Consider the following 115,343-nt stretch of genomic DNA (forward strand, 5'->3'; position numbering starts at 1 on the left):
AATCGGATTCAAAAGGTTTTAGAAGGTGCCAATATCAAACTTGGTTCTGTTGTATCTGATATTATGGGAGTTTCGTCGAAGGATATGCTTCGAGCAATCGCAGATGGTGAGAATGATCCTGAAAAACTAGCAAACTTCGCTCGTCGTTCAATGAAAAAGAAAAAGGAAGAACTTGAATTGGCACTTCAGGGCTATGTTAACCCACATCAACGCTTAATGTTAAAAACGATTTTAACTCATATTGATTTTCTAAGTGAGCAAATTGAAATGTTGGATCAAGAGATAGCGCAAAGAGTAAGCTCTTATCGGGAAGATATAGAACGACTCGATTCTATTCCTGGTATCGCCACAAGAATGGCTGAGCAAATCTTAGCTGAAATTGGTACGGACGTTGGAAATCAATTCCCGACTGCCGCACATTTATGTTCATGGGCAGCCTTGGTCCCTGGTCACAATGAGAGCGCAGGTAAAAGGAAGTCTAGCAGATCTAAAAAGGGAAATAAGTATTTAAGATCCGCATTAACAGAAGCAGCTCAATCAGTAAGAGGGTCAAAAAATTATCTCGGTGCACTGTATAGACGTACAGCTGGACGAAAAGGAAAGAAGAAAGCAGCAATTGTAGTCGCTCATGCGATGTTGCGAATCGCATATTATCTTCTAACCCGAAAAGAAATGTATGTTGACTTAGGCGAAGATTATTTCGATAAACAAAAACAAGTTTCTATTGTACGCCATTCAGTTCGAAGACTAGAAAACTTAGGTTATACTGTGACAATTACCGAAGCATCCTAATCCATTATTCATAGTCCACAAACACCCTGATCAGGCGCTCCTCTCTTTTTTAAAAAATGAATAAGCTGCGTCTATTTAAGTATTGCCATTTTCCGGTTCTCACAGAAGTTAATTTTCATGGTAGTTTTTAGACTGAGTGCTGCTTCTTTATTAAAAAATTGATGGTTGTTGGGAATCTAATATCTGTTAAAAATACAAGGTCAAGAGTGGATACTCCTGACCTTGTTGTTACTTTATCATTAAACAAAAACGTATGTCCCTGAATGTTTTGATTTAATTTCTAAATTCATTTAATCTTTCATACGTTTCAAGTAAAAAGTTATAAAACAATGCTTCGGTTGGGAGTAATTTGCGTTGTGTCGGATAGATGACACCGACTGTTCGTGTGAGATTGGTATCATTTAGGGGAATCACGACGGTAGACCGCGGTGTGTTATCAATCAAGGTTGTCTCCGGCATCAATGCTACCCCTAATCCTGAAGAGACTAATCCTTTTAATGCATCAATATCTTTTCCTTCAAATGCTATTTGTGGTGAAAAACCTGCATCCTTACATGCTTGAACAACTTGTTCGCGAAATTTAAACCCTTCAGGCAGGACACAGAATGGGTCATCCTTTAAGTCCCGTAAACGAATCGATTTCCGATCTGCTAATGGATGATGAATAGGGATGAGGGCCACAATATTTTCTATGAAAAGTGTAGCTCCTTTAATTTTTTTCTCTTTATCCTGGTTGACCATGGGGGCAATCAGGGCTAAATTAAATTCCCCATTTACCACACCATCTATTAAATCAGAATAAAGACCATTGTTCATCTGAAATTTAGCTTCTGGGTACCGAAGACGGAATGCATAGATAATCGAGGGCATGGTATGAGCTGCCATGCTAATAGGAAATGCAATCCGAACAGTTCCTTTTTCAGGATCTAAATATTCTTCTACTTCTCGCTTGGCGTCCTCCATCATATTCCACACTTGTTTCATCCGTTCATAAAAAATTCTGCCAAGCGGGGTTAATTTGACTCTTCTTCCCTCACGTATAAAAAGCGCTACCCCTAATTCTTCTTCTAAATTAAAAATTTGCCTGCTAACGGAAGATTGGGCAACATGCAAGGCATCTGCCGCTTCTGTGACATGTTCTCGTTTTGCGACTTCTAGGAAATATTGAATTTGCCTCGTCTCCATCTATTTATCACTCCAATTAATGCGTTAAATGCATTGATTTCATCTAAAATGAATATTGAAACTATCAATTATAAAATTATAAAATGAAAACACATTTAAGAAAAGAAATTTTTCTCAACTTTAAAATAATTAGGGGCTGAATGTTATGAAAGTGCTGGAAGAAGTAGAAATGAATCAAATGCAAATCGTGAAAAATCACGTAAATCGTTTATTTGAACAGGTTCAAATGCGAAACCCAAATGAGTGGGAATTCCAGCAGGCGGTTAAAGAAGTCCTTGATTCACTAGGACCTGTCCTAGTGAAAAATCCAATATATATGAAACTTGCCGTTTTAGATAGAATCATCGAGCCAGAGCGATTGATTTCCTTCAGAGTTCCATGGGTGGATGATAACGGGAATATAGAAGTGAATCGTGGATATCGTGTCCAGTTTAATAGTGCTATCGGACCCTATAAGGGGGGACTACGATTTCACCCTTCTGTTAACGCAAGTATTATCAAATTTCTCGGGTTTGAGCAAATTTTTAAAAACTCATTAACAGGTCAGCCGATAGGCGGTGGAAAAGGCGGATCTGATTTTAATCCAAAAGGTAAATCTGATATGGAAATTATGCGTTTTTGTCAAAGCTTTATGACAGAACTTAGCAGACATATTGGGCCGGATATCGATGTTCCCGCCGGTGATATAGGAGTAGGTGCAAGAGAAATCGGTTATATGTTCGGGCAATATAAAAAATTAAAAGGTGCTTTTGAAGCAGGTGTTCTAACGGGAAAAGGGATCGGATATGGAGGAAGCTTAATCCGGAAAGAAGCAACAGGATATGGATTAGTATACTTTGTAGAAGAAATGCTGAAAGCTCAGGGATTAAGCATGAATGGAAGCACCGTTGTGGTATCTGGTTCAGGGAATGTTTCTATTTATGCGATGGAAAAAGCGATTCAGTTTGGTGCAAATGTGGTTGCTTGCAGCGATTCAAGCGGCTATGTATATGATCCAAATGGAATTAATCTAGATACTGTGAAACGATTAAAAGAAGTAGAGAATAAAAGAATTTTTGAATATGTCAAAGAACATCCGGATGCAATCTATCAAGAAGGCTGTTCAGGCATTTGGGCGATCCCATGCGATATTGCTTTACCATGTGCAACCCAGAATGAGATTAATAAGGAAGCGGCAGAAATGTTAGTTTCGAATGGGGTAAAGGCAGTGGGCGAAGGGGCAAATATGCCATCTACTCAAGAAGCCATCGATACTTTTATGGATCACCATGTTTTATTTGCTCCTGCCAAAGCAGCAAATGCAGGCGGGGTTGCCGTCTCTGCTTTAGAAATGGCGCAAAATAGTGCACGGTTGGCTTGGACACAAGAAGAAGTCGATAGGAAATTACAGGATATTATGAAAGATATCTATAGTAAGAGTATGAAAGCATCAGAGGATTATGATGCTCCTGGGAATCTAGTTGTCGGTGCTAATATTGCTGGATTTGTAAAAGTAGCAGATGCTATGATTGCACAGGGCGTTATATAAAATATTATATCCATCAGTTTTTCAAACTAAGGATTAACCCCCAAAATTGAAAGAGCCACTTAAGGCTCTTTTAATTTTTTAAGCTGGTTGCTCTTCATTTCTGCTTGATCGTACGCCCTTTTTCTTTGAAATAAATCCCTTTGATTTAAACACTCTAAAGAAAAGTATCCATCCTACATTAAACATTAGAGTCCATACAAGTGTGATTAGAAGAAATAATCGCACGATTCGAACAGGTGATTTAATAGTCAATGACTTCGCCTTTTTCTTTGTTAGTCACTGAAAATAAAAAGTACTACCTACAAAGGAAGGTAGTATTTAAAGATTTAACAAACGGAAAGGTTAAATTTAGATGAATCCTTTCTTGTTGTCCTAATTGGAGTTATTTTTTGAATCTAAATGGTACGGTTGAGACAATCACATTTTTTTGATAAATGAGGTAAAGCCGTAATAATAAACTTGATTGATTATGCAGAATATCATGCCATCTTTTCTTCGTAATGAATTGAGGAATCAGTACAGTTAGAGTATAATTTTCTTCATTTGCTTTATCTTCTACAATTTCGATAAAGCGTGCAATCGGTCTTAGTAAACTTCTGTAAGATGTATACAATGTCACGAGGCGGATATCCGGTTGCCATTCCTTCCAATTTTCCTCCATTTGTTTTTCGCTCTCACGGTCAAAAGCCACGTAAACAGCAATAACAGAGTCACCGATTAACTTAGCATAGTTTAATGAATTTTCAACAACCTTTGTAATGCCAGCTACAGGAACAACGACAATGTTACCCTCTAGCGGAAGAGCCTCATCACCCGCTTTAATCGTCAGCTGTTCACCAACGGCGTCGTAATGTTTTTTAATCCGGTGGCACACAAATACGATAATCGGTAAAAATATGAGTATATACCAGACTTGAGAAAATTTTGTGATAAAGAAAATGAGGACAACCGTTAGGGTGATCAAGGCACCAATTAGATTAATCATCATTTTAAATAGCCAACCAGAAGGTCTATCTTTTATCCATTTCACAATCATACCTGTCTGAGACAGTGTAAAAGGGATGAATACACCCACTGCGTACAAAGGAATAAGTTGTTCCGTTTGCCCTCTAAAGATGATAATCAACAATATGGATGCCACACTAAGAGTAATGATTCCATTTGAATAGCCAAGTCTATCCCCTCGATTTAGAAACATTCTCGGTATATACTTGTCTGTTGCAAAGTTAACTGCTAACAGAGGAAAAGCAGAAAATCCAGTGTTTGCAGCAAGTACTAGAATAAGGGCAGTAGTTCCTTGAACAAAGTAATACAATAAATTTCTTCCAAATATCGCTGCAGCCATTTGGGAAACAACCGTTTCTTCCGCTTTAGGGGAGATTCCCAGCCAATAAGCTAAAAACATCGTTCCAGTGAAGAGAATTGCTAAAATAAAGCCCATAATCATCAATGTATGGACAGCGTTTTTAGCTTCCGGTTCTTTAAAATTCGGGACGGCATTCGAAACAGCTTCAACTCCTGTAAGTGCTGAGCAGCCCGATGAAAATGCACGCAATAATAAAAATAAACTGATACCAGGAACGGCTGCCCCAATTGGTGCATGTAAATTAGACGCAATCTGTCCGCTTACAATTTGCCATATTCCTACTCCAATAAGAAGGACTAAAGCCAATACAAATAAATAGACAGGATAAGCGAGGACCGAAGCTGATTCCGTAATACCTCTGAGATTCAAAATGGTGATCAAAATAACTAACAAAGAGGCAATAACGACATTAAAAGGATGTAATTGAGGGAATGCGGATGTAATCGCATCGGTTCCCGCTGAAACACTAACGGCTACTGTTAGAATATAATCAACTAATAATGAGCCGCCTGCGATTAATCCAGCGTTTTTTCCCAAGTTACTTTTCGAGACAACATAGGCACCACCGCCATGAGGATAAGCATAAATAATTTGGCGATATGACAGAATTAGTGCAGTTAAAAGGATTAGAACACCAACACCAATGGGGACAGAATACCAAAAAGCAATCATCCCTAAAGTGGATAACACAATGATAATTTGTTCTGGCCCATATGCCACAGAAGAAAGGGCATCTGATGACAGTATGGCAAGTGCTTTTAATTTACCTAATCTTTGTTCACCTAATTCACTCGTTTTAAGCGGTTTGCCAATTAAGGCTCGTTTAAACATAGAATAACGCATACAGGTTACCTCCATATGATTAAAAGCATTGTACATTTTATCCATTCATTAATAATGTGTTATGCGTTTATTCTACCCGTTATCCTGTTTTGAAAATCATTGATGATATCTAAATATGTAATTTAAAAAAATACAAAATAGAACTTTACGTAGTTTATTCTTATCCATTTTTAATGAAAAGTCATACACTTAGAAGCAGCATTTCAAATATTCTAGAACTAAAAGAGGTGTTGATCCAAGAAAGATTAACGCGTTTGTTCATATTGCCATTGTTCCTGATAGTAGAAATTACTTACTCTTTCACACCTTTTTTCACTAGGTTGACGAGAATTCCATTATTTTTAAATTTGTTGTAAGCTATTAATCTATTTAGATCCTTTACAGTTAACTTTGTCTTGTCTATAGCTAGTTGAAAATTCTTCGTTTTCTCAATTAAAGACAGTGCAAATTCAATCTGTTTAGTAGTTAACGAATAGTCTTCTTTATCTTGTCCTTGAACCGCAGAATTCACTTTCTCCGCTACTGATTGCTCCATTATAGCTGCATGCTCTTTTAACCTAGCAGCGACTATTGCCTCTACTTCCTCATGGCTGATCGAATTCACCTCTGTTTGGGTTGGTTTTTGACTTATATTTAGAAATCTATCAAGTAATCCCTTTAGCAATTTTAAACACTTCACTTTCCTTTTCATACCATTATATATAGGTAAATAATTCCTTGTACTCTATTATTAAAGCAATTTTCATAAAAAACAATACTTTTGGCGCATTTTGTTGTTAATTTTTGTAGAAAAACGCGGTTAAAGTAGGGTGTTTATTTAGGTGAATGTTCCTAATTGTAGTATAATGGAGAAAAATGCAAATTTTGGAGCGTTTATTATGGCAGTTACGATACCTGAATCGATCCGTTCTACAGCTACGGCAGGGGAACGATTATTTTTTCGGACATTGAAAACCTATCTTCCAGATGATTATATCGTCTACTTTGAACCTGAAATCCAAGGAAAGAGACCCGATTTTGTTATTATTGGCCCTGACCTGGGAATCGTAGTTCTTGAAGTGAAAGATTATACCAAAAACACACTCTTTCAAATTAATCACGATGAGTGGCATATTGTTTCTGCTTCTGGTGAGCAATCCGTCATTAAAAGTCCCATGAAACAGGCTCGGGACTATACGTTCCAATTAGTAGATGTATTAAAAAAGGATAAAAACCTCATTCAACTAGAAGGAAAGTATAAATTTAACTTAAAGTTCCCGTATGGTCATGGTGTTATTTTTACGAGAATGACATCCCAAGATTTTATCAAGAATGATCTTTATACGGTCATAGAACCGAGCCTTTGCTTTACCAGGGATGAAATTGATCCTGATAAGGACGAATTTTCCGAGGAAATCCTACTGGAAAAGATTCTAAATATGTTTGTTGTTCCCTTCCGTTTAAAAGAACCTCTTTCAATGGAGGATATTAATGCAATAAAAGAAAGTAATCTTTCCGAAATCATTGATAAAATAGAAAGGCGGGAAACGATTCTACCAACCTATGATGCCGTATTAATTGATGAAGGTCAGGATTTCGAAGCTGATTGGCTCCGGTTGGTTAGCTTATTGATCAATGCGGATACACAATCGCTTTTATTAGTTGAGGACAGGGCACAAACGATTTATAAGCGGAAGCGGTCTTATTTACAAGATACAGGTCTTAGCTTTCAGGGCCGTTCCAAGGTGTTAACGATTAATTATCGAAATACTTCCCAAATCGTAAAATTTGCCTGGGATTTCTATCGGAAACATTCGGTGTTTAAAAACAAAGTCGTTAATCGGGAGCTTGATGGGGAAATCATTGCTCCGCAAAGTACAAAGAGAAAAGGGCCAGAACCCGGTATTATCAAAGCAGCAAATTTCTTTGACGAGATGAGGCTGGTTTCAAGACAAATCAAGAAGCTGCACGAGGAGAGGAAAGTGCCATTTGAAGAGATCCTTATTTTATATCGGGTAAAGCGAACACATAAGTATCCGATTATTGATCTCATCAAACGATCACTAGTAGAGTCTATGATTCCATTCTATTGGATAACCGAGAATGACGTGTCAAAACGAACCTTTAAGAAGGATGATGGCAAAGTGAAAATTAGTACCGTCGACAGCAGTAAGGGTCTTGATTTCCAGGCAGTCTTTATTGTCAATGTTGATTCGATGCCATTTCCATTAGAGGAGGATAAAGAACGGGAAGTATCACTATTATACATAGGGATGACGAGGGCTAAGCAATATCTTTGTCTATCTTATTCGAGTGAATCCGAGTTCACCAATTATTTGGACTCAAAATTGTTGGAAAGGAAACAGTTGAAGGGTGGAATCGAAAAGGTGAATTAATCAGAAGTAGGAAATCATAGGATACCTATCGATATCACTCTTGTAAAAGAATGTTTCAACTGGAGAGTAGCCTTTTCATAGGACTACTCTTTTTTCTAGTCAATGGTTAGAAGTATAATTAGTTTATTAGATCATGAAAGAGGTTTTCGGAGGAGGGGAAGATCGATGCCATTAGAAATTGTTCGTCATGATCTTATAAAGATGAACGTAGATGCAATTGTGAATGCTGCTAATACAGCCTTACAAATGGGCGGAGGTGTATGTGGGGCAATATTCCAGGCGGCGGGTGCCAGGGAGTTGCAAGATGCCTGTGATCAAATCGGCGGGTGTAATGTGGGAGAAGCAGTTATAACTGATGGATTTAACTTGGATGCGAAATTTATCATCCATACGCCAGGTCCTATCTGGCAAGGAGGGGGTAATAACGAAGCCGCACTATTAAAGGCTTCTTATCTTAACTCTTTGGAACTAGCCAAAAAACATCACTGTGAGTCGATTGCTTTTCCATTAATATCGACTGGCATATATGGGTATCCGAAAGAAGAAGCCTTACAAATTGCAGTCTCCACCATTAGTACGTTTTTATTGCATAACGACATGCTCGTTTATCTCGTTGTTTTTGATAAAAAATCGCTTGGTGTAAGTAAGAAATTATTTTCATCCATCCATCAATATATTGATGAGAATTATGTCGAAGAGGTAGAAATCACTTTTCAACGTAATGGAAGAGAAGACCGATTTGCAGTAAAGCCATTGCGTGAAGAGGAATTTAGGACAGAGGATATACATAGAAGTAAAGAACGCATCTTTAGTAAACCTATTGGACCAACTCGATGAAACTTTTTCCGAGCGGCTGCTACGTTTCATTGATGAAAAAGAGATGACCGATGTAGAGACCTATAAAAAGGCAAATATAGACCGTCGCTTATTCTCAAAAATTCGAAATGGAGTGGACTATACTCCTGCAAAGAAAACAGCGATCGCTTTTGCCATTGCATTAAGGTTGAATTTAAGAGAAACGATGAATCTATTATCTACTGCAGGGTACACCTTATCACACAGCAGTAAATTTGATATCATTATTGAGTTCTTTATTCAACAGGCTAACTATAATATTCATGAAATAAATGAAGTATTATTCGCTTTTGATCAACCATTACTCGGAGCTTAAATTTGCTAATCAAAAATGACGTGTGAATTCACACGTCATTTTTGATTAGCAAGGGTTTTACAACGTTTTTATCTAAACTTTCTGTAACTTCCAACCCTTTAGAGTAAGAAAGGACGTTGGACCACAATTTATTGTGATAATATTTTATGAATTAGAAAAAAATAGTTCTTAGGAAAGGAGGGATTGAAAATGTCTGTAAAAAAATGGTCAACAGGATTATTCGTTTTGCTTGCCGTGATTTTGGTTATGACAACTCCAGGCTCACTCACAGTATTTGCAAGATCCGGCGTCGAAACACAGCCTATGGAGACGGTGAATTCGATAGAGGTCAAGTTGAACGATGATTACTTTAATCCGAAAGTCATCACTATTCCCAATGGAAGACCGACAACGTTGATATTGAAAAACGAAGGTAGGAAAGAGCACACCTTCACAGTTGAAAAGCTCAGAATTGACGCCGAAGTCCAGCCCGGAAAAGAAAAAACCATTACCGTGAAACCGAATATGCCCGGTACATATGATCTGATATGTCGGTATCATTTCCAGGAAGGAATGGTTGGAAAAGTAATAGTTAAATAAAATGCAGGGCCCAATCGGGCCTTGCATTTTTAATAGGCAACGGTAAACGTGCTGCTTATAAGTTTTCATATTTCAATGTATTTAACGTCACAAAAGAGACATTCTTGAAAGTCTCTTTTGTGACGTTAATCGTTAATATATATGTATGGATTTAGAGTAGGTTTTTCTATCTGTAAGAAGAACTAATCCTTTTTTTTAACGCTTTTCAATATAGTTTACGACATCCCCGACGGTTTGAAGCGTCGCTGCGGTTTTGTCACTAATTTCAATCGCGAATTCATCTTCTATTTCCATCGTTAAGTCCACCATATCAAGCGAATCAGCTTCTAAGTCATCTTTGAATGATGATTCTGGTTTGATTAGTTCCATTTTGACACCCAGTTGGTCAGCAATAATAGGTTTTAATTTCTCAAAAGTGGTCATTGTAGCATCCTCCTTATTATTTCATAACCACCATTATAACACCCTAATCGGGAACGTAGAAATAAAAAAGTATTGCCAATATTTGGGTGGATTTTGGTGTTATTTATTGATAGTCCATACAATGATCATAAACCTTATTATATTCGTTAAGAAATAATCAATTTCACACTAGCTGGAATAGTTAATTGATAACTAAGGCCCATTTTTTGACCAATATCGATTAGTTCTTTCCTCAAGTTTTCTATGATACTCGGTAATTACTATCAAAAAAGATAACAAAGTTTTAAACTCTGACGGGGTGCATGAGTTAAAGAGCAGGGTGTATTTACAGCAGCCTTTTAAGAATATTGTAAACAAAGGAAGGATTACAATAATTATGAACAAAACGGGGAAATTTTCTATCGACATTTTATTATGTCAACTAAAAGGGTATATAATATTATTATAGTAGAAAAATATAGTCTATGAAGAAGAGTCTATTTTTTTCTTTTCTCAATAAAATATGCCAGAAAACACACATTCTGTTACCTCCAAAATCAAGCATTCAATCTTGAAAGGGTATAGATGAATGTAGAAATGAAACTAAGGAAGGAGACAGGCTGTGAAGAGCATCATGAAAGGATGATTGGATGCGTGTAGACCAAACACAGGGTCTCAAAGAAGAAGGAAAAGACGCTTATTCATTTGATAAGGTTCCGGAAGAAAAACGGAATATGGGGTGGTTTAGCGTAACCAACATAACGTTTGGCATTGCAACTGCCATTTTTTATTTTTAAACAGGTAGTGTTATGGCCCTTAAGTTCGGTGCGATGAACGCCATTATTTCAGCGATTTATGCGATTGTAATTGCCGGAGTCTTAGGTACAGTCATTGCCTATTTATCCGCAAAATCAGGGATGAACGTAAATCTCATGTCTAGACAAGGTTTTGGATATATTGGAGCTTCGTTAACTTCATTAATTTACGCATCAAATTTTATCATGTACTGTGCATTTGAAGGTATGATTCTCGTTACCGCCGTACATGCATTTTTCCCCACAACTCCATTATGGCTTCTAATTATCGTATTTGGATCAATTGTCATCCCACTAAATTGGTTTGGTATTAAACAATTAGACAAATTTCAAAAATGGTCATTACCAATCTTCGGTATCTTTTTAATTATCACAATAATGGTCGCGTTCCATACACCATCTAAATTTGATGGGCAATTTTGGACATATTTACCAGACGGTGTACAGATAGGTGGAACAGCTTTACTATTATGTATAGGAGTGCAACACGGAATTATGGGGTTAACAGCTTTAATTGCGTCAGATTATGCGCGTTTCCTTAAACCAAAGGATATCAAAATTGGATCCATTATGATTGGATTTGTTCCGCAAATTTTCTGTTTTGGTGTCATGGGTTTACTAGGAATATGGTTTGGTGTCCGATTAGGTGAATCTAATCCGGGGATATACATTGTCACACTTCTTGGACTAGGTGGAGTAACTTTTACGATGTTAACACAAACACGGATTAACATCACAAATATTTATAGTGCTTCGCTTTCGTTGTCCAATTTTTTTGAGAATGTATTTCATATCAAACCTGATCGTCGTTTTTGGGTTGTTATCGCAGGTGTGGTATCGATTGCGTTAATGATTGGTGGTATATTAGATTATTTAGGTAGTGCGATGACATTCCAAGGGGTTCTCTTAATGGCGTGGGCTGCTATTTTAGTCACAGATGCATTAGTCGTGAAGAAGTTGTTAAAAATTGTACCGAAAGAATATGAAGCGAGACAAGAAAAATTATATAAATGGAATCCAGTTGGGGTTGTGCCATTAATGATCTCAAGTGTCCTCGGAACGATTGCTGCATTAGGATACATGGGGACGTTCTTACAAAATACGGCTACTTTCTTTGCGGCAATATTAGCTTCATTCCTTACGATTGTGGTAGCTGTCTATACCAAGGGCAAATACTACAGTAAAAATGCAGTAAAGGAAATGGGTGTCCCATTGAAAAAAGAAAAAAAGAGAAAAATCCCCACCTCAACAAAGGAAGTACCAATTGAGTAATGCAAATAAGACCCAAAAGGGCGGTTTAGTTAAAGTTTTCATGGCAAACACTTGGTTTCGGTGCAGCAAAAGTGCGGGGAATACCCATCCTATCTGCCAAAGATGGATTGAAGAGGGAGAAAAAACATAATCTAAACTAAGAGCTGGAACCTTTTCCTAGCTCTTTTGTTTTCGTTAATGAAATTATAAAATTTTCGCTTGTGGATAACTCTTAATAAATGGACTATCGACGTCCAGCTCCAGCGCCTAGCCCCTCGATGGCCCACAGCCCACCAGGCAAATGAAGGCAAAGAACGCCTTCTTTCCCTGAGCGTCTTATGCTTGTCGGTGCTGTTCAAGGCGATTGCGCTTTTATTCTTCTGTATCTCCATAAATAAATCAACATAAAAAAACCCCCGCTGAGGTGACCCCAAAAAGTTAGATTTTACTCTAACTTTTGGGATGCAGTACACGCAGGGTCCTTTTTATTAATTCAAACTGTTTCTATAAACATAAGGGTCATTCGGTTTTGGAATGGTTTTGTAGCTTGTTACTTTTAAAACAGGAATTTTGGTTTTCATTTGTGGATAATAAACGGTATCCATTGTTCCTGTTACTTGATACCATTGGTCATTTGGAATATGAATATTGTTCGGGAATTGCATCATCAATCCAAAAGCTCCAGAGTCTGCGACACAATGAATCAATCCGAATCGAAGTAAAAATAGTTGGTTGGATTGTAATCCAGGGCCATTGTAAGTAAATCCTTTCATCGTAAGAGTTTTTCCTGCAAAAGCCCCTGAAAAATTATAAAGCACTTCTAACCCGACTAAATAGTCTTCATCTGATAAGGTAATATTATTTTTTGGAATATAAGACTTAGATTCTTTTCTGACTAAATCTTCAAAATCAGTTTGATTCATAAATTTACTCATATCAGGATTTAGAACTTGGTGCATTCCTTCCCGATTACTCCCGTCTTCTAATGTTGGAAATGAAAACCCCTTTGCATCCACAAGCTGTGAATCTAGTGTTGCAACTGGCAAAACCACTCCAGAAATAGCAGGAATTAACACAAGTGTGTAAGCCAAGAATTTTTTTATCTTTTTTCCAGCAGATTGTTTCCTTTTTTCGTGACCATGTTCATGATGGTGTTCATGCTCATGATGATCGTGGCTACACTCACAATCATCATGTTTGTCTTTCTCGTCTTCAGATGACCATAATTTAATTCCTTCGACAACTGTAAGTATGAATAAAATCACGATCATACTCGCAGATAAGAAGCTATATTTCATGTTTATATATTTTGATATGTTTCCTGTGGCATGCAGCATAAAAAACAAGTTTGTAGTAAGTATTAAAATAAGGACTTTAAACATCATCCCACATCCTTTACAAAAGAAGTGAACCAATGAATACAAATGAAGAAATTAATGAAACTAAAAGAAGAACAAATTTTGCTTTAAAAGACCCAAACATCATAAGTAAATTTTTAATATCTACCATATTGCCAAATACTAAGAAAGATACGATTGAAGTTTGGGGGAAAAAATTACGAAAAGATGCTGCTACAAAAGCATCTGCTTCCGAACAAACAGATAAGATAAAAGCTAAAGCCATCATAACCAATATTGCAGTTACGTGCGTACCGCCAAGTGTTGTTAATATCCGTGTAGGTACATAAACTTGCATTGTAGAGGCAATTAACGCACCCAGCACTACGTATTTTCCCATACTAAAAAATTCGTCAATGGTATGGTTAATAACACTCATTAATTTTTGTCTAGTATTCTGGTGAGAATGGTCGTGAACATGTATTCCATTATTTTCTTTTAGTGGATTGTCCTTTATAACAAAAGATAATACAAGTCCAACTAAAATTGAAACACCGATTGCTAATCCTGCTCGGTACCCTACCATCGTCCAGCTATCTCCGAATGCAATAAATGTAGCAACTAAAACAATCGGATTGATAATTGGACCAGAAAGCATAAAGGCAATTCCTGCATGAGGGGCGAGTCCTTTTTTTATTAACCGTGAAACTATGGGAACAATCCCACATTCACACCCAGGAAATAATACTCCCATAAAACTAGCAGCAACAACAGATAAATATCTATTTTTTGGCAGAATTCTGAGCAGTGTATTTTCAGAAACAAAAACTTCTATCAGTGCAGAAATAAAAGCCCCAATGACAATAAATGGGAATGCCTCAATGACAATACTTATAAAAATCGTATTCAATTGTAATAACCGATCCATGCATATTCCTCCTGTGATATAACACAATTGGTTTCTATAAAAAGACAAACTCTATCATAACAAAATTATCACTCATTTGATATGTTTTGATTTTCCAAATGGGGTAGATATGTTTGCCATTTAAATATATTAAACTATCTTTGTGACGAAATTGTTAACAGTTAAAAAATAATTTTCTAAATGTTTTATTTTGAAAAAGATAATAATTAGAAATTGAAAATCCAGCCAATTACGGCTGGATCTCCTTATAAAACAAAAGGCGTGGTTTTAGGATAACAATGGGATTAAAAATACTTTAACTAAACTTGCTGTTTTAAGTTCAGGGGTTATTCCATTATAGGGCGATTTTCTTTAATAAGAAGGCGTCTTTTATCATTAATCAGATTCTGGAGCAACACATTTAAGAGTTTGGGGTTATATTTTGCATGTAGGTAATCTTACAGTATTTTTATCATTCAATTGGAAAAAGCTGACTTCAAAAGGGGACAATTTAGTCTCTTGAAATCAGCTTTTTTTATCATATAACTATCCAATCTTATATACTGACAATGATCATTTTTTCTTGTTTTTTATTTGATTTTTATTATTTTTATTTTCTTCTTCCGAAGAATTTTCGTTACTGTGGATTTCTTCTTTCACATTATCTACTGTAATGGATACTTCACTTTCATGTTCCTTAATAACAGTAGATTTTGTTAGAGTTCCGTTTGCTTCAATATTATTATTTGAAGATACATTTGGTTTGTTTTTCTCTCCTTTAACAACGAGGGAGCCTGTGCGTTTTTCACGGGTTTCTCCCTTTTTCTCCTCTTTCATTATGCTTTCAATATCGGGATTTCCTTCCACTATCAAAATGTTTGGGCTTTCCGTTACAACTTCTTCTTGCGCTACTTCCGTGTCGAGTAGCGTCACTTCTTCCGTGACCGAAGGGACAGAACGCTCCTCAATTCGTGCTTCTTCTTTTCTTATGATATCCTGTACCTGCTTTGTTTCTTGAATTTTCCGCTTGCCTACAATCACCTCTTCGACGACTACAGGTCTTTTCGTAACTTCTATTCGTTCTTCTGTAATTGGAATACGAATGATTTCATCCTCTGTAAATGGGGTGGCATCATACTTTCCATCAATGACAGGACGGCGCTCAATATATATTTCCTCTCTAGTAAGTGGAACATAAACAGTTCGCTGCTCTTCAACTACTTCTTTACGAAGCTGTAATTCTCCGACTTGGACACGCTCTTTTGTAATATCAAGCTGTTCTTCACTAAGTGGGACAGCTGTTGTTTTTTCGGTCTCATATTGAGCCTCATAAATAGGGCTATCGTAAGTTTCATAGGCATCAACCAGCAAAATCATTTTCCCATTATTAATTTCTTTTTCACACTGTTTTGCCGTAAAGATGGGTAGTCCCCTCTCAATAAGCCTGCTGGAAAGGGCGTTTGACGGGCTTCCGCCCATTCCTACCGTCATCAAGGAAAAAAAACTTTCCATCATAACACCAGCTAAGGTACTCACTTGTATATCGGCTTCTACCATAACACCAGTTTGAGAAGTGATGGTTGGAATGTCACTTCGATACTTTGCTACAACCATCATATCTGTTTCACGATGCCCCTGGCGTTTCAAACCTTCGATCGCATGCAAGACTTCTTGTTCTGAATTGAATGTTCCAACGATTCTTTTTTCCATACTCATAATATCATGCCTCCTATAATGTACTAATGAAGTAAAAAAATTACATCGAAGTGTATAGAATGTCTACCCGAGTACTCTTCACTTGAAACATTTGCTAGAACATATGGTAAACAAAAAAGAACCGCCAATCACTGGGAGTTGGCGAGTTTTCCACTATTTCTACGCAATCGAAATATTCGTTAGTTAAATTATCTTGTTGAGTAATTAACAATAAAAAAAGTGCTGATAAAGCCAATACCCATAAGAAAAGAGATAAACGGCCAATTACGGTCAGATGACTTTTTAAAAATAACGACCGCTAAAAAAAACGAAAAAACGGTACCAATAAGTAAGATTCTATTTACCCACATAATTAAAATACTATCTAACCACAGCATAAAAATTTCTCCTTTTATTTTGATTATGAGAATCCAATAAAAAATTGTAAAAAAAATAAAGAAAAAGAGAGTGATCATAAAGACGTTATCAGCGGATATTCCTTCATTAAGAACTAGACCTCTGTCTTAATAATTACATTATAAAAGCCATTGTTTAAGTTCTAATGAATTCTATGTAAACGTTTTTTAAAGAGGTGGTTTGCTCTCAATCTAATATTTATGATATGGTATAATGCATCGTACTTGGTAAGTAGGGAAGTAAGATGGATAAAACAAACCTTAGGAGCTCAGGTATACAATAATAATGGAGTGATTATATGAATAAAGCTAAGGGTAAAAGCGGAACAGGTAGAGGAACAGGAAAGAAGGGCTGGAATCGTTGGCAAGCTAGTGCCAACAGAGCTAAGAGTGCCAAACCTTATGTAAGCAAAGGTGTAAAAAAATCAGAGGAGTCAAAGAACACCAACAATAGTAAAGGTGATACATCCGAATGAAATAACGTTTGCGTTTCTACTTTAGGTAGAAACGCATTTTTTAATGTGCTAACAAAACAGGTTAAATGGAGCCATACTATTTCTGTGTTTTAAAAGGATACAGCTGGCGGTAATCGGTAGGTGTCATTCCTTCATGTTGTAAAAAACGTTTATTAAAATAACTTATACTCGGATAGCCTGCCTTTAGAGCAATTTCTTTAATTGTCATTTCCTTATTGTCCAGCAGCCATTGTTTGCTCATTTGAAGCCGGCATAATGTAATAAACGCCATTGGCGTCATTTGTGTAGCCCGTTTAAAAAGGCGGCAAAAATAATAGGTGCTCACACCTGCTTGTTCTGCCCAGTAATCCAATTCGAATGGTTCACATGCCTTACTTTGCATCAACGGAAGCAAAGATTGAATACGATCGTCTAATTCTTGCTTTCTGTCAGAAGTTCGAGGCACCACATTTGTCATAAACTCTATTAAGAAAGTATAGGTAAGGGTAGACAATCGGGACAAATGCAAAAAACTATTTTTCTCTGCTTCAAGAAGCAGCTGTTCATGCGCTTCTTCTAATGGTTGAAGATGTTGAACATTCCAAAGTGAATGCCGATGAAAACCTTTATCCGATAAAAATGGATGGAGGACGCTACCATAAAAATGAACCCATCGAATATTCCAAGGGTCATTATGGCTGCTATAATAACGCTGTTCCTGCATAGGAAAATACAAAAAAGCATCCCCGCGCTTTAGGGAATATTGTTTACCATCCATTTCTACAGTGCCAGAACCAGAGACAACAAAGTGGATACTAAAATTATTAAGCGTTCCCACTTTTCGGTCTACCTGATGTTGCGGCTCATCCCAATACAATCCGATCGATTCGGGAAGGACCATATATTCATGATCATTGAGTGTAGGTAATAAATATTGTCTTTGCATTCTCCATCACTCTTTTCATCGCAATATTGTTTCATATGTAGGGCAAAAAGATTCTATTTTTATTTTATTATGAGTTTCATATAATGACAATATAGTATTATCTTTACATAAAGGAGAGGAATTGAATGAATAAAATTCGTTGGGGTATTATCGGATGCGCCGGAATTGCGAAGCGCTCGGTTATACCTGGAATACAGCAATCTGAAACGGGCGAAGTCGCTGCAATCGCAAGCCGCGGATTGGACAAGGCCAAGCAAACAGCTGAACAATTGAATATACCGAAAGCTTATGGAAGTTATGAAGAATTACTTGCTGATCTTACAATTGAAGCCGTTTACATTCCGCTGCCTAATCACCTGCATAAAGAATGGGTTATCCTTGCAGCAGAAGCGGGCAAACATGTTTTATGCGAAAAGCCATTAGCGATCAATGCAGAAGAAGCACAGGAAATGCTTGAAGCTTGCGAAAAAGCTGGTGTTGTATTTGCTGAAGCATTTATGTACCGGTATCATCCGCGGTATACCACCATTCGTGACATTATTAAATCGGGTGAGATAGGGGAGCTTCGCGGAATCCATGGCACCTTTACCTTTAACAATTCAAAGGATATGAACAATATTCGATATAAACAAGAGTGGGGCGGCGGCTCGTTATACGATGTTGGCGTTTATCCGATTAGTGCTGCACGCATGTTGTTAAACGAAGAGCCAAAAGCTGCAGCTGTTCATGCTTATATTTCTGAAGAGCATGATTATGTAGATATGATGGCCTCTGGCATTTTGGAGTTTAATAGAGGTGTAGCTTTAACTTTTGATTGCGGAATGTGGGCAGCTTTCAGAAATACGCTCGAAGTCTTGGGAACAGAAGGACGAATCGAAGTTCCTAGCGCTTTTGTAGTAAATCAGGATGTAGGAGATAACTTTTTTGTTTATACAAAGGATGGGCAGAGAGAAGTGGAAGTTCCTCGCTTGAACCAATATGCCGTGCAAGCAGATGCAATGGGAAGAAGCATTCGAAACGGAGAACCGCTTCCATTTCCAGCATCCGATGCCGTCCTGAATATGAAAGTTTTGGATGCATGTCTAACATCGGCAAGAGAACGACGTCGTGTTGAGATTAACTAATTGGAGGTCAAAATCATGAATTCGATTGCAATTCCAGGATTATCAAAACCAGTAACCACTCTTATTCAAGGCTCTGATTATTTCAGACCAAGTATTTATGAAAAAGTTTGCAACGTGCTGGACCGTTTTTTGGCTATTGGCGGGAATACGATTGACACTGCTCGTATTTACTGTGGCGGTGAGAGTGAACTGGCAATTGGTCAATGGATGAAAGACCGGAATAATCGTGAAGATGTCGTCATTTTGACGAAAGGGGCTCACCACAATCAGAACGGCCCTCGTGTAAATCCAGAAGCCATATCAAAGGATTTGTTTGAGAGCTTAGAAAGACTTGGAACAGATTATATCGATTTATATGCGTTGCATCGTGATGACCCAAGTATTCCAGTTAGTGTCATTATGGATGCCTTAAATGAGCATATTGCCGCGGGAAGAATTAAGGCAATTGGCGGGTCGAATTGGACGGTCGGGCGGTTGCAGGAAGCGAATGAATATGCGGCAGCAAATGGGTTAGTGGGATTTACTTTTAGTAGTCCAAATTTAAGCTTAGCCAAAGCGAAAGAACCATTTTGGGCAGGCTGTGTATCAGTTGATGCCGCAGATTGTGAGTGGCATGAAAAATATCAGCTCCCCATTTTATCGTGGTCTTCCCAAGCAAGAGGTTTCTTTACTGGCCGTTTCACGCCCGAAGATCAAAGCAACGAAGATCTTGTTCGCGTTTTCTACAGTGGCGATAATTGGGAACGTTTACGCCGCGCTGAACAATTGGCGAAAGAAAAAGGTGTCAGCACCATTCAAATCGCTCTTGCCTATGTGCTCAATCAACCATTTCCGACATGTGCCCTTATCGGTGCTCAAAATGAAGAAGAGTTGATCTCTTGTTATGAGGGCTCCAAAATTGTTTTAACAAAAGAAGAGTTAAGATGGTTGGAACACGTTGATATAAGTGTGAGATAAACAGGTATGGATTAAATTTTAAAAAAATCGCCATCTGAGGATTTAACAGATGGCGATTTTTTCTGCCAATTGCTATTATTGTGATTGTGTTGTCCCAATCAATTAACTTATTTTGAGGTATTTAAATGAAGGTATATAGACTTAAAAGGCAGTTTAATGAATATAAAAGAGGAACACAGTTTTACTTGATTAGTGAATCAGAATTTATAGGCGTTAAAGAGTTTGTATTGAGAACGGAAGATTTAACGAATAGGATATCGATCAATGAAAGTGAACTTCTAAAGAATTTTACTTTAATTAAAGAAATCTTTTAGCAAATTCCCACTATAGTGTGGTATCAGTATGTTTGACACCACACTAAAATGAAATTAGATAACTACAGGGATTAATACTAAATTTCTATTTGACCAGAATAATTTTTGTTATAATGCTTTGCAAAATCTCGAAATAAATGTACGACCGGGCTTAAATATTTGTTTTTTACGGTCGCAAGATAAATAAAACGTTCATAAGGTGGATTTCTTATTGGTAAAACCCTCACATCGAAATGTTTCAGCATCCAAATATCTGGTAACAAAGCAATTCCGTAATTCATCGAAACTAAGCCAATCGCAGCACTATCTTCCTCCACTTCAAATGCAATGTTAGGAGTAATATCAACCTCTTTAAATAAACGATCACTCAATCGTCTAAGACCACTTCCTTTATCAAAAGATACAAACGGGAAAGGCTCCGTATCCTTTAAGTCAATACTTGTGTAACTTGCTAGCGGATGGCTGGAAGGGACGACAAGGACCAGATCCTGCTTAACCAATGGTATAAAATCGATATTAGGTTCATCTTCAATATGTGAACAAAATGCCAAATCATATTTATCGGATTTAAGACCTTCGATAATGTTCTGCGTAGTTCCCTGACTAAAAGAAAATGAAATATCTTTGTGCTTCTCAATACTCAGGAAATTCTTGACCATAGTCGGTACAAATCTCGAGCCCAGTGTATAAATAAATGACAAATCAATCGTACCTTTATTTGGGCTTACTAAATCATTAATTATTCTCTGCCCCTCATCTAGCGAATTTAAAGATTTATTTACATATTGTAAAAAAATAGATCCATATTTCGTTAATCGAATGTTTCTTCCGCTCTTTTCAAAAAGATATACACCTAATTCCTTCTCTAATTCCGAAATGGCGTAAGTTAAGCTTGGTTGGGCAATAGACAGCTGTTCTGCTGCCAATGAATAATGCTCCAATTTCGCCAATACACGGAAATATTCAAGATGTTTTAAGTTCATTATCCTTCACATACTCTCCCTTCTAAACCATAATTTACTACTTTAACCAAATTATAAGTTAACCTATAGAATCTTTCTATCAATATTGTAAAATTTATTGGATTTATTTTTCTGAATATTGTTACTATAATGAACCTAATAAAACGCTTTCAAGAAAGCGGAAGATTAAAATTTAAGGTTAAAGGTGGTAATAAGTAAATGCAAAAGGTAAATGAAACGGAAATGGAAAAAAAAATAGAAGCGAAAACTCATGAAATACGAGGAATCGATCATATTGGATTAACCGTACCAGATATTGAAGAGGCAACAGAATTTTTTAAAAAGGTCTTTAATGCAAAAGTTTGTTATGATGTGCATACTCCGGATATGCCTCCACAACGTGGAAAGTCGGCAAAAAGGAACGTAAATCTACCAGAAGGTACAAGTATTGATCATATTAGACTCTTAAGAATAGGAAACACTCCATGTGTTGAATTGTTTCATATTAAAACAAATAAACAATCCGTTGTAGATACTATTGTTAATTTCGGCTTAACCCATCTTGCATTTTATACGGATAATATTGAGTTATCGGCTAAAAAATTTGTTGAGGCCGGCGGTACGCTATGTTCCGATCCACACCCTCTGCCTTCAGAAATCGAAGGTGGAGAAAAGAATTACTGGGTCTATGGCCAAGCACCATGGGGAAGTTTAATCGAATTAATTTCGTATTCAAGTGGGATTCATTACCCAGAAAAGAGTGAAGTGGACCGCTGGACACCTGATTGTTGATGGTGCATTTACAAAGGTAAAATTAATTCAGAATAATCTTTATGTTTGACTTACTCTGAATTATATATTTATATAAGATAAGAAAAATGTAAACAATTATCCTAATATGAGTTAAGCATCGGAATTACTAAGTATTAAATGATAGATTTATATCTATTTGATATTGAAAGCGTATACTCCTGGATAATAAAAATCTCATAAATGGGGGAAAAGGATGAAAAAACATCGTTGGTCCATTGTATTCTTAATAGCAGTTGGTGTGGTGGTGAACTACTTTGACCGAATCAATATGTCAATTGCAATGCCGTTAATGCAAAAGGAATTTCATTTGTCGCCGGGTCAGGTCGGAATATTTTTATCAGCATTTGCCTGGTCATACGCACTTCTTCAACTTCCCGTAGGACCTATATTGGACAAGATTGGGGTCAAATGGGTAACACGTGCAGCTACCATGATCTGGACAGTAGCGTGCCTTTTAACTGCTGTCGCTAATGGATGGGGGTTGATTATATTATCCAGGGTTTTATTGGGTGTTGGGGAGGCGCCATTTTTCCCAGCAGCTGCCAAAGCAGTTAGCCAATGGGTTCCACGAAATGAGCGTTCGAAGGCCATCGCTACCTATGATGCACAGTCCAAATTGTCCAATGCAATCGGTGCACCTATTATAGCCTTGATTGTGACCGAATGGGGATGGCGCGGCGGTTTTACTGCAACGGCAGTTCTTAGTTTTCTCTATGCTGTTGTGTATTGGGTATGGTACCGTGAACCCCATGAGGATAAACGCTTGACGAAGGAGGAGTATACATATATTACTGAAGGCGGTTCACAAAGTTCTGATGTAGCATCAGGAAGTGCCATGCAAAATATACGGTACCTTTTGTCAAAACGAAAAGTGTGGGCCGTATTTATAGGGTTTGCAGCATATGGATATTCATGGTTTTTATTCCTAACTTGGCTACCGGGTTATCTTGCCACTGAGATGCATATGTCGATTTTAAAATCTGGCTGGTATTCAGCAATACCATGGATTGTTGGTACGATTACAGAAATTGTGATCGGCGGCTGGCTAGTAGATCGGCTCATCGAAAAGGGATATAATCGTACACGTGTAAGCAAAACATTTTTAGTGATAGGTTTGCTTTTTGGTTTATCCATCATTGGTGCAGCATTTACTCATAGTGCAAACGTTGCTGTATTTTGGATTTCCATGGCACTTGGCGGTCTTGTCGTGACATCCGCAGTTGCCTATTCTATTCCAACTTTTATTGCCCCTAAAGGAACAGTGGGCACTTTGACTGGCTTACTTACCTTTGGAAACAATTCGATGGCAATTGTAGCGCCCATTACTACTGGATTTATCGTTCAAGCTACAGGCTCCTTTATGTATGCATTTTTATTAGCAGCAGCTATTCTAATTGTTGGAATCTTAAGCTATGCGTTCCTTCTTACAGATCTAGAACCGATTGAAAGTGCTGGTTCCGGTACATCAAACAATCGAGTAATTTCGAATAAACAAACTATCTAAAATAGTTTGCAAGAGTGTATTGTTTCACCCTTTCTATTATTTCGATAAAAAGAGCCAATTCTGAAGTTTAAAACTCCAGTGTCGGCTCTTCTTATCTGTTTTAAAATAAAAAAATTCATACTGCCTTTGTTGCCGTATCTAATCAAACAATTAAAGGAGTTAATTTCCTATGAATACAATCTCTATTAAAAATAAGGTGATTGGAGAGGGGACTCCAAAGATTATTATTCCATTAATGGGTAAAACAGAAGAACAACTTTTTCAAGAGTTGAACGAAGTAAAAACGTTAGCCCATGATATTATCGAATGGCGGGTGGATGTATATGAATATGTCGAAGATTTAGAAGCTGTTAAACAAATGCTATCAGAATTAAGAAGGCTTGTAAAAGATTCCCTTTTTTTATTTACATTCAGAAGCCATAAAGAAGGTGGAAATAAAGAGATTTCGGATCGTAATTATGTAGAATTACTACAAACAGTAATTCGGACAAAAAACATTGATCTAATTGATATTGAATTGTTTACAAATGATTCTGCTGTTAAAGAACTTGTGGCATTGGCTGAGGAGAATGGTATTTTTGTGGTTATGTCTAATCATGATTTCCGTAAGACTCCAAAAAAAGAGGAAATTATACATCGACTTCGTAAAATGCAAGAACTTGGAGCACATATTCCTAAGATTGCTGTGATGCCGAATAGTGTTCAAGATGTGATCACCTTATTAGATGCTACAAACACAATGAAAACAAAATATGCGAATCGTCCCATTATTACCATGTCAATGGCGGACATAGGCTTGATAAGTAGACTAGCAGGTGAAGTATTTGGCTCAGCATGTACATTTGGTGCAGGGAAAGAAGCTTCTGCACTAGGACAAATTCCAGTTTCTGAACTAAGAAATGTTTTAGAAATTATCAATAAAAATATTAGGTGAGATAAACTATGACATACTTTGATAAAAACTTAGAAAAAATTGATGGCAGAACAAAGTTAGTAGGATTACTTGCTACTCCAATAGGACACAGTTTATCTCCAAGAATGCATAATTTAGGTTATACATTAAAGGGTTTAAACTACTCTTATCTTGCGTTTGAAGTAGGGAATGAAACGCTAGAAAAAGCTGTAGAAGGGATGAGAGCTCTCCATGTAGCTGGGTTCAACGTATCGATGCCAAATAAAATGGAAGTCTTTAAATATTTGGATGAATTAGATGATAGTGCTAAATATACCGGTGCAGTAAATACGGTGGTAAATAAAGATGGTAAGTTAATTGGATATAACTCAGATGGAAAAGGATATGTGAAAAACCTAGAAGTACATGGGGTAGATCTGACCGGAAAAAAAGTTACATTAGTCGGGTCCGGTGGTGCTGCCACACCAATCGCGATTGAATTAGCACAATCTGGTATCAGAGAAATTAGTATTTTTGCCCGTTATGATAAATTCTTCCACCAAGCTGAAATAAATGTGAATAAAATCAACTATGATATGAAGGACTTTGGTGTTAAAGCTAATATCTTTCAATTAGAAGATAAAAAGGCCTTCCAACGTGAAGTAGCAGAAAGTACAGTACTTGCAAACGGTACAAGTTTAGGGATGAAACCTTTAGACCAATTAAGTATCGTGGATGATACCTTAGGTGTACTGCGTGAAGGATTAGTTGTAACAGATGTTGTTTATAATCCCTCAAAAACCAAGTTATTACAGCTGGCAGAACAAGCTGGAGCAACTGTCATTAATGGTTTTGGTATGATGTTGTGGCAGGGGGCCATTGCATTTAAACTATTTACTGGTGAAGATATGCCCATTGAAGAGATCAAAAAAATCATGTTTGAATGAGGTTTAACCCCATGATAGAAGATGCAGAAGCAGTTTTAGCTTATTGATCTATAGGGGGCAATAGCTTAATAACGGAGGTTGCTGCTGCAACTTCTTTTTTGTTTAGTAAAAGGTGCTGGTAAATTGAACAGATAGTCACTGGTTTTGAAATTTTAGATTGAAATATGCTTAGGTTTAAAAATTCTGAAATGATGTCGGATTATTGTTTATTCAGTTCCAAGCAAAAAATTAGCTTTTGCGACTAAATTAAAACATTTAATGCGCAAACGCGGATGGATTAAAGTACCACCGTTTTACGTTTCACCGGGTTCACAACATCCATTGAATTAGGGGTAGTCCTCTTTATTTCATAATTTTCAAATAAAACAGACCTTTTGCTTTAAGGCATATTCAAATGACAATGTAAATATGAATATAACAAAAGAAGTATTTCGGGGGGTTGTAGAATGAACGGGGATGGTACATCTTTGCATGCTGATACCGGTGTTACATCTGGATTGTTTGTTGAGCGCTCTTTAAATGAAATTCGTTTTTGGGCTAGGATCATGAAAGAACATTCTTTATTTCTTCGATTGGGTTTTAGAGCAGAAGATACTCAACTAATTCAAGAGGCTAATCAATTTTATCGCTTATTTGAACACATCGAACAAACGGCACATTCCTTTAATAATCAAACAGACCCCGAACAAATAAGAAGATTTAATTCAGAGGTACAACAAGCTGCAACTAATATTTACGTATTTAAACGGAAAGTATTAGGACTAATTCTCACATGCAAATTGCCAGGGGCAAATAATTTCCCACTATTAGTTGACCATACAAGTAGGGAAGCTAATTATTTTAGAAAACGATTAATTGAATTAAATGAAGGAAAATTACAATCGCTTCCAGATGCCATTATTAAAGAAAATGTCTTCTTCTTAAGGATTATGGCAGACCATGCCAAATTTATTGGTCATCTCCTTGATCCGTCAGAAAGGAAATTAGTAGATGTTGCACGGAATTTCAGCAATGATTTTGATCAATTGCTGTATCAAGCAAGGGACTTAGAATCTATGAAGCCACAATCACAAACAGTTCCTCTTTTAGATCAATTCCTTGATCAAAATCGGGTGTCCGTCACATCACTTAGGGACTTCAAGAAAACAGCCCGTGATTTAATTGAGCAATGTAAAATAAAGAGCATTATTCATCCTCTTTTAGCAGACCATGTTTTCCGGGAAGCTGATAGGTTCCTAGAAATCATTGATATGTTTGACGCGCATCTTACAGGCGGTACCCGATAACCTAGATAACGGAAAAATTTAAAGAATGTGCATGTTGGTCTAATAAAGCATGATAGTTGTAGTATGAAGATTGTGAATATTGTATTTAAAGTAATGGGTACAGGAGTTAAGGAGGGAGATGCTGCGGCCATCTTTTTCTTGTTCTGCTAGCTGGAAAAAAGGGATTGAATGGGATTATAATCGGCACTCAAGAAATCAAAGATAGGATAGAAATCTTGTGGTTAGTACTAACCTCACTCACAACCATTAATATCGTCAATAAGGTCGAACGCTAGGACAAACCAATCCTAGCGTTATTTTTATAACTTTATTTATTCATTTTGCGCAACACTTTTTCCTTCTAAAAACTGATTTAGAGCTTCGATATTTTTATCGAAGTCGACTTCTAATACAGCACCAAGCTCTTCATCACGTTTATTTTGAAAACTGCCATCTTCAGGGATGCGTACGGTTTCTATATTGCCACTTTTCTTCGTTACTAGGTCTTTTCCGATCGTCAAAATAGTGGAACTATCCATATTGGTATCTACGTATTCATTCATCAGACCTAATAGTTTAGGAAGTTTTACAACACTTTGCAAACTTACGGCTTCATCCTTTAATTTTTTTATCACTTCCTGCTGTCTTTGGATTCGTCCGAAGTCGCTTAATCGATCGTGACGAAAACGGACATATCCTAGCAATTCTTTTCCATGTAGTGTTTGTTTGCCTTCTTCTAACTTCGTATCAATGCCATAAGACATCTCGTACGGTATGTCCACACGAATTCCATCTGGAACGAGAAGATCGACCGCTTTTTCGAACCCCTTAAAGTCGACAATCGCATAGTAATGAATATCCAGCCCAAAATTTTCTTTAATGGTTTTCCTAAGCAGTTCAGGTCCTCCAAACGAAAAAGCCGCATTTAATTTTTGCTGACCATGTTCTGGTACAGTAACCAATATATCACGCATCAGAGAAATGAGTTTGATTTTATGTGTTTGAGGATCATAGTGAGCAACCATGATTGTATCCGTTCGAGATTGTTTTTCTCCCCGTGAGTCACTTCCTAATAAAAGAACATTGACTGCACCTAGTTTATTTTTATCTCCTTGAAATGCATCTTTTCGTTCCGCTTTATTAAGTGGTTCTTTAATTGTTTCAATTGTACCTTGTATGTATTGAAATATATGAAAAAGACCAACTATAAAAATGCTTAATAGAAGAAGGGCACCAAATATTCTCCTCCATCTTACTTTTCTTCTAATCTTGTTTGAGCGTGTCAAATCTTACATCACCTCATCTATTCACATACCCTAAAGTAATGATTATCCCATAAATATTTTTCATCCTTTTTAATATCATGTTACATTTTTTTGAATTTTTGATTACATTTTCTTGTGTTTTTGTCATTTTTTTAATTGTCATAGAGGTATGACCTTATAATTAAATGAGGTTTATTATTTTAAAATATTGTCACCCTTTTGATATCGTGATACTATTAGGTGAAATTAAATTCCTTTAATTTGGTCCAGAGAGGCCAAAAAGGCGAAAGTAGACTGCTTATATACTCTACATGTATATAAGTGCCCTTTTGTCCTTTGGATGAGAGGGCATTTTTATTTTTGCCAACTATCTTTTAAATAAAGTCCTGTGAGGCTTGGAAGGAGAACGACAAAAATGGATTATCGTAAAAAAACAGTAGTAGCATCAGTAGCAGGTTTAACATTAGAGGGTATGGATATCATGTTTATTTCCTTTGCGATGTCGATGATTATTGCGGAATTTCATATCGACATGGCTACAGGCGGTCTTATTTCTTCTATTACCAACTTAGGAATGCTGGCAGGTGGCGTCATTTTTGGGATTTTAGCAGATAAATTTGGAAGAGTTAAAGTTTTTACTTATACGATTCTACTATTTGCTCTTGGTACGGCATTAACAGGGTTAGCTTCAAGTATTGAACAAGTTTATCTATTTAGGTTTATTGCAGGCTTAGGTGCAGGTGGAGAATACGGCATTGGTATGGCGCTTGTGGCGGAAGCATGGCCAAAGAATAAACAAGGACGTGCTTCTTCCTATGTAAGCATTGGTGCTCAATATGGTGTGATCCTCGCTGCTCTTCTTAGCGCCATGATCCTTCCTGCGTGGGGATGGAGAGGATTGTTTTTCATCGGACTAGTTCCAGTTATTTTCGCTTTTATCGTACGAAAGAAATTAGACGAATCGCCAGTTTGGGTGGGTGCACAAAAACAAAAACAACTTTTACCAAGGCAAGGGAAATTAATGCAGTTGTTTGCTTCACCAAGAACTTCATTTACAACGATTGCATTAGCGATCATGGCTACTGTCCAAATTGCCGGTTATAATGGGTTGATGATTTGGCTGCCATCCATGCTCCAACAATCCCAAGGATTATCCGTTTCCAATTCGGCTCTTTGGACGATTAGTACGGCTGTTGGAATGATTGCAGGGATGTTAACTTTCGGCCAATTTATGGATCGGTTTGGAATGAAGCGCTCATATGGAATCTTCTTATTCGCTTCTGCGGTGGCTGTGTTTTTATTCTCCTTTGCTTCAGGGAGTGCAGGGCTTTTAATCGGCGGTGCGCTTGTAGGGTTTTTCTCGAATGGAATGTTTGCCGGATATGGTGCATTAATCAGTAATTATTATCCAGTTGAGGTTCGAAGCACAGCAACCAATACGATCTTTAACTTTGGCAGGGCGTTAGGGGGATTATCTCCTATTTTGGTAGGATACATCCTGCAGCACGCGAATGTAACGGTAGCGATGGGGTATCTTGCTGGCCTTTACTGTATTTCCTTTATCGCAATGGTTAGTTTGAAAAAAGGAAAAGATAAGAAAGCACAAATCCATTCATTTTCTAATGCAGTGTAAAGTGTTAGTTGAAATAGTAATCTAAGCCTAAAGGGTTGCTCATAGTAGAGCAACCCTTTTAATATTCTTTCAAGATTAGCTTTGTACTTGTTTATTTCGGCAGGTTATTTACCTCATTGGCAACTCGTATCCCAGATTCAATGGCACCTTGCATCCACCCATGTGTAAGTGTGGTATGCTCCCCAGCAAAATGTACTCTGCCTTCAGGTAAAGTGACATAAGGAAACAACTCGTTTTCCTGACCTGGTTCGAAAGCCGCTAACGCCCCGGTAGAATAGGGATTATCGACCCAGCTAAAGGAAGTTCCTACTTTAAACTCAGAATAGACCAGGTCTCCATAAATCTGAGCTAAGTCCCTTAAAGCGTATTGAATGCGCTCTTCGTTTGATAGACCCTCCCATGTCGAAGCCTCATCCGCCCATGTATAGCTTGCTAATAGTACAGCGGGTCCACTTGAACCAATACCTTGACTTGGGTAATAGGTGAAACGAATTGGCAGATCCGTTATGGACTTACCACCTTTTTGTTCGAATCGTTCCCAAAACCTGCTTTTAAACTCGATTCCGATTTTGGTTGCGGCCATATAGTTCAATTCACGAATCGCTCGCCGTTTATAGTAGGAAAAAGAATGGTGTGGTTCAACTTGGACAAATCGCAGTACGGAAAAGGGGATGGTGATAATAGCAAGATCACTAGTTAGAGTGGAAGCTGCTAACGTGTCTGGATGGGAGGAATGAATGGTTACACTGTTGTGATGTTGGGTAATTTTCGTCATCTTTTGATTGAAATGGATGACATCCTTTAATTGTGGAAGAAAGGCTTTTGGAAGCAGATCCATACCACCTGTTATCTCATAGTAACGATTCGTTCTGAACTGCGCGGCTTCTCGCAATACTTCAAGAAATGACATTCCCATATAGGCTTCATAGTCAAGGAGCACTCCAATCATATCAACCGCACCATCAGAAAATGTCGTTCCATATTGATAATGGTAAAATTTTAAGAACGAACCCAGTGAGTAGTCTTTAAATTCTTTTTCGATCAAAATCCAATTTTTTATTGGATCTTTGTTAATAAAATCAACAATGGGCTGTAAAGCTAAATTTATAAGGTCTTCAGCACTCTTCCCTTTTTCGTTCGGGGCTACTGGGAAGTTTAGAATATCCGGATAACGTTCAAAAATGTTAAGGCGTGTTTTGATTCCGTTGATATAAAGAATATCGGCGGGCGTTCGGTTAATGAACAAGTTTATATTCAAACTGAATTTTTTAATATACTCTAAGGTTAAAAAATGAGAATCCGGAATACGCATCGGTCCTGCGTTCAGATAAAGCCCATTGGAAAAAGGGGAACGGATAGTATAGACACGGCCGCCCACATGGTTAGTGGCTTCGAGGATGATGACATTGTGCCCGGCTTCTTTCAATAAGGAAGCAGCAACCAGTCCTGCTAGCCCTGCACCGACAATTGTAATATTCTTGGGTACTTTCGACTTCATCAGCCCATTTTGTATGATGCTAAGCATTTGTGGCTTTGTTAACTTATTAGGCATCTCATCGCCCCTAGTGAAAAGATTTATTACATTGTATTCACTTAAAGAGATACCTATGTGTTTGGAAGATGAACGTCCCTGTGATTTATAAAGTTTTTACTTTTCAAGCATTCGAAAGGGGCAGGCATTTAATGAGTTGTCTATTTATTTGTTAATGATTAAGGTTATAATAGATTTGTATAAGAGGAGTTAACACGGAGGTAATAATTATGCCGATTCAACCAGTTCATCAGCGCGATAAAGTGAGTTCGTATCAAAGTCTTCGTTCCTTATTCGAGCAAAACATCACCGTAAACAGTATTGCAGAATCATTGGATACTTGTCATCTATATGAAGATGCTGCCCATATTAAAAACATGATGGAAATAAAGGACTACGATATTCTCGGTGTGGAGGATAACGGAATTGTCATTGGATATGTGGTAAGAGATGAATTGAAGGAAGGTATCTGTAAAGAATATTACCGGAGCTTTAGTCCGACAGAGCTTGTCTCGGAATCAACGTCGCTTTTACATACACTGTTTATTTTTAAAGAAAATGAGCGAATTTTTATCCTTGAAGGAAACAGAATAACAAAGGTTGTCACGCTTGCCGATCTACAGAAGCCGCCGATTCGGATGTTATTATTTGGATTAATCTCGTTATTAGAGATGCATCTTTATCGGATTATTAATGAGTATTTTCCTGATGATTCCTGGAAAAAGCATTTAAATCCGAAGCGGATTCAATTTACAGAAGATTTATTTGCTCTTCGAAAAGCCAGGAATGAAGGGATTCAATTAAGTGATTGCTTGCAAATTTGCGATAAACGGGACATTGTCTTGAATGAAGATCCATTAAGGGAACAGTTGGGGATTGAAACCAAGACGAAGGGGAAGCATTTTTTTAAAAAGTTAGAAGAGCTCCGGAACAATCTGGCTCATTCCCAGGATATCAACACCGAGAACTCTTGGAATGAAACGTTTTTCTTAATCGAGCAGACGGAGAATATTTTAGAGGAATGTGAAAAGATAAAATAATTTTAACAGAAAAGTTGGCTTTATCATTGGTGCCAACTTTTTTAACATGGCACCCCAAAAAGTTGAAACAATAAAGAGAGAAGCATGGCTAAGTTAGTGTATTAATGGAAATTACAAATAATTGGTGTAATATCATTTAGCTTGGTTAAAATATGTTAGGGAATGGTACTGACCATGCTAGTAGCTTTCCAACTACAAAAAAGGAGTGAAAGATGATGCCTACAAACGACGAACGTAATCGATATGGTGAAAACTCAAACCAAGGTGGCAACAACGCTACAAACCAAGCTGGTAACAACGCTACAAACCAAGGTGGCAACAATACAACGAACAAAGCAGGTAGTGATGTTGGTGAAGCGGTTGGTACTGTTGGCGGCGGTGCTGCTGGGGCTGCAATAGGCTCTGTTTTGGGACCGATTGGTACTGTTGCAGGTGGACTTGCAGGAGGTGCGCTTGGTAACCAAGTTGGTGAGGAGTTTAGCGGTAATAACAATGCTGCTAAAAACGGTAATGCTACTAATAACAGTGGTTCTATGAACAAGTAGCATTTTTGAATAGAAATCAGGCAAATACAATGATTAGTTCTGGTTGTATTTGGCTGATTTTATTATGAAATTGTAAATATTAGCTCGGATTAACCATCTAATTATCGTATGTTTTACTGCATTAAACATAGAATTGAATTTCTTTTCAAGAAAACCTTCTAAATCATTATATACTTCTATTGCCTCGAAAGATAAAAAAGACACCTTTCTATGTTTCTTCATATATGTTCGTTCAGGTTATCCAGACATTTTTATTCGTTCTCTTAGTTATCGATTTAAAATATTTTGAATAAAGTTCAAGCTTGATGAACCTATTACGACAAAAAAAGAAGGCATTCACCTTCCAATGTAGTACATAAAGTATTAAGTCCTCTGTATGGTAGAGAGTGAGAAGTTTTTTACCATTTTTTGCAGGTTTCGATGGCCCTCTCTTAATTTTATCGTTTCTTCAATAATTTTTTGGAATCCTTCCAAATCTCGATCAGATGCATTTAATAAAGACTTCGGTAGACCTTCGACGAGTTGTTGTAGGGTAAGTTCATTCAATGATAATGCCACCTTTCAACTTATTCGTTTGACATCTGTTTTCCGTTTTCTTTAATATTTTGTAAAGGGAAGCATTTTTCCTGCCATCACGTTATAAAACTTTTCTACAGTAATCTCCATATTTTATAAGTAAAATTAAAATTCCTTCCTTTTCCTACAAATTCAGACGGTAAACCAATAGGCGCTTTAACTAATTGTAGAAAAATATCTTTAAGTAAATGTTAAATCCTAACCTGTCCGTTACCATTATTTATATATATATAGATGTTGATTTCATAAATCGTAGTAGAGAAGTATGGGAACAAATGTACGTAAAAAGACTCTGTTTTAATTTATTCAGAATTGTTAAACTAGTATTACTATCATGGGTCGGCTTCAATGAAACTAATCAGGAGGGATAAAATGGAACGAAAAATGCACTTGATTCCGTACCAATTCATTGCACATGTTGAAGAAGTAACCGAGGTGCCAAAAGGAGTCGAAATGATTCAGGCCCCTAAAGTATGGGAAAAAACAAAAGGAAAAGGCATAACCATTGCCATCCTGGATACTGGCTGTGATCTGACACATCCTGACTTAAAAGACCGGATTATTGGCGGCAGGAATTTCACGAATGATGATAAAGGGAATAAAGACGTTTATCGGGATTACAATGGCCATGGTACCCATGTGGCCGGTACGATGGCAGCAACACAAAATCAAAGAGGGGTAGTTGGAGTTGCGCCTGAAGCCAATCTATTAATTGTTAAAGTTCTTGATAAAAATGGATCCGGCCAATATGACTGGATCATAAATGGTATCTATTATGCGATTGAACAAAAGGTAGACATTATTTCCATGAGCCTTGGCGGTCCAGAAGATGTTTCGGAGTTACATGAAGCGATTCAAAAAGCAGTCGAACATAATATTCTTGTGGTCTGTGCTGCCGGCAATGAAGGGGATGGACAGGATGCAACCAATGAATTTGATTATCCCGGATCTTATAATGAAGTAATCAGTGTAGGGGCGGTTAACTTAGACCGACGAATCTCGGATTTCAGTAATTCTAATAATGAAGTAGATCTTGTAGCGCCAGGTGAAACGATTCTATCTACCTATTTGAATGGGAAATTTGCTACGCTTAGCGGCACGTCAATGGCCACTCCACATGTATCGGGTGCACTTGCCCTCATCAAATTCCTTGCGAATCAATCCTTCGAGAGAGAGCTAACTGTACCAGAGCTCTATGCGCAATTAATCAAACGAACGGTTCCTCTCGGTCATTCTCCAAAGTTAGAAGGGAATGGGATCGTGTATCTGACAGCAGTAGATTATTTAACTGAAATATTTAACACTAATGTAAAAGCAGAAGTGCTAAATAACTAGTTTATTATAAAAAAACAGTGCCAATAAAATATTTCTGGCACTGTTTTATTTTGGGCATATTTAATTCCTAAATAGATCTTTTCTTTAAACGTCCTGCAAGTGGTACTACTATTATCCCCGCTATTACAACCTGCATAATGTTTCCAGGAATGGAGCCGAATGGCTGTACCCAGTTACCGTAAAGGATGACTTCAGCAAAATAGTAGCCTACGACTTTTATTATCAATGCAACCGCAATTGCTAATGTGTTTACAAGGATTCTATTGCCGGGTAATTTCTCAGATATGAGACCAGCTAAAAAGCCCATTGCCCCAACGATGATAAAAGTAAACGGCGACCATACTGCCCAGCCAGAGATAAGATCGAATAAGCCCATTCCAAAGGCGCCAGCTATGGCTCCTGTTTTTTTACCATAAACCAAGGCAGCTATAAAAAGAGGCACGTTCCCCATGTGAATTAGACCGCCATTACCCATGATTGGGAGCCTTAAGTTAATGAACATTGTGGCTACCAGTGTTAATGCGATGAAAAGTGCATTGATAACTATGGACTTTGTTTTAGAAGTTACTGCCGGTGAGAATGTTGTATTCATATGATGACCTCTTTCTTGTTTTTAAAATAATATCATACACCTAATCTGAAACTTTATAAATATGTAATATTCTTTTTCACAGGTAGCTTTTCTTTAATAAATATAACTTATATGATTATTTTGAAACAGAAGTCCAGTGGATATTTTATGGAAATTATTACATACAATATACGATTTATGGGTAAGGTATCATTTAGTATATCTATTTGGAGGTTACTTATAGTGGAAAAGGGAATCCAGATACGACTAACAGCAGGCGAAGTGGCTCAACTTTGGTCTCAATACCAAAATGATAGCGCCGGTATATGTGTTCTTACATATTTTTTAGAAAAAGCAGAGGATGATGAAATTAAGCCTATAATTGAATATGCTTTAGGTTTATCTAAGAAACATATTCAAAGAATTACCGATATCTTAACAGAAGAAAAAAATGTAGTCCCAAATGGTTTTAACCTCAAACAAGATGTTGATTTAACTGCGCCTAGGCTCTATTCTGACAGTTTTATGCTTAATTTTATTTACCAAATGGCTAAGGTTGGACTTACTTTATATGCTGCAAGTGTATCAACATCTGTGAGAAGTGACATTAAAACCTATTACATGGACTGCCTTACTGAAACAATGCAACTATATAAAAGAGCAACGGATTTATTATTGTCAAAAGGATTGTTTATCAGATCTCCTAGCTTGCCTAATTTAGAGAAGGTTGAATTCGTGAAAAAGCAATGGTTTATGTTAGATGTGTTTGGAGAGAAAAGACCATTAATAGCAGCTGAAGTAGATAATTTATTTGCGAATCTCCAAAGAAATGCTTTGGGAGTAGCAGCACTTACAGGATTTAGTCAGGTTGCACGGGATAAGGAAGTAAAACAATTTTTTTTAAAAGGTTTAGAAATTGGGAATAAACATATTAAATTATTTAGAGGTAAGTTAGAGGAAAGTAAACTCCCAGCACCTATGGGCTGGGATTCAGAAATAACAAATAGTACAACTCCAACCTTTTCCGATAAGCTGATGATGTTCTACACTTCTGGTTTGATTTCTTTAAGCATTGGGTACTACGGAACAGCCGTCAGTCAAAGTCCCAGGGGGGATATTAGTTCAATGTATAACCGGTTATCTTTAGAAATTCAAATGTATGCTGAAGATGGAGCAAATATTATGATAAAAAATAAATGGTTGGAACAGCCCCCAATGGCATCCGATAGAGATGAATTAATAAGGAAAAAGAATCAATGATAATATATTTTAAGTCCTTCTGCTTCAAAGCATTAAGGGCTTATTTTTTATCGTTAAAGAAATGATAAAATTTTCGCTTGTGGATAACTCTTAATAAATGGACTATCGACGTCCAGCTCCAGCGCCAAGCCCCTCGATGGTCTATAACCAATCCGTCCAAAAGGTTAAAGAGCAACCTTTCGGCCGGGTCGTCTTATGCTTGTCGGGGCTAACCAAGGCGCTTGCGCTTTTGTTCATGAAAAGTAATAAAAAAATCGTCGCAGGTTATTAGATACATCTAGTACTATTAAATGCGGAAAGTTTGAATGTTACTCAATTATAGATTATACTTTAATTAAGTAACATTGAAGGAGTAATGATTAGCATTGGAAACAGTGGATGCAATTAGAGACTTAGAACAGATTAGTGCCTTAAAAGATTATCTTAAAGAACATTCGTTTAGGGATTACTTACTGTTCGTTTTTGGAATCAATACAGGTCTTAAAATATCTGAATTACTTTTGATTAAAGTAAAGGATCTTTTTAATAGCAATGGAGAGATTAAGGATTTTTATTATTATTCTGAAATGGAGAGCGAGAGGAGGAAGTCCGTATTTTTAAATAAAAAAGTAAAGGAAGCTATAGAATCTTTCATAGACCAAGTCAACATAGAAGAACAGATTTATTTATTCCAATCTCGTAAGTTTAAACAACCGATTACCCGGCAACAGGCCTATCGAATTATCCATGATGCAGCTGTAAAGGTAGGCATTGAAGGGAAGATAGGAACAAATTCTTTGGCCAAGACCTTTGGATTTCATGCGTATAAACAAGGAGTCTCTATTGCACTTTTACAAATACACTTTAACCATTCTACACCAGCGGAGACTCTGAAATTTTTAGGAATAAAAAAAGAAGAATTGATAACCACTCAGATAGATGTAAATTTATAATTTCGTACAAATTAAAGGGGGAGCAAAGATACTATTTAAAGCTTACTATGAAAAAAATTTAAAGCGAGGAATTATATGAATACAACGAAAATGAATAAGCCAAATAAACTAAAATTTATTTTACGAGGATTAATGGTGATTATTGGTGGATTTATAGCCGCATATGGACTAGAAACCGTACTAATCCCAAACAACGTATCTGATGGTGGAGTGACGGGTCTTAGTATCGTTGGTTCAGAACTATTTGATTTACCATTAGGAGTTCTAATTGCAATTATAAACATTCCCTTTATCTGGTTAGGATATCAACAAATTGGAAAAAGTTTCGCATCTTTTTCCATTATCGGAATAGCTTCACTAGCATTTGGCACAAGCCTCTTTCACCATGCCCCAGCCATTATTGACGGGGATACTTTGTTAGTTACAGTGGTTGGCGGGATTATCCTTGGTTTAGGGATGGGGTTAGCCTTGCGAAATGGCGGTGCATTAGATGGAATTGATATGCTTGCCGTGCTGCTAGCTCGAAAATTACCGTTTGGGACAAGTGATTTAATTCTTTTCTTAAACATATTTGTATTTATTTTTGTTTCAATTGTATTTGGGCTGCAAGGAGCCATTCTTTCGGCAATTGCTTACTATATTGCTTCTAAAGTCATTCATATTGTCGAAGAAGGCCTAAGCGGCTCTAAAACCTTTCAAATTATCACAACTCAACCCGAATTAATGGTAGAGGCAATACGTGATCGCTTAGGTCGAAGTGCAACATATAAGGATGCTTATGGCGGTTTTTCCAATGAAAAATTCAAAGAAATCACATGTGTCATTAACCGCTTAGAAGAAACCAAATTAAAGGAAATTATAAATGAAATGGACGAAACTGCTTTTGTTACCGTATATGACGTTGCAGAGGTTAAGGGCGGTAATTTCAGAAAGCATAATATTCATTAGGAGTAAAAGTTCCATTGCTTTTTAGAAAAATAAGCTGCCATTTGGGTGGCTTTTTTTGTCTGAAAGATACGACGATTGCATGAAACGACTAACAGTTCAGGTTATAAAAGGATTCGATTATTAACGTTGCATTCGGTATTTGCCCAACATTTCCCATTACATACCAATTGCATGCGTCCAAAGTATTAAAAGACAGGCCATTACCTAGGACAACTTCCCGCCGTGATACATATACATGCAGTGTAAATATTTATTAAAGGGGAGATTTTTAATGGGTAAGGACATCAAACAATATTTTACAAATAAAGTAATCAAGGTTGACAGAGGCGGCCCAGAATCGAGAATTGGGAAGTTACTAGATGCTGGTGACGATTATTTCGCGGTTCTCACTGAAGACGATGGGGTCGTTTATTACCACACTCGTCACATTAAGAGTTTCACAGAAAATAGGAATATGCAGTTGGAATTCGACGTAAAAGTTCCTAAGGATTTTGAATTTAAAAAGGCTGAAAATTTCAAAGAACTGCTTGAATCAATGAATTATCTATGGGTGAGAATCAATCGTGGAGGTCCTGACACGGTTGAGGGGATACTCATTGAGGTAAAAGACGATTTTGTTTATATCGTCACTAATGACGAAGTCGTGCGCATTACCATTTTCCACATTAAAAATGTGAGTTATGGTCCAAAAATTGAAAAGGCTAAAACCAAAGATCATAAGTCACAAGAAGCTAAATCACTAAAACCTAAATCGCCAAAACCTAAATCACTACAACCTGAATCATTACAACATGAATCACTACCAATTGAATCACTACCAATTGAATCACTACCAATTGAATCACTACCAATTGAATCACAACCATTTGAATCATTACAATATGAATCACTACCATATGAATCACCTCAAAGATCAAACGATGAGAGTAAAAATATATACAATAAGACCAATTTAGTAGGTAGGCAAAATTTTGAAGTTGATTTATCAGTTCTGCTGTCCTCTATGGAGAAGTTTTTACGAAATTATTCAAAAGGCATCTAAGATTAAGTTTTTTATAGTCCTCACATAGCGGGTTCACAGAGTAGTAGAATGAGTAGACACTGTCAAGATAACGATTGATAGCGTCTACTCATTTAATCGGAATATCCTACCAGCCCATTGTTTAACGAATAGGGATACTATCATTAAATCATAAAAAATAATCCACCCTTGAGTTGAGGCTCAGGTGGATTATTCCCTATGTTTATTATTCCTCTTCTTTTTCTTTTTACAAGAATCATATAAGATAGAATGGATCCACATCCAGTACATACCATTACAATGCCCATCGGAATGGCCGTCTGGCCTCCACCAATTCCAACAAGTGGAGAGACAAATCCACCAATCGCAAATGAGGTAACACCCAACAAAGCAGACGCACTTCCTGCATTTTTTCCTTGTGTTTGCATCGCCAGAGAAAAACCTGATGTATTCACCATTCCTACACCTGATACAACAAAAAATAATGGAATCAATAAAAAGACTAATTTTGCCTGTAAAAATATAAGAAAGAGTAATATGATGGAGCCTAAGGCTGCCATTACTAATCCAAATTTAAACATCGTTGACTCAGGAATTTTTCCTTCCAATCTTCCCGTGCGTTTGACTACAAATCATAATCCCTATGGGGTTCATAGCAAAAATTAAACTAAACGTTTGAGGGATGCTAAAACGAGGACAAAAAACGTAATGGTAAGTTGTAGAAAAGAAGCATTGGTGTGGAAATCCTTTGCAATTTTGGGTAGTGCCGGTAAATACATATCCATGGATAAAGGACCAAAGGCTGCGAGTATACCAAGTATAATGGCAATCGACAACCGTCTGGAACGTGAAAGTACCGCCTGATCATATGGCTTGTGTAGTGGATCCCCCATAAAGTAAGTCATCCTTTCATAAACATAAAATTTCTTCTTTTCGAAAAATTATAACATCTTATATGTATAAGAAAATTTTTTTTGTTCAATTTATGGACGATGGGCATGTCGTGTCACTACAATAGCCACAGGTACAGAGAGCAAATCAATTGTTTATTTCAATAAAATAAGTATTATTGTTAAAGTAGTTCACATCTAGGAGGTCCATCGATGAAAAAAAATTCTCGAACAAGAACTGTTTTATTACTAATGTTTCTTGTTATTGTGTGGGGAGTTAATTGGCCATTATCAAAAATGGCACTTAACTATACTCCGCCATTATTGTTTGCTGGATTAAGAACTTTTCTAGGCGGGCTTATCTTGCTCATTTTTGCATTACCAAGATATAAGCAACTCCGTTTAAAAGAAACATGGCATTTTTACGTCGTTTCTGCTGTACTAAACATTATAATGTTTTACGGTCTGCAAACAGTTGGGCTGGGCTTTATGCCTGCTGGACTATTTTCCGCTATTGTCTTCATTGAGCCCGTATTACTTGGGATTTTTTGTTGGATTTGGTTAGGAGAATCAATGTATGGATTAAAGATCATTGGTTTAATTCTTGGATTTGCGGGTGTTGCCGTCATAAGCTCTGGGGGTTTTACCGGTGATATTTCAGCAATTGGCATTCTTCTTGCCTTAGGTTCTGCCATTGGGTGGGGATTAGGGACCGTTTTTGTAAAGAAAACTGGAAATCGTGTTGATTCCTTATGGATGGTTACCCTTCAACTGATTATCGGCGGGATATTTTTATCGTGTGTGGGTTCGAGCTTTGAAAGCTGGTCTAGTATCGAATGGAGATTACCATTTATATCAAACTTGCTTTTTATCTCCATCTTTGTCATTGCTTTTGGATGGCTTGCTTTCTTTACACTTGTTGGTTCGGGAGAAGCTAGTAAAGTTGGTTCGTATACCTTTCTTATTCCTCTAATTGCGATTATATGTAGTTCTTTTCTTTTACATGAGTCTATCACGATTAATCTGGTCATAGGACTTTTATTGATTGTTATTAGCATCTGTCTTGTAAATATGAAGACTAAAACCCAAAAAGTAAAGGCACAGATCGATTTATAGATATATTGATAGAAAGAATAGTTATTTTTGTTCGATTATATTATAAATAGTCATATAAGCAGCCATTTGGTGGCTTTTTGTGCGACGGGCAGTCGGGGAAAAGTGTTAACTCAGTTAACACTCTTTTTTTCTTTATCTGACAGAGACGGCCCCCTTCCATACCCATGGCATGAGTCCAAAGTATTAAAAGACAGGCCATTACCTAGGACAACTTCCCGCCGTGATACATATACATGCAGTGTAAATATTTATTAAAGGGGAGATTTTTAATGGGTAAGGACATCAAGCAGTATTTCACAAATAAAGTAATCAAGGTTGATCGGGGCGGCCCAGAATCAAGAATTGGGAAGTTAATAGATGCAGGTGACGATTATTTCGCAGTTCTCACAGAAGACGATGGGGTCGTTTATTACCACACTCGTCACATTAAGAGTTTCACAGAAAATAGGAATATGCAGTTGGAATTCGACGTTAAAGTTCCTAAGGATTTTGAATTTAAAAAGGCTGAAAATTTCAAAGAACTGCTTGAATCAATGAATTATCTATGGGTGAGAATCAATCGTGGAGGTCCTGACACGGTTGAGGGGATACTCATTGAGGTAAAAGACGATTTTGTTTATATCGTCACTAATGACGAAGTCGTGCGCATTACCATTTTCCACATTAAAAATGTGAGTTATGGTCCAAAATTTGAAAAGGCTAAAACCGAAGATCATAAGTCACAAGAACCTAAATCACCAAAACCTAAAGCACTACAACCTGAATCATTACAACATGAATCACTACCTATTGAATCACAACCATTTGAATCAATACAATATGAATCACCTCAAAAATCAAACAATGAGAGTAAAAAAAAATATAATAAGACCAATTTGGTAGATAGGCAAAATTTTGAAGGTGATTTATCAGTTTTGTTATCCTCGATGGAGAAGTTTTTACGAAATTATTCTAAAGGCATCTAACGTTAAGTTTTAAATTCCTCACGTAGCGGGTTCGCAGAGTAGTTCTATAATTTAAATAATGAGGTGTAGACAAAAACGGTTATATTAATTCTTAAAGGCGCTACTCACTGTAGACCTTTTTTCTAATTTAACAATCCATTTATAGTATCCTAACAATATCAAGAGAAGAAATGGGTTTATGACTAGCGAATGCCATAATGTCCACCAACCATAATGAAAATACCCCCATGGTTCCGGAAGTAAAGCGATCACCTCATAAAGTAATAAAATAATCTCCCACCCAGTCATATATAGTATTTTTTTCATAAACGTCTTTTTATAAGGGAAGTAATTTAAAAAAACAATATTTACTGGTGGCACAAGAAAAAGTGCAAGGGCTTCCTGCCAATCAATATTTTTTGAGAAATACCAATACCCGTGGTATTTAAAATCAACAAAAACATCAAAGACGGTTTGAAATGCAATTGTAAATACCCAAATTTGGTGCATGAGGCTTAGAGAAATCCTCTTTTTAATTTTTAGGGCTATTAGATTAAAAATAACTGTTGCGATGATAAGACCAATCATAAGGGCACCTTTCTGCACAGTAGTTATGTAAAGTCATTTTAACCGATTTATATTATTCGATACCTCTCTACTACTAGGACTTTTTTCCTATTATCAAAACACCTGTCTTAATTAACAGTAAAAACAAATTCATCAAAAAGGTAGTAATATAATTTATATCCCATAAAACTCTGAACCAGAGGGGGGCCATATTCTGATAATTTGTTAATACATTCTAAGATTTGTTAATACTTTCTAGAAATTTGTTGTGATAACTACATGGCGAGAAATAGTGGACCTAATAAAATCATCATGAAGTATAAACTGAATATAGAAAAATGTTCTTCTTCTAAAGCCGAGAATTCAATTGTATATATCAAAATAAAAAAAGCCTGAAACCATTGATTTGGATTCAAGCTTTTTTTATCAACTGAACTTTATTCATTCACACCTTAAAGTATCACAAATATGATGAATAGAGCGGCCAACACAATTCGGTAGTAGGCAAAAACAGTTAAACCGATTTTTTCTATCAATTTAAGGAACACGATTGCAACTAACATTGCTACAATGAACGCAGTGATAAATCCGATTGAGAACATTGGAATGTCGCTAGTATGTAAAAAATCTATACTTTTAATGAAATCCAAGCCTGTGGCTCCCACCATTATAGGAAGAGCAATCAAAAAGGAAAACTCAGCTGCCGTTTTATGATTTGCACCAGCTAGTAACCCACCTGACATAGTTGATCCTGCACGTGAAAAACCTGGGATTACAGCTAAACATTGAAATAATCCAATGGTGAAAGCTTGTTTATAACTTAATTCATCCACTGTGTTAGATGTAAAATTTCGATGTTTTTTTTCTGCAAATATCATTAATACGGCACCAGCTATAAGGCTGACTACTACGACCTTGGGTGAAAAAAGTTGACTTTTTATGAAGTCATGTAGAATTAATCCTACTAATGCAGCAGGTATAACCCCTAATATAATGTGAATGACGTCTAATTTCTTTTCTGATTTTCCAATTGTGCTGAAATTTAAAAGTGACAGGTATCTTTTCCAATATAATACTAAGATGGCTAGCATCGAACCTAGCTGGATGATTACTTCAAAGGTATTTGCCTTTTGTCCTTCAAAGCCCAATAAGCTGCCTACTAAAATCATGTGACCTGTAGATGAAATAGGCAAAAATTCAGTTAACCCTTCTACAATTCCCAAAATAAACGCTATGATATGTTCGTTCATGTTTTTCCTTCTTCCCTTAATTTGTTGTTATTTACTTGCATTTATCTATTTTTTTGACAAAAAAATCTATTTTCTGTCTAAGGAAGTATAGTATTAGATGCGTAATATTTCAAGTTTTAAAAATAAATTTACGATAGATTAACATTCATCAAAGCAGCTTTTTCTTTTCTAAGGGGGATGCTATTTCGTTTAGGTCTTTTGGACTACCAAAATTTACAGCTTTCTTCGAAATTGTAGAGATGGTATATTTCTCTTGTAAGGTTCTTAACCGAACTTACACGATGGTTTAACTACAGAGAAGTACTCAAGAGGCTGAAGAGGCGCCCCTGCTAAGGGTGTAGGTCGGGTAACCGGCGCGAGGGTTCAAATCCCTTCTTCTCTGCCATTATATTATGGGAATGTCTTGGTATTGACAGGGATAGTTTGAGCTTATATTGCGAGTCGAGGGATTCGGCCTCGTTAAAACGATAAAGCCTAATAACTGGCAAACACCGTCATTTCCACTCTTAACTTACCATTTTTCCGCAGTAGCTCAGTGGTAGAGCTATCGGCTGTTAACCGATCGGTCGTAGGTTCGAGTCCTACCTGCGGAGTCATAACTCAGGCAAGGACACTAGGAACAGGTCAGGGCGGGAACGCAGCAGCCATAACTAGTAAAATTGTGTGGGTTATTACATAGAACAATAAGGAAGAAGCGCAGAACTCACAGTGAGTTTTGCGCTTTTTCGTTTTTATTCCACGTTTATCTGGTTGTGTTGTTTTGTATTTTTGTTAATAAATCCTAAAATTTGTTAATATCGTTTCGGTTCTTGTTAATATCCAATCAAATTAATATATTCAATTTTTTTTGTTAAAAAAGCACCCACTTCCGTTAATATATTTTAAACCCTCACTACAGTCCGAATGGATTATTACATCAAATGCAGAATTCCCGAACGTTCGTATTTTACTATTTGTATTTTTAAAGGATATAATTGTTATCTAAAAGAAAGTAATGATATTATTGTAATATACATAAAAATTCCTTATAATGATATTTGTTAATGAGTTTATAAAAACAACAGAATCCGAAAATTATTATCTTTTTTTAACTTATTGTTCAGATTTGAATTTCGTCTAGCAAGCAAATGCTAGTGGAATAGGCCGATCTATTTAATTAAATTGGCTTTGTTGGACTGATAAAATTTCATCTATACTTGTCTAGGGGGACTAACTATGAAAAATCTACTCAAAAAATGGAATCAAATCAGTCTGGTCAAGCAGATCATTATAGGTTTGGTTATTGGAATTATTCTAGCAGCAACAATTCCAGAAACAGCCAAACCTGTGGTCATCTTGGGTTCATTATTTGTAGGTGCGTTAAAAGCTATCGCACCTGTATTGGTCCTGTTCTTGGTTATGTCGGCCATTGCGCAACACAAAAAAGGGCGCCAAACGAATATGAAATCTATTATCATCCTATACCTTTTAGGAACCTTTTTAGCCGGATTAACGGCTGTTATTGTAAGCTTTATTTTTCCTGTCAGTATATCCCTTTCAAAAAGTGCAGAGGACGTAACGGCGCCCGGCGGCGTGGTAGAAGTTCTCAAGTCCTTATTGTTGAACGTAGTCGATAACCCTGTTAAAGCAATCTATAATGCCAACTATATCGGTATTTTAGCATGGGCCATCATTCTTGGAATGGCATTAAAAAATGCTTCTGACACAACTAAGACGTTGATATCTAACTTCTCAGATGCCATATCCAAAATGGTTACTTGGGTGATCAAGTTCGCGCCATTTGGTATTATGGGGCTAGTAATCGATTCGATTACTACGAATGGAATCGACTCTCTGCTAAGCTATGGAAAATTACTAGCAGTATTAATTGGATGCATGCTCTTTGTTGCTTTTGTTATCAATCCAATCATTGTGTTCGTAAATATCCGTCAGAACCCATACCCACTTGTTTTTAAGTGTTTAAAAGAAAGTGCAATTACAGCATTCTTTACACGCAGTTCAGCTGCAAACATTCCTGTAAATATGAGATTATGTGAAGACCTACGTTTAGATAAAGATTCCTATTCTGTATCGATTCCGTTAGGTGCTACGATTAATATGGCTGGGGCAGCAGTAACTATTTCTGTTTTAACACTTGCAGCCGTGCATACATTGGGCATCCATGTGGACATTCCTACAGCATTCATCCTCAGCGTATTATCCGCTGTTTGTGCTTGTGGCGCATCTGGGGTTGCTGGTGGATCACTCTTATTGATTCCTCTAGCCTGCAGCTTATTTGGAATTCCATCTGATGTTGCGATGCAAGTGGTAGGAGTGGGCTTTATCATCGGTGTATTACAAGATTCGTTTGAAACGGCACTTAACTCTTCTACAGACGTCCTTTTTACAGCAAGTGCTGAATTTAAGAAGTGGCGTAAAGAAGGAAAAACAATTAATATTCAAAAAGCCTCATAATAAATGACAAAGCAGTGTGTTTGAAGTGCATCCCAAAAGTTAGAGTGAAAATCTAACTTTTGGGGTGTTTTTTTTATGGCTAAATATTAGTGAAGAATTTAAATTAATTCTAGTAAAAGAATATTAAGCAGGGAAATTGGATTATAAACAACTGGAATCCGAATATTACAATTGCAAAAAGAATGGCAGTGAAAAAATATGTTTTGGTTTAAACATAACTAATTCATAAATGATGACAAATTGCGTTCTAAAAGGAAAATATCATTTTAGATCGATTATATTGGTAAAAACACATTCACCACACATAAAAATCTAAACAGGTGCAAACAAATATGGAGAAAGGATGTGTGAGATTTTTGGATTTTAGAAAAATATTTCTACTAACAAATATGTTTTTATCCTGGATGACGGCATTATTCATAGGAAGAAATGCCATTAAAAAATACTTAGTAGCTTCCGTTATTCTAACAAAACTTGTCGAAATTCAATTTTCTTACGCAAGAAAGAAAAAGTGGTGGTGGTTTTATAAGACCCCATCATTCGATGGTATGTATCCTAACCATTGGGGGCCCTATCTAATGGGGTCGATGTGGATTTTAAAATTTACGTTTGGAAAATTCCCTTTATTTTTATTGGTGAATGCAATCGTAGACTTTCTTTATGCTTTCCCTGGTGTTTGGTTATATAAAAAATTAAAAATTGCCCACTTGAAAAGGATCAATAGGCTTCAATTCTTTTTATTTATGATGGTTAATGCATTGAATCTGTATATGGTTCAGTTTGTAGTTGCTAAAGTATCAAAGTGTTTCTCAACTAAAAACCTTGGAAAGTTTCAACCTAAATTTAAAAAGCATTAAGTTATATTTTAAATAAACGTTACTGTTCTTATTGAAGAGGGAGTATCGGTATATGCCTTTACTAATCCTTTTACCTTTATATCTTCTTTTTTTACTTCTTTTAATACTAATTGAACCTGTAACTCTTTCTTCAGAGGGGATAAAGAAAGCGAAACGGTTACTTGATTGGTCCATTGTGCATGAATAGGTTGATTGTTTGCGAAAGGGAATAATTGCGGGAATCCGTTACGAAAGAAGGGATGCTCATCCAATTTTTTTACCCCTGGTTTATTTAAGCAAATATAAAGGGAAAGGTTATCACAAAAACGTAAAATATTAAGATGATATTTTAAATTTTTATCCTTTTCATCTATAGCCAACTCTTTTAAAAGATAGTGCTTCCTTTTGATTTCTTGTTTAAAAAATTGCTGTCCAATTGAATTGGGTTCTTTGTCGAAAAAAGAGGCGAAGTGTATACTACATAGAAGACCGGCATACTTATTCATTTTTTCTACTTCATCTATTCCTGTTTTGTAGTGAGTAGTCTTTTCTTCTATCGGGAAGTCTACAAAAGAGTAAGGTATTTGCTGTTGGTCGTTCCATAATGGGGCGGCATCTAAATCAATCCATCCACGATCATGTTTGTAGGCTGCAAGAACCACCTCTTCTTTTCTGTCTATCCCATAAAAAAAGTCATCGTTCCAATTTTGTGCGATTTCACCTGATATTTTTGCATGGTCATGTTGTGAAATCATGATAAAGTTTTGTTTATACTCACATATAATCATCTTTTAAATCCCTTCTATTTATAAGAATTATTATTTAACCCGAGAGGCAGAAAAAACAGCTTATTAGGTCACAATAAAAGTTATTTGTTCCCAAAAGGCAGTAAACAATTACTTAAAAGGTTATAATAGAAACTATTTATGCCCAAGAGGCGATCAAAAAAGGTTAAAACGTCACAAATAAATTTTTTTAGACCGAGAGGAAAAAATGCATTGGAAAGTCTCAATTCAAAATAATTGCGCTAAGAGACAGTAAGTTGGCCTTATTGGTAAATAAACCATGTTTATTCTCTATTAATAATACCTTTAGTAATATTCTATATGGGTAGTTGTTCGATTTCATTACATTGAAACAAATTTTGAATGAACAATTAAGCGTTAATCCAAAATATTATGAGTAACCGGGATTAAACAGATGTAACCATTCAGTAGCATTAAAGATTTTATAGGACTTTAGACCTACCAAAATTTACAGCTTTCATCCATTTGGAATACATGATATATTTCTCTTGTAAGTTCTTAACGGAACTTCGCGAAAGAGTTTTTTATTACAGAGAAGTACTCAAGAGGCTGAAGAGGCGCCCCTGCTAAGGGTGTAGGTCGGGTAACCGGCGCGAGGGTTCAAATCCCTTCTTCTCTGCCATATTATAATGGGAATGTCTTGGTATCGACAGGGATAGTTTGAGCTTATATTGCGAGTCGAGGGATTCGGCCTCGTTAAAACGATAAAGCCTAATAACTGGCAAACAAAAAAACAACTTCGCTTTCGCTGCCTAATAACAGACGATAGCGGTTCCTCCCTCCATCGTCCATGTGGTAGGGTAAGGGACTCACTTTAAGTGGACTACGCCGAAATCCACCGTCTGAGGATGACGGAAGAGAATAACCAGACTAGCTGCTTCCATTCCTGTCAGTAGGCTAAAGAAGTAAGTGAAATTAATTATACTGACTACACTCGTAGATGTATAAGTGGCAATATCTTTGCACACGGGTTCAACTCCCGTCATTTCCACTTAAAAATTTTTAAAAAAATACTTGAATAAGCTTCATCTCATCAGTATAATATAAACATGAAATGATGTTAGATATGCCGGTTTAGCTCAATTGGTAGAGCACGAACGAATAATCTTCCTGAATGGTCTTCAGCATACTGACCGAGTTGCTGCTTGCTTAAGCTTTCTGAGGTCAGGATGACGTTAACTATCGAGCGTGAACAAACTTATTATGATCACCATTATATGCCGGTTTAGCTCAATTGGTAGAGCAACTGACTTGTAATCAGTAGGTTGGGGGTTCAAGTCCTCTAGCCGGCACCAGAGTTTTTTTGCGATAGCAACATAACTCACCATTATTCCGCAGTAGCTCAGTGGTAGAGCTATCGGCTGTTAACCGATCGGTCGTAGGTTCGAGTCCTACCTGCGGAGTCATAGTCCAACAAGGACACTAGGAACAGGTCAGGGCGGGAACGCAGCAGCCATAACTGGTGAAATTGTGTGGGCTATTACATAGGTCGAAACAAAAAACGCTAAACTCTTATAATTCGAGTTTAGCGTTTTTCTTTTTACATATAGCATGGAAAATGATTCAATATAAATAAGAAACTGAAGTTTATGATGTAATTAGAAGGAGTTGTTAAAATGAAAAACGATAAAGACGTAATCTCATTTGCTGCTAATAAAAAATGGCTTTCTATTCCGGAAGAAACACGTAGAATGCTTGAACAAAATGTTTGGTGTGGTTCTTGTGGGGATGTAGTCACAATTGAAAAATATACTGTTGAAGACTCGCCTTCAGGAATCGAATTGCGTGGAAAATGTAAGAAATGTGGATATGAGGTAGCAAGGGTCATTGATTAGTATTCCATACATCTATAATAACTCCTGATCATAGCAAAATATCCTAATAAAACTCGCCCTCTCGATTGATTTAACTAAAACAAAAAAACGTCATATGCGGTTCAAATAACTAGTCAGCCTCCCTATAATTCATTGGGAGGCTTTTTCAATAATCGACTAATTTGGTATGTAAAAGGTTGAATGGAAAAAGAGCCATAATTTTGACTTGAAATGACTCTAAAAATGTGATTTTATAGATAGGTAAAATAACAAAATACGCTTTTAATATGGAGGAGCGAGAAGGATGAAGTTTCCTAAAAATATAATACTAGATTCTGTTGCTGAACGTAAAAGTCATCAAAGTTACGGACTTGAATTTGTTCAGGAACTTGGGAACGATGATGCTGGATATTCGGAGATGGTAGTCATTATCTTCAAATACAAAGATAAATTTTACAGTGTAGATATTCAGCATGTAAATGGAGAAAACAATTATGACCATTGGGATGATGAAGTTGATTGTCCAGAAGTAGTTAGGAAAGAAGCTATCCAATATTATTGGGAAGAAGTGAAATAAAAAATTCGAGTTCTATTGATTCCTTGAGGTTTAGGTTAGTTCAAGAAGATCGCTACTTAATATTGTTAATTATGTCTAATTTAAATAGATTAATAACCACTTGGGTCCGCTTTGAAGAAAACAGCGTATTTTTTTGCGCTGTTTTTTCTTTTTTTATCAGATTCATCACTTATTATTACTTTTAAAAAGTTAAGATTATATAAATAGATGGATAAAGGGAGTTTGGATTCGTGTATTGAAGCTACCTTTTATTCACACGTATAATAACTATTATGCCTAAATGGTTATATTTACTCATTCATACTTGATATATAACATAAGAAAAGACGTGTGAATTGGCACACGTCCTTTTTTATTAATCTTGTATTACAATAATTAATCTAATCTACCTATCTTTTGAAACTATTACCCATTCACTAGTTCCTAAGTTTCATTTTCCTCATTTCTAGTACCGTTTTCATTTTCTCCGTAATCGTTGCCAAATCGCGTCCTAATAGGAAAAAGGGACACTCTCTGTCTTCTTTTTCGCCGAATTATATCGTGTTGACGCCATAATTAAATAGAATTAGATTTAAATACAAGAGTAATAGGATATTATTAAAAAGGTTTTCATAAACCAAAGGAGCATCACAACATGAAAAGCATTCAAAGCCGCTTATTTCTAATGCTTCTTATTTTTATCATCCTCCCGTATTTTTTGACGGTTTTCTTTATTTATGGTTATACCAAGAAGCTAGTGGAACGGCATGAGCTCGAAGTCAGCCATAATCAAATGAAGAAAGCATCAAACGAGCTGGAGCAATACTTTGCTGATTTAGTCGGCCTCCCATATGTAACATACCGTAACCCTGATTTGTTCCGGATCTTTGAAGACGGGTTTCAAGATTCCATTTATTTCAACCCTATAGCAGTAAAAAACAGCATCGAAACGTTTTATCTCATGCGGGGCGAAATCCGGCAGATTCGTTTTTATATTGATAAAAGTAAAGAATCATTTACTGTTTATAATGCCATGGTCAGTACCCGTAAATCTCAGCCGGATCTAGTGAAAGAGGATTCAATTAAAAAGCTTTATCACTCTCATTCAAAGTATTTGATCGAGCCTCCTCATCCGATTGAGAATTATAATGACGCGGCTATTGTTCCTCAATCAGATAACACGATAGTGTTAACGATTCACCATAAAGTAATGGACGTACTTTCAAACAAATTTCTGGGAGTCATTACGCTTGATATTGATTTAAATGCTTATGCCCACCTATGTAACAGTCTTGTACAGAATGATGAGGAATCCGTATTACTTGTGGATACAGAGAACCGAGTCATGTACGCTAGTAACCGAGACCTTATTGGAAAACCGGTTCCATCCAACTTGTTAAAGTCTATAAATAATTCGGGTGTGAAAAAGGGCAAAGAAATTATCCTGTCCAAAACGTTGTCAGGTCCTTTGCGACAATGGAAGTTAGTTAAGATCACACCTGAACAAGTATTATTTCACGATGTTAGGCAGACCGCCTATACCAACATCCTTGTAGGGATAGGGGTCGGATTATTGGGCCTAATCATGATCGGAATTATTTCTTATATGATTACTAGACCCATTAAGATTCTCAGCAGAAAAGTGCAGAGCATTGAAGCCGGGAATATGGATGTTCCTTTTCATGACAATGGACAAGATGAAATTGGGCACTTGGAAAAACATATTAAGGAAATGATGAATCGGATCAATCTTCATATTGCCCGCGAGTATAAACTGGAAATTGAAAATAGAAACAATCAATTAAGGGCATTAAAGTCCCAGGTGAATCCGCATTTCTTATTTAACGCTTTACAAACAATTGGTGCGGTTGCACTAAGAGCCAATTCTCCAAAGGTCTACGGATTGGTCACCTCCTTATCCAAAATGATGCGATACTCTATACGGGCCAATCAATGGGTCTTAGTCCGTGAGGAAGTTGATTATATAAAAACCTACTTGTCTCTACAAGTCGAGCGTTTTGGGAACGAGCTGAACTATACGATCCAACTAAACGAAACGATTCTAGAAAGAACGATTCCAAGTATGACACTTCAGCCGCTAGTGGAAAACTTCTTTAAACACTGTTATGAAGAAGGTTTCTACAATGCAAATTTGAACATCTATGGAGAAATACAAGGAGAAATACTTTACCTTGTAGTAGAAAATAATGGATCCAGTATGACATCTGAAGAATTGCAAACCCTCCGAAAAAATATTTATACGAAATCAAATGAAGGATCGTTTTCTATGGAGCATATTGGTCTGAAAAATATTCATAACCGTTTGGTCTTAAATTATGGGAAAAAGGGTGGTTTAGAATTAGATACCAACCAAGGACAAGGTTTTATCGTTCGATTAATGATTCCAATAGAATCAAAGTTTACCAGTAATGAACTCGAAACATTGTAATCTCTAAGTTAGCTGTAAGGAGGAGGAATGGAGATATGAAGGCTCTCATTGTAGATGATGAATATAACGTCCGTTATGTCATAAGCCAGTTTGGCCAGTGGGAGAAAAATGGTATTACAGACCTATTGGAAGCAAGAAACGGGGAAGAAGCAAAAAGAATCATACAGAAGGAAAAACCAGAGATCATTTTTACCGATGTAAAAATGCCTGGCATGAGCGGGATCGAAATGATTGAGTGGCTCGACAGTATTTCTTATCCCGGCAAGGTCATTTTCATTACAGGATATGACGATTATTCCTTTATGCGAAAGGCAATTAAGTACAACAGCTTCGATTATTTATTAAAACCAATCGAGGTGGAACCCTTTAATCATACCTTGGAAGAAGCGGTAAAATCGTGGGCAAATGAAGAGGTAGACCGTAAATACAAAGAAACTGGTGTGTATGACGATGTGAAAAGGCTCCGTATCAATCAAATCGTCACAGAGGCTTGCATAGGCGAGTTTTTTGACCCTGCCGAAATTGCTTCCTCTTTGCCAACGGCTGACGAATATGACCTTACCCTCATTTCTTTTTACCAAATGCATCATTCCGCCCCGTATATCCAGTTGTTAGCTGAAGAGTTGGTATATAAGGAATGGGGAAATGCCTTTGAACTTCAGAATGACCATAGTCTTTGTCTGGTGATTACCGTTAAAGGAGTCTGGCTATCTGTCGAAGAATGGATCAGCCAACAGTTTGATATTCCTGTCCGCCTTGTCAATGGTGAATCATTGAAGTCAATGGAGGTTCTTCCTATAGCTTTTAAAACTTTACAAATGGAGTTGGAAGTTCAACATTTCAGAGCTATTCACCGTTTGAACGATTTAGATAATGCCTGCCGCATGCGGAACATTGTTCATTATGTAGACACGTATTACATGGAAGAGCTGACGCTGGAAAAACTCTCAAGCCGATTTTTCTTAAGTCGTGAACATATTTCTAGAAAGTTTAAACAAGAAACGGGGATGACCCTGTCCAAATACATGACGAAACTAAGGATTGATCAAGCAAAATCTAGGTTAAGAGAATCAGATGAAAGTATACTTTCTATTTCTCTCATGCTCGGATACCAGGATGAGAAATACTTCTCCAAACTATTCAAAAAAGTCATGGGTTTAACCCCTTTTGAATACCGAAACCATGTAAAAAAGCAACAAACGGAGGGCTTCTGATACGTTGCCACTTCTTCTAATTGACATCACAAAAATGGGGGGTAGGAATGAAAAGGACTTTACGATTACACATGGTTTGTCTAGCCATCTTGAGTCTGTCTCTGTCAGCCTGTGGAACGACTAGTTTGAAAGAGCCGAAGCCAAAAGAAGCAGAAACCCCCACACATAAGCTTACGCTGGATATTCGGAATCCAAAAGTGGAAATTTCCAAGCAGTTTGAACAATTGGCAGCCGTGTATGAAAAGGAAAATCCAAATGTAGAAATCAAGATTCACACGGTTGGCGGTGCTGCAGATGACTTAAGCGATCTGAAGGCAGAGATTTCTGCAGGCAATGGTCCTGATATTTTCACAAATACCGGGTATCAAAATGCAATCCTATGGAAGAACTACTTGGAGGATCTTTCAGATCAGCCATGGATTAAAAATGCCTATCCAGTGGCTTTACAGCCAATGATATTGGATCATAAAATTTACGGAATGCCGCTAAACCTAGAGGGGTATGGTTTCATTTATAATAAGGATTTATTTAAAAAGGCAGGTATTGAATCTGTTCCTAAAACGTTGACTCAATTAACAGCAGCAGCCAAACAATTGCAAAAAGCAGGTATAACGCCTTTTGCAACCGGTTATTACGAGGAGTGGAAACTGGGTGTTCATTTGTTGAATATTGCCTTTGCTCAGCAAGAAGAACCAACTGCTTTTATAAAAGCCCTTAATAACGGAACAGAAAAGATAACTAACAATCAAACATTTAAAGATACAATCAATCTGTTGGATGTTACATTAAAATATGGAAATGCAAATCCGCTCTCAACGGATTACAATATGGAAGTCAATTTATTTGCCACAGGAAAAGCAGCGATGATTCAACAAGGCAACTGGGTGCAGCCCACGCTTGACCAGATCTCGCCAAATATGAATGTCGGATTTCTGCCACTCTCCATTAATGATGAAAGGAAGAATGACGCCTTAGTAGTCAGTGTACCCAACTATTGGGTTGTCAACAAACAAACCACACCAGAGAAGAAGAAGGAAGCAAAGAAATTCTTAAACTGGATGGTTTCCTCCGAGCAGGGGAAAAGGTTTATGACCAATGAGTTCAAATTTATTCCTGCGTTTAAAAACATAAAAGTGGACGATGTAGGACCGCTGGCTCATGATACGCTCGCCTACTATCAAGCGGGGAAAATACTGGAATCCAATTGGCCAGACTTCCCGGTTGGTGTAAGAGAAGAGTTCGGACTGGCGATGCAGCTGTACGTAAGAAAACAGCTTACTCGCGATCAATTACTAGAAGAATTCCAAAAATCCTGGGATAAGGCCAAGTCCACTTTGAAATAAACTTTTCTGCCTCCGTTTGGGGGCTTTTTTGTTTTTATTTATTTCAACTGCAAGAGTTGCCATCCCCTATATCAATTTAAGACGAAATTCTAATCAATCCATGCCATCCCCAATAAACTCGTCCTCCTCTATACTTTTAATTAATAAGAAACTATCACTAGCTTTCTTATCAAATTTATACATATCCAAGGAGGAAGAAGATGAACTTCAAAAGATTGACGAAAAAAGCAGCTGCCGTAACATTCAGTACAGCTATATTAGTAGGAGCGGGCGGACCGCAAATTTTTGCGCAGCAAATGACCAGTGGGGATTACAAAAAAGACTATGGTTTTGCCCATATTACACGCGCTGACATGCTAAAAATTCCAGGACAACAAAATAGTCCTCAATTTAAAGTGCCTCAATTCAATGTATCAGCAATCAAAAACATTGATTCGGCAAAAGGGTATGATAAGTCAGGGAACTTAATAGATTTAGATGTATGGGATAGCTGGCCACTGCAAAACGCTGATGGTACTGCGGCAAATTATCAAGGATATCATATCGTTTTCGCTTTAGCAGGTGACCCAAAAAACAGCAATGATACTTCAATTTATTTATTCTATCAAAAAGTCGGTGATACATCGATTGACAGCTGGAAAAATGCTGGAAGAGTATTTAAAGATATTGATAAATTTGTTCCAAATGACCCGTATCTTAAATATCAAACACAGGAGTGGTCAGGTTCTGCTACTTTAACCAAAGATGGCCAAGTCCGTTTATTCTATACAGATTACTCAGGTAATACTGAAGATGGTGGAACCGGTGCTGGTAACCAAATTATTTCAACTGCTCAAGTCAACTTTTCCCAGCCGGATGCAGCTACACTTAAAGTCGATGGAGTATCTGATCACAAATCTGTCTTTGATGGCGGAGACGGTACAGTTTATCAAAATATTCAGCAATTTATCGATGAAGGCAAGTGGATTTCAGGTGATAACCATACTTTAAGAGACCCTCATTATGTTGAAGATAGGGGCCATAAATATCTTGTCTTTGAAGCTAATACTGGAACAACAGATGGTTATCAAGGCGATCAGTCTTTCAATAATAAAGCTTACTATGGCGGAAGTGACGTCTTCTTCCAGAATGAAAAAAATAAACTGCTACAAAGTCCTAAAAAACAAATTGCTTCTTTAGCGAATGGTGCATTAGGCATTGTTGAATTGAATGATGACTATACAGTAAAAAGTGTTATGAAACCATTAATTGCATCAAACACAGTAACAGATGAAATCGAACGCGCCAATATATTTAAAATGAATAATAAATGGTATCTATTCACGGATTCAAGAGGATCCAAAATGACGATTGATGGAATTAACGACAAAGATGTTTATATGCTAGGGTTCGTAGCCGATTCCTTAAATGGTCCATTCAAACCGTTAAATGAAACTGGACTTGTATTGAATATGAATCTTGATCCTGCTGATCTCACATTTACTTACTCTCATTTTGCTGTACCGCAACCTGAAGGTAATAATGTGGTAATCACAAGTTATATGACGAATAGAGGCTTCTATCCAGACCATCATTCTACCTTTGCGCCAAGCTTTTTGCTTAATATTCAAGGAACAAAAACATCTGTTGTACCAAACAGCATCCTTGAGCAAGGTCAATTAACAGTTGGCGATAAAAACAAATAATTTTTGTCCCGGATACTGTATAAAGCAAATTCAGGCGAAAGAAAATGTCGATATTCTATCGACATTTTCTTTATATATGTACCGCGCTAATTTATGAGTGAAGGAAGGCATATTCGCATTCTTAAAGCAATTTTAATTGCTTTTTTTATTTTGTCACGAATCAATATGATATTTAAATACAATGAATTCGTTATCCGATCGCAACAAGATAAACCAAAAGTTAAAAAAAGGGGGGATAAAATTTGTATATAGTTTCGTTCATTTTATTTGTGTTATGTATACTATTTCCGTTGTTTCATACTTTCAATGCTTTAAAAGCTTCAAAGAAAATACCTAGTTATTTGGAAGTAACACCTGACAAAGAAGTTGGAATGAGTATTTTAATTCCTTGTTACAATGAAGCCTCCATTTTGTCTACCACCATTCAAGGAATGAAGCAACTTCATTATCGTAACTATGAACTGATTTTCATTAACGATGGTTCTACGGATGAGACCATGAAATCATTAATCAGTGAGCTCGAATTAATTCCACAAGAATTAAAAAAGCCTGCTCACGCTTTAGACTTCATGCCCGTTCGACAAATTTATCTTTCTAGTCAATATAAGGATGTGCTAGTGATTGATAAAGAAAATGGGGGAAAAGCCGATAGCTTAAATGCGGGAATAACATATGCCACAAAAGACATTGTAATTACATTAGACGCAGATAGCGTTTTGGATGCAAAAGCCTTATCTATTTTAAATCAAGTATTTGATGATTCCTCTGTGATTGCTGCTGGGGGGAATGTCCATATATTACAAGGACTTGAACAAACTCGAAATGGTTTTGTACCATCGCTTGGCAAGATGAAACAAATTGTGCGCTTTCAGATTTTAGAATACTTGCGAGGATTTTACATTTTAAAAGCGCCATTAGCCAAATCCAATGCCTTGTCGATTATTTCAGGAGCCTTTGGAGCCTTCAAACGAAATGTATTATTAGAGGTTGGCGGATATCGACAAACAATTGGAGAAGATATTGATATTACATTAAAGGTGCAGCAATATGCCATGAAACATAAAGGAACGCGCGTTTTATTTGTACCTGAAGCAATTTGTTTTACCGAAGTTCCTGAGTCATGGAAAGATTTATACAATCAACGAATACGCTGGCAAAAAGCGTTCATGGATTGCTTTGTTTTGTATTTCATCACATTCATCAAGAGTATGGTTACCAATCGCGTTTCCTTTTTCTTCTTAGTCGATTCTTTTTTAGTCGGTGTCGTCTCTTCGTATTTCACAGGATTTTTTCTGATTAGCTTGATAGTTTCTATCTCTGAAATCTCCTGGAAAGTGATTCAGTTTTATGTAATCGGATCACTTGTAGTGAATATGTTATATATTGTCATTAGCTTAATTATTTCGAATCAGTATGGGTTCGGATATTCAAAACGAAATTTATTCGCCATTATCAGTACGATTTTCTTAGATTTATTCATCTTCCGTTTTATCAATTTGTTTTATATCATGGTTGGAAGTGCAGCTTATTTTGTCAATAAAGAAGGGTGGAACAAAGTTGCTCGGACGGGGCGTGACTATTATGTTGAGGAAGTGTACAAGCAAAGTGCTTGAGTAGTAAAGAAGGGTATTGAAAATGAGATCACTCAAAACCGTTTTAAGAATGATTACTGATTTACTTTGAATATGAAATAACATAATTTAGTTTTTAAACAACATTAATAAATACAGTAACTTTATGTACTGGTTTAAACGTCTTTATCGATATGAACAAACTGTCAAAAAAGCATGATTTTTTTAAAATTAAAAGAATTCGTTATCAAATCGCAACGAGATAAAAACAATATAAAAATGAGGAATTTATTTGTTAATAAAAATAACGGATAAGAAAGTATACAAATATTTAGTATTTTTTACTATTTGTTTAAGCCTATTAGCATTCATCAGAATAATTATCGATCATACAGATAATAGGAGAAAAAAAGAAGTGACGCATTATCAGCCAACATATCGAGCAGCGTACCATTTTACGGTACCGGACAAATGGAAAAACGATCCTCAAAGGCCTATTTATTTTGATGGAAAGTATCATTACTATTATCTTTATAATCGCGATTATCCGAATGGAAATGGAACAGAATGGCGACATGCGACATCAAAGGATTTAGCACATTGGAAAGATGAAGAGGTGGCCATTCCAAAATTTACAAACAAAAACGGGGACGTATGGTCTGGATCAGTCGTTATTGACACAAAAAATACAGCAGGTTTTGGAAAAGGAGCCATTGTTGCAATTATGACACAGCCCTCTGCCGATGGAGGTAAGCAGGAACAATATCTATGGTATAGTACAAATAAAGGAAAAACTTTTACATCTTATAGTAGTCAGCCTGTTCTAGCTAATCCGGGTGCAAAAGATTTTCGAGATCCAAAAATTATCTGGGATCGTCAAGCGGAAAAATGGGTGATGGCTTTGGCGGAAGGATCGAAGATTGGTTTTTATGAATCCGATAATCTGAAGAAATGGGATTATACTGGAGGCTTCTTAACGGAAAATATAGGTGTTGTAGAATGTCCTGATCTTTTTCAGATACGGGCAAATGACGGGATGTATAAGTGGGTACTTGGTACAAGTGCAAATGGAAAATCATCAGGTAAACCGAATACCTACGCATATTGGACTGGTACCTATAATGGAAAGGAATTTGTTGTAGATCACAGTGAACCCCAGTGGTTAGATTATGGCTTTGATTGGTATGGCGGGGTAACGTTTGAAGATGGAAAAGCAAACGACAAATTTAAACGGCGATATGCTCTCGCATGGATGAATAAATGGGAATATGCCAACAACACTCCCACAATGGAAGAGGATTTTAACGGGATGGATTCAATTGTTCGTGAAATTGAACTAAAGCATGCGGGCAGCAACGAATATTATTTAACCTCTAAGCCCATCGAAGCGATCAATGATCTAGTATATTCAAAAGATTATATAAAAAAAATGAATGTAAATGGCTCTGAAACTCTCAAAATAGCAGGCGATACATATGAGCTGGAAACAGAGATCTCCTGGTCAGAGCTCAAAAATGTAGGGTTAAGGCTTCGAGAATCAGCCGATAAAGACAGTCACGTCGATGTCGGTATTTTTGTTGAACAGGGGTACTCCTATGTCAATCGAGCGTTTACGAAGCAGCCTGATAACAGCAGGCAGTACGTGGAAAGCAAGGCTCCTTTCGATGTCAGCAAAAAGAAAGTTCACTTAAGGATTCTTGTTGATAAATCCAGTATTGAAGTCTTTGTGGATGACGGAAAGGTTGTTCATTCAAATTTAATCTTTCCTGATCCTGCCGATCGGGGCATCACCCTCTTTTCAGATGGAGGAACAGCGGTATTTGAAAATATTATAGTTAAAAATTTGAAGATGCAATAGCATAAGGTCAAGGGAAATTAAAGCGCTAATTTTAGAACAATTTCATTCAAGCAACTTTTTAATAACTTTTAACACATTAGGATTGATTCGATTCCTTAAGTTTCCTTTAACAGCCTTCAAATTAGATTCAAATGAAAATTCCCCCATAAAAAAACTACACTTCCAATTGTTGTGTCCAACAATGGGGGTGCAGTTTTTTATGGGGGGTTTTTTTGTTAATTATTTCTTAAATAATAAATTAATTTTCTAGCTCGCGCCTTTTTGTAGAAGATTTATTTCTTTAATCTGAGACTTTAGATGTATTCAATTTTCTTGTTGAAGAAGTTATTATATTTCGATGGAAAGGTTTGAAAATCATTTTTCTTTCATCCCTTTTTCAATCAATGGTGATTTAATAAAAGTATCGAAAAAAGAGGGAAGGTATTTCAAAAATGTCTTTAGGTTCATTTGTATTGGGTTTTTCAACAGCGGATATAGACTACGAAATGTTAAAAAACTTAGGAATTTCTATAGGGATTCTACTTTTGTTTATTGTTTTTAGAAATCTATTTACCAAATATGTGTTTCAGTTAATATTAAAATTGTCCAGGAAAACCCCAACTGATTTCTTCACACAAATCTGTTTAAGTTTTGAACGTCCTTTAGGATGGTTCTTTATTATTTTTGGTTTGTATATTGCAATGGATTATTTCCCTTTTATTGAACAGCACAATACACTGTTTTTAAAATTTTTACGTTCAATGGTTATTGTATTGATTACATGGGGATTGTTTAATTTGTCCTCTCCAACTTCAGGGTTATTAATCAGTTTTAATCAAAAACTCAACAATAAAATTGATTTAATCCTTATTCCGTTTATTTCAAGAACCATCCGTGTTATTATCATCGCCATCAGTATCAGTATTATCGGGCAGGAGTTTAATTATGACGTAAATGGATTGGTGGCAGGACTTGGATTAGGGGGACTTGCATTTGCCTTAGCTGCCAAAGAAGCGGTAGGGAACCTTATTGGCGGGGTTGTCATTGTAACCGAAAAGCCATTTTCCATTGGTGATTGGATCTTAACTCCTAGTGTTGAGGGGATTGTCGAAGATATTAATTTTAGAAGCACGAAAGTTCGTACCTTTAGCCAAGCTCTAGTTACTGTTCCGAATGCTACACTTGCAAATGAGGCGATTACAAACTGGAGCCGCATGGGGAAAAGGAAGATCGATTTTCATTTAGGACTAAACTATCAAACTACAAAAGAAGAAATTGAAAGAGTAGTAAGCCGGATTGAAAAATTATTGAGAACACATGAAGAAATCCATCCGGATACGATTATGGTCGCATTTGATCATTATAATGAGAGCAGTCTCGATATCCTTGTCTATTTTTTCACGAATTCTACTGTTTGGGCAGAACACATTAAAATCAAACATGAAATCAATTTAGCGATCATGGGGATTTTAGAGGAAGAGGGAGTAGACGTTGCTTTTCCTAGCCGAACCATTTACGTATCTCCACAGTCAAATGAATTATTCCAAACAATGGGGTCTTATGATTGAAAATTAATCGTTGAGCGAACAAGTACAAAAGAAATAGGCTGTCGATGACAGCCTATTTCTTTGTACTAATATGGAGTTAAACATGAAAGGGAAGCGGATTGCTTCCCTCAAGAATTAATTAGTATGTCATTACCATTAGTATATATTGGAAAAATTTCAGGATGAAGGAGATGGGCAATTTGCGCCAGTCCGTTCAACAGCCGGGGGGATGGCCTGCAATAAAGAGGTTCATCGAGAATGAATAATTGATTATGTTTGACCGCATTCATTTGGTCCCAACCAGGACGTTTTAGAATTACCTTTGGATTTACTTTATTTTTATGAACGCCTACCCAAACGACACATATGACATCTGGATCTCTGAGCTTTACGTCTTCCCAACTAGTTTGGATGCTAGCTTCCGCCTGATCTTCAAAAACATTTTGTCCACCTGCAAGTCTGCTGACTTCTGTGAGCCAGTTCCCAGCACCTGGAGTAAAGATTGGCTTCGCCCACCACTCCCAATAAAGTGATTTTTTTGTATCTACTTGTTGGCTTAAAGAGTCGTAGTATGTAAGAATTCGAGTGAATTTTTCATACAGTTGTTTTGCTTTGTCGTAGGTCTGTGTTACTTTGCCGACAAACAAAAGACAGTCACCGACTTCTTGTAAGGATTGTGGATTTGGAACAATTACATATGGGATATTGCGTTTTTCAAGCTCTTTAATATTTCGTTCCATTCCCGGAACAGAAAGGGAGGCTAAGACCAAATCAGGCTTTAAGTCTTCAACTTTGTCCATGTCTATTTCTAAATCTGGACCGAGCCTTGGTAATCTATTGATTTCTTCGGGCCAATCAGAGAAATTATCTACGCCGATTAATGAGCCCGTTAACTCTAAATAGGCGATTAATTCGGTATTGCTGGGACAAATCGAAATCAGTTTCAACAAAATACCTCCCATCAAAACAATCATCTAACAATTATTATAAAACCATCTAATACCAATTAACAGGGACTTGATTTAAGGCATGCCAAAAATTTCTGTAGGTAACAGCGGCTGGCGGTACCGGCGGTGGAGGAATAATAGGAACGGCTATCGGTTTATACCACGGATGATAGTAATGTAAATATATGTAATGATACATATAAATCAACCTTTCCCTTTTAGTTACAGTAGACTATGAGACCACACCCAAATTCGATTGGATAAAAGCCTATTTTATGTCATTTAAACATTTTTAGAAGCATGAGAACCGTCCCCACGCTTCCCCGCGCTCCCCTTATTTATACTGGTCCAGCCTGTTGAAAAATTGGATAAGGAATTCATAGAAGTTCTTTTCGGCTGGTGCTAGGTCTCTGTGTTTGGGAATTATGACCCCGACTGTACGCATCGCCTTTGGTGTTTCTATCGGTACTTTGACTGTGAATCGCGGAATAGAGTCATAGAAGGTGCTTTCCGGTAGTAGGCTAACGCCGATTCCTGCAGAAACAAGACCCTTTAATGCATCCATATCCTCACCTTCGGACGTAATGTTTGGTTCAAATCCTGCCTCATGGCAGGCCTCGACTGCAATTTTTCGGAGAACATAACCTTTTGGAAATAAAACAAAAGAATCTGTACGCAGCTCACCTAAAGACAGACTTTTTCGTTCATTCAAAGGGTGATGATTAGGAAGCAAAGCCACGATATTTTCCATAAAAAGAATTTTAGCCTCTAAATCAGGATCCTTCATGGGGACAGGGCCGAGAAAGGCTAAATCGATTTCCCCGTTTTTCACTGCATCAATTAAGTAGGCATAAGAACCTTGACGTAAATGGAAGTTCACATTTGGTACATCCTTCTTATAAGCTGAAATAACAGTTGGGAGCCAATATCTGGCGAGACTTGTTGGATAACCAATTTTAATTGTTCCTGCTTGGGGATCTAGATATTCGTCGACTTTTTCCTTTGCTTCATCCAGCGTCTTTAAGACACTTTTTACATATTGTAAGAAAATAGTTCCGATTTGTGTCACCTTAATATTTCTTCCGACCCGTTCTAACAGTTTAACCCCTAATTCCTCTTCTAGTTTTGTGATTTGATAGCTGACGGCTGATTGTGCAACGTTAAGATTTTCAGCAGCCTCTGTCACATGCTGCCGTTCCGCCACTTCAATAAAATATCGTAATTGACGAAGCTCCATTTTTTGATTCTCCTTTATCCATATAAAAATCAGATTGATTTAATATAAATTATATATTGTTTGTATCATTAAGGTAACCTAAAATGAGGTTATATGCAATATTTCGACAATAATCAACAGGGAGAGATTTTATATGACATATCATCAACTACCTAAAGCACAAGGTCTCTACCGTCCTGAATTTGAACATGATGCCTGTGGAATCGGCTTATATGCGCACATCAAAGGGAATGCCACACATGATATTGTGGCTAAAGGACTAAAAATGCTTTGTCAATTGGACCATCGCGGTGGACAGGGGAGTGATCCGCTTACTGGCGATGGAGCGGGACTTATGGTTCAAATTCCAGATTTATTTTTCCGCCAAGAATGTTCAACTATGAACTTACCTGAACAAGGGGAATATGGCGTAGGGATGTTGTTCTTCTCAAAGGATGATGCGGAACGGGAAAAAATAGAAACCTATATTAATAAATTGGTCGAACAAGAGGGGCAAACGGTGCTTGGCTGGAGAACCGTTCCTGTTAATGCTGAAAATATCGGGGTAACAGCACAGGAAAGCTGTCCTGTCGTTCGCCAGTTGTTTGTCGGTGCCAACGAAAATAATACGGATTCACTAGCATTTGAACGAAAGATGTACGTGATTCGGAAGCAGGCAGAAAATTGGGCAAAGGAATCCGAATACCGTTTCTATTTTGCTAGTTTTTCAAGCAGAACGATTGTTTACAAAGGACTATTAACACCTGAGCAAGTTGATCAATTTTATTTGGATTTACAGGATGAGAATTTTGTTTCTGCGTTTGCTATAGTGCACTCACGCTTTAGTACAAACACATTCCCAAGCTGGGAAAGAGCCCATCCTAACCGTTATTTAATCCACAATGGTGAAATTAATACCCTTCAGGGGAATATTCACTGGATGAAGGCCCGTGAAAGTCAATTCGTTTCTGAGGCATTTGGATCCGATTTGGAAAAAGTACTGCCAATCCTTGATACCGATGGAAGTGATTCCTCCATTTTAGATAATGCACTTGAATTCTTGGTGCTTGCTGGTCGTAAACCAGCGCACGCAGCCATGATGCTTGTTCCTGAGCCATGGTCTGATAATCCTCATATCACAGAGGAAAAGAGATCTTTCTACGAATATCACAGTACGTTAATGGAGCCTTGGGATGGACCTTCAGCGATTTCTTTTACCGACGGAAAACAAATTGGCGCAATTTTGGATCGGAACGGTCTTCGTCCGGCTCGTTATTACGTGACAGAAGATGATTATATTATTTTCTCTTCAGAGGTTGGCGTTATCGATGTAGAGCCGGAAAAGGTGTTATACAAAGAGCGCCTAAGCCCAGGAAAAATGCTATTGATTGATTTAGAAGAAGGAAGAATTATTTCTGACGAGGAAATTAAATCCCAATTGGCAAACGAACAGCCGTATCAGCAATGGCTAGACGAACAGCTTGTTCGCTTGGAAGAAAAAGTTGAAGCTGAAGGAGAAGTTCCTGCAGATTTACTTACTCGCCAAAAAGCTTTCGGCTATACGTATGAAGATATTCAAAAATATATCCTTCCTGCTGTAAGTGAAGGCAAGGATCCGCTTGGTGCGATGGGAAATGATATGCCGCTTGCGGTATTGTCAGATCGTCCGCAGAACTTATTTAACTACTTTAAGCAATTATTTGCCCAAGTAACTAATCCGCCGGTTGACTCTATTCGTGAAGCAATTGTTACTTCAACGATTTCTTATCTAGGAGCGGAAGGAAATCTACTACATCCATCAGCAGAAAATTGCCGTCGGATTCAGTTGGAGACACCAATCCTAGCAAACAGCCAGCTTGAAGAATTAAAGAATAGCGAAGCATTTAAGAGTAAAGTGATCGACATCTTGTTCACTGAGAATATAGAGAACAGCTTGAACGAAGTTTGCCGTCAAGCAGTCGAAGCGATTGCGGAAGGTACTAGTTTGATTATCCTGTCTGACCGTAACATGAGTGAAAATGAAGTGGCCATTCCTAGCGTTTTGGCAGCGAGCGCCCTTCATCAGCACTTGATTCGAGAAGGATTAAGAACGAAGGCTAGCATCATTGTAGAAACAGGGGAAGTAAGAGAAGTTCATCATTTCGCAGTTCTGCTTGGATATGGTGTTGATGCGATTAACCCTTATCTCGTGTTCGCTACTTATCAGGAAGCTGTTCAGGAAGGTACTTTATCGTTCACGTATCAAGAAGCGGTTGAAAAATACTTGTACGCGATGACCGAGGGTGTTGTTAAGGTCATGTCGAAGATGGGTATTTCAACTGTTCAAAGTTACCGTGGTGCGCAAATTTTTGAAGCAGTTGGGATCAGCACGGATGTCATCGATCGATTCTTCACTGGAACCGTATCTCAGCTTGGCGGTATTGGTTTAGAAACCATCGCAGAAGAAGCGAAACTTCGCCATGCGGATGCGTTTAAGGAAACGACTGACAAAACATTAGAATCAGGAAGTAACTTCCAATGGAGACATGATGGCGAACACCATGCGTTCAATCCAGGCACAATCCATACTTTACAATGGGCTTGCCGCAATGGTGATTATGATCTATTTAAAAAATATTCGAATCTTGCGAATGAAGAAAGACTTGGCTTTTTACGTAACCTATTCTCCTTTAATGGTTCTAGACAAGCTGTGCCAATTGAAGAAGTAGAATCAGTTGATTCGATCGTCCGCCGCTTTAAAACAGGTGCAATGTCTTTTGGATCAATTAGTAAGGAAGCACATGAAACATTAGCGATTGCCATGAACCGCTTAGGCGGAAAAAGCAACTCGGGTGAAGGCGGGGAAGATGCAAGCCGCTTTGTATTAGATGAAAATGGCGACAACAGAGGTAGTAAGATTAAACAGATTGCTTCTGGCCGTTTTGGTGTAAAGAGTCATTATCTAGTGAATGCCGAAGAGCTGCAAATTAAAATGGCACAAGGTGCAAAGCCTGGTGAAGGCGGTCAATTAATGGGTAAAAAGGTTTATCCATGGGTTGCCGACGTTCGTGGAGCAACACCTGGTGTAAGCTTAATTTCACCGCCTCCGCACCATGATATTTATTCGATCGAGGATTTGGCTCAGCTGATCCATGATTTGAAAAATGCCAATCGTGATGCACGAATCAGCGTTAAGCTTGTTTCAAAAGGCGGCGTAGGAACGATCGCTGCCGGTGTAGCGAAAGCGGTAGCCGATGTAATTGTCATCAGTGGTTACGATGGTGGAACAGGTGCATCACCGAAAACAAGCATTCAGCATGCCGGATTGCCTTGGGAGCTTGGATTAGCAGAGGCACACCAAACGCTTATGTTAAATGGTTTGCGTGACCGCGTAGTACTTGAAACAGACGGAAAATTAATGACAGGTAAGGATGTTGTTATGGCAGCCTTACTAGGAGCAGAAGAATATGGCTTTGCTACTGCACCGCTTGTGGTTCTTGGCTGTGTGATGATGCGTGTTTGTCATTTGGATACTTGTCCAGTTGGTATTGCGACTCAAAACCCTGAGCTCCGTAGAAAGTTCACAGGTGAGGCCGATTATATCGTTAACTTTATGCGCTTTATTGCACAAGAAGTACGTGAGATCATGGCGGAGCTTGGTTTTAGAACAGTTGAGGAAATGGTTGGCCGCACAGATGTTCTAGCTGTAAGTGAACGTGCAAAAACACATTGGAAGGCTCATGCCTTAGATTTAACTGCATTGCTTCACAAGCCTGAAGGAACGCGCACGTTTAAACGCCCGCAAAATCATAGAATTAATGAAACTCTTGATCTTACAAAAATTCTGCCGGCTGTTCAATCGGCTATCGAGCAGGGAACACCTGTGGATGTCAGCTTCCCAATTACCAACGTTAATCGTGTAGCGGGTACAATTGTCGGAAGTGAAATTTCCAAACGCTACGGTGAAGAAGGACTTCCAGAGGATACGATTACTTTAAGGTTTACTGGTTCTGCGGGGCAAAGCTTTGGAGCCTTTGTACCAAAAGGCATGACTCTTGAACTTACCGGAGACGTGAACGATTATGTTGGTAAAGGTCTGTCTGGCGGTAAAATTATCGTCAAAGCAGATGAACATACAAAGATTGCTTCAGGTGAAAATGTCATCGCCGGAAATGTCGCCTTTATCGGGGCAACAAGCGGTGAAGCTTATATTAACGGCCGTGCAGGTGAACGTTTTGCCGTTCGTAACAGTGGCGTTAACGTCGTTGTTGAAGGAATAGGCGACCATGGTTGTGAATATATGACTGGTGGACGTGTGGTCATCTTAGGTGAGGTTGGCAAAAACTTCGGAGCAGGTATGTCCGGCGGAATTGCCTATGTTTTAGCTGATGATAAGGGTGCATTTAAGCATTTATGTAACCAAGAATTAATTGAATTTGAATCGGTATCAACTTCTGCCGATCAGGATGAGCTAAAACAGTTAATCCAGAACCATTTCGCGTTTACAAAGAGTGTAAAAGCTGGCTGTGTTCTAGAAAACTGGGAAGAGTGTGTCAGTAAATTTATCAAGGTTATTCCGAAAGATTACAAACGGATGATCCAATTGATCGAGGAGCAAAAACTTGCAGGTTTATCGGAAGAAGAAGCTGTTATGAGCGCCTTTTTAGCGAATTCCGGAGCAAAACAAAAACTATCTAAACAGCAGGAGGCTGCAATCCGCTAAGAAAGGAGACAGGGAAAATGGGAAAAGCAACAGGTTTTATGGAATATGCTCGTGAAAAAGTTGGAGAAAGAGATCCATTAACACGCCTAAACGACTGGAAAGAGCATAAAGTTCCTTTTTCTGATGAAAAGTTAAGTATACAGGGGGCGCGCTGCATGGACTGCGCCACTCCCTTCTGCCATATCGGCATGGAGATCCAAGGAGCCACATCTGGCTGTCCGATTCACAACCTGATTCCGGAGTGGAATGATCTGGTTTATCGCGGTCGCTGGAAGGAAGCACTTGATCGCCTGATGAAAACGAATAATTTCCCTGAGTTTACTGGACGGGTTTGTCCGGCTCCGTGTGAAGGTTCATGTACGGTGGCAATTTCCGACCCGGCGGTAACTATTAAGAATATCGAACAAGCGATTATTGATAAAGGTTTTGAAAACGGATGGATCACACCAAGGATTCCTGTCTCACGGACTGGAAAAAAAGTGGCGATTATCGGATCTGGCCCTGCAGGAATGGCTGCTGCTGATCAGCTTAATCAAGCAGGTCACTCAGTAACTGTTTTTGAACGGGCAGACCGTCCTGGCGGCTTGTTGATGTATGGAATTCCGAACATGAAGCTTGAGAAAGAAGTCGTAGAACGACGGATTCGTTTATTGGCTCAAGAAGGGATCGACTTCGTTACAAATACAGAAGTGGGCAAAGATATTACAGCTGCAGAACTTCAAGAACAGTTCGATGCCGTTATTCTTTGCACAGGTGCGCAAAAGCAGCGTGATTTAGTGATTGAAGGCCGTGAAGCAAAGGGCATTCACTTTGCGATGGACTATTTGACGCTAGCGACTAAAAGTCTACTAGATTCAAATTTTGAAGATGGTCAATTTATCGATGTAGAAGGCAAAGACGTCATCGTTATTGGTGGTGGAGATACAGGCGCCGACTGTGTGGCAACAGCGCTTCGTCAAAAATGTAACAGTGTTGTTCAATTTGGTAAGCATCCACAATTACCTGTTGAAAGGACTTCTAATAATTTATGGCCAGCATATCCGAACGTTTTTACAATGGATTATGCATATAAGGAAGCTGAAGCAAAATTTGGGGAAGATCCTCGTCAATATTCCATTCAAACGAAGAAAATCGTTGCTGATGAGAATGGGAATCTGAAAGAGCTTCACACCATCCAAATGGAGAAACTTAAGGATGAAAATGGTCGTTATTATTTTAAAGAAATCCCAGGCACTGAAAAAGTATGGCCAGCCCAGTTTGTGTTTATCGCAATTGGTTTTGAGGGAACAGAGCAGCCATTGTTGAACCAATTTGGTGTTAAAGCAGTCAACCAAAAGGTTCAAGCTTCATACGGTGAGTTCAAAACAAACGTTGAGGGAGTTTTCGCTGCTGGCGATGCCAGAAGAGGACAAAGTCTTATCGTTTGGGCGATCAACGAAGGACGCGAAGTCGCACAAGAAGTTGACAAATACTTGATGGTCTAAAAAATCCCTCAATGTTAATAGATTGATTAGAAAACTATAGTTTGTCACTGACTTAAACAGCAACAGGCATCATCGTTTTTGGATGGTGCCTGTTTTTATTGCTTAATGCTAGGATCTTAAATTGTTCATTTTCATCTTTTTTAAATATAAACTAAGTTGTTTATATCCATATGAAAAAAGTATTGGTTCATTTGTCAAATGACAGTCCATTATTCCTGTTTTTACGATTGTATTTCAAATTTAATAGTAATTTCTAGTTTCAATGGGCAGTCTAGTTAAGAATAGGTAATAATCAGGGGTGTAGAGAGAAATATAAAAAATGAATACCTGGATGAATTTATTCAATAACAAGGAGGAGCGTGATGGAGAGTTTTAAAAAAATAGAACAGACCTATGAAGAACTTAGAACGATGTGGTTAGATTACTGGTTTGAAGAAGTGTTTTTGACCTACCAGTGGTGGGTTGAAGTAGTGATCGTTATTTTATCATTGTTTCTGTTTTGGAAATTTATCGATAGATCTCGTTTAAGAGAAATCAGTCTAGTAGGATTTATTACAGCAGGAATTGCTTTTATTTTGGACCAAATCGGTACATCTCTAGGTTTGTGGATCTATCCTTATACTTTAACTCCATTAGAAAGAGATGAGTTTGCACCTGCAGACTTATCTATTGTTCCCCTTTTTTACGTCATAATTTATCAGAAATTTTCTACGTGGAAAAATTACATATTAGCCATTATGATTTATGCGTTCTTCGCTTCCTATATAGGAGAAAGATTCTTTCAATGGCTAGGAATATACAAAGTAATAAATTGGAATCACCTTTACTCTGTTCCGTTCTATATCTTAATTGGAATATTTGTAAAGATGGTTCTTCAAAGATTAAATTCAATTGAGTTTTATTATAAAGGGAATCAATAAATTTTCCTTCTATGACTAAGGGGACAAGAATTACGAAACAGGGATGGCTATTGCTATCCTTTTTTTCATGATGCTAACACAAGCTAAATCTGTTGAATAAAAATCGTCCTAATATTTTCTGAATATTTTTATTGACATGTCGTATACAATCGTATACATTATAAACATAACTTATTGTATACGAATGTATACAGAAAAGGGGATTCTTCCATGAAAAACGATGAATTTAAGGATAAAGACTTCCACCATAGAGGTAACCGGCATAAACGAGACCATGATCATCACCATCGTGGTGCGAAAACGTTCCGACGAGGAAGAGCGATTGCATTTTTAGAGATGATGAATCTTAAACGTTCCACCTTAAAGCAACAAATTAATGCTCCAGAATTTCAATCCATTGATCAAATTTTAATCGGTGAATTAAAGGCAATTGAAATGGTCATTAACGAATTTGTTCAATTATTTGAACTCCACGAATTTGAAGAAATTGAAAAAGATCTTAAAGAGACAGAAGAAGAGGAAACTTCTATTTTAGTTGCAAACGAGACTCTAGATGACACTCAGGTAAAAGATGTCTAATCAAGATTTCATTAAAATAAAAGGTTGGGGATGATTATATGTTCATTCAATTAAGAAAAATAACAGTGGCAGAGGGAAATGCAGAAAAAGTTATAAAACAATTTAGCGGAGAAGGCTTGATTGAAAAACAAAAAGGCATTATTGATGTAACCGTTATGGAGAAAAAAGTTCGCAGAGGGGATGAAGAGGTACTCATTATGATCCGATGGGAATCAGAGGAATACTGGAAGCAATGGGAAAAGAGTGAAGCACATATAGCCAACCATAGAGCAAACCTTGGCAGGCCCAAACCAGAATTTATTTTGAATACAGAAGTTGGGAAATATGAAGTAAAGACTGTAAAACAACCGGCTAATTAACTTATAGGAGCCATAGGTATCCAGTGTAGTATCCTTAAAAACTCATTGAATGAAAAAAAGCAGAGCTAATTCATATATGAATACTCTGCTTTTAACTTCAAAAAACAAGGGATTTTTGGCTTGGCAGGAATCCTCTTTTCACAGGAATGGTTCATTATTCATATCAATAAATTTATGATTGCCTTTAGTGCCTCTTCATCGTCGTCCCCTTTAGCAATGATCGTTACGTCGATTCCAGCTCTAACTATGGTTAGGACACCAATAATACTTTTGGCATCGATCGTGAAATTTGCCCCTCTGATATTAATATCGCTTTCAAATTTATTGGCAGTTTTAATAAACTTAATTAATTCATCTACAGATAAGTTTTTTTTAACCTTAATTTCCTTCACTCTCATGTTCATTCTTCTCCTGTGAAATGCTATTTAGTAAATAACAATTTTCCGAAAAAATATTTTTGAAAATCCTCCCCCTTATTTGTAATGTTTTTAACTTTCTACATTTAAATTACTTTTTCCTGCAAATTTTAATCATTTGAAAAAGACCATACTAAAAGCAATAAGAAAGGAGGATTTTGATGGATCAAACGAAACAAAGGACCTTCTCTGTTGAATATGAGTTAGAGGGAGTCACTTTTTACAAGAATGTAAATGCTGCAAGTATGGAAGATGCAAAGAACCAGGTACAGGCGCAACAAACAAACGCGAGCATACGGGCGGTTTCGATTATTGAAGAAAATGATAATTATGCAGGGTAGATATAAGTAGGGAAGAATCACTTAGCTCTAAAAACTCTACGTACGAGACTTAAAAAAACATTTTCCACCGAAAACGTTTCGAAAAAAATAAAAAGCCTGATTATACCTATCAACATTTGTTAACAGGTATTAATCAGGCCATTTATCATAAGAACTACTCAATTCTTATACCTACATCGAACACATATGGCTGCTTCGGAGGAGTTATTTTAGAAAGCTGGTCAATCTTTATAACAGGAATATCCTCTCCATTATATTGGGTTTCCTCAATCTTTCCTGTAACTTGTACCCATTTATCCTTCGGCAAGGACGCTACATCTCCTTTAACCATCATCCCATAAACAGAAGCATCTGCTACACAACATGTGATTCCAAAACGAGCTACAATCATTTGGTTTTGCATAAACTCTTTTTCCCGATACACAAAACCTTTTGTGGTTACGGTTTTTCCAATCATATTCTTTAGATTATCCTGAATGATGTTCATTATATTCACATATTGGACATCGTCAATATTAATCATTTTAGCCTTCAATAATTTATCCTTTATTGTATTATATTCTGATTGGGTTAGAGGCTCAGGTTGATTATCAAGTACACTTGTCGTGTTTGATGAGGAATTAGTTTTACTCGAATCAGATGATGGGTTTGATTTAGGATTCTTTTTTACGGGATTCATTTGATTAGCTGCATGAGAACTTGCTCCTAGTTTAATAGTTCTGTTCATGGCAACGGAGCTGTCGAGAACATTGTTCGAGAAGAGAAATCCTGTTGTGATAGGAATGATAAACAATAAATAAAGAAACAGACTCTTACAAAAGGAGGTAGGGTAGGAGTGGTCCCCGTCACAATCACAATGATTAGAATGATCTTTACCTGAAGTTCCTCTTATAATTAAAAGAACACCTAGAATTAAACAAACAAAGAGAGTAAAGTAAATAAAATGGATCATTTTTGGTGCAATCAAGAGGGAGATATTATTCGTTAGAAGTAATTTAAATAAAAGTAACATAAATCCAATTAGAATGATTCCTCTAAGAAGATGATGAAAAGAAAAATCATGAGATTGATGCGACTTCATCATTGGACACCTCTCTTATATAAAAAATAGCTGAAAGAGATAGACGGAAAAATAGACGACAAGTGGAGTAACCATAAGCAGGAACAGAACAAAATTTTTCTTAAAATAACCGAATAACATTAAAGTGTTTTTTATATCAATCATGGGTCCAAAAACAAGAAAAGCAAGGATAGAGCCCTCTGTAAAAGTTGAACCGAATGAAGAGGCTACGAAGGCATCTGCTGAAGAACAGACGGAAAGGACGTAAGCCAGGCCCATCATAACCCCGGGTGCAAAGGTGGTGCTTGTCCCTATGGATAAGAGAACATTACGGTCTAAGAAAGCCTGAAATAGACTTGCAAGGAACGCTCCTAAGAATAAATATTTTCCAGTATCAAATAATTCATCACTTGCATGATAGAGAGTTTTTAATAGTTTATTTTCTCTTTGATGTTGGTGATGGTGTTCATGGTGATGCTGATGATCATCCTTCTTTGTTTTTAAAATATTTTCCCCTTTAAAACGTCTGCAGATGATTAATCCAATGATAATCGAACTTATAAATCCAACAAACATCCTGGCATTGGCTATATAGGGTGTACTTTTAAAGGCAAAATAAGTAGAAGCATAAACAACAGGGTTCAAGATCGGTGCACTTAGCATAAACACAACTCCAACATGCGAAGGCATGCCTTTTTTTATTAACCTGCGAACAACAGGAACGATGGCGCACTCACAGATAGGAAAAATAATTCCCAGTAAAGCAGCGGGTATAAGGGCTAAATAGGCATTCCGAGGTAGAACCCTTCGGATTACATTTTCGGATACAAAAGATTGAATAATGGCTGATACAAAGACACCCAGTAAAATAAAAGGAATGGCTTCTAAGATGATACTGAGAAAAATAGTATTTATATTAAAAAAAGTACTGGGGATTCTACTAAAAAAAGAGATGTTTTTTATTTCTTCTGCAAAAAGAAATAGAAAAAGAAATAAACAAAATAATAGAAATACGAGACTATCTTTCACCATTCTATATATAAATGTCACAATAAATTGCCCTCCTACTCTCTCATTTCTATTCTTATTGATATGCTAGACTCCTGATTTAATTTCATTAATTAATTTTAATTTGACATAAATAATTAATCGTTATATGATGTAATTCGTAATAATTACGATTAGCTAATAACTAATAATCTTCAATAATACAAAATAATTATTCACTTTAAATCATAATAATTCCTAATTAATCATAACTTTGGAGGTACATGAATCGTGAAAAAACTTTTAAGCCCATTAATTATTTTTCTTTTAATTGTAAGTGGATGCTCCAACGCCGCTTCAACAAAAAGTGAAAAAACGAGTGAAGGTTCCAAAAAACTGCAAATTGTCACTACTTTTTATCCGATGTACTATTTTGCTCAAAAGGTGGCGGGCAGTTCCGCAAACGTTGAACTCTTAATTCCAAATGGTGTAGAACCACACGATTGGGAGCCAACAGCAAATGATATGGCTAAAATTCAAGATTCAGATTTATTTATCTACAATAGCCGTTACTTTGAAACGTGGACTGAAAAAGTATTTAAGAGTATTAATGATCCAAATTTAAAGGTAATCGAGGCTTCCAATGGAATAGAATTGATGGATGCACTAGATTCAGAGGAAGAAGATAATCATGAACATACATCTTCTAAAGACCCTCATGTCTGGCTTTCTCCTGTGTTAGCTCAGAAAGAGGTTGACAATATCGCTAAGGCTTTAGAACAGGCAGATCCAAAAAATAAAGACAAATTTCAAAAAAATGCAGCCGCTTTAAATTCGGAGCTCGCCGATTTAGATTCCTTATATAAAGAGACGATTGATAAAGCCAAGAAAAAAGAATTTGTCACACAACATGCAGCCTTTGGCTACTTGGCAAAACAATATGGGTTAACTCAAATTCCGATTGCTGGCTTATCACCCGATGTTGAACCAACCTTAGGTAAATTGGCAGAATTAACGGATTTAACGAAGAAGAAAAATGTAAAGATTATCTATTTCGAAGAGCTAACCTCTTCAAAAGTGGCGGATACTTTAGCAAAAGAAATCGGTGCTAAAACGGAAGTATTAAATCCATTAGAAGGATTAACGAAAAAAGAGCAAGAAAAAGGATTAGATTATATTGATGTGATGAAAAATAATCTGGAGTCATTAAAACTATCTTTGCAAGATTAGTAGTCAATTTGGGCTGTTTAAAAGTGTCGTGATTCATAGACCTTTTGAATAGCCTATTTTTAATTCCTCAGTTAGTATATTTAATAAATATCAAGTATTACTATTTTCTTGTTTGAACAGTATAATCAGGATTGGGAGATGAGATAATGAATAAAACCGACATCGCAAATATTCGAAAACAATTTAAATTAGACAATTATCTTTTGAAAATCCGAGAAATCTTTAATGTTTATGTAAAGAAGGAATCAGGTGAGATCTATCATCAAATAAGCCAGCCGTTTCAAATGTTAGAACAGGAAGCACAAGAATTGTTTTTAACAAACTTTAAAAAGGTTCTAACAGGGCAGCTTGATGCCAAACTGTTTGAGCTGAAGTTCCAACGTGATGTGGAAGAAAGCACACAAATGATTCTGTTTGACGGAGTACAAACCGACTCACCTGAACAATGGCAAGAAAACATGCTGAAAATCGTGGATAAAATGTTTGCCCATGCGGTGTATGAATTTGATACAGTGGTAACGTTTATCCGTGGAGAATACCAAAAGCCGTCTAGAAAAAGGAATGCGGATTCCGAAGAAGGCGGAGATGATGAGGTTTATTCCAGCGAGTTTATCCTATGCAGTCTCAATAAAACGGATCAGCCCAAGAAAGCCTTGCTGTTTGATTATATTGAGAAAGAATTCAAATCGAATCACGCAGTTGATCCGATTATTAATTTGACTTCTCCGTTAACAGGCTTTCTATTTCCAGCCTTTAATGAAAATTCGGCTGATGTAAACCATATTCTCTACCACGGTGGTAATCAACCAAGCGCTTCCTTTATTGAAGAGGTGCTCAACTGTGAAGAAATTATTACAGCTGAGGAAGATAAAGACAGCTTCGAACAAATCTTAAAAATCGTCATGGGAGATGAAGTAGATTCCAAGGTCATTTCGAATGTTTATGAGGAAATCGATAAAATCGTTCAGGAGAATGCAGAGAGTGAAGAAGTTGAAGCTCCTATGTTGGATTCCCGTGATATTGAACGGATATTAGAGGTCAGCGGTGTTGAAGATGTGGATACTGCCAAAGTAGAACATGCCTTTAAAAGTGTTGTTGATGATGAAAATTATGAAATCAAAGCCACGAATGTTCTTCCAAAATCCATTAAGATTAATACGAAGGTCGCGGATCTATCCATTGACCCGACAGAACTTAAAAATATACAATATATTACTTACAATGGGAAACGATGTCTATTAATAGAGATTGATGAAGACGTGGTTGTCGAAGGATTTAAACTGGAAACAAGAACGCTTTAATACTTTAATGTGACAGGTTCCTTAAATGATATCATAATGAATTAGTTGGTTCCTCTACAATCATTGGGGCCAACTTTTTTGTTTTAAGATTGAAAAGGAAAATTTGATTTTGTAAAAGTAGTATAGGAGAAAAAGCCAAACAGATTTTCCAGAGCGTTAATAAAAGTCAATAGGAGTTTTTCTCTCTCTAAATTTAAGTTAAACTATTTTGAGAGGAGCGATGTATATGGGGATTGAGATAAGAGAAACATTTGCAAAAAAAATCCTTACAGAAGCTAAGGGGTACTTAGATGTTGGATTTACGCATTCTTTAAATCCGTATAGTGGCTGCGCATTCTCTTGCAAGTACTGCTATGTAAGAGAAATGCCGATTCAAAAATTTAAAGATATTCCTTGGGGCGAATGGTTAGAAATAAAAACAAACGCGGCAGAAAACTTCCAAAATGAAATCATAAAACTTCGTAAGCGAAATACTCCTGTGAACATCTTTATGTCCTCCGCAACAGACCCTTACCAACCAATGGAACATAAAGCGGCGATTACACGGGGGATATTAGAAGCAATGGTGGAGAATTCTCCTGATTTTCTGCAAATCCAAACACGAAGCCCACTTATTAAAAGAGATATAGATCTGTTAGTAAAATTGAAAGAAAAATGTGAAATCCTTGTTTCGATGACGATTGAAACAGATAGAGATGATGTTAGAAAGATTTTTGCTCCTCTTGCACCTGGGATACCATTGCGGTTAAACGCCTTAAAAGAGGTTCATGAGGCAGGAATAAACACTCAAGCTTCGATCTCACCTGTTTTGCCATTTACTCCTGATTTTCCGATAGTATTGGATGGAATTGTCGATCATATTTGGATCGATACTCTAAATATCGGGGATGGGGCAATGGGCAAACGTTCGGAAAGATTAGGAATGCCAACCTTATTTGAAGAACATGAATTAGCGGATTGGTATCAAAAAGACTTACATGTAAGGGTGGAAAAATATTTTAATAAGTATTTTAATAGTGAAAAAATACGAGTGTCTAAACAAGAAGCCTTCCCAATAAAAAAGAATAAGAGCTGATGTTATTTTGGTTAAACATGTAACTACAAAATTTAAAATACTAAAGCCTGCCAATGATTTTGTTTGAAACGATTGTAGATCAGAAATAATAGGGAACTTTTGGTTATCATCTAGTTCGGAAAGATGGGAAGCAGGAAAAAAGGTTACCTTAAGATATGATGAATATGAAGCATAGGGAATTATTAAGGTAATAGAAGTGAATGAAAATAAGAAGATTGTATTTTCAAGGGAAGAGGAACCCCATGAAGAAACAGTTGTTACTATTACATTAACGGAGTTGGATATTAAGTCGACTGTTATTGAAGTTACTGAATCAGGTTTCAAAGAAGAAGACTCTGAATTACTAAATAAATTAATAGGTCAAAAGAAGGCTGGGTTTATATGTTATCTTGTCTAAAGTGTTATTTAGAAAAGGGTGTGAATAATTTAAGAGCATCTTTAATTGATTAGATAAAAGTCATCTTAAGGGGCTTTCTGTATAAATACAGAGAGGCTTTTTTGTATTAGCTGTAATATCATTAGGTCAGATTAAGATCTTTTCTCTTTCAATAGTCACCATTTATGTATAGATATCTTAAGTAAGTAATTAATTTTCAAAATCACAGAGATATTAAGTTCATTGAATCAATCAGAATTATTGACGACCGATACCTCTAAAAATAAGTCACTTCGGTAGACAATGAAGCTTATTGACGACCGATACCTCCAAAAATAAGTCACTTCGGTAGACAATGAAGCTTATTGACGACCGATACCTCTAAAAATAAGTCACTTCGGTAGACAATGAAGCTTATTGACGACCGATACCTCCAAAAATAAGTCACTTCGGTAGACAATGAAGCTTATTGACGACCGATACCTCCAAAAATAAGTCACTTGGGTAGACAATGGAGCTTATTGACGACCGATACCTCCAAAAATATTCGACTTGGGTAGAAAATAAAGGATTTTGACGATTTTATACAAAAAAATCGGTTTTAATCTCTGGATTTGGATTCGGTAATAAATAATTGGTAACCGTAAATAACAAGGGCTGCTTTTTTTTATATGTTGCTTAAAACAGGAGAAATATACATTAACCTTATATGTGGGATTTACCTCAAGTACTAATAGAAAGGAAAATCATTTTAATAGGTCTTGCAATTTGTAGACTAATTTTTAATTAGGTAGACTTAACTAATAATCATTTTTGTGTGTTTTTGTTATGAATGTGAATTTGATGATATTTTTCACATAAATTTCACATTTATAACTTGTTAATGTTAAATTACTATTCTATTGTATAATTGTGGAGTTATGAAAACGAAAGGAGATCTAAAATGCTGCCAGTTGAGAGACAGAAACATATAATGTCATGGTTAAAAGAGGAAGGAACCCTTTCCATAGCAGAAATTAGTAAACGTTTTAATGTCTCTGAGATGACTGTATATAGGGATATAAAGCCCCTATTAGAGGAAAATAAAATTAATAAAACGTCAGGTGGAATATCCTTACTATCCCATTCAGCCGTTCCGTCCCATTCTTGTACATACTGTTTAAAGGAATTGAATAATCGGCATCCTATGCAAATAATCACGATTCATCAAACAATGGAACAATTTTGCTGTCCGCACTGTGGTTTATTAAGATATAAAGATATTGAAAATAATGTATCCCAAATTATTTGCCGTGACTTTCTGCAGCATACTACGATCAGTGCCAAATTGGCCTATTTCATATTAGATGCCGATTTTCATTTAAATTGCTGCCAACCGCAAGTGTTAACCTTCGATTCGTTAAAATATGCAGAGCAATTTCAAAAGGGCTTCGGTGGAACCATCCTTCAATTCGATCAAGCAGTGGAAGAGGTTTCGAAAAGAATGAACAGTAATATCGGCTGTGGGTGTCATAAATAGAAAGGAGGTGCTGGGTTGAAACAGATGAAAAACAGCATCCTGCTTATAACAGTCTTGTACCTTTTTCTATTTTTATGTCCTTCATTCGCTTCTGCGCATGCTTACATACTTAAATCAACCCCTTATGAAAACGAGATCGTAGACCAAGCACCACAAAAGGTAACGATTGAATTTGATGAGACCATTCAAGCATCGTTCAATTCTTTAGAGGTGTTTGATTCAGCAGGGAATCGGGTTGATCAGAAAAATGGGCGGATTAATCCTAAAAATCCTTCCATTATAGAAACAGATTTAGCAAAAAATCTTCCTAATGACACATACAGCATAAAATGGCGGGTTGTATCTAGTGATGGACATCCTGTTGAGGGAGTGATTCCATTCCAAGTAGGAAATGGCGATTCCACTCAGGACAGTTCGGATACAAATAAAGAATCAAAAGGATATATCCCGCAATTGGACTTGATTATCATTCGTTGGCTTCATTATTTAAGTAATGCGTGTTTGGTAGCTATGCTCTTATTCTATCTTTTTGTCTTGCCTAAGGAATTACGGGAAAATGCTAGGGTTAGCGGTACTTTGGGTAAATTATTAAAACTTTCTTTGATTACTATATCCATTAGCATTCTTTTGAGTTTGCCGCTACAGGCAACCATAGAATCAGGATTATCGTGGAGTAAGGTTCTAGGGATTAAAGTTCTAATCGATATGTTAACGAAAACATTCTTTGGGGAAATATGGATTATACAAATCACGAGTTTGGTTTTCTTATTCTTCTCTAGCTATTTGCTAATAAAGAAAAGATTTCATTCTTTATGGGTGTGGATTTCGTTTATTATTGGAATAGGATTGTTATTGACCAAGGCATTTACTAGTCATGCGTCCTCTTCCACCAACGTCTTAATCACCGTTTCCATCGATTTTATCCATTTACTTTCTGCCTCCATCTGGATTGGAAGCTTAATCGTTTTGGCTGTATTGATCCCTCTTAGTCGAAACGTGGATACAAAGGGACTTTATTTAGATACGATTCGAACATTTTCCAAGTGGGGAATCTTGTTAGTCATTGTATTAACCTTTACAGGCGTTTATGGCAGCTTTTCATACTTTCCTAATCTTCGAACACTCCTAACGACTAATTACGGCAGAGTATTGTCCGGAAAGATTATTCTGCTTGGTATCATGATTATTTTTGCGGCAGTTAACTTTGTAAAAGGGAAGCGAAATAAGGAAAAAGGACTGCCAGCCACTTTATGGGGAGAATTAATGGCTGGCGCGGTTGTTTTAGTTCTATCTGTTTTATTAACTAATTTACCAACTGCCATGTCGTCTCCCGGTCCATTTAAGGAAACCAAAACGGTAAAACAGGAGAGTAATATTACCTTTAAAGCATCCCCTAATGTCATTGGGGAAAATACCTTTGTCTTATCATTAAAAGACAAACATGGTCAGCCAATTAAGGATATTGAACAAGCAACCCTTACATTTACCTCTCTAGAGATGGATATGGGGGAAGCCACGAAAACATTAGTGAAAGTTAAGGAAGGGATCTATCAAGGAAAAGGAATGAATTTCAATATGGCAGGACGATGGAATGTTCATATTCATATCCTGACCAAGAATTTAGAAACACTTGATACGGACTTCAAAGTGTTCGTTGGCAGTCAATAAATACTATATAGAGGAGATATGATTATGAAAAAAACTATTAAAAAGATTACTAAAGTGGTTTTACCAACGGTGTTAGGTTTATTTCTGTTCTCAAGTGTGGCAAGTGCCCATGTGACCGTTATGCCAAAAACGTCAACTACCGGGGCATGGGAAACGTATACGGTGAAGGTTCCCGTAGAAAAAGAAGTACCAACCACGAAATTCACGCTAAAAGCACCTGCAGGGGTGGAGATTATGTCCTATCAACCCGTCCCTGGCTGGAACTATTCTGCTGATAAAGACACTAGTGGCAAGGTAAAATCATTTACCTTTGAAGCAGCTGGAGAAGGGATTTTACCAGGTCAATTCCAGCAATTTACCTTTGTGGCGAAGAACCCTGATAAGGCTGCCGATATCGCTTGGGATGCATACCAATATTATAAAGATGGAAGTATCGTGGAATGGACAGGTGACGAATCGGCCAAAACCCCACATTCTATAACCGCTATTGTGGCTGGTGCGTCAACAGATGAACATCATGAGCAAGCTGCAACAGAAGATACTAACACTGACGAAACAAAAGCAGCCGAGGCTGAACAATCTAATTCTCTTCCACTTATCTTATCGATTGTTTCTGTTGTTCTTTCACTAGCTGCACTAGTCTTTGCGATTCGAAAAAAATAACTAAAAACCCAAAAAACCTGTTCATCTGTTGAACAGGTTTTTTCATATTAGTTCACGTTGATCACGAAGGGAACCGTCAGAATATGTCCATTGACGTTAAACTGACCCCAGACTTTGTAAACTCCCTTGGTTGGGAAATAAGTCATAAATACCACTTTTGGACCTTTTGCTTTCGGGTATAATGGGTGGATATGCATGAACTGTTTTACGTCCCTATCAATTGCAACCGAATGTCCAACCGTACCTAAATACTGTTTTAGATTTTTTATCGGCTTATTTGACGCTGCATTATATAAGGTGAAGTTCATATCGATATTTTTTTTGGCAGTTGGTTTCTCATCAAAAGAAAGTGTTACCTTTGTTCCATCAATGATTTTGGTGAGAGTTGTGTCAGGTTCAATCGGAACTGCAGCAGGCGGAATACCTTGGACCATTATCCAGTGATCTTCAATACTATAATCACTAGCCCCCACGGGTGTCATTTCAGCAATGAGCTTATAATCCCCACTAGCAGGAAACTTGGTCGTAATTTCGAATATTCCATTTCCCTTAAAAGTGGGATGAATATGGGCGAAGTAAGATAGGTCCTTACTTACCACCACTAAATGCATTTTTTTCGTGCTTACCGTTTCAAATTCCTTAATCGGCTTATTATGTTTGTCCTTAATTAGGATGGAGATTGTTACTGGCTGGTTAGCTGTTATACTATCTGGTGTAGACCATTCTGAGAGTGTTTCATTTCCGCTAACTGGCTTCATATTCATCATTTGCTTTTTATCCGTATTCATTGGGACTCTGGCGGCACCACAAGCAGATATCAATAAACAACTAATGAATAAGGGTACTAAAAAAATTTTTTTCAAAAGAAATACCCCTCTCAAATATTTTACACAATATAGAGTTTAGATTAAAGATTCAGTTTACTTATATCATAGCATAGTAAATGTGAGACTACTAAATGTAGGATATGTTGGGGAAGAAAAAGTGAACTCTGTGGAAAATTTAAGAGACCTTATAAGACGTTGTTTGTAACAGGTGAAATGTTTTATAATGGAATAGTTTGGATATCATTTCCTGTTCTATTAAACTAATTTAGAAGAATACTTAGGGGTGAGCATATGGACGATTTAGTGATTTGGGGAATTTTAGGAGTAGGCCTTTTATTAATGAGCATCATAAGTGCAATTAGTCAGTTAAGAAGTGAACTTACCCGTGTAAACAATACGTTAAATAAAATTGCTAAACAAGTTGGAGTTCCCGATGAAGTTACAGCGGATATACAAAAAGAATTAATAAGCCTTATTGCAGAGGGTAAAACGATTAAAGCCATTAAAAGATATCGGATGGTCACAGGACATGGTTTAAAGGAATCCAAAGAATATGTGGATTCCTTAACGAGAACGATCGGATGATTTTATTATCTTTAATTTTTAGATGGCGTTACTTTTTTATGCAAATCATAAGGAAGGTAGGGAACTTTTTTAGGATTAAAGTTAATTCCATCTGAAGAATAGACTTCTACCGTTAACCTGTTTCCGACAGTTTTTGCTTGAATCAAAATAGGTTGATTGTATTTATTTGTAAAAACAAAATCTGGTCCATCCCAACTAACGGTAGCATCTCGTCCAGGTGGGATATAAGAAACTTGTCTGCTGTGTGAAAAACGTTTAATAATGTTTAATCCTGCATTATCCACTGCGTTAAAAAGGGTAGATGATACTTGACAAATTCCTCCACCAATATCTTCTGAATATTCGCCTCTTTTGATGACAGTGGCGGGCAAATATCCTTTTTCTGTGGTTCTTTTTCCCACTACTTGATTAAAAGAAAAGGTTTCACCTGGAAAAACCACAAAATTATTAATGGCATTTGTAGCAAGATAAATATTATTGGTTCTTTCTTTATTATAGGAATTGAAGGATGTTACATATTTTCCGATTTTTTCTTTTCGAATAGCTTCAAGTAATTCACTGTCAACTTTAGGATAAATGGTTTGTAAGGGGAGCTCTAATTTAGATGTACCCTTGTTAAAATAATACGCATAAACTCTTTCTGTGAAAATCTGGCGGTGTAAACGGTATCCAGCTTGTTCTGGTAACATATTTCCTCTTTTATCAATCAAAGCATTTTTAGGCTCTTTAGTCACTTGTTTGTCAAGATTATCCATACATTTATTTAATTGTTCTGTATTTATCAAGGGTAATTCAGGAATGTTCATCGATAAATTTGTACAATTTTCGACGGATAAAGGCAGCCCATTGTTTGTGATTGATAATTGATTTGACATCATATTCACTGGATGAGATAAAATAAATAGCCCAAGTAACCAAGTAAAATTCATATATAGACAACCTCCCATTTCTATTATGGGCAGAAAGATTCCTTTCATGTAGTGGCTGAATGAATAATTAATGGTAATATTTTAAGTAAAAAATTAAAAGAGATGGAGAAAGCGTCGATGCATAATTGGAAGCTTTTAATTGCAGGAATGATCGTTTTATTATGTGCTTGTAGTCATCAAAATGAGCCCAAGAATCAAACAATTCCGGACAAGGCCCTTCATAAGGAGGTTAATAAAGCAATACTTCCAAAGGTTGACCATATTTTGATTGTTGTTGAAGAAAATCACTCTAAAAGTCAGATTGCAGGTAATTCATCCGCACCTTATATGAATTCATTAATGAAGCAAGGAGCAAATTTCACGAATTACCATGCCATCCAACATCCGAGTCAGCCCAATTACTTGGCTTTATTCTCAGGATCGAATCAAGGGGTAACGAATGATAAAATTCCCCGTTCAAAATTCTCTACAGACAACCTTGCAAGTGAATTAATTGAAAAGAATTACTCTTTTAAGGGGTATTCGGAAGGGATGCCGTCAGTCGGCTATGATAGGGAGTCGGCAGGAAACGGATATGCTCGAAAGCATAATCCTTGGACAAACTTCACAAATATTCCTTCAGAGGCTAATCAACCATTGGAAAATTTTCCGAAGGATTTTTCTCAATTACCAACAGTTTCATTTGTCATTCCAAGTCTCGATAATGACATGCATGACGGTACGATTAAGGAAGCTGATCAATGGTTAAAAGAACACATCGATCCTTATGTCCAATGGGCAAAAAACCATAATAGTCTTTTGGTTGTTACTTGGGATGAAGATGAAGGATCAGATAAAAATATCATACCGACCTTCTTTGTCGGGCCAATGGTAAAATTAGGGGAATATGATACAGATGTTAATCATTTTAACTTATTAAGAACAGTAGAAGATATATACGGGCTATCCCATACAGGCAAGGCCAAAACTAGTAAACCTATCATGGAAATATGGAAGTGAAAAAAGTATTAATATTAAGGGCGGTCTTTTTGGACGGCCCTTAAACGCTATTATTCCTCGTAAAAAGGTAATTTGATTTTTAGCTCAATTATTTGATTTTTATAATCCACATGTAATGTTCCATGATGAAGCTCGATTATACTTTTGGTGATAGCTAATCCTAATCCAGCTCCAGATTTATTCGAAGATCGTGATGTATCTACCCGATAAAAACGATCAAATAATCTTGTAACCTCTTCTTTGGTTAAGGTTTCACATGCATTTGAAACAGATATTTGAACTGAATGTTTGTTTTTTATCATTTTCACATAAATGTTTCCAGGAGGAGTACTATATTTCATTGCATTAGTTAACAGATTTTCTAACGCTCTGACCATTTGATTTGGATCAACTTTCATCATTATTTGTTCTTTTGGGATATCGCTACTAAACATAACATGATTATCTTTAGCGATAGGATCAAGTTCGTCTATTAGCTGTCTGATCATTTGATTTATACTAACTTTTTCTTTTTTTAGCTGAACACCCTCATAATTTAACCGGGTAAAATCAAATAAATCCTCAATTAACTTTTTTAATTGTTCCGATTTTCCGTAAGCGATATCCACGTATTCATCTAATTGTGTTTGGTTTTTGTATTGATGGTCTTTCACTAGTCTCAAATAACCCATAATCGACGTTAACGGCGTGCGTAAATCATGGGAAACATTTGTGATAAGCTCATCCTTTAATTTTTCCGTTTGTCTTTGCCTTTCAATCATTTCGTTTAATTCGGAAGCCATATAATTTATATTGGTTGCAAGAGACCCCAATTCATCTTTACTTTTCTCCCGAATTCTATAGTGTAAATTTCCTTTTGCTATTTCCATTAAACCTAATGCAATCTCCTCGATTTCTTTCATTTTCCTTTTGGTGATTAGATAAAAACAGAGAATAAACGTAACCAGACCTAAAATATAGGGGGTAACACCGGTTTCTTTTATATAAACAGTTGTGGATTTAGGGACTCCACTTACAATGATATAGTTCTTTCCACCATTTAGAGTTATCGAATAAAGCTTTGTAATAGTGGGGTGTTCATCATGATCTTTTCCAACCAAAGTCTTTTGGGCATTTGTCATCACATTTTCAAGATTGATTTGTGTATCACTTATTCCTTTGGACCTGTAGAGGACCTTACCGTCTGAATTGGTAATAAGTGTATTGAGATTGTATTTTATTTTAGGTTTATTGATTAAATATTGAATTAATTCCGTTTTTGTTAATTGGTAGACGGACTTCCCATCGTACGGGACCATTACCCATTCTTCGTTTCCTTTTGTATAGGTGGGAGAACGTTTAAGGAACTTCTTCTTGAAAGCTGGATCCTCATTCCCTAATTCTAATATGAGTCCGTTTATATCTTGATTCATTTCATTAAATTGATTGGCCAAATCTCGTGCGCTTTCGTCAATCGTTACGACCCCTTCTGTAAAATCAAGTCTGCGATCTTCATTAACAAAGAAGGGACTTGCCGCTAAACCAACAAGTGTCGAGATAAGGATACAAAAAGCAAACGCTAATATTACCTGTATTCGTATGCTTGTCTTCACTACATGGACTAGTTTATCAAAATAGTTGCCACTCGGAAGGAAGGGGATCAACTGTTTCTTATTGTTCAATTTTATAGCCGACCCCCCAAACTGTTTTTATATAACGAGGTGTTCGCGGATTATTCTCAAGTTTCTCCCGCAAATTTCGAATGTGAACCATTACGGTATTTTCTGATTCATAAAAGGGTTCATTCCATACCCGTTCATAGATTTTTTCTGTACTAAATACGACACCAGGGTTGCGAGCTAAAAGTTCCAAAATGGCAAATTCCCTAGGTGTTAGCTTTATTTCTCTTCCTTCTACAGCTACCTCGTGCGTAGAAACGTTAATCAATAGCTCATCTAGGGAAATGATATCCATCCGTTGGACCGTATTTGGTTGAGGGTTTCCATCCATTTGATTAAAACGAAGATAACGACGGAGCTGTGACTTAATTCTTGCCACTAATTCCAACGGTTGAAACGGTTTTGTGACATAATCATCCGCTCCTGTCGTTAAGCCCATGATCTTATCCATATCCTGTGATTTGGCAGATAACATTATAATAGGAACATTTCTGCTTTCTCTGATTTTTAAACATGCTTGAATACCATCTAAACGAGGCATCATGATGTCTAATACCACCAAATGTATAGTGTTTTCTTCTAGGAGAGTTAACCCCTCAATTCCGTCTGCAGCTTTTAATACGTTATATCCCTCATTATTTAGATAAATCCCGATTAAATCACGTATTTCTTTTTCATCATCAATAATTAGAATGGTTTCTTGTGGCATGTAAACCTCTCCTTCCTAATGGCTAAAGTTTACTCTAATCCTCTTAAGAAAAAACAATAGAATTTCTGAAGTTTTTCTTAAGATTTACTTTTACTTTTAAGAAAATCTTCAGAAGGAAGCGCAGATTTCCTTAAGAAGTTTTTTGTAACATACAGACAGACGAGGAGGAGTTCGGAAATGAATAAGAAATCGAAAATAGTTGGCATGCTTTGTTTTTTGCTGAGTATACCAGCGATGATGCTGATTTATCCCTATTTAAACACACCCACTCGCGGTATTCACACGCTCGTTACGAGTTTAGATAAAGCTATTCCGGTTGTGACATTATTTGTGGTTCCCTATGTTGCATGGGTTGGTTACTTAACCATAACCTTACTATATTTTTGTTTCAAAGATTCTACACTGGCGTTTAAAACGATTCTTGTTTTTGACCTGGGATTACTAGTTTGCTTTACCATTTATTATTTTTATCAAACGGTAGGTCCTGTACGCCCTGATATAACAGGTGATGATCCCCTTTCTACAATTTTGCAGTATGTTTATAAGATTGATCAACCTTACAATTGCTTTCCAAGTATTCACGTTATGAGCAGTTATTTAATGATCCGAGCGATACGTAACAGTTCACTCTCAAACAGATGGATCAAATGGAGCATTGTTTGTTTCTCAACTTCTATTATCTTTGCCACATTGTTTATTAAACAACATGTGATTATGGATGTAGTAGCCGCGATTGTTTTGGTTGAATGGTTATTCAAAATAGTAGAACTTGTCCATAGTTGGATATTATTGCCGAAACGGTCAGTAAAACCTGTTGCCAAAAAATCCTATTTAATATAGCCATTTTTGCGAGTTACCACAGGGTAATGTGGGAAAGTCGATACCTCATAGAAAAAATCACACAACTTAAAGGAGTGGAGATCAATGAAAGCAGTAAATAAAGATAAAGTGTTAATTCTTACCGGTAATTATGGTGATGGCCATATTCAAGTAGCCCAAGCTTTACACGACGCAATACAGATTAGATATCCGGCATTAGAGCCTGTGATCTTTGATTTTATGGAATGGGTCCATCCATATTCCAATCAGTTCAGCCGTTTCATTTACCTCCAGGGAGTAAAAAAATTCCCCCAAGTATATGGCTTTATCTATCAAAAAACACGAAAAGTAAACAAACTATCCAATGTGATGAAGACCCTTTTATCTACAGGCGTCGGCCGCATGCTTAAGTTAATCGAAGAAGTACAGCCCAAAGTCGTAGTCAGCACTTTTCCTTTGGCAGCGGCAGTCATGTCAAAGTTAAAATCATTAGGTTTAACTGACATTCCTACTGTTACAACCATTACGGATCATACCGATCATAGCTGCTGGATTTATCCTTTTACTGATCATTATATTGTAGGATCTACTATTGTCCGTGATTCACTAATTAAATTAGGGGTTGAAGAGAATCGGATTTCAAATACGGGGATCCCGATTCGACAGCAATTTTCTCAATCCTTTCAACGAGAGGAAATTATCGAGAAATACGGTTTAGATCCACATATTCCAACCATTTTAGTGATGGGAGGCGGTTGCGGCATGATTGGGGAGGGGAATTCCACCCTTCAGGAGATCGATGCATTACCAAACCCTATTCAATTAATTATTGTTTGTGGACATAATGATAAACTTCGTATGCAATTACAGGAAAAGCTAAAGGATTCCAAACATCGCATTCATCTCACTGGTTATATTCATTACGTTCATGAAATAATGGCCATTTCCGATCTTATGATCACTAAGCCAGGAGGAGTGACTACTTTTGAAGGTATCGCAATGGAATTACCGATGCTACTTTATAAACCGATTCCTGGACAAGAACAGGATAATGCAAAATTTTTAGTACGTTCAGGGGTGGCGCTTCAAGCTGAAACTGGTCGAGATTTGCTCGATCATTTATCGAAAATATTAAGTAATAAAAATCTACTTCAACAGATGAGAGACAATTCAAAACAGTTTCATCCAAAAGAATCTGCTTTTGCCTCAGTAGAAGTAATCATGAAAACCAAAGAAGTCAACAACAGTATGGACGAACTAGTATATACGTTTGGTTACTAAGTTAAGAAGGAGGTGAAATATGGAAAATATCATATTAGCATTAAACAAGGATAAAAAGTCTCTGGCAGCTCATTTTCTTTCGATGGGAGGTTTGATAATCTTCTTACTTTTCACAGGATTATATATATATTTTCTTCATACAGGAGCAGCAAAAATATGGCTTGAATCCGTTCGTAATCTTGGATTATTTGGGATAATCATAGGTATCTTCATTCAAACGGTGGTAAATGTCATACCTGCTCCCGGCGAATTCATCTCACTTTTTCTTATTGAAATATATGGTCCAGTTGCAGGTGGCATTTATTCTTGGATTGGCGGGATCTTAGGGGCACTACTTGCATATCATCTAGCCAATTGGATTGCTCGACCTATAATAGAACCATTGGCAAAACCTTATATGGAAAAAGTACAAGTTTGGCTGCAAAAACAGGGTGATATAGGACTTTTGATTATTCGCTTTGTACCATTGGTTCCTTATCATTTTATCAACTATACGGCAGGTATATTGAGAGTAAATAAAAGAGCCTTTACATGGTCGACCGCTTTAGGGATATTGCCTTATACGATATCTGTAAGCTGCCTATTTGCAGGGGTTCGTCATGGGAAATTGATTCCATTTATACTCGGCGGCTGTCTGTTTATTTTGTCTTCTGTCATAAGTATTGTCATGAAAAAAAGATGGAATAAGTTCATATAAAATATTTATTAATATGAACCCTTACAAGACAAAAACGAAGAGAAGAGGACAGGAAATGTTAAATATTATTTTAGTTGTGTTGTGCTTCCTAACACTTTATTGGTTCGTTCCATTTCTACTTACTGCCGGTGCAGGTATCGGGGTTTTAAAGAGGAAGGATGCTTCTGAAAGAATTGCTTTTACTTTTGATGATGGTCCAAATCCCATTTATACACCGCAGCTATTGGATTTGTTAAAGAAAAATAAGATAAAAGCCACATTTTTTGTCGTTGGTTTTAAAGCGGAAAAATACCCAGAGTTAATTACGAGAATGCATGCCGAAGGACACTTAATTGGCATGCATAATTATGTGCACAAATCTAACTGGCTGCTGGCTCCTTGGACGGTTCGCCAGCATTTAACGAAGACCGCATCGATCATTGAAAAAATTACAGGAGAGTGTCCTATCTATTATCGTCCGCCTTGGGGATTATTAACTTTATTTGATTTTCTATTAATGAAACAATACCAGATTATTCATTGGTCAGTAATGGCGGAAGATTGGCGCAGTAATGGCGGCAGTGAAAAAGTAGAAAACAGACTGTTACGGGATATAAAAAAGGGAGATGTTGTCCTTCTGCATGATTGTGGAGAAACCGCTGGGGCTGATGTGGATGCACCGATCAATACCATTACTGCGTTAAAAAAAGTATTTAAAGAATTATCAGGCCTTGGGATCTCTTGTGTAAGAATTGATGAATTATAGATTGATAAAAGAATTTAGAAACGAGGAAATACGATGAACTATAAATTATTTCAAGCAATTAATCAAGCTGCGGGTCATCACCCTTTTATTGATGGGTTGATGGTTTTTGTTACACAAAACGCATTAATCATTTATGCTGTTGCTTTACTTCTCATGTGGATTTTTGGAAAAGATAAATATAAAAATACAGTGGTTTTGGCGACCATCACAGGGGTTCTAGGGTTATTCATTAATTTCGTCATCGGTCACATTTATGTTGAACCTCGTCCATTTGTATCCCACCACGTTAATCTATTAGTGGATCATTCTTCAGATGCATCCTTCCCAAGTGATCATGGAACAGGGGCATTTTCATTATCTCTTGCCATCTTATTGCGTCATCGTAAATTGGGAATAGGTATGATTTTATTCGCTGTTTTAACAGGTTTTTCACGTATATACGTTGGACATCATTACCCTTTTGATATACTTGGAAGTATGTTTGTAGCAATAATCGTTAGCACAATTGTCTATAAAATCAGCCCGATATTACATCCATTTTCAAGAAGTATTATCAATCTTTATAATCGAATTCCATTAGGGGCTAAAAATCTACAAAATAAAAGGAAAACGAAAAATTTTTAACTGAGGCGGGTATAACTATATAATGTCACAATTCATTCAAACTTTATTTGACTGGCTTTCAAGTCAAGGTTACTTTGGAATAGCTTTAGGTTTAATGGTCGAAGTAATTCCAAGTGAAATCGTATTATCCTATGGTGGTTATTTAGTTTCAATTGGGAAAATTTCATTTATCGGAGCGTTGCCGCAGGAATGGTTGGAGGAATTATTGCCCAGTGGTTCTTATATTGGATAGGAAGATACGGGGGAAGACCCTTTCTTGATAAATTTGGTAAATATATATTAATTCGTTCGTCCCACATAGATCTTGCCCAACATTGGTTTAGCAAATACGGATCCGGGGTTATTTTCACTACTCGTTTTATTCCAGTTGTGAGACATGCTATTTCTATTCCAGCCGGTATAGCAAAAATGTCATTTACAAAATTCAGCTTATATACACTTTTGGCCATCATTCCGTGGTCAAGCCTTTTTATTTACCTTGGCATGCACTTAGGCGGCCGATGGGAACAAATTAATCAGGCTGCAAAACCATTTGTTACTCCCGTAATCTTTATCGCAATAGTGATTACTCTTTTTTATCTGTGGATTAAAAAAAGGAAGAGAAGAAATAAGCTATAAAACTGATATCATTAAGTCTAGAGTTTCATTATTTTTTCACATTTCTTTTTCAATCGATTATATCCGAAAAACGAGGAATATTATTATGAAATTAAAATCACATCTAGCCATTGCATTTGTCATTAGTGTTATTTGTATTGTGGGCTTTAGTTTGATGTCCCTATTGATCAGCGATCATAAGATCGTTCACTTTGACACCATAGTAATAGGTGCTGTCCAAGGAATGGAATCGCCAACTCTGACAAGTGTAATGAAATTTTTTACTTTTATTGGGTCTGCACCTTTTGTTATTGTCATGAGCATCGTGATATTGTTTTTTCTCTATAAAGTACTACAGCACCGGGTAGAATTAATTTTATTTATTGTTACAATCATAGGCTCTGCGGGCTTAAATGGACTTTTAAAACATTTGTTCCATCGAATTCGTCCTAACTTACATCGCCTAATTGACGTAGGAGGATATAGTTTTCCCAGTGGACATGCCATGAATGCCTTCAGTGTTTATGTCATTATAACGTTTCTGTTATGGCGTCATATTCCAAGAAAATGGGGGAGAACCCTTCTAATACTATTTAGTTTTTTCATGATCCTGGCCATTGGGGTCAGTCGAATTTACTTAGGAGTGCATTATCCAAGTGATATTGTTGGGGGTTATTTCGCCAGTGGCTTCTGGTTAACGGCAGCTATTTGGACTTTCCAATTTTATAAAGAAAGGCGGAACAAGCTAAGACATTATTCAAACTAACATGAATAATTAGATTAAAAAACTGACTCAAAAAGTGTGATTTCCCATCTTTTGAGTCAGTTTTTTGTTATTGAGTATTAGTTTGAGTTAGTTGAGAATACGTTTTTCACCTTGAATTTCCTGAATGGAGCTAATATTTTGCGTGAATTCAAGTGTTCCCACATATGCACCAGCTTCATCTCTTACAGCAAAATAGCGGATGTACACGTATTTATCTTTAAATTTAATATAGAAATCTTCGCAATCTTTGATACCTGCTTTAAATTCTCGTAATAATTGTTCAACGGCATGAACACTCTTTGGTGGATGACAGTTTTGTACGGTTCTGCCAATCACCGCTTTGGTACGAGCAAAGATTCTTTCTTTTCCGTGCGAGAAATAGCGAACGACATCATCTTGGTCGATAAAGGTAATATCAACAGGTAAATGGTTTAGCATAAGTTCTAACTGTTTTAGTGATAAAATACCTGTTTCTAACCGAATATATCCTTCGGTTAATGCATTTTCTTCAATCTGTTTTCGCTCAGGCTTCCATACACCCACAGGTTCAGTTAGACAAAAACCAATTTCATCACTCTCATGAGCAATTTTCACCCATTCGTCTTCGGTTAAGGTTTGCAATGCCATTGGAAATAAGATGTTTTCCTCTTTAAAGATCATTTCACTGACTTCTCGGATGACAAAATATAAGGCTTCTATTACGGATTGTTTATCACCGTCATAGTTCGTTATTTTCTCTTTTGCCTCTTTAATGGCGGCTCGGATTCCGTCATCAACTCCCCACATCACTTGAGTAGGGCCCATAATTCCGTACTTTTCTAAATAAGGGAAGAGTAAATTCTCTTTCCTGCTGTAATGTTTGTCGATGTCTAGTAATAGATTTAAATCTTCTAGTAACTTAAACTTGTTTTCCTCAGTGTCTGCTTTTTCGAAACGGTCGAAATGGAGCTGGAGTTTAAAGTTTACCAATCTATCAATCTCTTTATTCTCTAATTTAAAGGTATGGATGGGGTGTCCAGGCTGTTCTTCAGGCTTATCGGTGCGATGTATTTCCTCAATAGAACCTTTAAAAATGGCTGTATGAACTGAGCATAGACGCTGCACTTCTGCGACCGGAATTCCTTCTTCCTCCATTAGTGTTTGTTCTAATTTAGATATCTCTGCCACAGAAATGCTACCTGCTGCTTCTTCAAAACGAGCCTTTACTTCCTCGACACTTTTGCCGTTGTGCAGATCTTTAATAATTTCCTTTAAGGCTGCTTGCCGCGCTGATTGGGTAATGGTTTCTTGTTCACGGTTATTGATGATTTCACTCATGATTTATTCTCCTCTACTGGTTGATTGTAAATCCATTTTTTTCTAAGGTCTCAATTACTTTTTCTATGGGTATTCCTTTCATCCGGCAGCCATTTGGCAATGTCATAACACGTCCGGCCGTTTTTAGCATATTTGGATTCGTTATATTCTCAAAACCAAGTTCCTTCATAATCGGGATGATTTCGGGATACTCGGCACATAATTGATAAACGGGTAGTTGAATATTCATTATTTTTGGCATTCTTTTCACTCCTTGAAGTGGGTGATAACTTTTCTCAATAGGAATATAACATAGGATAGCTTCTAAAATTGTGATTCGAGTCACAATTTTATCCATAAATGTTAAGTTTGTGTGTCCCACAACCAAATATCTATATTATTTTTTGGACAGTCTACTGTTTGTTTTAAGAATGGACAGCGTAAAAAGTGGATATTTTTATTACATTGGATGGAAAATGTATTATTCTGCACTAACCTATCCGGTACACCAGGTAGATTAGAGGTGGGACCAAATACTATTTTCAAATTAATAAAAACACTAATTGACAATCATTATCATAGGAAATATTATATATATATAGGTGAAACTGAAATTCATTATCAATTAAAATTCATTTACATTAAGGGGGACCCTATGGGAAAGAAATTATTCCTTTTCATATCTATCATTCTACTAATCTTTGGAATAGGGGTACATAATCCCGTTTTTGCAGTGGGAAATACAATGGAAGATATGAAAAAGGCTGAAGTATCAGTTGATCAAGCTCTCGATTTAGCTTCTAAAGGGGACCTCTCGGGAGCAGAAAAGGCTTATGATCAATTTAACAAAACCTGGAGACAAATTGAAGAAGGGATTAAAGCTGATTCGGCCACAGCCTATCGTGATATTGAATCAAATATGGGAAAGGTCGTTTACTCCTTTACTATAAAAAAACCAGATCAAGTTTTAGTGGCTTTACAGGATTTAAAAGCTGTTAACGAAAAATTTGCTAATGGAGTCTATCCAAAAGAAGCAGGTTATAAGAAAAAAGACATATCTTTAGATGATTTTATCTTACTTTTACAAGAAACCAAAAAGAAGATAAAGGAACAAAATCAAAATGAAGCACTTGAGGGAATAAAAAATGCTAGTGATAGATGGTTAAGCGTTGAGGGGGTTGTCGTTGCCCAATCAGCCGCGGTATATAGTGATTCGGAAAGAGATTTGGTTACCATTCAAGCCATGCTTTCTGATAATCCGCCAAATTACGACCAAGCTAATAGAGTCATAGATAACATGGTTAAATATTTAACTCCTCTGGCTAATAAATCTCAATATACTTATTGGGATGCAGCCATGATTTTAATTCGGGAAGGTTTAGAAGCACTACTAGTCGTGATTGCGCTTATGTCCTTTGTGAAAAAGTCCGGAGAAGGTAAGGGAATAGGCTGGATTTGGACTGGTGTATTATCAGGACTCGGAGTTAGTGTAATCCTTGCAATCATAGTTAAATTCGTCATATCGTCCGGCGCTTTTGGTAATAATAATGCCCTTATTGGTGGGTGGACAGGAGTTTTTGCAGCTGTCATGTTACTTTATATGAGCTATTGGCTGCATAGTCAATCCAATATTGCTGATTGGAATCGATATATTCGAGAAAAAAGCCAAACAGCTTTAACCACAGGTAAACTTGTTTCTCTAGGAGTATTAGCCTTTCTTGCAGTATTTCGTGAAGGAACTGAAACAGTCTTATTTTACATCGGAATGGCAAGTCAAATAAAACTTCAATCGTTGTTAATTGGCTTTCTTATTGGTGCTGCGATATTAGGAATCTTAGCGTATTTAATGGTATTTGTAGGCTTGAAATTACCATTACGCCCATTCTTTATGGTTTCAAGTATCATCGTATTTTACCTTTGTATTAAGTTTACCGGTATGGGTATTCACAGTCTACAGCTAGCAGGGTTAATTCAAACAACGAATACATCAAGTATCCCAAGTATAGGATTTTTTGCACTCTATCCTTCATGGGAAAGCACCATTCCACAAGCAATTCTTGTTGTAGGTGCTGTTATCATTATTTTATCTAAAAGATTGAAAAACAAAAAACTTATTACCATAAACAAAAAAACACATGAAAGTAGGCAGTTATCATGAAAAAAATAACATCTATGGTTTTAGCAATCGGACTTGGAGGATCCTTAATATTAGCGGGTTGTAGTTCTGAAAATAGTAAGGTATCCAATGGAGTAAATAAAATGTTAGATACAACGGAAGAATTGTCAAAAGCAATTGATAGTGGCGATCAAGCGAAGGTAAAAGAAGTTGGACCGCAATTAGAGGATCAATGGTCTTCTTTTGAAGATGATGTTAAGAAAGATAACAAAGATTTATATGAGAAAATTGAAAAATATCTTGACCCAACTATTGCAGGTTCAGAAGCAGCTACGTTGGATCAAGAAACATTAGGTAACTTAAACGACCAACTTACTGATGCATTGAAAGAATTGGACGAAAAAACCAAGTAAATTATCGTAAACCTCGTAAAGGGACTTTTTGAAAAGTCTCTTTTTTGATGTATATTTAAATCCCTCACACATGGTATGATCTTCCTTTTAAAAAGTGTCGATGGAATATATTTAGAGCTGATAACTAATGATCGGAAATACAAAAGAGGCAGCATTTTCTGCCTCTTTTGTATTATAATCTTTAATTTGGTTCGACATGGACATGGACATCATAAACGTTATGTTCCTTCATTAATCTATGTTCCACCTCGGTTGCAATATCATGAGCTCTTCGAATATCCAAATTAGAATTTACTAATATGACAATGTCCACCACTACGTTGTTACCATAATTTCTCGCTTTTATATCTTTTAAACCTTTTACACCATAGGAATTAATAATAGTTTCTTTGTATAATTCTATTATTTTTTCATCGAACCCATCAGTCAAATTATGAGAAGCATCTCTAAAAATCTCCCAGCCTGTTTTACAAATAAGTAAACCAACTATTATAGCAGTTAAGGGATCCAGCCAAGGCAGCCCAAACTGTGTACCAATAATTCCAATGAATGTTCCTACGCTGACCCAGGCATCTGATAGATTATCTTTTGCCGCTGCCATAACAGATTGACTATGTACTTCACTGGCCAATTTTTTGTTATAACGATAAACAAAATACATAACCACCGCACAAAAGAGGCTTGTCCATGCAGAAATCAAATCTGGAATTTCATTTATTCCATTAAAAATGCTAGTAATCGCTTCATATGTCACCTGTATTCCAACAACCAACATAATAAATGAAGCCACCATCGAGGCAATTGTTTCAGCTTTCCAGTGCCCATATGGATGGTCATCATCAGCGGGACGCTGGGATAACTTTAAGCCCACAAGTACTGCGATTGATGCAATGATATCAGTGGTATTGTTTAACCCATCCGCTTTTAAGGCCTCAGAATTTGCCATAAGTCCAACAACTAATTTTACGGCAGACAAACAGATATAAGCAATAATACTAATTATTGCTCCCCGTTCTCCGCGTTTTAAATCCAAATATGCTTGTTCATCCATTTTTCTCACCCACTTTTTATCCTTTTTCATTATGAAACAAAATATCAAGTGGGTCTAGAGAAACCTTTTGTCGCCATGCTAACTAAGTAATAGGGCTGAAAAAAAGTTTCGTAGGGGAAACTTTTGATGAATTAAAATGTATATTCAAAAACCATTTTGTAAGTTCCTATAAGAAAAATAGTCTTAATGTATGCCCATTAAAATTTTTCTTGCTTGTCCCACAAATGTCCAATCATTCCTATAAAAATTTTCATTATATACATTATGATAGGAGGTGACTATTAAAATGAGTAATCAAAGAATGAGTAATCAAAGCTTTGTGAGATTTGCATCTGAGCTTGTAGGTGAAGAGGTAGAAGTTATTACAAATAATGAAACTTTTACAGGGACTTTGGAATATGTCGGTTCAGATCACCTTATCCTAGTAACTAGAGTAAGAGGACGTCGTGTAAGATTAGCGATTCGTATTGCACTAATTATTGCGCTATTCAGATTAGCCACTGGACGTACCTTTACTTTATAGTTTTAGTATTACCTATAAAAATTTATAAACCTATAAAGGAAGAGTGGAATTTAATCCACTCTTCCTATTTAAGTGAAGAATTTTACATCTGATACATTATTTGGAGTAAATGAAGATACATTAAAATCCCTTTCCTTAGTAAGCTTTTGAAGACGTCTTAGCGCCTCATCAAACTCTTCTTCAGACATTTGTTTAGTCGCTAGTAGAGAAGTAAGGATGGCAAATGCTATAGGAGTCGTATCAACAAATACATCAACATGTACATCTACGTCAGAATTACCGCTTTGGCCAATCGTGTTTATGTTTTCGCTTTTTATATTTATATTTTCTTCTTCAAAAGCACGGGCTTCGGAAGAGTTTGTATTATGGCTTGAGTTTAGCCAACTAGGATTATACTTGCTCTTACCCTTATATCTTTCCATATTTTCCACCTATCTTAATATAGGGTGGAACACTTTATCCCACCCTCATTTATTAAATTAGAAATCTATATCCACATTAGTAGTTTGATCTTGCTCGTTGTCTTGTTCCTGGTCAGATCTTACACGTGCATTGCTTCTGCTGTTTAATGTAATATCTACACGAGAATTTCCTGAGTTATTGATTGTAGCTCTAGCAACATTTGTATTTCTGTCCGTATTACGTACGTCTGCCTCTGCCTCTGATTCTGAACGATTGCGAATATCATTTTCTAAATCAGTATTTACATCAACATTTACATTTGTGTTAGTGTTATTACGGCGGTTTCTACCTGAATTTGCCATATTAATATTTTCTCTCCTTGTCATTTTGTAATTTCTTTCATATTTTTTCACTAGAGTTTCGAGTTACTGTTTGTAAGAATATCTCTTAAAAATTAAACTCCTTTCCCTTTTTCTACAAACATCTTATTCCAATATTTGTGTTATGGTATGGACAAGTTACCGAGGACAAACACCCATTATGCTGATAAAAAATGAAAATAAAATGGAGAACTAATGATACAAGGAAATAAGTGTTAATTTTTTTAAAGAATGTCATAATGATTTGGCTTATATAACGAGACACTGGCGGTCGAATGAGAAATGGTATAAATGCCCATAATAAATATATATAAGGCTTAAAGGATGATTCCTATGATTTATATTTATAATGATTACGCTGGGACACATACGACCTCATTGGCTGCTGCTTATCATTTAAAACAATTACCTCAATCGGAAAGAAAATTAACCTCCGAAGAAATATTGAATGTAAAATATTTTAATAAACTTACAAGACAGGATTTTGGTAAACTTCTTTACCATGGGGATGATGAGGATGGCAACTCCGTTTTTACCATTGGATGCAAACGGGACAAACTGGCTGTACCAGCAATGAAAGAACTGGCATTATTACTACAAGGAAAATATCATCTTAATGAAAAAATAATTTTCTCCCATACATCGCCAGCTGTTCCATTGCCGATGTCGCTTGGTGGATTTTTTTCGAGAGGTTTGAAAATTGACTTTATTGGTGTACCGTTGTTATTGATCGGTGCTAAGCAATGCTGTGATAATATTTATCGATTGGTTGAAAACACGAAACAGATTGGCAGGACCTCTTTTAATGAAAATGTAATTATTTTAGAAAATGGAATGTATAAGTAAGCAGCACCAACATATTTTTTAGTCGTCCAATGAACTTCTCATTGGATTTTTCTTATTAAAATAAAACAATAAAACATAATCCTTCAATGAACTTGTGAATAAAATTAAGAAAAGGGGGATACTAATTTGAAAAAAATTGCTTATTTATTAGCCGGACTAATTATTATTTTTGGTTTAGCAGCATGTAATCATCAACAAGATGAAACAACCAATCAAGATTCAACAACCTCACAAGCACACGATCAAAGTGTGAACAAAGATCAGCCAACTTCACCTGCAGAAGGTGGAACAACCGATCAAGATCAACCAACCACGCCGGCTCAAGAGGGAACAACAGACCAAGTACAACCGACTTCACCTGTGCCTGAGAAAAAAGTCTATCAAAACAATGTGTTTAAAGATGTAGTTGTAACAGAGTCAGAGGATAAAATCGAGGTTAAAGGAAAAGCACAGGTATTTGAAGGGGTATTTCAATATGCACTTTATGATGGGGAAAACGTATTGGTTGAAAATAAATATCAAACAGACGGGGCACCAGCATGGGGAGAATTTGAACTCACTTTTGAAAAACATTTGGTATCTTCAAATGAAGTCAAACTGGAACTATTTATATTTTCGGCAAAAGATGGTTCAAAAGAAAACACTTTAGAAATACCCATTCCAAAACCAAATTAATTTTCAAAAAAAACAAAAAGTACCTGTCATATCAACCTGACCGCTACGGGTACTTTTTGTGTTTAACATAGAATCCAACTAACTATTAATAATTCGTGGCCGATCCTCCATCTGAGGAGGTTCCTCAAACCATCCATTATTCATCATTAATTCAAGCCCTTCATGACCATAAAGATAGACATCTTTTGCTAATAATGACATTTTCATGGTGATATCGTTTCGAAGACAAAACATTGCCCCAAAGCTGCCCCCAACAAGACCAAATCCGTTTAACAGGCATATGCAATACATCATCAGTTTTTCAGAAAAAGGGGCAACTTTTGAGGTGGTTACAATACTTCCGGAAGTAGCAGAAACATGTACATTTGCTTCTAATAAAATTTCTTCATATGTTTGGATTTGTTTTTTGGCAAGCTCTAACCCCTTAACAAAATACTTTTTAACCTTTTTGTTTTCAGCACATTGGGCAAACCCAGTAATCAGTTGCATACCAATGTTATTTGTTTCAATTCCGTGATGTATAATCCCTAACTCAATAGCATTTAACGACCTTTTGTCACCAAAGGGCTTAAACCCTTTCAGATATTTATCATTTTTGACAAACTGAGTTGTTTTTGGCAGTGTCATGTTAGGAGGAAGGGTCAAGATGCCTTTATTCAGTAAATAAACGGTGGCTAATTTATAGATCTTATCAGTGACTGTCGTGAGTCCTTCGTAGATTCCCATTACATCTTTTCGATAAGCCATATTCATATTTATCGAATATAACCCCATACTTACTTCTTTCAGAATACGAAGAAACATAATGTCAAATCCATTATCATATAGTTTTGGTGCTTCCAAGTTTACATCTTCATTTCTAAAACCAATTGGAATGACCATACCTTCCTTTTCAAATAAAGATTCGATTTCAATAACAAAGAAATGTAATTCCTGCCACAAGCCGCCCATGAGATTTCTTGCTTCTTGGTCATCACTCTTCGCCATAAAATATTCTAAGATTCTAAGGATCATTGTTTTTTCTTGATAGGTAAGCCATAGTGTTCCTACTTCCGAGGCACTTATAGGGTTTTTATTCTCCAAACCTTTTACCTCCATTTTCATATATTTTTCCTTTTTATTGAAATGGTTAAATGATTGATTTACTCGACATATGTTATTAGTTAAGTCCAGCACAAATTGTTATGTAATATTAACTAATGTTCCCATTTTTTTATTCAATATGAAAAACGGACTAAATATTAATTGATATTTTTTAAAATCAATGTGATGAATGGAGAATGCTATCGTGATAAAGAGGGAAACTATTTTAAAAGCAGTGAAGAGGGTAGTAGGAAATGCATGTTGCTATTGTCATTCTAACCATTTTGGCTTCGTTCAAGTGGGCTGATTGGAAATCTTGGAGAAAGTATCATGCAAGTATGTTTTTTGTTTCAACTGGCGGCTTAATGTACGAATATATTGTTAAAGAAAACACTTTATGGAAGTTTCATCCTGATTTTTTATATGGACATGAAATGGTTGTCCTGGTTTATGCGATTATTGCGATGCCCGTTAGCATCTTACTATTCCTCTCCCATTTCCCAAAAACTTGGATTAGGCGGTTTTTCTACATATTGGTTTGGTCTGGTATATATATTTTTATTGAGTGGGTCTTACTGGTGTTTGGAAGAATCTCTTATCAGAATGGATGGAAATTTTGGTATTCTTTTTATTTTGATATTGTTATGTTCTCCGTCATTGCCCTGCATCAGTATAGACCCTTTAGAGCCTACATCATCTCGATACCAATTATCCTTTTCTTGATTATTTACTTTGATATTCCTTTTAAGTTTGTTAAATAACCAAAAATCCCACTTATCTAGAATGGTTTTTGTTTGATAGCATTATGTTTTAACAAAATCAATATAAAAAAAAGGAAACTCGGATGCACAACCCTGGAGTTTCCTTAAAGAAAGGTATTAGGCAAATTTATTGTAGTATTTAAGTATGATCTATTTCAAGCACCTTGCTAGGTTATCTGACATGATATTCCGATTTGCAATCACTTAAAATCAGAGGAATCGGTGTAATCATAACGGATCCCGTCTCTTTGGGCTTCTGTTATTTCTTTTACCTGCTCCGGATTAGATTGTTGAACTTCTTCGTTACTTCTTTGTTGATTAGTTTGCTGCCTATTATTTGACTTCATCAAATTAACCCCCTTATTTCAATTTTCACCCCCATATTATAACTTGAAAATTTAATAATTATTCAGACCAGCATTTTTCGAGAAGTTTAACATTTAAGGTAATTAATAACTTGTGATTTTGGAGAAAATAAAGAAGTTGTCATAAAAGAAAAATAGACCGTGCAGCTTTTAAATAAAGGAAGTTTTTTAATGGAAAAAATAAAAATTAATTCCTATCAAATGTTTGTCTTAGTAGTCCAGTTTGAAATGGGTAGTGCTATTCTATTTGCTCCAGGATCACAAGCGAAACAGGACGCTTGGATTAGTATTCTGCTTGGATTAGCAGGGGGTCTAGTCCTTTTTTTAGTATATTTTCGTCTCTATAAATTCTTCCCTAATGTCCCACTGACTAGTTATCTTCAAATATTAGTCGGAAAATGGGTGGGACGGTTTATCGGATTTTTATATGTCCTGTATTTCACGTATCAAGCAACAAGAATATTGCGTGATTTTGGTGAGCTTTTACTAACGTCGATTTATACGAATACTCCATTGTTTATCATCAATTCACTAATGTTATTAACCATGATTTATGGGATTCATAAGGGACTTGAGGTTCTTGCAAGAGTTTCCGAGTTGTTTTTTATCTTTATCTATTTGTTTGCATTAGCGGGCTTTTTGGTGATTATGTTTTCTGATTTGATCCATTTAGAAAACATCAAACCGATTCTAGAAAATGGGGTAGAGCCTGTCATTAAAGCTTTCATGCAAACGACGCTTTATTTCCCATTTGGAGAAATGGTTACCTTTACGATGCTTTTACCGTTTTTAAATAATCAAAAAAAAGCAAAATGGGTGTGTCTAGGTGGAATGCTATTAGCAGGTATTAATATTGTGATTACTTCTGTAGTCAATATTTCTGTTCTTGGAGTAGATTATTTCACACGTTCTACTTTTCCACTGTTATCAACCATTAGTAAAATTCATTTTACGAATTTTTTAGAAAGATTAGATGTATTCTATATTCTTTATGTAATCATAGGGGGTTTTTTTAAAATTACGATCTTTTTTTATTGTGCGGTATATGGTGCTGCTGATATCTTTAAAATTGAAGATCATCGGAAGTTGGTTTTTCCGGTAGGGGTTATTATCTTATTTGGCTCTATTACCATTGCAGCTAATTATTCGGAACATATCAATGAAGGAATGAAGTATATTCCATTCATTTTACATTTACCATTTCAAATTATTATTCCGATTGCACTGTTGATTATAGCTTTTTTTCGATTTAGTAAAAGAGATAAGTAATTAGCGGAGGGATAATTTCCCTCCATTTTTTACTGTTAAATATATTTTTTCATCATCAATCGCTGATGATGTATAGTTAAAAAAATGGCAGTTCCTTTCCAGGCTGAACAACGACACGATTATATACCGGGGACTTTATTAAATAAATTGTCTTTTTGTTCCTCTCCTCTGTCTTGAGTATTTCCGTCCCGTTTTTCATTTAAAAGATCAGAAATCTCCTTACGAGTAATCGGTTGAGCATGTTCCATCAGTTCAAAGCCTAATCCACCATCAGATTCAATCGTAGCGGTTTTTATATTAGCTATATAAGCGATGCCTTTTTGACGGAGTTTCATCTCCAGCTGTTCTGTTGTCAATCGTAATTTTTTTAAGTTATCTTCAACAATTCCTCCATCACGGATGACGACAGTTGCACTCCCGATTAAATATCGTTGGATTTTTTTAAACCTCATCTGAACATATTGAACCAAAATTAAGTAAAGGATGAAAAAAGTTAAAATAATTATAATTTGCCAGAATTTATGTTCTTTTATCGCATGTCCCATCGTTGTTCCGATTGCTAAGATTATAATGACTTCGGAATTCGTCATTTTAGCCATAGATTTTTTTCCGGCAATCCTAAGTAATAGAGTACTTATAAAAAGTAAACCTAACGCTTCCCCTAGAAATGTTATATTCATTTACCCACCTCATTTTGTATGTAGGTTTTCCAGTATCATCTGACATTATTTAAGAATGTACAAACATCGTTTTTACAATGATTGTTTTTTCAAAATAAACAGTTATTTTTCTTTTGTTAAGAGAAGATAACATTTCCTTTAAGAGTCAGTAACTAACCGTTATATCGACAAATTCTTAAAATTATTCCTTTATAATGGCATCTTAGGGAAGGAAGCCATGCAATTTAAGTGTGTTTAGACCACGCAACGTAATTAAGCCAAGGGTTCCACAAACTTCATACTTCTAATTTCTCATCCAGTTACATACCTTCCTTCATGCAGCAAAAAATCAAATCAAAATGAAACAAGTATTTCACAGGAGGTCCTTTCAAGTGGAAAATTTACTACGTAAAGCAGTCCAAACTAAAAGACAATTTCTCATTAATAAGCTTATTCAATCCGGTGTATATAAGAAAAATAATAAACATTTATATGAATGGACGTTAACCGAATTAGAGCAGGAGTATAACGCAAGCATATCCGACAATAAAAAACTAATAGTTAAATAAGAAAGGAGAGATTGGATGCTAAACAAACAGAGAATTGCATTAATTGGTGCTGGTTCCATGGCTGAGGCGATGATTTCTGGAATGATAAGATCTAAAAGAATTCCACCTAATCAAATTCTTGTTACCAACCGTAATAATTCCGATAGATTAGCTGAATTAGAGAAGACATACGGAGTAAGAGGAAATCAAAGAGGAGATTTAAATCTGAAGGTAGTAGACATCATCATTCTAGCTATGAAGCCAAAGGACATAATGGAAGCATTACGGTCGATAAAAAATGAGTTACACCCACATCAATTAGTGATTTCGGTCGTGGCTGGGATAGCAACGTCAATCATAGAAGATCACCTGTTGGAGGGTCAGCAAGTCATTCGCGTAATGCCCAATACATCTTCCATGATTGGAGAATCCGCAACAGCTTTTGTCTCAGGTAAAAATACAAGTACAGCTTCTGTAATGGTGGCCGAAGAATTATTAGCCTGCATGGGAACCATTTATCGATTGGATGAAGGGAAAATGGATATTTTTACTGGGATTGCCGGAAGTGGGCCCGCCTATGTTTATTACCTAATGGAACACATTGAAAGGGCAGGAAAAGAAGGCGGGCTTGATGCTAAGACAGCAAGACAAATTGGGGTCCAGACCATTTTAGGGGCTGCCAAAATGATGATGCAGCAAAATGAAACACCTGCAGAATTGCGGGAAAAGGTAACCTCACCAAACGGGACAACAGCAGCCGGCCTTGAAGCCTTAAAAGTCCATGGAGGCGGCAAAGCTATTTTTCAAGCCATTAAGGGAGCCGAACAACGCTCAAAAGAATTAAGTTGGCAAATCCAAGAAATGATTAGTGAAAAATAGGAGTGATTCGATGACAATTGACTCGAAAAAGCGAGTTGTCATAAAAATTGGGAGCAGCTCACTTACGAGCCGACATGGGGAAATCAGCCGTAGGAAGCTAGAAAAATTAGTTGAAGAAATTGTTCAGTTAAAAGATGAAGGCCATGAGGTTTTATTGGTGTCATCGGGTGCCGTAGCAGCTGGCTACCGGAAACTTGGCTTAAATGAAAAACCGAACACCTTACCGGAAAAACAAGCATCTGCTTCGATTGGTCAGAGTTTGTTGATGGAAGTGTACTCAGAGTATTTCCTCTCACACGGCTATGTTGCTTCACAAATTTTAATCACTAGAGATGATTTTTTAAATGAAGATCGCTATAACAATGCCAGAAATACAATCAATCTTTTATTGGACCACGGAATCGTCCCCATCATTAATGAGAACGACACGGTGACTGTCAATCGCATTCGTTTTGGTGATAATGATACCCTTTCTGCTAAAGTTGCCGCACTAATCGATGCGGATATGCTCATTATTTTATCTGACATAGATGGGCTTTATGATGGTGATCCCCGTAAACATCTTCATACCAAGCGATTAGAGCATGTTCATGAAATTACCCCTAGTATAGAGGCGGCGGCAGGTGACTCTGGGAGTGCAGTTGGAACCGGTGGAATGAAATCTAAAATGGACGCCTTTAAAATTGCGATGGCATCGGGAATTCCTGCGTTTTTAGGAAAAGCAGGGACACCGAATATTTTACGAGATGCTGTGATGCAAAAAGCCAAAGGGACCTATTTTACTTCAAACAAGAAATTCATTAGACTAAACTCCAAAAAACAATGGATTGCCTTTCATTCAGGACCGCGAGGAGAAGTGATGGTTGATGAAGCAGGAAAAGTTGTTATTGTCGAGAAAAAGGGATGCTTACAATTGGCTAATATTAAGGATGTAAAAGGACATTTTAACAAGGGTGAGGTTGTTAAAATTTTACATCAAAACGGTAAGGAAATTGGTCTTGGGATCATTAACTATTCCTCCGAGCAATTAGCCGATCCTAAAGATCTCTCGGAAAAGGAGTCAATACCTGCGGTCGATAGTAATCATTTGGTTTGTCATCTGGGAGTTTCTACACCAATTAATATTTAATGAGGGATTGGATGACTTTTATCAGAGATAAGATAGCGATAAATAAAATAGGATCTCCACTCAAAAGCTTTATGCCCACAGTACATTAACGACTTTAAAATAGGTCAAGTGAGATAACTAAAGCTATCAAATATAGTTGCCGATCAGTCAACTGTAGGCCTTGTTTCGCTCCAAGAGCGTGCAAGGCCTTCTTTGTAGAAAAATGACCGCTTTACGTTTCCATATAATTAACCATCATAAGGACTAGTTAGACGAGGATATATTGGTTATAGGAGCACAATATTTAAGTAATTTATTTTATTGTAATGATGTAAAAAGCTGTAACGAAGGAGGGGGGCTTCCATTGCGAATAAGGCATCTATCACCTGACAATATAGGCGGGGTTACAGCCATTATTCTCGGCGCTCTGTCCATCTATGAATCGCTAAGGCTATATCCTTACAGCAATAAAATTCTCACTGGGGACCACACTTTTCCTGGGCTAATAGGTGTTCTTCTTGTCATATCAGGGGTAACCCTAATTTTTAAAAGAAATAAAAAAGAAGAGAATGAACAGACCCTGCCTAAAGGAAGAATCGCATACATGATGTTAGGCGCGATTGGGATCCTATTGATTTATTGTCTTATCATTGATTTCATTGGTTACTTTTTCAGTACACTGCTCGCGTTCATCTTCCTCATAAAACTCATTGGAAATTATCGGTGGATCTTCTCAATATTTATTTCACTAATCTTCACAACAGTTTTGTACTTATTATTTATAGTTCTTCTCAAAACACCATTTCCAGGTATTCAATTACCATTTTAAGAAGGGGTGAAACATAAAAATGGAATCCATCATGTATCTTTTACATGGACTAAATGAAGTCCTTACCCCTTTCAATTTATTGATTGTCCTATTGGGATCGGTTCTAGGAACCATTGTTGGCGTCCTCCCTGGTCTTGGGCCGACATCGGCGATTGCGATCCTCTTGCCAATGACCACGATCCTAGAGCCGGCACAAGGAATTATGATGATGGCAGGAATTTATTATGGGTCGATGTATGGAGGATCAACTACGGCCATTTTAATGAATATTCCTGGAGAGGCCTCCTCCGTACCCACCACATTGGATGGGTACCCATTGGCTAAAATGGGAAAAGGCGGGGCTGCCCTCGGTGTGGCCGCCATTGGCTCCTTTATTGCCGGAATCATTGGATTAATTGGTCTTGTTTTATTTGCGCCTATTCTCGCAGATCAAGCGCTAAAGTTCGGACCGCCAGAGTACTTTACGCTAATGCTCATTGCTTTGTTTATTTTATTTAATCTAACTGGGTATTCCTTTACAAAATCCATCATAATGGGATTGTTTGGTTTTTTAATTTCCTTGGTTGGGATTGGGGTTTCAAGCGGTTTGCCAAGATTTAATTTTGGGTTTAATGCTTTGACTGGCGGATTTGAAATGATTAGCGTGATTATCGGACTATTTGCCATCACTGAAGTTTTAAAAGGTCTCGAGGAGAAACGGGTGAGTATCAAACATGCAAAAATTAAAAATGCTTATCCAAATAAGGAAGATATGAAAAAGAGTTTCTTTCCTATTATTAGAGGTAGTTTATTAGGGTTTTTTCTAGGAATATTACCTGGTGTTTCAGCAACGATTACTTCTTTCCTTTCGTATGACTTGGAAAAAAAGGTGTCTAAAAATCCGAGAAAATTTGGCAAGGGAGCCATTGAAGGGGTGGCGGGACCGGAATCAGCCAATAATGCCACAAGCTCAGGGGGATTTATCCCTTTATTGGCACTAGGGATCCCGGCATCACCGCCTCTTGCCATTTTGTTAGCAGCATTAATGATTTACGGTTTAACTCCAGGTCCAGTTCTCTTTGAACAAAACAGCCAGCTGGTGTGGACGGTGATTGCGAGTATGTTTGTTGGCAATGTGATTCTACTAATATTGAATCTACCGTTGATTGGGTTATGGGCTAAGCTGACAGAAGTGCCATTTGGAATATTAGGACCTGTAATTTTAATGGTAAGTGTATTAGGAGCTTATTCTGTTCGAAACAGTATGTTTGATGTCATCGTCTCTATCGTTTTTGGAATATTGGGATATCTATTCCATAAATTTCAATGGCCCATTATCCCGTTTGTTTTATGTTTAGTGCTTGGTCCGAAAATGGAAAGTTCCTTTATCCAATCGTTAGAAATATCTTCAGGCAATTTGTTGATCTTTTTCCAAAGGCCGATTTCATTAACGTTACTTATATTGGCGGGGATATTTCTCATCTTCTCGATATTTTTAATGAGACGTACGAAAAAGCGGATTCTTCAGGAGACGGGGGAAAAGATGGAATTTTAGATGGGAGGAATGACGATGAAGAAGAATTTTTCAGGAATACTTTCAACACTATTACTGTTAATGGTAGTTTTGACAGGGTGTTCATCTAACAATAACAGAACCAGCTCGGGCGGAAAAACGGCGGATTCCTATCCGACAAGGCAAATCGAATTGGTTGTTCCCTTTGCAGCAGGGGGCGGTGTGGATTTAGCTGCGAGAGCCGTTGCTGAATATTTGAGCAAAGAATGGGGGGAATCTGTGGTTGTTACAAACAAACCGGGCGGCGGGGGGATTATAGGAGCACAGTACGCCTTAAAGGAAGCAAAGGCGGATGGTTATACCGTGTTAGTGAATAATAATTCCTCAACAACGATGTATGAAGCAGGAAATTCCAATCCAACTTTAACCGCAAAAGATAATCTATTTATTTCCCGGGTGGCGGAAGGTACACTGGCATATGCTGTAAAAGCCGATGCGCCTTGGAATAGTTTTAAAGAGTTTACAGACTGGGTCAAGAAAAATCCAGAAAAACTAACATGGGCCAGCGTCGGACCAGCAGGTTTCTCCGCTTTTGGGGTTGCTGAATGGCTTGATGCCATCGATGTGGATTATACGAAAACGAGTATGGTATCTTCTGAAGGGGCTAGTGACTCCACCGCAAAGGTCGCTGGTGGTCATGTTATTTTGGCAGTTCACACAGTAGGAGAATTATATTCCCTTGCAGAGTCTGGAAAAATTAAAATTCTTGCCGTTCAATCTTCCGAACGCAGTCCACTTTTCCCGGATGTTCCGACAGTGGAGGAGGAAGGCTTTAAAGGATTAACAGTGAAATGGTGGACTGGATTATCGTTTGCAGCTGGAACACCAGATGAAATTGTGAAAAAGTGGGATCAAGCGGTTGCGAAAATGGAAAAAAACGAGAAGTTTATGAAAGAGTTAGAGAAAATTAAATTGGATCCTTCCTATCTAAATTCAAAAGATTTTACGAAAGCGGTGAAGGAAGAAACGGAGAGGTATACGGAATTGGCTGAAAAGACAGGGATACGGAAATAAAGGGAACAAGGGGACGGTTCTCATGCTTCACAAGCATGAAAACCGTCCCCTTTGCTCTCAACTAATCTCATTCATTCGTTAACTTACTCTTCCGTCTTCCATAGAACAAGTAGATTACGAGTCCAATTACCATCCATATTACAAAGCGGATCCAGGTAATCGGTGGTAGACTAATAATCAGATAGATTGAAAATCCAATCCCAATCAGAGGGATAACCGGTACAAATGGAGTGCGAAATTTTCTTTCGAGTTCTGGACGTTTTTTCCGCAACACCATAATGGATGAACAAATAAGAATAAAGGCAGACAAAGTGCCGATGTTAACCAGTTCCGCCACTTCACTAATCGGAGTCAATCCTGAAACCAGTGCAGAAATTGCACCAATAATTAATGTTGGACGATATGGTGTTTTATACTTTGTATGAACTTTTGCAAACCATTTTGGCAGCAACCCGTCACGGCTCATCGAGAACCATATCCGTGATCCCGCGAGCATAAATGAAAATAATACAGATAATATACCGGCAATTGCAGCTACAGAGATAATAAACGTAATCCAATGCAAGCCAACATGACTAAATGCTTTTGCAATGGGTGCAGCATTATTAAGAGTATCATAGTGAGCCATTCCCGTAATCACAAGGGACATGCCGATATATAAGCAAAGTGCAATACCTAATGAAAAAACGACCGCTCTTGGTAAGTCACGCTGCGGATTTTTGGATTCCTCTGCCGCGGTCGTTAGTGTATCATAGCCGAATACAGCAAAGAAGACTAGGGCAGCACCCCCCATGACACCGTGAAAGCCAAACGGCATAAAGGGATGCCAGTTAGCGGGTTCTAAATAGAATGCACCAACCACGATTACAACAAGTACAATACTTAATTTAATAATAACCATTAGATTATTAAATCGTGCGCCCCATTCCATCCCAAGCGTAAGTAGTCCGGCAATGGCCAAACTGATGATCATGGAAATCAAGTCAATTCTATGACCAGCACCAGTCCCTGGTGCACCCTGTGCCCACACTGGCAAATGAATGCCAATCTGAGTCAGGATTTCTTGCATATACCCTGACCAGCCTATCGCCACAACGGCAATGACTAAGGTATACTCGAGAAGCAAATCCCAGCCAATCAGCCAGGCGGCTCCTTCTCCTAATACCGCATAACTATACGTATAGGCACTGCCTGCGACCGGGATTAAGCCGGCAAACTCTGCATAACATAAAGCAGCGGCAGCACTGGCCAGACCAGCGATCATAAATGATAAAATAACAGCAGGTCCCGCATGCTCAGCAGCAGCTACCCCGGTAAGCACGAAAATCCCAACTCCGATTATACCACCTAAACCAATCGCCGTAAGTTGCCAGAGTCCTAGTACGCGCTTAAGACCGGAGTTCTCAGTACTTTCATTTTGTAGTTCATCAATTGACTTTTTCCTTAAAAAAGGATTCATAGTTGCCTCCTTATTTCTCTTTCGAAAGTAACAACCTAGTTTGCAGAAAGAGGTTTTGGGTTTAAATCACCCTATGTTCTCCAAAAAGTATTTATACAACAATATCTTAAAACTAATAATTTTGTAAACAGAATGTAATCGTAAACTATTATTTCCAGTAAAAACCACAAGACATTTGTAAACGCTTCCATTATAATAAAAGTAGCTAATAGGAGAGGGGATACAACCAATGGAACTTTTAATCGAACAATGTGAACATAACAAGTCTGAAGAACCATGTGAAAAGTGTACTCCGAAAACTGAAAGGGAAGAAAGTATCGATACTTCAGAATATGATTATCATAAAAGACTGTGGTTTTAATAGTTTGAGTGATTCAAATTATTAACATTCCATCATATGAAAAACTAGGGAGAACGGTCATTTTGGCCGTTTTTTTGTATGGGGATAACAGATCAACCAATTAAAAATTCCTAGCCAAGCTTCTTCCTGCTGGAATGAGCCTGGCCAAGAATTATTTCATATCTTTATCTGCATTCTCATACTTTTCATTGTGCATGTGGTCAACGTATTCATCTGAAAGTTCGCCGACATGAAGCATTTCTTCCCCTTCGTCTAAAACATATCCAGTATCAAAGAAATCTGATGGGACAGTAAAATCAATTAATAGCTCTCCGGATTTGCTGTAAATACTGGCAAATAAATTGCTGGGAGCTTCCTTCATTTTAAGAAGATCTTTTAAGGTTACATTTTTGTTATTAATGCTAAATTTAACATTAATCTCATATAAATTAATGGTTTGGTTCAAAATTTCTACCAACTCATTCAATTCTGCATCGGAAAGTTCAGATGTATCTGCCACATCATAAAATTTTTCCATTTGTGAATCCAGAATTGACATCTGGTCTAATTGGTTCTTGTTGTTCTCCTCGACAAGAGACAAATAATTAAAGAATTTCTCTGTCTCTTCCTCTGTAATGCCTAACCTTGCAAGCTCCGTTTCAACGTCGGCCATATAAGTATCATGGTTCACATAAAAGTCAAGCGACGCATCTAAATCCTCGATAAACTTATATTCATTCAAGGAGTCTCCGAAATGATCCAACAAATCGTTAAGTTCTTTTTCTGTTAAATCATAGTTCGTTAATAACTCCTGTAAATTTTTCGAGTTAATTGGGGTACCCATAATCATTTTTAAATCTTCTACTGTGCTGAAATCATCTAAAGGGATTTCATAATAGGCTAAGTAATCCAGTAATTCCTGTTTTGTCCACCCGAGTTCGGTTAAATATTGATTTATTTCGTTTTCAGGAGGAGCAGCTTTTGCTGCTGGTAAATGAAACAGGAAGGGGAATGAAAGCAAGCACACCAACAAGGCTTTTATATAGATCATTGATTACCTCCTTTATCTGCGATGCAATAGTATTTTTCCCTGTAATTAAGATATTAAGAATGAAAATTTTTACCTATAGGATGAAAAAATATGAATAAAACTACTTCGAAAGAAAATACTATGAGTAAAAAATTTGGAGTGTGTGCTCCCATGGGGTTTGCTTTTTATTTCTTTGTGTCTTGGCTTATCATCGTTATCTTTACATTCATGAGAAAGGGTTTATCTTTTATTGAGAATTCATTTATTATCTTGCTGATTCTTATCATTA

109 protein-coding genes, 5 tRNA genes, 2 other RNA genes and 4 pseudogenes (1 of these 120 running past the window's edge) are annotated in these 115,343 nt (G+C 36.8%); 81 read left to right on the forward strand and 39 right to left on the reverse strand.

Annotation, left to right across the window (positions count from 1 at the left end; translation table 11 throughout):
• Positions 1 to 792, forward strand: a 792-nt coding sequence (locus M3226_RS19485; protein WP_251568369.1) for an IS110 family transposase, incomplete at its 5' end; no start/stop codon positions are given.
• Between the two features lie 273 nt (positions 793 to 1,065).
• Here M3226_RS19485 and M3226_RS19490 read toward each other — a convergent pair.
• Positions 1,066 to 1,977, reverse strand: a complete 912-nt coding sequence (locus M3226_RS19490; protein WP_251568377.1) for a LysR family transcriptional regulator — start codon at positions 1,975 to 1,977, stop codon at positions 1,066 to 1,068.
• Positions 1,978 to 2,122: 145 nt separating this feature from the next.
• Between M3226_RS19490 and gdhA the strand changes: the two genes are divergently transcribed.
• Entirely contained in the window at positions 2,123 to 3,505 is a 1,383-nt protein-coding gene (gene gdhA, locus M3226_RS19495) for an NADP-specific glutamate dehydrogenase (protein WP_251568378.1), read from the forward strand.
• A 382-nt stretch (positions 3,506 to 3,887) separates the two neighbouring features.
• Here the strand turns inward: gdhA and M3226_RS19500 are convergent, their stop codons facing one another.
• On the reverse strand, positions 3,888 to 5,714 hold the full coding sequence (locus M3226_RS19500; RefSeq protein WP_251568379.1) for an APC family permease: 1,827 nt from the start codon (positions 5,712 to 5,714) through the stop codon (positions 3,888 to 3,890).
• Positions 5,715 to 6,006: 292 nt separating this feature from the next.
• Positions 6,007 to 6,378, reverse strand: coding sequence for an ABC transporter ATP-binding protein (locus M3226_RS19505; RefSeq protein WP_251568380.1), 372 nt, complete (start codon positions 6,376 to 6,378; stop codon positions 6,007 to 6,009).
• Between the two features lie 214 nt (positions 6,379 to 6,592).
• Here M3226_RS19505 and M3226_RS19510 point away from each other — a divergent pair, with 214 nt between their 5' ends.
• From M3226_RS19510 to M3226_RS19520, 3 genes and pseudogenes are all read left to right on the forward strand, one after another.
• Positions 6,593 to 8,089: a nuclease-related domain-containing DEAD/DEAH box helicase gene (locus tag M3226_RS19510; protein WP_251568381.1), complete on the forward strand. Its 1,497-nt coding sequence runs from the start codon at positions 6,593 to 6,595 to the stop codon at positions 8,087 to 8,089.
• A 165-nt stretch (positions 8,090 to 8,254) separates the two neighbouring features.
• Positions 8,255 to 9,260, forward strand: a pseudogene (locus tag M3226_RS19515) (macro domain-containing protein).
• A gap of 189 nt (positions 9,261 to 9,449) precedes the next feature.
• Positions 9,450 to 9,839 (forward strand): cupredoxin domain-containing protein, encoded by a 390-nt coding sequence (locus M3226_RS19520; RefSeq protein ID WP_251568382.1) that lies wholly within the window; start codon positions 9,450 to 9,452, stop codon positions 9,837 to 9,839.
• 195 nt (positions 9,840 to 10,034) lie between these two features.
• On the opposite strand, the gene acpP is transcribed toward M3226_RS19520, so the two are convergent.
• Positions 10,035 to 10,262 carry an acyl carrier protein gene (gene acpP / locus M3226_RS19525; RefSeq protein WP_144566987.1) on the reverse strand — a complete coding sequence of 76 codons (228 nt, stop codon included), beginning with the start codon at positions 10,260 to 10,262 and terminating at the stop codon, positions 10,035 to 10,037.
• A 146-nt stretch (positions 10,263 to 10,408) separates the two neighbouring features.
• Entirely contained in the window at positions 10,409 to 10,498 is a 90-nt protein-coding gene (locus tag M3226_RS32790) for a hypothetical protein (RefSeq protein ID WP_374110646.1), read from the reverse strand.
• Between the two features lie 393 nt (positions 10,499 to 10,891).
• Between M3226_RS32790 and M3226_RS19530 the strand changes: the two are divergent.
• Positions 10,892 to 12,328 (forward strand): annotated as a pseudogene (locus tag M3226_RS19530) (purine-cytosine permease family protein).
• Positions 12,321 to 12,458 carry a hypothetical protein gene (locus tag M3226_RS19535; RefSeq protein WP_251568383.1) on the forward strand — a complete coding sequence of 46 codons (138 nt, stop codon included), beginning with the start codon at positions 12,321 to 12,323 and terminating at the stop codon, positions 12,456 to 12,458. Before M3226_RS19530 ends, M3226_RS19535 begins: the two are co-directional and overlap by 8 nt.
• Positions 12,459 to 12,795: 337 nt before the next feature.
• On the opposite strand, the gene M3226_RS19540 is transcribed toward M3226_RS19535, so the two are convergent.
• The 4 genes from M3226_RS19540 to M3226_RS19555 form a co-directional block, all read right to left on the reverse strand.
• Entirely contained in the window at positions 12,796 to 13,692 is an 897-nt protein-coding gene (locus tag M3226_RS19540; RefSeq protein WP_251568384.1) for a TIGR03943 family putative permease subunit, read from the reverse strand.
• 10 nt (positions 13,693 to 13,702) lie between these two features.
• Positions 13,703 to 14,590: a permease gene (locus tag M3226_RS19545; RefSeq protein WP_374110652.1), complete on the reverse strand. Its 888-nt coding sequence runs from the start codon at positions 14,588 to 14,590 to the stop codon at positions 13,703 to 13,705.
• Between the two features lie 534 nt (positions 14,591 to 15,124).
• Entirely contained in the window at positions 15,125 to 16,267 is a 1,143-nt protein-coding gene (locus M3226_RS19550) for a YsnF/AvaK domain-containing protein (RefSeq protein ID WP_251568386.1), read from the reverse strand.
• 188 nt (positions 16,268 to 16,455) lie between these two features.
• Positions 16,456 to 16,644, reverse strand: a complete 189-nt coding sequence (locus M3226_RS19555; RefSeq protein ID WP_251568387.1) for a hypothetical protein — start codon at positions 16,642 to 16,644, stop codon at positions 16,456 to 16,458.
• Between the two features lie 317 nt (positions 16,645 to 16,961).
• Between M3226_RS19555 and M3226_RS19560 the strand changes: the two genes are divergently transcribed.
• Positions 16,962 to 17,138: a DUF3934 family protein gene (locus M3226_RS19560; protein ID WP_251568388.1), complete on the forward strand. Its 177-nt coding sequence runs from the start codon at positions 16,962 to 16,964 to the stop codon at positions 17,136 to 17,138.
• 76 nt (positions 17,139 to 17,214) lie between these two features.
• On the opposite strand, the gene M3226_RS19565 is transcribed toward M3226_RS19560, so the two are convergent.
• Positions 17,215 to 18,063: an AraC family transcriptional regulator gene (locus M3226_RS19565; protein WP_251568389.1), complete on the reverse strand. Its 849-nt coding sequence runs from the start codon at positions 18,061 to 18,063 to the stop codon at positions 17,215 to 17,217.
• 125 nt (positions 18,064 to 18,188) lie between these two features.
• On the opposite strand from M3226_RS19565, the gene M3226_RS19570 reads away from it, so the two are divergent.
• The 3 genes from M3226_RS19570 (at position 18,189) to M3226_RS19580 (ending at position 20,458) form a co-directional block, all read left to right on the forward strand.
• A complete protein-coding gene (locus M3226_RS19570) occupies positions 18,189 to 19,187 on the forward strand; it encodes a Gfo/Idh/MocA family protein (protein ID WP_251568394.1) in 999 nt (332 codons plus the stop codon).
• 15 nt (positions 19,188 to 19,202) lie between these two features.
• A complete protein-coding gene (locus tag M3226_RS19575; protein ID WP_251568396.1) occupies positions 19,203 to 20,144 on the forward strand; it encodes an aldo/keto reductase in 942 nt (313 codons plus the stop codon).
• Positions 20,145 to 20,269: 125 nt separating this feature from the next.
• On the forward strand, positions 20,270 to 20,458 hold the full coding sequence (locus tag M3226_RS19580) for a hypothetical protein (RefSeq protein WP_251568398.1): 189 nt from the start codon (positions 20,270 to 20,272) through the stop codon (positions 20,456 to 20,458).
• Positions 20,459 to 20,535: 77 nt separating this feature from the next.
• Here M3226_RS19580 and M3226_RS19585 read toward each other — a convergent pair whose 3' ends face one another.
• A complete protein-coding gene (locus M3226_RS19585) occupies positions 20,536 to 21,441 on the reverse strand; it encodes a LysR family transcriptional regulator (protein ID WP_251568400.1) in 906 nt (301 codons plus the stop codon).
• Between the two features lie 198 nt (positions 21,442 to 21,639).
• Here M3226_RS19585 and M3226_RS19590 point away from each other — a divergent pair, with 198 nt between their 5' ends.
• The 5 genes from M3226_RS19590 to M3226_RS19610 all read left to right on the forward strand — a co-directional run bounded on the left by M3226_RS19590 (position 21,640) and on the right by M3226_RS19610 (position 26,862).
• Positions 21,640 to 22,212 carry a VOC family protein gene (locus M3226_RS19590; protein ID WP_251568402.1) on the forward strand — a complete coding sequence of 191 codons (573 nt, stop codon included), beginning with the start codon at positions 21,640 to 21,642 and terminating at the stop codon, positions 22,210 to 22,212.
• A 214-nt stretch (positions 22,213 to 22,426) separates the two neighbouring features.
• On the forward strand, positions 22,427 to 23,737 hold the full coding sequence (locus tag M3226_RS19595; RefSeq protein WP_251568404.1) for an MFS transporter: 1,311 nt from the start codon (positions 22,427 to 22,429) through the stop codon (positions 23,735 to 23,737).
• 169 nt (positions 23,738 to 23,906) lie between these two features.
• Entirely contained in the window at positions 23,907 to 24,671 is a 765-nt protein-coding gene (gene aroD, locus M3226_RS19600; protein ID WP_251568411.1) for a type I 3-dehydroquinate dehydratase, read from the forward strand.
• 8 nt (positions 24,672 to 24,679) lie between these two features.
• A complete protein-coding gene (locus M3226_RS19605; protein ID WP_251568421.1) occupies positions 24,680 to 25,576 on the forward strand; it encodes a quinate/shikimate dehydrogenase in 897 nt (298 codons plus the stop codon).
• 446 nt (positions 25,577 to 26,022) lie between these two features.
• Positions 26,023 to 26,862, forward strand: a complete 840-nt coding sequence (locus tag M3226_RS19610; protein ID WP_251568423.1) for a DUF2935 domain-containing protein — start codon at positions 26,023 to 26,025, stop codon at positions 26,860 to 26,862.
• 311 nt (positions 26,863 to 27,173) lie between these two features.
• On the opposite strand, the gene M3226_RS19615 is transcribed toward M3226_RS19610, so the two are convergent.
• A complete protein-coding gene (locus M3226_RS19615; protein WP_251568432.1) occupies positions 27,174 to 28,127 on the reverse strand; it encodes an LCP family protein in 954 nt (317 codons plus the stop codon).
• 394 nt (positions 28,128 to 28,521) lie between these two features.
• On the opposite strand from M3226_RS19615, the gene M3226_RS19620 reads away from it, so the two are divergent.
• Positions 28,522 to 29,739, forward strand: a complete 1,218-nt coding sequence (locus tag M3226_RS19620; protein WP_251568440.1) for an MFS transporter — start codon at positions 28,522 to 28,524, stop codon at positions 29,737 to 29,739.
• Positions 29,740 to 29,830: 91 nt separating this feature from the next.
• Here M3226_RS19620 and M3226_RS19625 read toward each other — a convergent pair whose 3' ends face one another.
• A complete protein-coding gene (locus tag M3226_RS19625; RefSeq protein ID WP_251568442.1) occupies positions 29,831 to 31,291 on the reverse strand; it encodes a flavin monoamine oxidase family protein in 1,461 nt (486 codons plus the stop codon).
• Between the two features lie 209 nt (positions 31,292 to 31,500).
• On the opposite strand from M3226_RS19625, the gene M3226_RS19630 reads away from it, so the two are divergent.
• Together M3226_RS19630 and M3226_RS32795 are read left to right on the forward strand one after the other, a co-directional pair.
• Positions 31,501 to 32,310 carry a hypothetical protein gene (locus M3226_RS19630; RefSeq protein ID WP_251568444.1) on the forward strand — a complete coding sequence of 270 codons (810 nt, stop codon included), beginning with the start codon at positions 31,501 to 31,503 and terminating at the stop codon, positions 32,308 to 32,310.
• A 212-nt stretch (positions 32,311 to 32,522) separates the two neighbouring features.
• Entirely contained in the window at positions 32,523 to 32,855 is a 333-nt protein-coding gene (locus tag M3226_RS32795; RefSeq protein ID WP_374110647.1) for a hypothetical protein, read from the forward strand.
• Positions 32,856 to 33,218: 363 nt separating this feature from the next.
• Here the strand turns inward: M3226_RS32795 and M3226_RS19640 are convergent, their stop codons facing one another.
• Positions 33,219 to 33,401, reverse strand: a complete 183-nt coding sequence (locus M3226_RS19640; protein WP_098527274.1) for a hypothetical protein — start codon at positions 33,399 to 33,401, stop codon at positions 33,219 to 33,221.
• Positions 33,402 to 33,803: 402 nt separating this feature from the next.
• Here M3226_RS19640 and M3226_RS19645 point away from each other — a divergent pair, with 402 nt between their 5' ends.
• Positions 33,804 to 34,766, forward strand: coding sequence for a S8 family peptidase (locus tag M3226_RS19645; protein WP_251568446.1), 963 nt, complete (start codon positions 33,804 to 33,806; stop codon positions 34,764 to 34,766).
• A 67-nt stretch (positions 34,767 to 34,833) separates the two neighbouring features.
• Here the strand turns inward: M3226_RS19645 and M3226_RS19650 are convergent, their stop codons facing one another.
• On the reverse strand, positions 34,834 to 35,358 hold the full coding sequence (locus tag M3226_RS19650) for an ECF transporter S component (RefSeq protein ID WP_251568448.1): 525 nt from the start codon (positions 35,356 to 35,358) through the stop codon (positions 34,834 to 34,836).
• Between the two features lie 222 nt (positions 35,359 to 35,580).
• Between M3226_RS19650 and M3226_RS19655 the strand changes: the two genes are divergently transcribed.
• The 4 genes from M3226_RS19655 to M3226_RS19670 all read left to right on the forward strand — a co-directional run bounded on the left by M3226_RS19655 (position 35,581) and on the right by M3226_RS19670 (position 39,519).
• A complete protein-coding gene (locus M3226_RS19655) occupies positions 35,581 to 36,597 on the forward strand; it encodes a DUF3231 family protein (RefSeq protein WP_308211968.1) in 1,017 nt (338 codons plus the stop codon).
• Positions 36,598 to 36,962: 365 nt separating this feature from the next.
• Positions 36,963 to 37,529: a tyrosine-type recombinase/integrase gene (locus tag M3226_RS19660; RefSeq protein ID WP_251568468.1), complete on the forward strand. Its 567-nt coding sequence runs from the start codon at positions 36,963 to 36,965 to the stop codon at positions 37,527 to 37,529.
• A gap of 75 nt (positions 37,530 to 37,604) precedes the next feature.
• The gene (locus M3226_RS19665; RefSeq protein WP_251568470.1) at positions 37,605 to 38,477 is read left to right on the forward strand and encodes a YitT family protein; all 873 of its coding nucleotides are present in this window, start codon (positions 37,605 to 37,607) and stop codon (positions 38,475 to 38,477) included.
• Positions 38,478 to 38,748: 271 nt separating this feature from the next.
• The gene (locus M3226_RS19670) at positions 38,749 to 39,519 is read left to right on the forward strand and encodes a hypothetical protein (protein ID WP_251568473.1); all 771 of its coding nucleotides are present in this window, start codon (positions 38,749 to 38,751) and stop codon (positions 39,517 to 39,519) included.
• A gap of 143 nt (positions 39,520 to 39,662) precedes the next feature.
• Here the strand turns inward: M3226_RS19670 and M3226_RS19675 are convergent, their stop codons facing one another.
• Together M3226_RS19675 and M3226_RS19680 are read right to left on the reverse strand one after the other, a co-directional pair.
• Positions 39,663 to 40,106 carry a hypothetical protein gene (locus tag M3226_RS19675; protein WP_251568475.1) on the reverse strand — a complete coding sequence of 148 codons (444 nt, stop codon included), beginning with the start codon at positions 40,104 to 40,106 and terminating at the stop codon, positions 39,663 to 39,665.
• Positions 40,107 to 40,160: 54 nt separating this feature from the next.
• A complete protein-coding gene (locus M3226_RS19680) occupies positions 40,161 to 40,391 on the reverse strand; it encodes a hypothetical protein (protein WP_251568477.1) in 231 nt (76 codons plus the stop codon).
• Positions 40,392 to 40,601: 210 nt separating this feature from the next.
• On the opposite strand from M3226_RS19680, the gene M3226_RS19685 reads away from it, so the two are divergent.
• Both M3226_RS19685 and M3226_RS19690 read left to right on the forward strand, forming a co-directional pair.
• Positions 40,602 to 41,504, forward strand: a complete 903-nt coding sequence (locus tag M3226_RS19685; RefSeq protein ID WP_251568479.1) for a DMT family transporter — start codon at positions 40,602 to 40,604, stop codon at positions 41,502 to 41,504.
• Positions 41,505 to 41,773: 269 nt separating this feature from the next.
• Positions 41,774 to 42,469 (forward strand): hypothetical protein, encoded by a 696-nt coding sequence (locus M3226_RS19690; RefSeq protein WP_251568481.1) that lies wholly within the window; start codon positions 41,774 to 41,776, stop codon positions 42,467 to 42,469.
• An 84-nt stretch (positions 42,470 to 42,553) separates the two neighbouring features.
• Here M3226_RS19690 and M3226_RS19695 read toward each other — a convergent pair whose 3' ends face one another.
• On the reverse strand, positions 42,554 to 43,036 hold the full coding sequence (locus M3226_RS19695; RefSeq protein WP_251568483.1) for a hypothetical protein: 483 nt from the start codon (positions 43,034 to 43,036) through the stop codon (positions 42,554 to 42,556).
• Between the two features lie 431 nt (positions 43,037 to 43,467).
• A complete protein-coding gene (gene bacA, locus M3226_RS19700; RefSeq protein WP_251568491.1) occupies positions 43,468 to 44,265 on the reverse strand; it encodes an undecaprenyl-diphosphate phosphatase in 798 nt (265 codons plus the stop codon).
• A gap of 294 nt (positions 44,266 to 44,559) precedes the next feature.
• Between bacA and M3226_RS19705 the strand changes: the two genes are divergently transcribed.
• The 4 genes from M3226_RS19705 to M3226_RS19720 all read left to right on the forward strand — a co-directional run bounded on the left by M3226_RS19705 (position 44,560) and on the right by M3226_RS19720 (position 47,576).
• Positions 44,560 to 44,650, forward strand: a tRNA-Ser gene (locus tag M3226_RS19705).
• A 136-nt stretch (positions 44,651 to 44,786) separates the two neighbouring features.
• Positions 44,787 to 44,858: transfer RNA gene (locus M3226_RS19710), tRNA-Asn, on the forward strand.
• Positions 44,859 to 45,480: 622 nt separating this feature from the next.
• Complete coding sequence (sstT, locus tag M3226_RS19715) at positions 45,481 to 46,719, forward strand: serine/threonine transporter SstT (protein ID WP_251568493.1); 1,239 nt, start codon at positions 45,481 to 45,483, stop codon at positions 46,717 to 46,719.
• Between the two features lie 347 nt (positions 46,720 to 47,066).
• Positions 47,067 to 47,576, forward strand: a complete 510-nt coding sequence (locus tag M3226_RS19720) for a hypothetical protein (RefSeq protein ID WP_251568495.1) — start codon at positions 47,067 to 47,069, stop codon at positions 47,574 to 47,576.
• An 8-nt stretch (positions 47,577 to 47,584) separates the two neighbouring features.
• On the opposite strand, the gene M3226_RS19725 is transcribed toward M3226_RS19720, so the two are convergent.
• Entirely contained in the window at positions 47,585 to 48,343 is a 759-nt protein-coding gene (locus tag M3226_RS19725) for a DUF3891 family protein (protein WP_251568502.1), read from the reverse strand.
• A 549-nt stretch (positions 48,344 to 48,892) separates the two neighbouring features.
• On the opposite strand from M3226_RS19725, the gene M3226_RS19730 reads away from it, so the two are divergent.
• From M3226_RS19730 to M3226_RS19795, 14 genes are all read left to right on the forward strand, one after another.
• A tRNA-Ser gene (locus tag M3226_RS19730) sits at positions 48,893 to 48,983 on the forward strand.
• 9 nt (positions 48,984 to 48,992) lie between these two features.
• Positions 48,993 to 49,355, forward strand: a transfer-messenger RNA (tmRNA) gene (gene ssrA, locus M3226_RS19735).
• Between the two features lie 225 nt (positions 49,356 to 49,580).
• A tRNA-Thr gene (locus tag M3226_RS19740) sits at positions 49,581 to 49,656 on the forward strand.
• A gap of 36 nt (positions 49,657 to 49,692) precedes the next feature.
• Positions 49,693 to 49,764: transfer RNA gene (locus tag M3226_RS19745), tRNA-Asn, on the forward strand.
• Positions 49,764 to 49,848: signal recognition particle sRNA small type (ffs, locus tag M3226_RS19750), an RNA gene on the forward strand. Before M3226_RS19745 ends, ffs begins: the two co-directional genes overlap by 1 nt.
• 129 nt (positions 49,849 to 49,977) lie before the next feature.
• Positions 49,978 to 50,196, forward strand: a complete 219-nt coding sequence (locus M3226_RS19755) for a hypothetical protein (RefSeq protein ID WP_251568510.1) — start codon at positions 49,978 to 49,980, stop codon at positions 50,194 to 50,196.
• A 283-nt stretch (positions 50,197 to 50,479) separates the two neighbouring features.
• Entirely contained in the window at positions 50,480 to 50,752 is a 273-nt protein-coding gene (locus tag M3226_RS19760; protein ID WP_144566936.1) for a hypothetical protein, read from the forward strand.
• A gap of 634 nt (positions 50,753 to 51,386) precedes the next feature.
• Positions 51,387 to 53,180 carry a sensor histidine kinase gene (locus M3226_RS19765; RefSeq protein ID WP_251568512.1) on the forward strand — a complete coding sequence of 598 codons (1,794 nt, stop codon included), beginning with the start codon at positions 51,387 to 51,389 and terminating at the stop codon, positions 53,178 to 53,180.
• A 35-nt stretch (positions 53,181 to 53,215) separates the two neighbouring features.
• A complete protein-coding gene (locus M3226_RS19770; RefSeq protein WP_251568519.1) occupies positions 53,216 to 54,394 on the forward strand; it encodes a response regulator transcription factor in 1,179 nt (392 codons plus the stop codon).
• Between the two features lie 47 nt (positions 54,395 to 54,441).
• On the forward strand, positions 54,442 to 55,737 hold the full coding sequence (locus tag M3226_RS19775; protein WP_251568520.1) for an ABC transporter substrate-binding protein: 1,296 nt from the start codon (positions 54,442 to 54,444) through the stop codon (positions 55,735 to 55,737).
• A gap of 200 nt (positions 55,738 to 55,937) precedes the next feature.
• The gene (locus tag M3226_RS19780; protein ID WP_251568528.1) at positions 55,938 to 57,422 is read left to right on the forward strand and encodes a glycoside hydrolase family 68 protein; all 1,485 of its coding nucleotides are present in this window, start codon (positions 55,938 to 55,940) and stop codon (positions 57,420 to 57,422) included.
• A gap of 242 nt (positions 57,423 to 57,664) precedes the next feature.
• On the forward strand, positions 57,665 to 59,035 hold the full coding sequence (locus M3226_RS19785; protein WP_251568531.1) for a glycosyltransferase family 2 protein: 1,371 nt from the start codon (positions 57,665 to 57,667) through the stop codon (positions 59,033 to 59,035).
• 262 nt (positions 59,036 to 59,297) lie between these two features.
• Positions 59,298 to 60,851 (forward strand): glycoside hydrolase family 32 protein, encoded by a 1,554-nt coding sequence (locus M3226_RS19790; protein WP_374110654.1) that lies wholly within the window; start codon positions 59,298 to 59,300, stop codon positions 60,849 to 60,851.
• Between the two features lie 431 nt (positions 60,852 to 61,282).
• Entirely contained in the window at positions 61,283 to 62,398 is a 1,116-nt protein-coding gene (locus M3226_RS19795; RefSeq protein WP_251568533.1) for a mechanosensitive ion channel family protein, read from the forward strand.
• A 107-nt stretch (positions 62,399 to 62,505) separates the two neighbouring features.
• On the opposite strand, the gene M3226_RS19800 is transcribed toward M3226_RS19795, so the two are convergent.
• Complete coding sequence (locus tag M3226_RS19800; protein WP_251568535.1) at positions 62,506 to 63,324, reverse strand: cobalamin-binding protein; 819 nt, start codon at positions 63,322 to 63,324, stop codon at positions 62,506 to 62,508.
• Between the two features lie 334 nt (positions 63,325 to 63,658).
• Positions 63,659 to 64,561: a LysR family transcriptional regulator gene (locus M3226_RS19805; RefSeq protein ID WP_251568537.1), complete on the reverse strand. Its 903-nt coding sequence runs from the start codon at positions 64,559 to 64,561 to the stop codon at positions 63,659 to 63,661.
• A 133-nt stretch (positions 64,562 to 64,694) separates the two neighbouring features.
• On the opposite strand from M3226_RS19805, the gene gltB reads away from it, so the two are divergent.
• From gltB to M3226_RS19830, 5 genes are all read left to right on the forward strand, one after another.
• On the forward strand, positions 64,695 to 69,242 hold the full coding sequence (gene gltB, locus M3226_RS19810; RefSeq protein WP_251568539.1) for a glutamate synthase large subunit: 4,548 nt from the start codon (positions 64,695 to 64,697) through the stop codon (positions 69,240 to 69,242).
• Between the two features lie 17 nt (positions 69,243 to 69,259).
• Positions 69,260 to 70,726: a glutamate synthase small subunit gene (gltD, locus tag M3226_RS19815; RefSeq protein ID WP_251568541.1), complete on the forward strand. Its 1,467-nt coding sequence runs from the start codon at positions 69,260 to 69,262 to the stop codon at positions 70,724 to 70,726.
• 362 nt (positions 70,727 to 71,088) lie between these two features.
• Positions 71,089 to 71,646: a CBO0543 family protein gene (locus M3226_RS19820; RefSeq protein WP_251568550.1), complete on the forward strand. Its 558-nt coding sequence runs from the start codon at positions 71,089 to 71,091 to the stop codon at positions 71,644 to 71,646.
• A 210-nt stretch (positions 71,647 to 71,856) separates the two neighbouring features.
• Positions 71,857 to 72,225 carry a hypothetical protein gene (locus M3226_RS19825; protein WP_251568562.1) on the forward strand — a complete coding sequence of 123 codons (369 nt, stop codon included), beginning with the start codon at positions 71,857 to 71,859 and terminating at the stop codon, positions 72,223 to 72,225.
• 38 nt (positions 72,226 to 72,263) lie between these two features.
• Positions 72,264 to 72,584 (forward strand): antibiotic biosynthesis monooxygenase, encoded by a 321-nt coding sequence (locus M3226_RS19830; protein ID WP_251568569.1) that lies wholly within the window; start codon positions 72,264 to 72,266, stop codon positions 72,582 to 72,584.
• Between the two features lie 158 nt (positions 72,585 to 72,742).
• Here the strand turns inward: M3226_RS19830 and M3226_RS19835 are convergent, their stop codons facing one another.
• Positions 72,743 to 72,982, reverse strand: coding sequence for an HPr family phosphocarrier protein (locus M3226_RS19835; protein WP_251568572.1), 240 nt, complete (start codon positions 72,980 to 72,982; stop codon positions 72,743 to 72,745).
• Between the two features lie 179 nt (positions 72,983 to 73,161).
• Here M3226_RS19835 and M3226_RS19840 point away from each other — a divergent pair, with 179 nt between their 5' ends.
• Positions 73,162 to 73,341: a hypothetical protein gene (locus M3226_RS19840; protein WP_251568573.1), complete on the forward strand. Its 180-nt coding sequence runs from the start codon at positions 73,162 to 73,164 to the stop codon at positions 73,339 to 73,341.
• Positions 73,342 to 73,495: 154 nt separating this feature from the next.
• Here the strand turns inward: M3226_RS19840 and M3226_RS19845 are convergent, their stop codons facing one another.
• Both M3226_RS19845 and M3226_RS19850 read right to left on the reverse strand, forming a co-directional pair.
• Complete coding sequence (locus M3226_RS19845) at positions 73,496 to 74,425, reverse strand: TIGR03943 family putative permease subunit (RefSeq protein ID WP_251568575.1); 930 nt, start codon at positions 74,423 to 74,425, stop codon at positions 73,496 to 73,498.
• Between the two features lie 12 nt (positions 74,426 to 74,437).
• Positions 74,438 to 75,433 carry a permease gene (locus tag M3226_RS19850; protein WP_285857925.1) on the reverse strand — a complete coding sequence of 332 codons (996 nt, stop codon included), beginning with the start codon at positions 75,431 to 75,433 and terminating at the stop codon, positions 74,438 to 74,440.
• Between the two features lie 243 nt (positions 75,434 to 75,676).
• Here M3226_RS19850 and M3226_RS19855 point away from each other — a divergent pair, with 243 nt between their 5' ends.
• From M3226_RS19855 to M3226_RS19885, 7 genes and pseudogenes are all read left to right on the forward strand, one after another.
• Entirely contained in the window at positions 75,677 to 76,618 is a 942-nt protein-coding gene (locus M3226_RS19855; RefSeq protein WP_374110655.1) for a metal ABC transporter substrate-binding protein, read from the forward strand.
• Between the two features lie 146 nt (positions 76,619 to 76,764).
• Positions 76,765 to 77,919 carry a DUF4317 domain-containing protein gene (locus M3226_RS19860; RefSeq protein WP_251568586.1) on the forward strand — a complete coding sequence of 385 codons (1,155 nt, stop codon included), beginning with the start codon at positions 76,765 to 76,767 and terminating at the stop codon, positions 77,917 to 77,919.
• Between the two features lie 226 nt (positions 77,920 to 78,145).
• A complete protein-coding gene (locus M3226_RS19865; protein WP_251568599.1) occupies positions 78,146 to 78,994 on the forward strand; it encodes an SPL family radical SAM protein in 849 nt (282 codons plus the stop codon).
• A gap of 4 nt (positions 78,995 to 78,998) precedes the next feature.
• A pseudogene (locus M3226_RS32800) lies at positions 78,999 to 79,444 on the forward strand (SRPBCC domain-containing protein).
• A gap of 869 nt (positions 79,445 to 80,313) precedes the next feature.
• Complete coding sequence (locus M3226_RS19875; RefSeq protein ID WP_251568602.1) at positions 80,314 to 80,889, forward strand: DeoR family transcriptional regulator; 576 nt, start codon at positions 80,314 to 80,316, stop codon at positions 80,887 to 80,889.
• A gap of 24 nt (positions 80,890 to 80,913) precedes the next feature.
• Positions 80,914 to 82,557: a copper resistance CopC/CopD family protein gene (locus M3226_RS19880; RefSeq protein WP_251568910.1), complete on the forward strand. Its 1,644-nt coding sequence runs from the start codon at positions 80,914 to 80,916 to the stop codon at positions 82,555 to 82,557.
• Between the two features lie 24 nt (positions 82,558 to 82,581).
• Positions 82,582 to 83,220: a YcnI family copper-binding membrane protein gene (locus M3226_RS19885; protein ID WP_251568611.1), complete on the forward strand. Its 639-nt coding sequence runs from the start codon at positions 82,582 to 82,584 to the stop codon at positions 83,218 to 83,220.
• Between the two features lie 47 nt (positions 83,221 to 83,267).
• Here the strand turns inward: M3226_RS19885 and M3226_RS19890 are convergent, their stop codons facing one another.
• A complete protein-coding gene (locus M3226_RS19890) occupies positions 83,268 to 84,083 on the reverse strand; it encodes a hypothetical protein (protein ID WP_251568619.1) in 816 nt (271 codons plus the stop codon).
• 255 nt (positions 84,084 to 84,338) lie between these two features.
• On the opposite strand from M3226_RS19890, the gene M3226_RS19895 reads away from it, so the two are divergent.
• Positions 84,339 to 84,632, forward strand: a complete 294-nt coding sequence (locus M3226_RS19895) for a hypothetical protein (protein ID WP_251568621.1) — start codon at positions 84,339 to 84,341, stop codon at positions 84,630 to 84,632.
• An 11-nt stretch (positions 84,633 to 84,643) separates the two neighbouring features.
• On the opposite strand, the gene M3226_RS19900 is transcribed toward M3226_RS19895, so the two are convergent.
• Positions 84,644 to 85,561, reverse strand: coding sequence for a VanW family protein (locus M3226_RS19900; RefSeq protein WP_251568628.1), 918 nt, complete (start codon positions 85,559 to 85,561; stop codon positions 84,644 to 84,646).
• A gap of 117 nt (positions 85,562 to 85,678) precedes the next feature.
• Here M3226_RS19900 and M3226_RS19905 point away from each other — a divergent pair, with 117 nt between their 5' ends.
• Positions 85,679 to 86,560 carry an alkaline phosphatase family protein gene (locus tag M3226_RS19905; protein ID WP_251568630.1) on the forward strand — a complete coding sequence of 294 codons (882 nt, stop codon included), beginning with the start codon at positions 85,679 to 85,681 and terminating at the stop codon, positions 86,558 to 86,560.
• Between the two features lie 50 nt (positions 86,561 to 86,610).
• Here M3226_RS19905 and M3226_RS19910 read toward each other — a convergent pair whose 3' ends face one another.
• Both M3226_RS19910 and M3226_RS19915 read right to left on the reverse strand, forming a co-directional pair.
• A complete protein-coding gene (locus M3226_RS19910) occupies positions 86,611 to 88,221 on the reverse strand; it encodes a HAMP domain-containing sensor histidine kinase (protein ID WP_251568632.1) in 1,611 nt (536 codons plus the stop codon).
• Positions 88,211 to 88,927, reverse strand: coding sequence for a response regulator transcription factor (locus tag M3226_RS19915; protein WP_251568635.1), 717 nt, complete (start codon positions 88,925 to 88,927; stop codon positions 88,211 to 88,213). Before M3226_RS19915 ends, M3226_RS19910 begins: the two co-directional genes overlap by 11 nt.
• A gap of 177 nt (positions 88,928 to 89,104) precedes the next feature.
• On the opposite strand from M3226_RS19915, the gene M3226_RS19920 reads away from it, so the two are divergent.
• The 7 genes and pseudogenes from M3226_RS19920 (at position 89,105) to M3226_RS19950 (ending at position 94,456) form a co-directional block, all read left to right on the forward strand.
• Entirely contained in the window at positions 89,105 to 89,767 is a 663-nt protein-coding gene (locus M3226_RS19920; protein ID WP_251568643.1) for a phosphatase PAP2 family protein, read from the forward strand.
• 84 nt (positions 89,768 to 89,851) lie between these two features.
• Positions 89,852 to 91,027 carry an MGDG synthase family glycosyltransferase gene (locus M3226_RS19925; protein ID WP_251568645.1) on the forward strand — a complete coding sequence of 392 codons (1,176 nt, stop codon included), beginning with the start codon at positions 89,852 to 89,854 and terminating at the stop codon, positions 91,025 to 91,027.
• A 19-nt stretch (positions 91,028 to 91,046) separates the two neighbouring features.
• On the forward strand, positions 91,047 to 91,724 hold the full coding sequence (locus M3226_RS19930; RefSeq protein ID WP_251568647.1) for a TVP38/TMEM64 family protein: 678 nt from the start codon (positions 91,047 to 91,049) through the stop codon (positions 91,722 to 91,724).
• A gap of 55 nt (positions 91,725 to 91,779) precedes the next feature.
• Positions 91,780 to 92,469, forward strand: a complete 690-nt coding sequence (locus M3226_RS19935; protein ID WP_251568649.1) for a polysaccharide deacetylase family protein — start codon at positions 91,780 to 91,782, stop codon at positions 92,467 to 92,469.
• Between the two features lie 33 nt (positions 92,470 to 92,502).
• On the forward strand, positions 92,503 to 93,093 hold the full coding sequence (locus tag M3226_RS19940) for an undecaprenyl-diphosphatase (RefSeq protein WP_251568651.1): 591 nt from the start codon (positions 92,503 to 92,505) through the stop codon (positions 93,091 to 93,093).
• A 22-nt stretch (positions 93,094 to 93,115) separates the two neighbouring features.
• Positions 93,116 to 93,711 (forward strand): annotated as a pseudogene (locus M3226_RS19945) (DedA family protein).
• An 85-nt stretch (positions 93,712 to 93,796) separates the two neighbouring features.
• Positions 93,797 to 94,456: a phosphatase PAP2 family protein gene (locus M3226_RS19950; protein ID WP_251568665.1), complete on the forward strand. Its 660-nt coding sequence runs from the start codon at positions 93,797 to 93,799 to the stop codon at positions 94,454 to 94,456.
• A gap of 87 nt (positions 94,457 to 94,543) precedes the next feature.
• On the opposite strand, the gene M3226_RS19955 is transcribed toward M3226_RS19950, so the two are convergent.
• Both M3226_RS19955 and M3226_RS19960 read right to left on the reverse strand, forming a co-directional pair.
• Positions 94,544 to 95,773, reverse strand: coding sequence for a DUF438 domain-containing protein (locus M3226_RS19955; protein ID WP_251568683.1), 1,230 nt, complete (start codon positions 95,771 to 95,773; stop codon positions 94,544 to 94,546).
• Between the two features lie 13 nt (positions 95,774 to 95,786).
• The gene (locus tag M3226_RS19960; protein ID WP_251568685.1) at positions 95,787 to 96,014 is read right to left on the reverse strand and encodes a DUF1858 domain-containing protein; all 228 of its coding nucleotides are present in this window, start codon (positions 96,012 to 96,014) and stop codon (positions 95,787 to 95,789) included.
• A gap of 393 nt (positions 96,015 to 96,407) precedes the next feature.
• Here M3226_RS19960 and M3226_RS19965 point away from each other — a divergent pair, with 393 nt between their 5' ends.
• Both M3226_RS19965 and M3226_RS19970 read left to right on the forward strand, forming a co-directional pair.
• Positions 96,408 to 97,910 (forward strand): FTR1 family iron permease, encoded by a 1,503-nt coding sequence (locus M3226_RS19965; RefSeq protein WP_251568693.1) that lies wholly within the window; start codon positions 96,408 to 96,410, stop codon positions 97,908 to 97,910.
• On the forward strand, positions 97,907 to 98,281 hold the full coding sequence (locus M3226_RS19970) for a hypothetical protein (RefSeq protein WP_251568701.1): 375 nt from the start codon (positions 97,907 to 97,909) through the stop codon (positions 98,279 to 98,281). The genes M3226_RS19965 and M3226_RS19970 overlap by 4 nt, the downstream gene beginning before the upstream one ends.
• Before the next feature lie 181 nt (positions 98,282 to 98,462).
• On the opposite strand, the gene M3226_RS19975 is transcribed toward M3226_RS19970, so the two are convergent.
• Positions 98,463 to 99,332 carry a cation diffusion facilitator family transporter gene (locus M3226_RS19975; protein WP_251568703.1) on the reverse strand — a complete coding sequence of 290 codons (870 nt, stop codon included), beginning with the start codon at positions 99,330 to 99,332 and terminating at the stop codon, positions 98,463 to 98,465.
• A 286-nt stretch (positions 99,333 to 99,618) separates the two neighbouring features.
• On the opposite strand from M3226_RS19975, the gene M3226_RS19980 reads away from it, so the two are divergent.
• A complete protein-coding gene (locus M3226_RS19980) occupies positions 99,619 to 99,855 on the forward strand; it encodes a hypothetical protein (protein ID WP_251568710.1) in 237 nt (78 codons plus the stop codon).
• Between the two features lie 68 nt (positions 99,856 to 99,923).
• Here the strand turns inward: M3226_RS19980 and M3226_RS19985 are convergent, their stop codons facing one another.
• A complete protein-coding gene (locus M3226_RS19985; protein WP_251568712.1) occupies positions 99,924 to 100,277 on the reverse strand; it encodes a hypothetical protein in 354 nt (117 codons plus the stop codon).
• A gap of 57 nt (positions 100,278 to 100,334) precedes the next feature.
• Entirely contained in the window at positions 100,335 to 100,619 is a 285-nt protein-coding gene (locus tag M3226_RS19990; RefSeq protein WP_251568714.1) for a hypothetical protein, read from the reverse strand.
• A gap of 351 nt (positions 100,620 to 100,970) precedes the next feature.
• Between M3226_RS19990 and M3226_RS19995 the strand changes: the two genes are divergently transcribed.
• Together M3226_RS19995 and M3226_RS20000 are read left to right on the forward strand one after the other, a co-directional pair.
• The gene (locus tag M3226_RS19995; RefSeq protein WP_251568716.1) at positions 100,971 to 101,483 is read left to right on the forward strand and encodes a DUF3189 family protein; all 513 of its coding nucleotides are present in this window, start codon (positions 100,971 to 100,973) and stop codon (positions 101,481 to 101,483) included.
• A 126-nt stretch (positions 101,484 to 101,609) separates the two neighbouring features.
• Positions 101,610 to 102,158: a Gmad2 immunoglobulin-like domain-containing protein gene (locus M3226_RS20000; RefSeq protein ID WP_251568718.1), complete on the forward strand. Its 549-nt coding sequence runs from the start codon at positions 101,610 to 101,612 to the stop codon at positions 102,156 to 102,158.
• Positions 102,159 to 102,236: 78 nt separating this feature from the next.
• Here the strand turns inward: M3226_RS20000 and M3226_RS20005 are convergent, their stop codons facing one another.
• On the reverse strand, positions 102,237 to 103,241 hold the full coding sequence (locus M3226_RS20005) for a DUF3231 family protein (RefSeq protein WP_251568725.1): 1,005 nt from the start codon (positions 103,239 to 103,241) through the stop codon (positions 102,237 to 102,239).
• Between the two features lie 254 nt (positions 103,242 to 103,495).
• Here M3226_RS20005 and M3226_RS20010 point away from each other — a divergent pair, with 254 nt between their 5' ends.
• Positions 103,496 to 104,002: a CBO0543 family protein gene (locus M3226_RS20010; protein ID WP_251568733.1), complete on the forward strand. Its 507-nt coding sequence runs from the start codon at positions 103,496 to 103,498 to the stop codon at positions 104,000 to 104,002.
• Positions 104,003 to 104,202: 200 nt separating this feature from the next.
• Here M3226_RS20010 and M3226_RS20015 read toward each other — a convergent pair whose 3' ends face one another.
• The gene (locus tag M3226_RS20015) at positions 104,203 to 104,349 is read right to left on the reverse strand and encodes a hypothetical protein (RefSeq protein ID WP_251568735.1); all 147 of its coding nucleotides are present in this window, start codon (positions 104,347 to 104,349) and stop codon (positions 104,203 to 104,205) included.
• 189 nt (positions 104,350 to 104,538) lie between these two features.
• On the opposite strand from M3226_RS20015, the gene M3226_RS20020 reads away from it, so the two are divergent.
• A complete protein-coding gene (locus M3226_RS20020; RefSeq protein WP_251568737.1) occupies positions 104,539 to 105,636 on the forward strand; it encodes a GerAB/ArcD/ProY family transporter in 1,098 nt (365 codons plus the stop codon).
• Positions 105,637 to 105,755: 119 nt separating this feature from the next.
• On the opposite strand, the gene M3226_RS20025 is transcribed toward M3226_RS20020, so the two are convergent.
• Positions 105,756 to 106,316 carry a DUF421 domain-containing protein gene (locus M3226_RS20025; RefSeq protein WP_251568739.1) on the reverse strand — a complete coding sequence of 187 codons (561 nt, stop codon included), beginning with the start codon at positions 106,314 to 106,316 and terminating at the stop codon, positions 105,756 to 105,758.
• 338 nt (positions 106,317 to 106,654) lie between these two features.
• Between M3226_RS20025 and M3226_RS20030 the strand changes: the two genes are divergently transcribed.
• From M3226_RS20030 to M3226_RS20055, 6 genes are all read left to right on the forward strand, one after another.
• Positions 106,655 to 106,864 carry a Fur-regulated basic protein FbpA gene (locus tag M3226_RS20030; RefSeq protein WP_285857921.1) on the forward strand — a complete coding sequence of 70 codons (210 nt, stop codon included), beginning with the start codon at positions 106,655 to 106,657 and terminating at the stop codon, positions 106,862 to 106,864.
• 15 nt (positions 106,865 to 106,879) lie between these two features.
• Positions 106,880 to 107,722: a pyrroline-5-carboxylate reductase gene (gene proC / locus M3226_RS20035; protein WP_251568752.1), complete on the forward strand. Its 843-nt coding sequence runs from the start codon at positions 106,880 to 106,882 to the stop codon at positions 107,720 to 107,722.
• 10 nt (positions 107,723 to 107,732) lie between these two features.
• The gene (proB, locus tag M3226_RS20040) at positions 107,733 to 108,851 is read left to right on the forward strand and encodes a glutamate 5-kinase (protein ID WP_251568758.1); all 1,119 of its coding nucleotides are present in this window, start codon (positions 107,733 to 107,735) and stop codon (positions 108,849 to 108,851) included.
• Between the two features lie 343 nt (positions 108,852 to 109,194).
• A complete protein-coding gene (locus tag M3226_RS20045) occupies positions 109,195 to 109,659 on the forward strand; it encodes a tripartite tricarboxylate transporter TctB family protein (protein ID WP_251568759.1) in 465 nt (154 codons plus the stop codon).
• Between the two features lie 19 nt (positions 109,660 to 109,678).
• Positions 109,679 to 111,193, forward strand: coding sequence for a tripartite tricarboxylate transporter permease (locus M3226_RS20050; protein WP_251568760.1), 1,515 nt, complete (start codon positions 109,679 to 109,681; stop codon positions 111,191 to 111,193).
• Positions 111,194 to 111,208: 15 nt separating this feature from the next.
• Positions 111,209 to 112,225: a tripartite tricarboxylate transporter substrate binding protein gene (locus tag M3226_RS20055; RefSeq protein ID WP_251568761.1), complete on the forward strand. Its 1,017-nt coding sequence runs from the start codon at positions 111,209 to 111,211 to the stop codon at positions 112,223 to 112,225.
• A gap of 67 nt (positions 112,226 to 112,292) precedes the next feature.
• On the opposite strand, the gene M3226_RS20060 is transcribed toward M3226_RS20055, so the two are convergent.
• Positions 112,293 to 113,684, reverse strand: coding sequence for an amino acid permease (locus M3226_RS20060; protein ID WP_251568765.1), 1,392 nt, complete (start codon positions 113,682 to 113,684; stop codon positions 112,293 to 112,295).
• Positions 113,685 to 113,913: 229 nt separating this feature from the next.
• Here M3226_RS20060 and M3226_RS32280 point away from each other — a divergent pair, with 229 nt between their 5' ends.
• Complete coding sequence (locus tag M3226_RS32280) at positions 113,914 to 114,045, forward strand: hypothetical protein (protein ID WP_285857922.1); 132 nt, start codon at positions 113,914 to 113,916, stop codon at positions 114,043 to 114,045.
• A 151-nt stretch (positions 114,046 to 114,196) separates the two neighbouring features.
• Here the strand turns inward: M3226_RS32280 and M3226_RS20065 are convergent, their stop codons facing one another.
• Positions 114,197 to 115,075: a processed acidic surface protein gene (locus M3226_RS20065; RefSeq protein ID WP_251568772.1), complete on the reverse strand. Its 879-nt coding sequence runs from the start codon at positions 115,073 to 115,075 to the stop codon at positions 114,197 to 114,199.
• A 90-nt stretch (positions 115,076 to 115,165) separates the two neighbouring features.
• Between M3226_RS20065 and M3226_RS20070 the strand changes: the two genes are divergently transcribed.
• A protein-coding gene (locus M3226_RS20070; protein WP_251568773.1) for a hypothetical protein crosses the window boundary here: on the forward strand, positions 115,166 to 115,343 show its 5' portion. 353 nt of this gene lie beyond the right edge of the window; 178 of the gene's 531 nt are visible here — the first part of the coding sequence; the start codon lies at positions 115,166 to 115,168; its stop codon lies off the right edge, out of view.

The organism is Neobacillus cucumis (assembly GCF_023715505.1).

Excerpts from the sequence above, each read along its gene's own strand:
- M3226_RS19490 (WP_251568377.1), bottom strand. The coding sequence starts at position 1,977 with ATGGAGACGAGGCAAATTCAATATTTCCTAGAAGTCGCAAAACGAGAA.
- gdhA (WP_251568378.1), top strand. The coding sequence starts at position 2,123 with ATGAAAGTGCTGGAAGAAGTAGAAATGAATCAAATGCAAATCGTGAAA.
- M3226_RS19500 (WP_251568379.1), bottom strand. The coding sequence starts at position 5,714 with ATGCGTTATTCTATGTTTAAACGAGCCTTAATTGGCAAACCGCTTAAA.
- M3226_RS19510 (WP_251568381.1), top strand. The coding sequence starts at position 6,593 with ATGGCAGTTACGATACCTGAATCGATCCGTTCTACAGCTACGGCAGGG.
- M3226_RS19520 (WP_251568382.1), top strand. The coding sequence starts at position 9,450 with ATGTCTGTAAAAAAATGGTCAACAGGATTATTCGTTTTGCTTGCCGTG.
- acpP (WP_144566987.1), bottom strand. The coding sequence starts at position 10,262 with ATGACCACTTTTGAGAAATTAAAACCTATTATTGCTGACCAACTGGGT.
- M3226_RS19540 (WP_251568384.1), bottom strand. The coding sequence starts at position 13,692 with ATGATGTTTAAAGTCCTTATTTTAATACTTACTACAAACTTGTTTTTT.
- M3226_RS19550 (WP_251568386.1), bottom strand. The coding sequence starts at position 16,267 with ATGAGTATGGAAAAAAGAATCGTTGGAACATTCAATTCAGAACAAGAA.
- M3226_RS19555 (WP_251568387.1), bottom strand. The coding sequence starts at position 16,644 with ATGCTGTGGTTAGATAGTATTTTAATTATGTGGGTAAATAGAATCTTA.
- M3226_RS19560 (WP_251568388.1), top strand. The coding sequence starts at position 16,962 with ATGAATAAAGCTAAGGGTAAAAGCGGAACAGGTAGAGGAACAGGAAAG.
- M3226_RS19565 (WP_251568389.1), bottom strand. The coding sequence starts at position 18,063 with ATGCAAAGACAATATTTATTACCTACACTCAATGATCATGAATATATG.
- M3226_RS19570 (WP_251568394.1), top strand. The coding sequence starts at position 18,189 with ATGAATAAAATTCGTTGGGGTATTATCGGATGCGCCGGAATTGCGAAG.
- M3226_RS19575 (WP_251568396.1), top strand. The coding sequence starts at position 19,203 with ATGAATTCGATTGCAATTCCAGGATTATCAAAACCAGTAACCACTCTT.
- M3226_RS19580 (WP_251568398.1), top strand. The coding sequence starts at position 20,270 with ATGAAGGTATATAGACTTAAAAGGCAGTTTAATGAATATAAAAGAGGA.
- M3226_RS19585 (WP_251568400.1), bottom strand. The coding sequence starts at position 21,441 with ATGAACTTAAAACATCTTGAATATTTCCGTGTATTGGCGAAATTGGAG.
- M3226_RS19590 (WP_251568402.1), top strand. The coding sequence starts at position 21,640 with ATGCAAAAGGTAAATGAAACGGAAATGGAAAAAAAAATAGAAGCGAAA.
- M3226_RS19595 (WP_251568404.1), top strand. The coding sequence starts at position 22,427 with ATGAAAAAACATCGTTGGTCCATTGTATTCTTAATAGCAGTTGGTGTG.
- aroD (WP_251568411.1), top strand. The coding sequence starts at position 23,907 with ATGAATACAATCTCTATTAAAAATAAGGTGATTGGAGAGGGGACTCCA.
- M3226_RS19605 (WP_251568421.1), top strand. The coding sequence starts at position 24,680 with ATGACATACTTTGATAAAAACTTAGAAAAAATTGATGGCAGAACAAAG.
- M3226_RS19610 (WP_251568423.1), top strand. The coding sequence starts at position 26,023 with ATGAACGGGGATGGTACATCTTTGCATGCTGATACCGGTGTTACATCT.
- M3226_RS19620 (WP_251568440.1), top strand. The coding sequence starts at position 28,522 with ATGGATTATCGTAAAAAAACAGTAGTAGCATCAGTAGCAGGTTTAACA.
- M3226_RS19625 (WP_251568442.1), bottom strand. The coding sequence starts at position 31,291 with ATGCCTAATAAGTTAACAAAGCCACAAATGCTTAGCATCATACAAAAT.
- M3226_RS19630 (WP_251568444.1), top strand. The coding sequence starts at position 31,501 with ATGCCGATTCAACCAGTTCATCAGCGCGATAAAGTGAGTTCGTATCAA.
- M3226_RS32795 (WP_374110647.1), top strand. The coding sequence starts at position 32,523 with ATGATGCCTACAAACGACGAACGTAATCGATATGGTGAAAACTCAAAC.
- M3226_RS19645 (WP_251568446.1), top strand. The coding sequence starts at position 33,804 with ATGGAACGAAAAATGCACTTGATTCCGTACCAATTCATTGCACATGTT.
- M3226_RS19650 (WP_251568448.1), bottom strand. The coding sequence starts at position 35,358 with ATGAATACAACATTCTCACCGGCAGTAACTTCTAAAACAAAGTCCATA.
- M3226_RS19665 (WP_251568470.1), top strand. The coding sequence starts at position 37,605 with ATGAATACAACGAAAATGAATAAGCCAAATAAACTAAAATTTATTTTA.
- M3226_RS19670 (WP_251568473.1), top strand. The coding sequence starts at position 38,749 with ATGGGTAAGGACATCAAACAATATTTTACAAATAAAGTAATCAAGGTT.
- M3226_RS19680 (WP_251568477.1), bottom strand. The coding sequence starts at position 40,391 with ATGGGGGATCCACTACACAAGCCATATGATCAGGCGGTACTTTCACGT.
- M3226_RS19685 (WP_251568479.1), top strand. The coding sequence starts at position 40,602 with ATGAAAAAAAATTCTCGAACAAGAACTGTTTTATTACTAATGTTTCTT.
- M3226_RS19690 (WP_251568481.1), top strand. The coding sequence starts at position 41,774 with ATGGGTAAGGACATCAAGCAGTATTTCACAAATAAAGTAATCAAGGTT.
- M3226_RS19695 (WP_251568483.1), bottom strand. The coding sequence starts at position 43,036 with ATGATTGGTCTTATCATCGCAACAGTTATTTTTAATCTAATAGCCCTA.
- bacA (WP_251568491.1), bottom strand. The coding sequence starts at position 44,265 with ATGAACGAACATATCATAGCGTTTATTTTGGGAATTGTAGAAGGGTTA.
- sstT (WP_251568493.1), top strand. The coding sequence starts at position 45,481 with ATGAAAAATCTACTCAAAAAATGGAATCAAATCAGTCTGGTCAAGCAG.
- M3226_RS19725 (WP_251568502.1), bottom strand. The coding sequence starts at position 48,343 with ATGATTATATGTGAGTATAAACAAAACTTTATCATGATTTCACAACAT.
- M3226_RS19755 (WP_251568510.1), top strand. The coding sequence starts at position 49,978 with ATGAAAAACGATAAAGACGTAATCTCATTTGCTGCTAATAAAAAATGG.
- M3226_RS19760 (WP_144566936.1), top strand. The coding sequence starts at position 50,480 with ATGAAGTTTCCTAAAAATATAATACTAGATTCTGTTGCTGAACGTAAA.
- M3226_RS19765 (WP_251568512.1), top strand. The coding sequence starts at position 51,387 with ATGAAAAGCATTCAAAGCCGCTTATTTCTAATGCTTCTTATTTTTATC.
- M3226_RS19770 (WP_251568519.1), top strand. The coding sequence starts at position 53,216 with ATGAAGGCTCTCATTGTAGATGATGAATATAACGTCCGTTATGTCATA.
- M3226_RS19775 (WP_251568520.1), top strand. The coding sequence starts at position 54,442 with ATGAAAAGGACTTTACGATTACACATGGTTTGTCTAGCCATCTTGAGT.
- M3226_RS19780 (WP_251568528.1), top strand. The coding sequence starts at position 55,938 with ATGAACTTCAAAAGATTGACGAAAAAAGCAGCTGCCGTAACATTCAGT.
- M3226_RS19795 (WP_251568533.1), top strand. The coding sequence starts at position 61,283 with ATGTCTTTAGGTTCATTTGTATTGGGTTTTTCAACAGCGGATATAGAC.
- M3226_RS19805 (WP_251568537.1), bottom strand. The coding sequence starts at position 64,561 with ATGGAGCTTCGTCAATTACGATATTTTATTGAAGTGGCGGAACGGCAG.
- gltB (WP_251568539.1), top strand. The coding sequence starts at position 64,695 with ATGACATATCATCAACTACCTAAAGCACAAGGTCTCTACCGTCCTGAA.
- gltD (WP_251568541.1), top strand. The coding sequence starts at position 69,260 with ATGGGAAAAGCAACAGGTTTTATGGAATATGCTCGTGAAAAAGTTGGA.
- M3226_RS19820 (WP_251568550.1), top strand. The coding sequence starts at position 71,089 with ATGGAGAGTTTTAAAAAAATAGAACAGACCTATGAAGAACTTAGAACG.
- M3226_RS19825 (WP_251568562.1), top strand. The coding sequence starts at position 71,857 with ATGAAAAACGATGAATTTAAGGATAAAGACTTCCACCATAGAGGTAAC.
- M3226_RS19830 (WP_251568569.1), top strand. The coding sequence starts at position 72,264 with ATGTTCATTCAATTAAGAAAAATAACAGTGGCAGAGGGAAATGCAGAA.
- M3226_RS19835 (WP_251568572.1), bottom strand. The coding sequence starts at position 72,982 with ATGAGAGTGAAGGAAATTAAGGTTAAAAAAAACTTATCTGTAGATGAA.
- M3226_RS19840 (WP_251568573.1), top strand. The coding sequence starts at position 73,162 with ATGGATCAAACGAAACAAAGGACCTTCTCTGTTGAATATGAGTTAGAG.
- M3226_RS19845 (WP_251568575.1), bottom strand. The coding sequence starts at position 74,425 with ATGATGAAGTCGCATCAATCTCATGATTTTTCTTTTCATCATCTTCTT.
- M3226_RS19850 (WP_285857925.1), bottom strand. The coding sequence starts at position 75,433 with ATGGTGAAAGATAGTCTCGTATTTCTATTATTTTGTTTATTTCTTTTT.
- M3226_RS19860 (WP_251568586.1), top strand. The coding sequence starts at position 76,765 with ATGAATAAAACCGACATCGCAAATATTCGAAAACAATTTAAATTAGAC.
- M3226_RS19865 (WP_251568599.1), top strand. The coding sequence starts at position 78,146 with ATGGGGATTGAGATAAGAGAAACATTTGCAAAAAAAATCCTTACAGAA.
- M3226_RS19875 (WP_251568602.1), top strand. The coding sequence starts at position 80,314 with ATGCTGCCAGTTGAGAGACAGAAACATATAATGTCATGGTTAAAAGAG.
- M3226_RS19880 (WP_251568910.1), top strand. The coding sequence starts at position 80,914 with ATGAAAAACAGCATCCTGCTTATAACAGTCTTGTACCTTTTTCTATTT.
- M3226_RS19885 (WP_251568611.1), top strand. The coding sequence starts at position 82,582 with ATGAAAAAAACTATTAAAAAGATTACTAAAGTGGTTTTACCAACGGTG.
- M3226_RS19895 (WP_251568621.1), top strand. The coding sequence starts at position 84,339 with ATGGACGATTTAGTGATTTGGGGAATTTTAGGAGTAGGCCTTTTATTA.
- M3226_RS19900 (WP_251568628.1), bottom strand. The coding sequence starts at position 85,561 with ATGAATTTTACTTGGTTACTTGGGCTATTTATTTTATCTCATCCAGTG.
- M3226_RS19905 (WP_251568630.1), top strand. The coding sequence starts at position 85,679 with ATGCATAATTGGAAGCTTTTAATTGCAGGAATGATCGTTTTATTATGT.
- M3226_RS19915 (WP_251568635.1), bottom strand. The coding sequence starts at position 88,927 with ATGCCACAAGAAACCATTCTAATTATTGATGATGAAAAAGAAATACGT.
- M3226_RS19920 (WP_251568643.1), top strand. The coding sequence starts at position 89,105 with ATGAATAAGAAATCGAAAATAGTTGGCATGCTTTGTTTTTTGCTGAGT.
- M3226_RS19925 (WP_251568645.1), top strand. The coding sequence starts at position 89,852 with ATGAAAGCAGTAAATAAAGATAAAGTGTTAATTCTTACCGGTAATTAT.
- M3226_RS19930 (WP_251568647.1), top strand. The coding sequence starts at position 91,047 with ATGGAAAATATCATATTAGCATTAAACAAGGATAAAAAGTCTCTGGCA.
- M3226_RS19935 (WP_251568649.1), top strand. The coding sequence starts at position 91,780 with ATGTTAAATATTATTTTAGTTGTGTTGTGCTTCCTAACACTTTATTGG.
- M3226_RS19940 (WP_251568651.1), top strand. The coding sequence starts at position 92,503 with ATGAACTATAAATTATTTCAAGCAATTAATCAAGCTGCGGGTCATCAC.
- M3226_RS19950 (WP_251568665.1), top strand. The coding sequence starts at position 93,797 with ATGAAATTAAAATCACATCTAGCCATTGCATTTGTCATTAGTGTTATT.
- M3226_RS19955 (WP_251568683.1), bottom strand. The coding sequence starts at position 95,773 with ATGAGTGAAATCATCAATAACCGTGAACAAGAAACCATTACCCAATCA.
- M3226_RS19960 (WP_251568685.1), bottom strand. The coding sequence starts at position 96,014 with ATGCCAAAAATAATGAATATTCAACTACCCGTTTATCAATTATGTGCC.
- M3226_RS19965 (WP_251568693.1), top strand. The coding sequence starts at position 96,408 with ATGGGAAAGAAATTATTCCTTTTCATATCTATCATTCTACTAATCTTT.
- M3226_RS19970 (WP_251568701.1), top strand. The coding sequence starts at position 97,907 with ATGAAAAAAATAACATCTATGGTTTTAGCAATCGGACTTGGAGGATCC.
- M3226_RS19975 (WP_251568703.1), bottom strand. The coding sequence starts at position 99,332 with ATGGATGAACAAGCATATTTGGATTTAAAACGCGGAGAACGGGGAGCA.
- M3226_RS19980 (WP_251568710.1), top strand. The coding sequence starts at position 99,619 with ATGAGTAATCAAAGAATGAGTAATCAAAGCTTTGTGAGATTTGCATCT.
- M3226_RS19985 (WP_251568712.1), bottom strand. The coding sequence starts at position 100,277 with ATGGAAAGATATAAGGGTAAGAGCAAGTATAATCCTAGTTGGCTAAAC.
- M3226_RS19990 (WP_251568714.1), bottom strand. The coding sequence starts at position 100,619 with ATGGCAAATTCAGGTAGAAACCGCCGTAATAACACTAACACAAATGTA.
- M3226_RS19995 (WP_251568716.1), top strand. The coding sequence starts at position 100,971 with ATGATTTATATTTATAATGATTACGCTGGGACACATACGACCTCATTG.
- M3226_RS20010 (WP_251568733.1), top strand. The coding sequence starts at position 103,496 with ATGCATGTTGCTATTGTCATTCTAACCATTTTGGCTTCGTTCAAGTGG.
- M3226_RS20015 (WP_251568735.1), bottom strand. The coding sequence starts at position 104,349 with ATGAAGTCAAATAATAGGCAGCAAACTAATCAACAAAGAAGTAACGAA.
- M3226_RS20020 (WP_251568737.1), top strand. The coding sequence starts at position 104,539 with ATGGAAAAAATAAAAATTAATTCCTATCAAATGTTTGTCTTAGTAGTC.
- M3226_RS20025 (WP_251568739.1), bottom strand. The coding sequence starts at position 106,316 with ATGAATATAACATTTCTAGGGGAAGCGTTAGGTTTACTTTTTATAAGT.
- M3226_RS20030 (WP_285857921.1), top strand. The coding sequence starts at position 106,655 with ATGAAACAAGTATTTCACAGGAGGTCCTTTCAAGTGGAAAATTTACTA.
- proC (WP_251568752.1), top strand. The coding sequence starts at position 106,880 with ATGCTAAACAAACAGAGAATTGCATTAATTGGTGCTGGTTCCATGGCT.
- proB (WP_251568758.1), top strand. The coding sequence starts at position 107,733 with ATGACAATTGACTCGAAAAAGCGAGTTGTCATAAAAATTGGGAGCAGC.
- M3226_RS20050 (WP_251568760.1), top strand. The coding sequence starts at position 109,679 with ATGGAATCCATCATGTATCTTTTACATGGACTAAATGAAGTCCTTACC.
- M3226_RS20055 (WP_251568761.1), top strand. The coding sequence starts at position 111,209 with ATGAAGAAGAATTTTTCAGGAATACTTTCAACACTATTACTGTTAATG.
- M3226_RS20060 (WP_251568765.1), bottom strand. The coding sequence starts at position 113,684 with ATGAATCCTTTTTTAAGGAAAAAGTCAATTGATGAACTACAAAATGAA.
- M3226_RS32280 (WP_285857922.1), top strand. The coding sequence starts at position 113,914 with ATGGAACTTTTAATCGAACAATGTGAACATAACAAGTCTGAAGAACCA.
- M3226_RS20065 (WP_251568772.1), bottom strand. The coding sequence starts at position 115,075 with ATGATCTATATAAAAGCCTTGTTGGTGTGCTTGCTTTCATTCCCCTTC.